Origin of the sequence: Sphingomonas sp. NPDC092440 (genome assembly GCF_044754985.1) — a bacterium.
GTDB lineage: Bacteria > Pseudomonadota > Alphaproteobacteria > Sphingomonadales > Sphingomonadaceae > Sphingomonas.
Genome location: NZ_JBIVQA010000005.1, coordinates 55116 through 166554 on the forward strand (window position 1 = coordinate 55116; position 111439 = coordinate 166554).

Here is a 111439-nt window from a genome sequence, read left to right on the forward strand (position 1 = left end):
CGGTGCCGAAGCCCAGATTGGCGCGGTCTTCCCAGGCGGCGTCGATGGTCGTCTGCAGGTCGGTCATGCGGAAGTCTCCAGGATGCTGTGGAGCCAGGCTCCGAGATCGTTGACGGTATAGTCGATGAAGCCGCGATCCATGTCGGGCGTCTGTTCGGAGCCGTTGTCGATCCACACCGTGGTCATGCCGATCGCCTTGGCGGGCTTCAGGTTGCGTGCCATGTCCTCGACGAACAGGCTGTGTGCCGGGTCCAGGCCATAGGCGTCGCACAGGCCCCGATAGGCCAGCGGGTCCGGCTTGGGGCGATATCCCGTGGCATGGACGTCATGGATCGCCTCGAAGGTGGCGCCGAGGCCGAGCCGGTCGAGCACCCGCGTCGCGTAGGGCGCGTCGCCATTGGTGAAGACGAGCTTGCGGCCGGGCAGGCGGGCGAGCGCGGCGACCAGCGTCTCGTTCACTTCGAGCACGCCCATGTCGACGTCGTGCACATTCGCCAGATAATGGTGCGGATCGGTGCCGTGCTCGGCCATCAGCCCGGCCAGCGTGGTGCCGTGCGCATGGAAATAGCCCTTCTGCACCTTGTGCGCCTCGGCCGCGTCGAGCCCGAGCAGATCCTGGACATATTGCCCGATCCGCGCGTCGATCATCGCGAACAGGTTGGCGCTCACCGGGTAGAGCGTGTTGTCCAGATCGAAGATCCAGTTGCGGATATGGGCAAGCGCTGGGGTCATGGCCCGCGCGTCTAGGCAGTGGTGCGGGGCAGGGCAACCTTCCTCGTCATCCCGGCGAGCGCCGGGATGACGGATATAGGTGGAGGTGCCGGATAATGGCTTGGGCCTGCACGACGAAAACTATCTAGCGGACGTGGAGGGGCCTCCCCATCTGGCCGTCCATGACTGCCTATTCGCTGCTCGACCTCGTGCCCATCGTCCAGGGCGGAAATGCCGCCCAGGCGCTTGCCAATGCCGCCGATCTCGCCGCCCATGTCGAGGGGCTCGGCTATACCCGCTACTGGGTGGCCGAGCATCACGGGATGGACGGGATCGCCAGCGCCGCCACCGCGGTGGTGATCGCGCATGTCGGCCAGGCGACTTCGGCGATCCGCATCGGCGCGGGTGGGATCATGCTGCCCAATCATGCGCCGCTGCAGGTGGCCGAGCAGTTCGGCACGCTGGACGCGCTCTTCCCCGGCCGTGTCGATCTCGGCCTTGGCCGCGCGCCGGGATCGGACCAGCGCGTCTCCGCCGCGATTCGCCGGGGGCTGGACAGCGACGGCAACGAATTCCCGCGCGAGGTGGCGGAGCTGCAGAGCTATTTCGCCGATGACGGCCGCACCGGCATCCGCGCCACGCCGGGGGCGGGGGCGAAGGTGGACATCTGGATCCTCGGCTCCAGCCTGTTCGGTGCGCAGCTCGCGGCGATGCTGGGGCTGCCCTATGCCTTTGCCTCGCATTTCGCGCCCGGCCTGCTCGACGAGGCGATCGACATGTATCGCCGCAACTTCCGCCCTTCGGCGGTGCTGGAGAAGCCGCATCTGATGCTGGGCTTCAACGTGTTCGCCGCCGATACCGATGCGGAGGCGGAATATCTCGCCAGCTCGCAGCAACAGGCCTTTGTCGCGATCCGCACCACCGGCAAGGGCATCCAGCTGCCGCCGCCGGTCCAGGGCTATCGCGAGAGCCTGGGCGGGCATGGCAATGCGATGCTCGATCAGGTGCTGTCGGCCAGCGCGATCGGCAGCCCGGACAAGGTGCGCGCGCAGCTCGCTGCCTTCATCGCCCGCACCGGCGCCGACGAGCTGATGCTTACCAGCGCGATGTTCGATCACCAGGCCCGCAGGAAGAGCCTGTCGCTCGCCGCCCAGGCGATGCGGGGGCTTTAGGCTGATCCAAGGGGGTGACGCGCAGACATGGGCGATTAGGCCTGCCGGTCGATCACCCGGCCGGTTGCCGGGCCGCCCTTGCCGTTCGTCCGGGCATTGCCGCCATAAGTGGAGGCGCCTGACGCGGCGGCGTCGCGCAGTTTCTGGAGAAAGGCCGTCATCGCATCGAGCTGGCGCGCGGCGGCTTCGCTGATCGGGGTGCCGGCCTCGTCGCCAGCGTGATCGCTGGCCGATGGCGGCGGGTTGCCGGAGCCGCTATCGGGGCCCTGGGCGAAAAAGCTCCTCAGCTCGGCCGCCTGGCCATCGGTGAGCGCACCGCTTTTCGCCTGCGCGTCGATCAACCCGTCGATCCGGCTCTTCATGTCGCCCGGCCCGTCGCCACCGGCACGATTCGAGGCGGGGCTGGCCGAGGCGAGGCTGGCATCGATCGTGTCGAGCGCGCCGCGCAGCGCATCGCGGTCGTCGGCGCTGATCGCGCCGGCCGAAGCCGCCGCCGCTATCCGTGCGTCCAGCCGCGCGCGCGGATCCATTCGCTGCGGCGTCGAGGAAATGGAAGTCATCTCTGGTCCTTCGCGTCTGCAATCCCCGTCCGGAGTCTAGCATACGGAAGCTAATATATTGTAAATAAAGGATTATATTGCTTCGGATCGCGATTGGGCGGCGCCGGCCCCAGAACCGGCGCCGCCACGTGACCCGACGGACAAAAGAGGGCAATCCGCGAGTTCGCGAACGCTTTGCGTCCGGTTCGTCGCAGCTGAATTTCAGTTTGTTGCAATCGCCTCAGCTGGCGGCAGGCAGGCGCAGGCGCACGAGCAGGCCGCCCAGATCCTCGCTTTCCTCGAGGCTGACGGTGCCGTCATAGATCTCGGCGACGTCGCGCACGATGGCGAGGCCCAGGCCCGTGCCGGGCTTGCCGCTGTCGAGCCGCACGCCGCGATCGAAAATGCGGATACGATCCGCCTCGGGGATGCCGCGGCCGTCGTCCTCGACGAGGATCTCGACGAACCCGGCCTGTACCCCGGCAGTGATGAACACGCTGCCGCCGCCATATTTGGCGGCATTCTCGACCAGGTTGCCGAGCAGGTCGTCCAGGTCCTGCCGCTCGATATGGGCGACCAGGTCCTTCTGCCCGTCAATGTCGATGCGGACATTGGGATAGAGCCGGGCGACGGCGCGCTCGACCGCTTCGATCGAGGGCCAGACCTGGGCGCGGCTGTGCGCCGAGCCGCGGCGGCCGACGGCGCGGGCGCGGGCGAGATGGTGGTCGATCTGCCGGCGCATGGTGCGCGCCTCGCGGATCACCGCCTGGGCGAGATCGGGCTGGCCGGCGGCCGCGGCGTTCATGATCACGCTCAGCGGCGTCTTCAGCGCATGGGCAAGGTTGCCGGCGTGGCGCCGCGCCTCCTCGGCCTGGCGGTCGTTATGCTCGACCAGCGCGTTGAGCTCCTCGACCATCGGCGCGACTTCGGCGGGCATCGCGCCTTCGACGCGAGTCGATTCGCCGGCGCGCAGCCGGGCGATCTCCTGGCGTACCCGGCGCAGCGGCAGCAGCCCGTACCAGGTCTGCAGCGCCACCATGATGATCAGGCCGAGCCCGAGCAGCACGAAGCTGCGCACCAGGGTGCGGCGCAGCTGGGCGATCTGCCCGTCCAGCGTCTCGCGGCTCTGCGCCACCTGGAAGCGCCAGCGCACGTTCGATCCCGGCAGCACCGCGTCGCGCTCGGCGACGCGCAGCAGCTGGCCGGGGAGCTGGCGGCTGTCATAGACATGGACGTTGGTGTCGCTGTGCTGCTGGTCGACCTTCAGCTTCTGGTCCCAGAGCGAGCGTGACGGGAAGGCTTCATGGCCCCTGCCGCTGATCTGCCAATAGGCGCCGGAATTATATTCGAGGAAGCGCTGGTCGGCGAGCTCGCGATTGAGCATCACGTCGCCATTCTGGTCGAGCTCGGCGGAGAAGATCATCGCCTTGAGCAGATAGTCGAGCTGGTCGTCGAAATTCTTGGTGACGGTGGTCACCAGCACCCGGTCGAGCGCGATGCCGCCGCCGACGAGCAGCAGCATGATCCAGGCGGTTGCGACCAGCAGCATGCGCCGGCTGACCGATCCGGTGGTGCGCACATAGTGGCGCGGCGACACCTCGCCGGGCGCCAGGGGCTCCGGCTCGGTGAGGGGCCGACCGAACAGGCGCCGGCGCAGCCCGCCTAGAGTCTGGGCGAGCCGTGCCATCCGCTCAGGCGTCGGCCGGCTCTTCCAGGCTGTAGCCCAGGCCACGGATGGTAGTGATCACATCGGCGCCCAGCTTCTTGCGGATGCGCGTGACGAAGACTTCGATCGTATTCGAATCGCGATCGAAATCCTGGTCGTAGATATGCTCGATCAGCTCGGTGCGGCTCACCACCTTGCCCTTGTGGTGGAGCAGGTAGCTGAGCAGCTTATATTCCTGGGCGGTGAGCTTCACCGGCTCGCCGCCGCGGGTGACCTTGCCCGAGCGGGTGTCGAGCCGGATGTCGCCGGCGGTCAGCTCGGCCGAGGCATTGCCCGAGGCGCGGCGGATCAGGGCGCGCAGCCGGGCGATCAGCTCCTCGGTCTGGAAGGGCTTGGCGACATAATCGTCGGCGCCGGCATCGAGCCCCGCCACCTTGTCCGACCAGCTGTCGCGCGCGGTGAGCACCAGCACCGGGGTGGTCTTGCCTTCCTTGCGCCAGCGGTCGAGCACCGTCAGCCCGTCGATCTCGGGCAGGCCGAGATCGAGGATGATCGCATCATATTGCTCGTTGGAGCCGAGATAGAGGCCTTCCTCGCCATCGGTGGCCAGATCCACCGCATAGCCCGCGCCTTCCAGCGCATTGCGGAGCTGCTGCCCCAGGTTCGGCTCATCCTCGACGATCAGCAGTCGCATGTCATTCCCCTCGCCGGGCCCTAATCGCCCGTTTTGCGGACGATCGCGCCGGACCGGCCATCGACGTCCACCCAGATCACCGATCCATTGCGCAGGAACTTCAGCGTGTAAACTTCCGTTGCGGGATCATAGTCGAAACCGAGATATTGGGCCCCCGGCAGCCGCGGCACCACCCGGCGCTCGATCTCGCGCACCGAGAGCGGCGGCCCGGCCTGGCGGCGGGGCGAGCGGCCGTCCGAATCCTGGTGCCCGTCCGGCTGCGCAGCCGCGGCCCCGGCGGGCGCGAACGCCGCCAGGCAGGCGCAAAGGATGGGCGTCACCAACATCTTCATGGCAGATGGCATAGGGTCCGGGCATTGAATAGCCCCTGAACGCACCCTTCAGCCGGCGGTAACTTGCCGGGCGGGCTCGCCACCCCTAGGTGGAGCCCATTGCGACGGCACCGGCCCACTCCCCCACCCGGCCACCCAACGTCAATATCCCATGGGTGGCCGGGTGGGGGAGCGGGCCGGTGCCGCAACCGATCAAAGGCATCATGGCTGCACCCGTCCTCGCTTATGAAAATCTCGGTCTCGTCCAGGGCCATGGCTGGCTGTTCCGCGGGCTGAACCTCTATGTCGGCGAGCGCGATCGGCTGGCGCTGATCGGCCGCAACGGCGCGGGCAAGACGACGCTGCTCAAGCTGATCGCCGGCAGCATCGACGGCGACGAGGGCCGCCGCACCATCGTGCCGGGCACGCGGGTCGTGCTGCTCGAGCAGGAGCCGCGGATGGAGGGCTGCGCGACCCTGCTCGACTATGTGCTCTCCGGCAGCGACGCGCCGCCCCGGCACGAGGCGGAGGCGATCGCCGACCAGCTCGGCATCGACCTGGGCCGCGAGGCGAAGACTGCCTCGGGCGGCGAGCGCCGCCGCGCCGCGATCGCGCGGGCCTTGGCGCAGAATCCCGATGTGCTGCTGCTCGACGAGCCGACCAACCATCTCGATCTCGCCGCGATCGAATGGCTGGAGGACTGGCTGGGCCGGTTCACCGGCGCGTTCATCGTGATCAGCCACGACCGCACCTTCCTCACGCGCCTCACCCGCTCGACCCTGTGGCTCGATCGCGGCACGATCCGCCGCGCCGAAGTGGGCTTTGGCGGGTTCGAGGCCTGGACCGACCAGGTCTATGCCGAGGAGGAGCGCAACGCCCAGCGGCTCGACGCCAAGCTCAAGATCGAGGAGCATTGGCTCCAGCGCGGCGTCACCGGCCGGCGCCGGCGCAACCAGGGGCGGCTGGAAAAGCTGAAGGAGATGCGCGCCACCCGCGCTGCGATGATGGGGCCGCAGGGTGCCGCCAAGCTCGTCACCGCCGCCGACGACAGCAACACCAAGGTGGTGATCGACGCCAAGCACGTCACCAAGCGCTTCGGCGCCGGGGACGATCAGCGCACGATCATCAAGGACCTGACCTTCCGCGTCACCAAGGGCGACCGGATCGGCATCGTCGGTGCCAATGGCACGGGCAAGTCGACCCTGCTCAAGCTGCTGACCGGCGAGATCCAGCCCGACGAAGGCACGGTCAAGCTCTCCAACACGCTGAACGGCGTGATCATCGACCAGCAGCGCAGCCTGATGGACCCCGCCAAGTCGGTCCGCGACGTGCTGGCGGACGGCGGCGACTGGATCGAGGTGCTGGGCGTGAAGAAGCATGTCCATGGCTATCTCAAGGAGTTCCTGTTCGATCCCTCGATCGCCGAGGCCAGGATCGCGACGCTTTCGGGCGGCGAGCGTTCGCGCCTGCTGCTGGCGCGCGAGTTTGCCCGCCATTCCAATCTGCTGGTGCTCGACGAGCCGACAAACGATCTCGACCTCGAGACGCTCGACCTGCTCCAGGAAGTGATCGCGGACTATGAAGGCACGGTGCTGATCGTCAGCCACGACCGCGACTTTCTCGATCGCACGGTGACGGTGACGCTGGGGCTCGACGGATCGGGCATGGTCGACGTCGTGGTCGGCGGCTATGCCGACTGGGAGGCCAAGCGCCGGCCCAGGCAGGAGGCGAGGAAGGCCGCGCCCAAGGCGGCGCCGGCAGCCGAAGCGCCGAGAAAGACGACCAAGCTCAGCTACAAGGACCAGCGCGACTACGACCTGTTGCCCAAGCGGATCGAGGAGATCGAGGCGCAGATCGCCCGGGACGAGACCGCGCTGGCCGATCCGGACCTCTATGCCAGGGACCCGGGCAGATTCTCGAAGCTGAGCGACGGCATCTCGAAGCTGCGCGACGAGAAGGACGCGGCGGAGATGCGCTGGCTGGAGCTGGCGGAGATGGTCGAGACGCTGGGCTGAGCCGGAAGGCCGCGCCCGCGGTCTGCCGGATCATGCGAGCGGCGGGATCATTTGAGCGGGATCACTGTGAAGCCGTTGAGCGGCACGACAAAGGCGCGGCGCGAACGCGTCTCGACCTTCACATTCGTGCGGTTGCCGGCGGGGTCATAGCTGTAGTTCGCCCTGGTATCGCCCCTGGTGCTGCTCTCGATCGTCACCTTCACCAGGCGACCGAGCGTATCATATTCATATTTGGTCTGTTCCGGCGCGGTCTGCGCCATGGCCGGCATGGCAAGTACGAACGGAATCACGGAAATAAGTTCGTGTCTCATGGCATATCCGTGATCTGTGATGGAATTTACATCTCGCGGGCGAATGCCTGACATGGCCGGCGATAATCAAGTGTGAAAAATGCATCCAGGAATACACGGGAAGTTACATCGGAAACGGTGCTTGTTTCTTGTCCGTTGCAATATTTTAAATTGCGATAGGGCGTGACGCCAAGCATTCCCCGCATGAATCCTCAAGGCGGACGGGGCCCATGAAAATCATCGCAAAGCTGCTCGCACTTTCGACAACGTTCGTCCTCGGGCTGAGCGGCGCCTCCGCCTCCGACCAGTCCGCCGGCCTCGTGACATCGGTCCAGCAGACCGGCAGCCGGTTCTTCTTCTACACCACGGGCGCGCGAACCGCGCGGCCGGGATGCGATTGCTGCGGTCGCTGGGAAATCGATCCGTCGACCAATGCGGGCCAGTCCCAGGTCGCGATCGTGCTCACGGCATATGCGACTCAGCGTCCGGTGGCCGTGGCGGGGACGGGGAGCTGTGTCGGCGGCGCGAACGATACCGAAGGCGTCAACCTGCTTATCGCCAACTGACGCGCGGGGCGCGCGGGCCGCTCGAGCCGATTCGCCGCCCCCTCAAGCCTCCAGCACCACCGTGACTACCGTGCCGTCCGGCCCGGTCTGCGTCGTCGTCGTGCCGCGGGCCTGCCGGACGAAGCCGTCGATCAGCTTCTGGCCGAGCCCGCCGTCCTTGCGCGGCCGGGTGTTGGCGGGCATGCCCACGCCATCGTCGCGCACCACCAGCTTCCAGCCGGACGGGATGGCCGCGAACCGCACTTCGATCCGCCCGCTGTCGCGCCCCGCAAAGGCGTGCTTGGCGGCATTGGTCACGAGCTCGTTGACGATCAGCCCGATCGAGACGGCCCGGTCGCGCGGCATCGCGCCATGGTCGCACACGCATTCGAGCGTGATCGCGCCGCGCAGGAACAGCGCCTCGGCCAGCGCCGCGCTCAGCTCGTCGAGATAGACCGCCATGTCGACGGCGCCCGGCGAGGATGCCGCGCCGCGATAGAGGTGCCGGTGCGCCCGCGCGATGCTCTCCACCCGGGCGAGCGCCGAGGACAGCGCCACCTGGGTCTCCGCGTCCCGCGCGCGGCGGCGCTGCATGTCGAGCAGCGCGGCGACCAGCGTGAAATTGTTCTTCACCCGGTGATCGAACTCCTCGAGGAACAGGTCGCGCTCCGATATCTCGCGATCGCGCTCGTCCGACGCGCGGCGCACGGCGCGGCGGAACAGCTCCGCGATCACGATCACCGCCAGATAATTCACCGCGGCGAGCACCAGCCGGGCGGTTTCGTCCGGCGACTTGAGCGCCATCGAGTGCCGCACCGGCAGCACGAAATACCAGCTGTAGAGCAGGGTGAGCACCCCGGTCAGCAGCCCCGCCTGCCACCGTCCGAACAGCGTCGCCATCAGGATGGCGGGAAAGCCGAGCACGAACGGGCCGGCGGCGGGGGCGACACTGTCGATCGCGGTGCGCAGCCCGATGGCCAGCGCGGTGGCGAGCAGTCCCAGGCCCAGCTGCACGATCCATGTGCCGCGCCCGTTCGGCGCCAGCCGGTCGAGAAGATCGGTTTCGCCTATCCGCCCCATGGCGCGAGGAGGGACTGGCCGCCGGTCAGAGTCAAGCGTCCTCGCCGGTCTTTTTGATCTGGATCAGTGCAATTACAGGTTGCGCCCCGATCTTCCTGCAAGATCAACAACATATTGCCACGCAACGCGCCCCGATCGGCTGCCGCGCCGCGTCGCCCAGCCGATCGCATCGACCGGATCGAAGCCAAGGCCATGCGCATCGGCATAGGCGCGGACGATGTCGACATAGGTGTCCTGATCAACAACGTGGAAGCCGAGGCTGAGTCCGAATCGGTCGGCCAGCGCCAGCCCGTCGTCCGCCGAATCGCGCGGATTGATCGCGCTCGATTGCTCGGCAATGTCGCGGACGACGAGATGGCGGCGGTTCGAGGTGACGAGCAGCCGCGCATTGTTCGGCCGCGCCTCGGCCCCGCCCTGGAGCAGCGAGCGCAGTGCCCGGGCATCGCCCACGCCATCGAAGCCGAGATCGTCGAGGAACACGGCAAAGGGACGGTCGGTCGCGCCGAGCAGCCCGAACAGCTCGGGCAGGGTGGCGAGCTCGGTGGTCACCGCCTCGACCAAAGCGAGGCGCCCGCCTTGTGCCTGCACCGCGGCGACCGCGCTCTTCACCAGCGCCGACTTGCCGGTGCCGCGCGCGCCCCAGAGCAGCACGTCCTGCGCGGCATGGCCATCGGAAAGCCGGGTGAGGTTCGCCACCAGCGCCTCGCGCTGCGAATCCACGCCGCGCAGGATATCGATCGGAAGCGGATCGAACACGCGCGCCGGGGCCAGGCCGTGCCCGCGCCACACATAGGCGGGATGCGCCTCGAGATCGGCGGGCGGCGGCGGCGGCGGGGCCAGCCGGTCGAGCGCATCGGCGATGCGGGCGAGGATCTCTTCGTTCATGGGGGGTGGCTATAGCGAGGCGCCGTCGCCGGCTCACCCCCAACTTCGCTATCAGCGCCTATGCGTGCGGCTTGTCGGGCATTGGTGGAGCCCGGCGCAATGCCGGTGTGCCGGCCTTCCCTTTCTCCCTCGACCGCACCCGCAACAGGGGCTCGTGCGCGCGGAAAGATCGATCCCCCGTAGCGTAGACTTCGTAAACTTCCGCGGCCGGGCGCCGTCGTTTCAGCCTTTGGCCATCGCCTGTGCCGCCGCCCGCTCGGTGAAGCCCGGATCGGCCAGCGCGGCCTGGGCGTGCTGCTTGGCCTCTGCCTTGCGGCCCAGCGCCGCATAGACCTGGGCCAGGTGCCAGCGCAGGCCCGGATGCCGGGGGGCGAGGATCACCGCCTTCTGGAGCAGCTCGAGCGCGCCGTCCTTGTCGCCGCCGCGGAACAGCGCCCAGCCATAGGCGTCGACCACGGCGGGATTGGCCGGGGCGAGGCCATAGGCGGCTTCGCCGAAATCGACCGCGGTTCCGGTCTCGCCCGCGCCGGCATAGGCGGCGGCCAGCTCGGCGTTGAGCACGGCGTCGCCATCGCCGATGCGGGCGCGGATGTCCTCCAGCGAATCGATTGCCGCGTCATAATCTCCCGCGGCGAGTTGCCAGTGCGCCGAGAGGCGCAGTGCCGGGACGCTCACCGGGTTCTGCGACAGGAACAGGGCGAGCGCGTTCGCCGCATCCTCGCGCCGGCCCGCGCGATCGAGCGCGTCGACCAGGCGGAGCAGGGTCGGCTCGTCGAAGCGCAGATCGGCGGCGTGGCGATAGGCGGTGGTGGCATCGGCCGGGCGGCCGAGCAGCATCAGCATGTCGCCCAGCACCACCTGCGCACCGGCGGCGCCGGGGTTCTTCGCGGCAATGTCCTGGGCGCGGGCCAGCGCGCCGGCCCGGTCGCCGCCGGCGATCAGCGCGCGGATCAGCGGCAGCGTCGCCGCCGGGTCGCTCGGCCGCCGCGCCGCATCGGCGGCAAGCGTGGCGGTGCCGTCGTCGGCGCTGAACGCCGTCGCCTCGCCCGTTGCCGGGAAGGCGGCGCGGTCGAGGAAGCGGGCGGCGCTGTCGCGGTCGCCGATCCGCTCGAAGCCGCGCGCGGCCAGGGTCAGCGCATAGCTGTCGGCATCGGTGCGGGCGACCACCGGGCTCAGCATGTCGATCGCGTTGCGGGCGCGATCGGTGCGCAGCAGGGCGACGGCGAGCAGCTTGCGCGCGGTGATGTTCATCGGCTGCAGGCCGACCAGGTCGGTCAGCTTCTCGATCGCCTGCTCGTAATCGCCCTTCTCCAGGTCGAGCGTGCCGCCGAGCAGCATCATGCCGGGAAGCGCGTCGATCGCGCCGCCGGTCTTGTCGAGGATCGAGCGGGCAAGATCGAAATTGCCGGCCCGCGCGGCGATCACCGCCTGAAGGTAGAGCGCCTGCGGGCTGCCCGGCCGGGCGGCGAGCGCGCGGCGGGTGGCGGCGAGCGCGTCGACGGCGCGGCCGGCATCGCCCAGGGTCGCGGCATATTCGATCAGCGCGGCATGGCGGGCCGGGTCGCGCTTCAGCGCCTGCTCGAACCAGGGCAGGGCGGCGACCAGCCCATATTGGCTGCGCACCACCTCGCCGCGCACGACCAGCGCGTCGACCGAGCCGGGCGCGAGCTTGACCGCGTGGTCCGAAGCCTCGGCGGCGCCGAGGAGGTCGCCGGCGGCGAAGCGGAAGCGGGCGACATCGGTCCATGTGCCGGCATCATCGGGTGCGAGATGCAGGGCCTGGTCGAGGGCGCTCTGCGCGCCGGCATAGTCGCTCGTCGCGGCCAGCGCGCGCGCGCGGATGCGCAGCCCATAGGGGCGCAGCTTTTGCGGCGCCTTGTCGGCCTCGGCGGGCGCCTTGTCGGTCTTGCCCTGGAGTATCCATGCCTCGGCGCGCCATTGCGGCACGGCAGCGGCGTCATAGCCGGCATCGACCGCGCGCTGGATCTCGCCCTCGGCGCCGACGCCGTCCTGCAGCGCGAGCAGCGCGCGCGCGAGGACGATATGGGCGTTCTCATTGTCGGGATCGCCGCGCACCGCCTCCGCCGCGAGGTCGCGCGCGGCGGTGGCGTTATCGGCCTTGAGCAGCGCCTCGGCGCGTGCGGTCGCCTCGGCGGCTTCGGCCTTGCCCATCCGGCCGGGGGCCAGCGTGAACCAGCCGATCAGCACGGCGAGCAGCACCGCCAGCGCACCGCCGATCACCAGCACGCCGCGCACGCCGAAGCCCGAGGATCTGGCGCGGGCGCGCCTATGGCTGGAGGTCATAGGCCTTCATCAGGTCATAGAGGGTGGGGCGGCTGATGCCGAGCAGCCGGGCGGTGCCGGAGATATTGCCTTCGGCGCGGGCCAGCGCGTGACGGATCGCCTTGCGATCGGCGAGCTCGCGCGCGGCCTTCAGGTTGACCGGCTCGATGCCCGCCTGGGCGTCGAGGTCGAGATCCCCGGCGGTGACGTGCTTGCCCTCGGCCATGATCGCCGCGCGCTTCACGCGGTTCTCCAGCTCGCGGACATTGCCGGGCCAGCCCCAGGCATCGATCGCGGTGAGCGCGTCGGGCGCGAAGCTGCGCGCGGCGGTGTTCATCTGTGCGGCGTACTTCCGCAGGAAGTGGCGCGCGAGCAGCCCGGCATCGCCCGGCCGCTCGGCCAGGCTGGGGATGCGCACGACGATCTCGGCGAGGCGGTAGTAAAGATCCTCGCGGAAGCGATTGTCGGCGACCATCGCGTCGATGTCCTGGTGCGTCGCGCAGACGATCCGGGTGTCCACCGCGATCGCCTGGCGCCCGCCGACACGCTCGATCACCCGCTCCTGGAGGAAGCGCAGCAGCTTGACCTGGAGCGGCAGCGGCACGTCGCCGATCTCGTCGAGGAACAGGGTGCCGCCCTGGGCCAGCTCGATCTTGCCCTCGGTCGTCTTCACCGCGCCGGTGAAGGCACCCTTCTCGTGCCCGAACAGCTCGCTCTCGAGCAGCGTGTCGGGGATCGCCGCGCAGTTGATCGCGACGAAGCGGCCCTTGCGCCCGCTCTTGTCGTGCAGCCCGCGGGCGAGCAGCTCCTTGCCGGTGCCGCTGGCGCCGAGCAGCATCACCGACACGTCGGCGCTGGCGACGCGCTCGATCGTGCGGGTAACCTTGAGCATCTCGGGCGCGCCGGTGAGCATGCCGCCCAGCACCGCGCCGGCCTCGACTCGTTCGGCCAGGCGCCGGTTCTCCGCCTCCAGCGCGTGGACGTGGAAGGCGCGGGCGACGATCAGGCCCAGCGCGTCGATGTCGATCGGCTTCTGGTAGAAGTCCCAGGCGCCGAGCGCGATCGCCCGCAGCATCGATTCGTGCGCGCCATGCCCGGAAGCGACGATCACCTTGGTATCGGGGCGGAGCGACAGGATCGTCTCCAGCGTCGCGAAGCCTTCGGTGGTGCCGTCGGGATCGGGCGGCAGGCCGAGATCGAGCGTGACCACCGGCGGCTCCTCGGCGCGCAGCACGGTGATCGCTTCCTCGCGGGTGGAGGCAGTGAAGATCTCATAGCCGTCATAGGCCCAGCGCAGCTGGCGCTGGAGCCCGGCATCGTCCTCGACGATGAGCAGCTTGGGCAGCGACCTGGACAAAGCGGGGGCGCCGCTCATGCGGCTCTCCCCATGCCCAGGTCCGCGGGATGCGCGGCCCTCAGGATCACGCGGAAGCGCGTGCCCTTGCCTTCGCGCGACGTCACTTCGATGCGGCCCTCCATGGCATGCGCGAGCTGGCGCGCCTCGAAGGCGCCGATGCCGAACCCGCCTTCCTTCGACGAGACGAAGGGCTTGAACAATTTGTCGCGGATGAAGCCGGGCGACATGCCGGTCCCGAGATCGATCACGTCGATCGCCACACGCTCGCCATCGGCCAGGACCGCGAGCGTCACCGGCTCGTTCGCCGGGCTCGCATCGATCGCGTTCTGGACGAGATGGCCGAGCAGCTGCTCGAGGCTCGCCGGATCCGCATGGGCGATGGCGCTGCGGACGCCCGAAGTGACCACCGGATGCTGGCCCCGGCGCTGGCTGGCGACTCGTTCGACCAGCGCGACGATCTCGATGGCATGCGGCGCCTCGGAGCGGCCGCGATGATGCTGGGAGAGGCGGGCGAGCAACCCGTTCATCCGCTCGGCCGAGCTCTGCAGCGTCGCCACCATGTCGGCGCGGAACTCGGGCTTGTCGGCATGGCGTTCGGCGTTGCGCGCCGTGAGGGTCAGCTGGCTCACCAGGTTCTTGATGTCGTGCAGGATGAAGGCGAAGCGGCGGTTGAACTCGTCGAAGCGTTGCGCCTCGGCGAGCGCCTCCTGCGCGCGGGCCTCGGCGAGATAGGAGGCGACCTGGCGGCCGGCCACCTTCAGCAGGTCGAAATCCTCCCAGTCGAGCGCGCGGTCGAGCGGCGGGCGCGCGAGCAGGATCGCGCCCGCGAGCTCGGCCAGATGCGGCAACGGGACGATCACCCAGGCCTCGGGCAGGTCGAGCATCCATTGCGGCACGACGGAAGCGTCGCGGTGATCCTCGCTGCGGCGGACGGCATCGAGCTCGATGATCCGCCCGGTCGCCTGGAGATGCTCGCCCAGCGCCATGTCGCTGGCGATCGGCAGCGTCGTGCGATCCCAGTTCCAGCTCGCGCCGACGCCGAGCCCGCCGGCATCGGGGACGAGCAGCACCCCCGCCGGGCTCTCGGTCAGGTCGGCGATCGCCTTGACGATGCGCTCGTCGAGCGCGGCGCCGCCCTGCGGATTGCCGAGCGTCTCGGTGAAGCGCATCCATTCGGTGCGATAATCATAACGATGGCGGAAGAGATGCTTGGCGAGCTTGACCTTGAGCCAGGCGCGCAGCCAGCTATTGGCGACGAGCGTGAGGATCGCCGCGGTCGAGCCCAGCACGAAAGCGGTCTGGAGGATGCGGGCATTGGGGCCGCCCACGGTGGCGATCGCGGAAGTGGCGAGCGCCAGCAGCGCGAAATAGACGCCGACCGCGACCAGCGAGAGCGACTGGTAGGTGACGGTGCGCGACACTTCGATCTTCCATTCGCCCTTGCGCTGGAGCGCGGTGCCGATCGCGAGCGCGATGGCAAGATAGGCGAGCCCGCGCAGCACCAGCGGCTCGATCCGCCATTCGGCGGCGAGATAGGCGATCGTGTAGAGCCCGAGCTCGGCGCACCAGATGCCGGCAAGCGCGAGCACCAGGCTGCGCAGCGGCCCGCCCGCGGCCGGGCTCAGGGCCGACCAGAGCGCCTGGACCAGCACCAGTGCCGCGACGGCGACGAGCATGCGCAGCAGCACGGCGGCATTGGCGGTCTGCGCGGCCACGATCGGCTCGGGATCGGCATAGGCGATGAGCGTGAGCCCCAGCGCGCCGATCTGCACCAGCGCGACGACGCCATAGACCGTGCCCAGCGCGATCGGCGGACGCGTCTGCGCGTCGCGGCGATGGAGCACCAGCATGAAGCCCAGCCAGGCCAGATTGCGCAGCGTCTCGGCGAACCAGCTGGCGACGTCGGTCGATCCGATGCCGGCGATGGCGAGCGCCCAGAGCGCGGTGGCGGCCAGCGCGAAGGCGAGCGGGCGGCGCGGCAGCCCGGCCAGGTCGGTGCGCCAGGCCCAGAGCGCGAGCGCGCCGAACAGCAGCGCCGCGAGCGCATGCAGCCAGAGCAGCAGCGCGCCCATCTAGCGCGCGCCTTCGGGGAACAGCACGACGCGGATGGTCTGGAGCAGGATCAGCACGTCGAGGAACGGCGAATAGTTCTTCGCGTAATAGAGGTCGTATTCCAGCTTCTGGCGCGAATCCTCGATCGAAGCGCCATAGGGATAGTTGATCTGCGCCCAGCCGGTGATGCCCGGCTTCACCATGTGGCGCTCGGCATAATAAGGCAGCTTGGTCTCGAGATCCTCGACGAACTGGGGGCGCTCGGGGCGCGGGCCGACGAAGCTCATCTCGCCCTTGAGCACGCTCCAGCATTGCGGCAGCTCGTCGATCCGCGTCTTGCGGATGATGCGGCCGACGCGCGTGATGCGCGGATCGTCCTTCTCCGCCCACACGGCCTTGCCGCCGGCCTCGGCGTCCTGGCGCATCGAGCGCAGCTTGATCACGTCGAAGCCGGTGCCGTACAGGCCGACGCGGCGCTGGCGGTAAAAGGCCGGGCCCCGGCTCTCCAGCTTCACCAGGATGGCGGTGAGCAGGATGATCGGCAGCATCAGCGTGAGCAGCACCAGGCTGGCGCCGATGTCGAACAGCCGCTTGAACATGCTCGACAGCATGCGACCCGAGGAGAAGCCGTCGGAGAAGATCAGCCAGCTGGGATTGACGCTGTCCAGGTCGACGCGGCCGGTCTCGCGCTCGAGGAAGGTCGAGATCTCGTTGACGTGCACGCCGGTGGTCTTGATCCGCAGCAGGTCCTTGAGCGGCAGCGCGTTGCGCCGCTCCTCGAGCGCGAGCACGACTTCGCTGGCGTTGAGCACCACGACATGGTCGGCGAGATTGTAGATCGCATCGCGGGCGATCGCCTCGGGGATCACCCGATTGGCCTCGCTCATCGCGACATAGCCGACCACGACGAAGCCCGCGCCGGGGGTCTTGGAGAGATCCTTGAGGCGCTGCGCCCGCGCGCCGGCGCCGAGCACGACGATGCGGCGCTTGAACGCCTGGCTGCCCAGCGCCTTGCCGAGCAGGACGCGCAAAGCGATCAGCGAGGCGATCGAGCAGCCCATCGCGTAGAGCAGGTTCGAGCGCCAGAAGCCGATCTCGGGGATCAGGAAATAGAGCACGCTCAAGCCGATCACGCCCAGCGAGATCGCCACGATCAGCCGCGCCATCGCATAGCGCAGCGACTGGAGCGAATCGGCACCATAGACGCCGACTGCGACCATCGCGATCTCGAGGAACAGCGCGTAGCTGACGAGCTGCGGCCAGCGCTCCTGCATCAGCGGCAGGCCGATGCCGAGCTGATGGGCGCGCAGCATCCAGCCGAGCTCGCCCGACATCGCCAGCAGCAGGATGTCGAGAAAGCCGAGCAGCAGCACCGCGTTGGGCACGTAATGCTTGAACAGCCGGATCATGGAGAGCCGCTGTAATGCGGAAGTGTAAACAAATCCGACATGGCGCCGCCCTGGGTTGGCGGAAAAATCTCCGCCGTTCCGGCACCAATGCCGCAGCCCATGTGTTTGACCCCGGGGGCAAATCGCAGCATTGCGAAATCTTCAGGAGGTTCGAAGCACATGCCGGATTCGAAGCCGATCGTTCCTGTCATCCTGTCGGGAGGATCGGGCACCCGACTCTGGCCGATGTCGCGGGCGGAGAAACCCAAGCAGCTCCTGTCGCTGACCGCCGAGGAGACGATGCTCCAGCTCACGGCGCGCCGCGCCGCCGGGGAGCGGTTCGGCCGGCCGATCGTCGTCGCCAACGCGCATCATGCCGACATGGTGGAGGAACAGCTCGCCGCCGCGGACAGCGCCGCGCGGGCGCTGGTGCTCGAGCCGATGGGGCGCAACACCGCGCCCGCCATCGCGCTCGCCGCGATCGCGGTGGGAGGCGGCGCCGAGCCGCTGCTGGTGATGCCCTCCGACCATGTGATCGCCGATGTCGATGCCTTCCACCTGGCGATCGAGACCGCGCTGCCGCTGGTGGAGGAGGGGTGGCTGATCACCTTCGGCATCACGCCCGACGCGGCCGAGACCGGCTATGGCTGGATCAAGGTGGGCGAAGTGCTGGCCGAGGGCGTGCACCGCGTCGAGCGTTTCGTCGAGAAGCCGGCGCGCGACCGGGCCGAGGCGATGCTCGCGGAGGGTGGCCATACCTGGAATGGCGGCATCTTCCTGTTCCGCGCCGATGCCTATCTGGGGGCGCTGGCCAGCTATGCGCCCGACATGCTGCACGCGGCGCAACAGGCGATGGCGAAGGGCCGGCGCGAGGGCGCCCGGATCTGGCCCGATGCCGACAGCTTCGCCGCCAGCCCGTCGGACTCGATCGACTATGCCGTGATGGAAAAGGCGCCGCGCGTGGCGGTAGTGCCGGTGACGATGGGCTGGAGCGACGTCGGCAGCTGGGACGCGCTCCATGCGATCAGCCATGCCGATGCCGGCGGCAATGTCGTGCGCGGCGATGCGGTGGTGATCGAATCGAGCAACTGCCTGGTCCGCGCCGAGCCGGGCAAGCGCGTGGCGCTGGTCGGCGTCGAGGACCTTATCGTGGTCGCCTCGGGCGATGACGTGCTCGTCCTGCCGCGCGGGCGCAGCCAGGAAGTGAAGAAGATCATCGAGGCGATGCAGAAGGGCGGCTAGGCCGCGGCGCGCCGGGCCTCGAGCGCGTTGAAGACCGGGGCGAGATGCTGTGCGGCGATGGCGCGCAGCTCGGCATCGGCTTCGCGCTGCTTGGCCTCGCCATCGGCCTGGAAGCGTGCCGCCGGGGCCTTGGAATGGCGACCCGCCACCGCGGCCATGGCCTCCCGCGCCGCTGCGTCGGGGGCGATGCCGAAATGGGGGAGGATCCGGTCGAAAAGCGCCTCGGGCAGCTGGGCGTAGTTGATCAGCAGCCCCTTGTCGGTGCCGTGCTCGGTCACCGCGCTGCAGGTCCGTTCGAGGATCCGGGCGATGAAGGTGCGCTCGGGAAGGTGCGCCTCCTCGGCGGCCAGGCCGAACCATTCGAGCGGCACCACGCCGGGGACGGTCTGCACGCCGCGCAGGCGCAGTTGCGAGACCAGCACCTCCACGGGATCGCGGTAGAGGAAGATCCACGGCGTCTCGGGAAAGGCGCGGCGCAGCAGCGGCAGCGCGCGGGTGTGCCAGCTGTCGAGCTTGACGAAGAGATGCTCGGCGCCGCGGCCATAGGCATGGACCAGCCCGCGCAATGCGTCGGCATGCATTTCCGGATCGGGGAAGCGATGCTGGATCATCGCGTCGAGCGGCGGCGCTTCGGAGATCGAGACATGCCCCGGGGCGGCGCCGAGCATCTGCGAGACCAGGGTGGAGCCGCAGCGGGACATGTGGAAGATGAGGCCCGAAGGCGCGCGGAGATCGGTACGGCCCAGGAAGCTGGCGAGCGGCGTGGCGGTGCGGAACAGGCGGTTGAACGGGCGGCCCGCCGCTTCGCGCACCGCATCCTCGAAAAAGGGTGTGTTCGGGGAGATGTCGGCGAAGTTGAACCATTGGACCGCTGGCTCGGGCGCGGCCGGGAAGCTTATGGGCAGCCAGTCCCGGGGCGGCCAGTCGCGCCGGGTGACCGGTGCCTGGAGAAAGCGGTGCATCCCGGCGGGATCGGGGCGGCTGCCCTCGATCAGATCGGCCGTGGCGAGCGATAGGCCGCGCGCCGCGGCCCAGGCGAGCGCGCGCGCCTCGAATATCGCGGGATCATGGGGCCCGGCGAGATGCGCCTGCGCCGGCGGATCGGCCAGCACGGCAGCGCGGAACTGGTCGAGCAGGCTCGGTGGCATTGCAATCATCGGGGACCGGGATAGGCTCGAGGCGGAGGAAAGGGCAGGCTAATATGGCGACCGTATCCGCACAATCCGCCTGGCCCGATCGGGTGCGGCTGCCCCTTGCCTTCGATCCCGGGCCGCTGGCGGCCGATCTCGCCGCGCTCGAGCGTGGCGACTGGACCGCGCATTTCGTGCAGCGGAACTATGAGGGCGACTGGAGCGTGCTGCCGCTCCGCGCGCAGGCCGGCGCCAGGCATCCGATCCAGATGATCTACTCGGCGCCGGGCGCCACTGCGTTCGTCGACACGCCGTGGCGGGCGCGGATGCCGGCGCTGTCGGCGGTGATCGACGCGTTCGCCTGCCCGGTCCTCGCGGTGCGGCTGATGCGGCTCGCGGCCGGATCGGTAATCAAGGAACATGCGGATTTCGACCTCGACGCCGCCGACGGCTTCGCCCGGATCCATGTGCCGATACAGACCAACGCGGATGTCGATTTCCGGCTGAACGGTACCCGGGTGGCAATGGCGCCGGGCGAGGCCTGGTATCTGCGGCTCGCGGATCCGCACAGCGTGGCGAACCGGGGCCGCGCCGCGCGCATCCATCTGGTGCTCGACCTGGCGGTGAACGACTGGCTGATGCGCCAGCTCGAAGGATGAGCGGGCGCGTCCGGCGCAAGCAGGTCGCGGCGGCGATGGAAGCCGTCGCGGTCGCGCCGCCGCCCGAGGCCTGCGCGCTTTGCAGCCGCCCGCTCGGCCGGCGGACCGAATGGCATCATGTGCTGCCCAGAAGCGAGGGCGGCCGGGAGACCGTGCCGCTCCACCCGATCTGCCACCGGACGATCCATGCCAGCGCGAGCAATGCCGAGCTGGCGCGGCTCTATCCCACGCTCGAAGCGCTGCTCGAGCGCGAGGACATCCGCCGCTTCGTCGCCTGGATCGCGGACAAGCCGCCCGATTTCCACGCGCCGACAAGCTAGCCGACCAGCGCCTCGGCCTGGTCGAGCACGTTCTTGAAGTCCGCGATCAGCGCCTGGTACGGGGCGGGGCTGGCCATATCGAGGCCGGCGCGCTTCAGGATCTCGGTCGGATAGTCCGACCCGCCCGCCTTCAGCACGGACAGATAATTGTCGCGCTCCTTCGGCCCGCCCTTCAGGATCGACTGGGCGAAGAAGGTCGCCGCCGAGATGCAGGTGGCATATTGGTAGACGTAGAAGCTGTTGTAGAAATGGGGGATATAGGCCCATTCGTTCGCATATTCGGGCGCCAGTATCAGGTTCGGCCCGTGATAGGTGCGCAGCAGTTCGCCATAGACCTTGGTGAACTTGCTCCCCGACAGGCCCTCGCCCGCTTCCGCCATGTCGTGCGCCTTCAGCTCGAACTCGGCGAACATGGTCTGGCGGAAGAAGGTGCCGCGATAATTCTCCATCTGCTGGCCGAGATAGAAGAGCTTCTCTTCCCTGGTCTTCGCGTTCTTCATCAGGTGCGCGAACAGCAGCTGCTCGTTCAGGGTCGAGGCGATCTCGGCGAGGAAGATCGGATAATCGGCCTTGTCATAGGGCTGGGCCGAATTGGCGAGCAGCGAATGGAGCGCATGGCCCCATTCGTGCGCATAGGTGCTCATCCCGTCATATTTGTCGCTCAGGTTGAGCAGCAGATAGGGGTGCACGTCGAACGCGCCGGGGTTCATGTATGCGCCCGGCCGCTTGCCCTCGCGGGGCCAGGGATCCATCCACTTGGCCGCGGTCGCCTTGGCGATGCGCGCCTGATAGTCGGGGCCGAGCGGCTTCATCGCCTCCAGCGTCGTCGCGCGCATCTGGTCGAGCGTGTAGCTGCGGTCCATCGACACGAGCGGCGGATAGATGTCGTAATAGCCGATGTCCGGCAGCTTGAGCATCTTGCGGCGCAGCTCGAAATAGCGGTGGAGCTGGGGCAGGCCCTTGTTCGCCTCGGCCACCAGCGTGCGGTACACTGTCTCGGGCACGTTGTTGCCGGAGAGCGCACGGGCCAGCGAGGTCGGGTATTTCCGCGCCTTGGCGTAGAAGATGTCGCCGCGAACCTTGGCGCCATAGGTCGCGCCGAACGAGTTCTGGAACTTGCCGTGCGCGGTCCAGAAGGCGTTGAACACCGCCTTGCGGTCCTCGCGGTTGGGCGCGTCGCGGTTGAGCGAATAGCCCTGCGAATCGAGGCGCACCTGCTTGCCGGTCGACAGCGTGATCGTCGGCCAGGGAATGTCCGACGAGCGCAGCTGGCCCGAGATCTCGCCCGGCGCGGCCAGCGGCGATCCGGCGCTGGCGAGGATCGCCTCGCCCTCCGGCGAGAGCGTGTGCTCGGCCTGGCGCAGCGTGTCCGCCAGCGCGAAGTCGAAGCGGGTGCGCAGCGTCGCATTGGCGGCGAGGAAGGCGTCGATCTTCGCCTTGCCCAGCGTCAGCAGCTCGGGCGAGGTCCAGGAACTGGCCTCGCCGAACGCGGTGTAGAGGTCGCGCGCCTGCGCCAGCTTCTCCTGGTTGGCCGAGATGCGGACGTCCTCGTCGCCCTTCAGGCTGGCATAGGTGTAGATGCGGCTGATCGTGCGGCCGAGATCCGACTGGAGCACCAATGCCTGGGCGAGCACGTCGGCGCTTTCGCCGAGCCGGCCCTTGAACCGGGCGACAGCCGGAATCGCGGCGAGCGCCTGCTTGCGGGCATCCTCCCAGGCGGCATCGCCGGCATAGAGCTCGCTCAGGTCCCATTGCGCCCCGGCGGCGGGCGCGGCGGCCTGGCGGGCCCATGCGGGCAGGGCGGCGACGGCGCCGGCGAACGCGGCGGCGGCCAATGCCTCGCGGCGAGAAAGTTCGGTCATGTTCCAGTTCCCCGAGAGCGCGCCTGTAGGCCGGCGCTGTGGTGAGGCGGCCAATCTGTCGCGGTTTCGAGGGGAAAGGAAGTGCTTTGTCGACCTATGACGCCAGCACGCTTCGCTTCAGCGGGCGCCCTTGGGCGTGACGATCCAGTCGCGCTTGGCGCGCCGCGTCATGTGTACGCCGCAATACCGACACTTACTGACGAACTTCTCGACCTCGCCTACGCGCTGCACATGCTTTTCGGAACGCTCGTGTCGACCCCCGACGCAACGGATGCGCCCGGCAATCCAATTATACACCTAACCACCCCCATTGGCTGACCCATTGCTACCTCTTCCATCCTCAAAATGGGGTCAAGCAGGTAACCGCGCGAATTCGCGAAAATCGGAAATGTTCCGGAAACGATACGGATATGTTTCGCGCCCGTGCCGCGGGCTCCCGACGGACGAAAGGCCGGGGATCGCTCCCCGGCCTTCCTGGTTCCGGCGGGACGGAAGGACTTAGAAGTCCATGCCGCCCATGCCGCCCATGCCGCCACCCATGGGGGGCATGGCGGGCTTGTCTTCCGGCAGCTCGCTCACCGCCGCTTCGGTGGTGATGAGCAGGCCGGCGACCGAAGCCGCGTCCTGGAGCGCGGTGCGGACGACCTTGGTCGGGTCGATCACGCCGGCGGCGACCAGGTTCTCGTACACGTCGGTCGAGGCGTTGAAGCCGAGCGTCGTGTCGTTGCCGTCGATCAGCTTGCCCGCGACGACGGCGCCGTCATGGCCGGCGTTCTGCGCGATCTGCTTGAGCGGCGCGGTGATCGCCTTGCGGATGATGTCGATGCCGCGGGTCTGGTCGTCGTTGATGCCCTTCAGGCCATCGAGCGCCTTGGTGGCATAGAGCAGCGCGGTGCCGCCGCCCGGAACGATGCCTTCCTCGACCGCGGCGCGGGTCGCGTGGAGCGCGTCGTCGACGCGGTCCTTGCGCTCCTTCACCTCGACTTCGGTCGCGCCGCCGACCTTGATCACGGCCACGCCGCCGGCGAGCTTGGCGAGGCGCTCCTGGAGCTTCTCGCGGTCGTAATCGCTGGTGGTGACTTCGATCTGCTGGCGGATCGCGTCGGTGCGGCCCTTGATCGCATCGGCATCACCGGCGCCATCGACGATGGTGGTGTTGTCCTTGTCGATCGTGACGCGCTTGGCGGTGCCGAGCATGCCCAGGGTAACCGACTCGAGCTTGATGCCCAGGTCTTCCGAGATGACTTCGCCCTTGGTGAGGATCGCGATGTCCTCGAGCATCGCCTTGCGGCGGTCGCCGAAGCCCGGCGCCTTGACGGCCGCGACCTTCAGGCCGCCGCGCAGCTTGTTGACCACCAGGGTGGCCAGCGCCTCGCCCTCGATGTCCTCGGCGATGATCAGCAGCGGGCGGCCCGACTGCACGACCGCCTCGAGGATCGGCAGCATCGACTGCAGGTTCGACAGCTTCTTCTCGTGGATCAGGATGTACGGATCGGCGAGCTCGACCGACATCTTCTCCGGATTGGTGATGAAGTACGGGCTCAGATAGCCGCGGTCGAACTGCATGCCCTCGACGACGTCGAGCTCGAACTCGAGACCCTTCGCCTCTTCGACGGTGATCACGCCTTCCTTGCCGACCTTCTCCATCGCCTCGGCGATCTTCTGGCCGACTTCGACGTCGCCATTGGCCGAGATGATGCCGACCTGGGCGACTTCATTGGTGCCGGCGACCGGCTTCGAGCGCGACTTCACGTCCTCGACCACCTTGGTCACGGCGAGATCGATGCCGCGCTTCAGGTCCATCGGGTTCATGCCGGCCGCGACCGACTTCATGCCCTCTCGCACGATCGCCTGGGCGAGCACGGTGGCGGTGGTGGTGCCGTCGCCCGCGGTGTCGTTCGCCTTCGAGGCGACTTCGCGGATCATCTGGGCGCCCATGTTCTCGAACTTGTCCTTGAGTTCGATTTCCTTGGCGACGGTGACGCCGTCCTTGGTGATGCGCGGCGCGCCGAAGCTCTTCTCGATCACCACGTTGCGGCCCTTCGGGCCCAGCGTGACCTTCACTGCGTCGGCGAGGATGTCGACGCCGCGCAGGATGCGCTCGCGGGCGTCACGGCCGAATTTTACGTCCTTGGCTGCCATGTTGGCTGACCTTTCAGAAAATGTTGATTCTGTTGACTCGGTAGAAGGGGACGGAAGCTCAGCCGATGATGCCGAGGATGTCCGATTCCTTCATGATCAGCAGGTCTTCGCCATTGACCTTGACCTCGGTGCCCGACCACTTGCCGAACAGGATGCGGTCGCCGGCCTTGACGTCGAGCGGAGTGATCTCGCCCTTCTCGTTCTTCGCGCCCGAACCGGCGGCGACGACTTCGCCTTCCTGCGGCTTTTCCTGGGCGGTGTCGGGGATGATGATGCCGCCGGCGGTCTTGGCTTCGGCCTCGACGCGGCGGACGAGCACGCGGTCGTGCAACGGACGGAAGTTCATTGCCTGATCCTTACTTCAGGGTTGATCTCGGATTTGGCACTCGCTCAGGTCGAGTGCCAGCGGCCGCGATATGCGAAGCCGATCCGCCCGCGTCAACCGGCGCGCGCCATGCCGTTGCAAATTTAGGCGGTCCGGACGCCGGCGCGGGCCCGGCGGCGCGGCCCAAAGGCTCTCGCTGCGAGACATTTGGCGGTTCCTCCGGGATGGCACGGGCATTTACGCGTCCCCCGCGATCCTCTAGCACCACGGGCATATTCCTTCGCATGGGAGCGGCACGTGAAGCTTGTTCGGGGCGCCTGGAAGATCCTGGTGGGGATCAAGGACTTTCTGGTCCTGGTCTTCATGCTGCTGTTCTTCACGATGCTGTTCGCCGCATTGTCCGCCAAGCCCAATCCCGGATCGGTCCGCGACGGCGCGCTGCTGGTGGCGCTTGACGGCGCGCTGGTGGAACAGCCCGAGGAAGTCGATCCCTTTTCCCGGCTCGGCGGCGGCGGCGCGGTGAAGCAGCAGCGGCTGCGCGACGTGGTGCGCGCGCTCGACGCCGCGAAGACCGACAGCCATGTGAAGGCCGTGGTGCTCGATCTCGATCGCTTCACCGGCGGCTATCCGGCCGCGATCAGCGAAGTCGCCGCGGCCATCGGCAAGGTGCGCGCCGCCGGCAAGCCGGTGCTCGCCTATGCCACTGCCTATGCCGATGACAGCTACGCGCTCGCCGCCAATGCGAGCGAGATCTGGGTGAACCCGCTGGGCGGCGCGATGTTCGCGGGCCCGGGCGGCACCCGGCTCTACTACAAGGGGCTGATCGACAAGCTCGGCGTCAATGCGCACATCTACCGCGTCGGCAAGTTCAAGTCGGCGGTCGAGCCCTATATGCGCAGCGACATGTCGCCCGAGGCCAAGGAAGCCGATCTGGCGATGTACCAGCAGATCCTCGACCAGTGGCGGCAGGAGATCGCCAAGGCGCGGCCCAAGGCGCGCGTCGCCGACTATCTGGCGAAGCCCGCGGAGATCGTGACGGCGGCCAAGGGCGATATCGCCAAGGCGAACCTGGCGATGGGCATCGTCGACAAGCTGGGCGACCGGCTGGCCTTCGGCAAGCGCGTCGCCGAGATCGCCGGCGCCCCCAGCGGCAAGCCGGCGGGCAATTTCAACCGGATCAAGCTGGCCGACTTCGTCGCCGCGCACCCGCTGCCCACCGGCGGCGACGCGATCGGCGTGATCACCGTCGCCGGCGAGATCGTCGACGGCAAGGCCGGCCCCGGCAAGGCGGCGGGCGACACGGTGAGCGCGGCGCTGCTCAAGGGCCTGGCGGGCAAGAACCTGAAGGCGCTGGTGGTCCGCGTCGATTCGCCGGGCGGCTCGGCGCTCGCCTCGGAGCAGATCCGCCAGGCGATCCTCCAGGCCAAGGCCCAGGGGCTGCCGGTGGTGGTCTCGATGGGCAGCCTTGCGGCGAGCGGCGGCTATTGGGTGTCGACCGCGGGCGACACGATCTTCGCCGAGCCCAACACGATCACCGGCTCGATCGGCATCTTCGGCGTGATCCCCACCTTCGAGAAGACGCTCGCCAAGATCGGCGTAGGCACGGACGGCGTGAAGACGACGCCGCTCAGCGGCCAGCCCGACATCTATGGCGGCACCAATGCCGAGACCGATGCGCTGCTCCAGTCGGCGATCGAGGCGGGCTATGCGCGCTTCATCGGGCTGGTCGCCAGCGCCCGCAAGCTGACGCCGGAGCGCGTCAACGAGATCGCCCAGGGCCGGGTCTGGATCGGCGGCACCGCCCATCAGATCGGGCTGGTCGACCGGTTCGGCGGGATCGACGACGCGATCGCCGAGGCGGCGCGGCGTGCCAAGCTCGACCCGGCCAAGGTCCATGCCGTCTATCTCGAAAAGGCGCCTTCGGGCTGGGCCCAGCTGATCGCCAGCTTCGCGGACGACAAGGACGAGGATGGCGACTGGGCCGACCAGCCGGCGGGCGCGGACCTGTTCGCCCGGGCCGCGATCGCCCAGCGCGCGCTGCTCGCCCAGGCGCTGGGCGATGCCAGGCGGCTGGCCACCGGCGGCTCGGTCCAGGCGCGCTGCCTGGAATGCGGGGGCTTCGGCCCGGCGACCGGCAGCCTCGACGACGGCCGCCTGTTCGACGCGATCGCGGCGCGGCTCGGCCTGTGATCGGCATCCGCGCAGCCATGCCGGAGGATGCCGGCGCGATCGCGGCGATCTATGCGCCGCACGTGCTCACCGGCACCGCTTCGTTCGAGATCGAGCCGCCGGAAAAGGCGGAGATGCGCAAGCGCATGCACGCAAGCGAGGGCCTCTATCCCTGGATCGTCGCGACGACGGGCGGTTCCAGCGCCAATGATCCGGACGCGGGCGTGATCGGCTATGCCTATGCGGGCAAGTTCCGCGATCGCCCGGCCTATCGCTATGTCTGCGAGACGTCGATCTACCTGACCGACGCGTCGAGCGGATCGGGCGTCGGCCGGCTGCTCTACGAGGCGCTGGTCGGCACGCTCCGGGCCCAGGGCTTCATCCATGCGATCGGCACGATCACCCTGCCCAACGACCGCTCGATCCGCCTGCACGAGGCGGTCGGCTTTCGCCGCCAGGGCGTCTATCGCGAAGTGGGCTTCAAGCACGGCCAGTGGATCGATGTCGGCTTCTGGCAGTGCGAGCTGAACGAACCGCGCGTACCCCCGGTCGAGCCACGGAGATTCGCCGATATGGGGATCGTGCGGGATTGAGGGAATCGGAGGCCGGCGGGTGTCGGCGCGGCCTCCCAGTGAACGAGTGCCCGGTCGCCTATGCCTCACTCCGTCTCCCACAGCATCACGTTCGATGCTGCACGCAAGCTCCTCGATCTGCGGATCGGCGGGCTGGTCTCGCCCGAGGATGCCGTCTGGATCGGCGAGGAGCTGCGCGCCGCGATCCGCGCGCTGGGCCCCGATGTCGGCAAGCATGTGACGCTCTACGACGCCAGCGGGGTGCATGTGGTGCCGCAGGAGACCGTCGAGCTGATCAAGAGCACGCTCGACAATCCCGCGGTCCGCGCGCTGTGGGCGCGCAAGGTCGCCTTTGTGGTGACCACCGCGCTGGCCCGGCTGCAGGCGCAGCGCCTGCGCGAGGTGCGGGCGGACATCGGCATCTTCGACGACCGCGCGGAAGCGATCGCCTGGCTGATGGAGCCCTGATTTCCATTCCGCCACCGGGCCGGGCCGGCAATGAAGCCTCCTATCGCCGGCCCCGATAGGCGGGCAGGCCGAGCTTCCACACGATCGCCGCGGCGCGCAGGCCGAAGCCGGCACCGGCGGCGAGCAGCCCGGCGGCGAAGACCGGCAGTCCGGCCTGCGCCAGCACCACCTGCAGCGTCGCGGTGAGCGCGGCGGCGGTGACATAGAGCTCGGGCCGCATCAGGATCGAGGGTTCGCCCGCCAGCACGTCGCGGATGATGCCGCCCGCGCAGGCGGTGACCACGCCCATCACCGCGGCCGGCACCGGCGGAATGCCATAGCCCAGCGCCTTGGCGGCGCCGAACGCGGCATAGGCGGCCAGGCCCAGCGCATCGAGCCAGGCGAAGGTCGCGTCGTTCCACCAGCGCTGGGGCGTGCTCCATACCAGCACCGCGACGGCGAGGATCAGCGCCGCGACGGTCGCGTCGTGCACCCAGAAGACCGGCGCGCCGATCAGCAGGTCGCGGATCGTGCCGCCGCCCACGCCGGTGACCAGCGCGAAGAAGGCGGCGGTGACGAAGGTCTGGGCCCGGTGCGCGGCGGCGAGCGCGCCGGTCGCGGCGAACAGCGCGATGCCGAACATGTCGAGCCAGGGCAGGATCGGCCCGATGCGGGCGGCGGCGAGAGCGGCGTCCATCCGTCTTGTTTCTCTCCGGCAACGGCTTGCTGTCAAACGCGCATCCGGGGCATGAGTGCGGCCATGCAGCGTACCGAGTCTCCGCTTGTCGTCATCGCCATCTGCCTTGCCGCGCTGGCCGGCTTCGTCGATGCCCTGGCCTTTACCAGCCTGGGCGGCTTCTTCGCCTCGTTCATGAGCGGCAACAGCACGCGGCTGGGCGTGGGGCTGGGGGCCGGCCTGCCCGGCGATGCGGCAGTGGCCGGCGGCCTGGTGATGAGCTTCGTCAGCGGGGTGATCATCGCCAGCGTGGTGACGCGCTGGCGCCAGGCGCGGTTCCGCGAGAGCCTGATGCTGGTGGTGACGGCGCTGCTCGCCGCCGCCGCCACGCTCGCCAGCCTGTCGCCCGGGCCGCTCGTGCTGATCTTCCTCGCCATGGCGATGGGCTGCGAGAACGGCATCCTCCACCGCGAGGGCGAAGTGACGGTGGGCGTCACCTACATGACCGGATCGCTGGTCAAGCTGGGGCAGAAGCTGGCGGATGCGCTGATGGGCGAGCCCGATCGCTGGGCCTGGACGCGCTATCTGTTCCTCTGGCTCGGCTTCATCGCCGGCGCGGTGATGGGGGCGGCGAGCCATGTCCGCTGGGGCTGGACCGCCTTGTGGCTGGCGCCGATCGCCAGCGCGGCGCTCACCTTCGCACTGGTGCGGATCCGGCCGAAGCTGAGCGGGCCCTGGGCGGTGCGGTGATGGAGGGGCACTGCGGGCGGCGATGATGGCGGCCCGAGGCCCTATTTCCGCACTGCCTTCTGGTCGCGCCCGTTCTGGTGCAGCACCGCGCCGGTGACCTTGCCCGATGCGTCGCGCGTGAAGTCGATCTGCGCATCGACCGCGCGGTAGAAGAAGCGGTCCTGCGCTTCCGGGAACAGATCCAGCGGTCCCTGGCCCGTCGCCTGGGCGATCAACCGGTCGCCCTCGGCGCGGATGGTGATGCCGAAGCTCGGGTTTATTTCGTAGGTGCCTTCATAGGATTTGAGGATCGCGGGCGCGAGCTTCACCGCCTGGCGTTCGCTGGGCAACGTGACCGTGCCGCCGCGTGCCAGCGTCATCATCGCGCGGCCCAGCGTGCTTGCGCCATTGCCGTTGATATTGGCGAGCGCCACCACGGTGATCTTGCGATCCGGATCATAGCCGAGCCAGGTGTTGAAACCGTCGATCCCGCCGCTGTGCGAGATCGTGGTCGCGCCATCCCTGGTCACCGCGCCGATGCCGAATGCGTAATTGTTCTTGTACGGCGTGCGCATGGCCGCGAGCGATTCGGGCTTGAGCAGCTTGCCGCCGAACAGCCCGGTCTCCCATTTCAGCAGGTCGTGGGTAGTCGAATAGAGCGCTCCCGCGCCTTGGGGGATCGACATGTCGATATAGTCGGCATTGACCACCACGCCCTGGCGCGGGCTGTAGCCCGAGGCGCGATGCGGAATCACCCGCGCATGATCGTCATAGCCGCTGTCCGCCATGCCGAGCGGCTTGAAGAGGTTCTCCGCGACGAAGCTCGCATAGGACTGGCCGCCTGCCTTCTCGACGATCGCGGTGAGCAGGACATAGCCCGAATTCGAATATTTGAACTGCGTGCCCGGCTCGAAATCGAGCGGCTTGTCGCTGAACCGCGCGATCAGTTCGGGCAGCGTCACCGGCAGCGGCTTGGTCTTCTCGTAGTTCTCGAACCCGGTGAAGTTGGGCACGCCCGCGCTGTGGGTGAGCAGGTGGAACACGGTCACCTTGTCCCAGGCCGCCGGCGCATCGGGCAGATAGGTCTTTATCGGGGTATCGAGGCGCAGCTTGCCGCGTTCCTGAAGCAGCAGGATCGAAGCGGCGGTGAATTGCTTGGTCAGGGAACCGAGCCGAAACCGGGTTTCGCCGTCGTTCGGGATCTTCCATTCGAGATTGGCCGAGCCATAGCCCTTGTCGAACAGGATCTTTCCGTCCTGGGCGACGAGGATAGCCCCCATGAAGCCGCTCCTGTCGGCTTCGGCGCTGGCGGCCTTGTCCATGCGCGCCGCATCCTGGGAGAAGGCGGGCGCGGCGAGGGCGGTCGCCGCCAGCAGGCCGAACAGGATGTGATGCATGCAGCTCCCCTCTATGTGTGTTGTTTGAATAACACACATAGAGGGGAGCTGCAAGGGGTCGGATACCGGATAGTTGGCCGCAGCCTGCGCCGCTGCCGTCTCGGCTCAGATGTGGATCGGCTTGCCCTGCACCGCCATCGCGGCTTCCTTGAACGCTTCCGAGTGGGTCGGGTGGGCGTGGCAGGTATAGGCGATGTCCTCGCTGGTCGCGCCGAACTCCATCGCCTGGGCGGCCTGGGCGATCATCGTGCCGGCGACCGAGGCGATCATCCACACGCCGAGCACGCGGTCCGACTTGGCGTCGGCGATCACCTTCACCCAGCCGTCCGGCTCGTGGTTGGTCTTGGCGCGGCTGTTGGCGATCATCGGGAACTTGCCGACCTTCACCTCGGTGCGCTCCTTGGCCTGTTCCTCGGTCAGGCCGACGCCGGCGATCTCGGGCCAGGTGTAGACGACCGAGGGGATCACGTCGTGGTTCACGATGCCGGTGAGGCCGGCGATGTTCTCCGCCACCGCAATGCCTTCGTCCTCGGCCTTGTGCGCGAGCATCGGGCCGGGCACGACGTCGCCGATCGCCCAGATGCCGGGCACCGAAGTGCGGAAGTCGTGGTCGATCTCGATCTGGCCGCGCTGGTTGGTCGAGAGGCCGGCTGCCTCCAGGCCCAGGCCCGACGTGTTCGGACGGCGGCCGATCGACACCAGCACCGCATCGGCTTCCAGCGTCTCGGCGGCGCCGCCGGCCGAGGGCTCGAGGGTAAGCGTGGCCTTGCCGCCATTGACGGTGACGCCGGTGACCTTGGTGGAGAGCTTCAGCTCCATGCCCTGCTTCTTGAACAGCTTGCCCGCTTCCTTGCGGACCTCGCCGTCCATGCCCGGCAGCAGCTGGTCGAGGAACTCGACCACGGTGACCCTGGCGCCGACGCGGCGCCACACCGAGCCGAGCTCCAGGCCGATCACGCCGCCGCCGATGACGACGAGATGCTCGGGGACCTTGGGCAGCTCGAGCGCGCCGGTGCTGTCGACCACGACCTTCTGGTCGATCTCGACGCCCGGCAGCGGGGTGACCGAGGAGCCGGTGGCGATGACGATGTTCTTCGCCCGCACCTCGCGGTCGCCGACCTTGACGCTGTCCTTGCCGGTGAAGGTGGCATGGCCCTTCAGCCACTCGACCTTGTTCTTCTTGAACAGGAACTCGATGCCGCCGGTCAGGCCCTTCACTGCGTCGATGCGCTGGGCGTGCATCGCGTCGAGGTCCAGCTCGACCGTCGGGGTCTTGATGCCGAGCTTGGCGAGCTTGCCGCTGGCGGCTTCCTCATAGAGCTCGGAGGCGTGGAGCAGCGCCTTGGAGGGGATGCAGCCGACATTGAGGCAGGTGCCGCCCAGCGTCGCGCGGCTCTCGGCGCACGCGGTCTTGAGGCCCAGCTGCGCCGCGCGGATCGCCGCGACATAGCCGCCCGGGCCCGAACCGATCACCAGCACGTCGAAATCATAGTCGGCCATTTGCTTCTCTTTCGTCTCTGCGACGGGAACTGGCGGCGGCGCGGGCGGAAGGGTCTCCGCGGGCACCGGGGCCGGCTCGATCATCGGGGAGGCTGCTTCTTCCCGCCTCCGCTTGCGCTTCCACAACCACATAGGATGACCCGCCCCGCCTGCAACCCATGAGGGTTAGTGGCGGAGCAAGTCAGTTTTACGACCGCCTTACAGGTCGATCAGCAGCCGGGTCGGATCCTCGATCGCGTTCTTGAGCGCGACGAGGAAGGTCACTGCCTCGCGGCCGTCGACCAGGCGGTGGTCGTAGCTGAGCGCGAGGTACATCATCGGGCGGATCACGATCTGGCCGTCGCGGACCACCGGGCGGTCCTCGATGCGGTGCAGGCCGAGCACGGCGCTCTGCGGCGGGTTGATGATCGGCGTCGACATCAGCGAGCCGAACACGCCGCCGTTCGAGATGGTGAAGGTGCCGCCCTTCATCTCTTCCATCTTCAGCGTGCCGTCCTTGGCGCGCTTGCCGAAGTCGCCGATCGTGCGCTCGATGCCGGCGACCGACAGCGTCTCGGCGTCGCGGATCACCGGGACGACCAGGCCCTGCGGGGCCGAGACGGCGACCGAGATGTCGCAATAATCGTGATAGACGATCTCGTCGCCCTCGATCGAGCCGTTGACGCCCGGAATGTCCTTGAGCGCCATGCAGGCGGCCTTCACGAAGAAGCCCATGAAGCCCAGGCGGACGCCGTGCTTCTTCTCGAACAGATCCTTGTACTTGGCGCGCGCCTCGATCACCGCGGTCATGTCCACGTCGTTGAACGTGGTGAGCATCGCGGCGGTGTTCTGCGCTTCCTTCAGGCGCTTGGCGACGGTCTGGCGCAGGCGCGTCATCTTGACGCGCTCTTCCTTGCGGCCATTGGCCGGGGAAGCGGCCGGAGCGGCGGCGGGCGCCGGAGTCGCGGCCGGAGCCGGCTTGGCGCTGGCGGCGGCGATCACGTCGTCCTTGGTCAGGCGGCCGTCCTTGCCGGTGCCCTGCACGGTGGAGGGGTCGACGCCGGTCTCGAGCACCGCGCGGCGCACCGAGGGCGAGAGCGCGGCGGCTTCGGTCGCGGGCGCGGCGGCCGGAGCGGGCGTCGGGGCCGGTGCGGCGGCGGGAGCCGGGCTCGGCGCGGCGGCGGCGCCGCCTTCGCTCACCACGGCGATCACCGCGCCGACCTCCACCGTGTCGCCCACCTTGACGAGCTGCTCGCCCATCACGCCGGCGACCGGGCTGCCCACTTCCACGGAGACCTTGTCGGTCTCCAGGCTCGCGATCGGCTCGTCGAGCTGCACGGGATCACCCGGGTTCTTCAGCCATTCGCCGAGCGTGGCTTCGGTGATCGATTCACCCAGTGTCGGGACTTTAACGTCTGCCATTGTCTTTCCTCGTTCCCTGGGGACGGTCTCAGTTGTTGCGGGTGCGACGGATCTCGTCGCGGACATTGTGGCCAAGGGCATCGGCGATCAGCGCGCCCTGCTCGGCCTGGTGGCGCTTCATCAAGCCGGTGGCGACCGCCGCGGCCGGCGCGCGGCCGGCATAGCGCGGACGCCGCACCTTGCATTTCGCCTCGGCCAGGCTGGCCTCGATGAAGGGCTCGACAAAGGTCCAATAGCCGTTGTTCTTCGGCTCTTCCTGCGCCCAGATCACTTCCTCGACATTGGCCATGCGCGCGATGCGCTTGGCCAGCGCCTCGCCCGGGAAGGGATAGAGCTGCTCGATGCGGACGATCGCGGTGTTCTGGTCGCCGGCCGCGTCGCGCGCCTCGATCAGGTCATAGGCGACCTTGCCGGTGCACAGCACCAGCCGCTTCACATCGGCGTCGGCCGGCGCGCGCGGATCCGACAGGATGCGCATGAAGTGGCTGTCGCCCAGGAAATCCTCGGCTCTGGACACCGCCATCTTGTGGCGGAGCAGCGACTTCGGCGTCATCTGCACCAGCGGCTTGCGGAAGTTGCGGTGCATCTGGCGGCGCAGCAGGTGGAAATAGTTTGCCGGCGTCGTGATGTTGACGACCTGCATATTGTCTTCCGCGCAGAGCTGGAGATAGCGCTCCGGGCGCGCCGAGCTGTGCTCGGGGCCCTGGCCCTCATAGCCGTGCGGCAGCAGCATCACCAGGCCGTTGGCGCGCAGCCACTTGGCCTCGCCCGCGGCGATGAACTGGTCGATCATGATCTGCGCGCCATTGGCGAAGTCGCCGAACTGCGCTTCCCACAGCACCAGCGTCTTCGGATCCGCCAGCGCATAGCCATATTCGAAGCCGAGCACGCCATATTCCGAGAGCGGGCTGTCGAGCACTTCGAACGTGCCGTGCGGGATGGTGCTGAGCGGGATGTAGCGATGCTCGTCCCGCTGGTCGACCCAGACGGCATGGCGCTGCGAGAAGGTGCCGCGGCCCGAATCCTGGCCGGACAGGCGCACGCCATAGCCTTCCGACAGCAGCGCACCGAAGGCCAGCGCCTCGCCGGTCGCCCAGTCGAAATTCTCGCCGGAGGTGAACATCGCGCGCTTGGCATCGAGGACGCGGCCCAGCGTCTTGTGGATCTCGAGATCGGCGGGAACCTCGGTCAGCGTGCGGCCCAGGCTGTCGAACAGCTTCTTCTCGATGCCGGTGTCGACCGAGCGCCGCGCATTCTCGGTATCGGCGGGCGCCGACAGGCCCGACCAGCGGCCGCCGAACCAGTCCGCCTTGTTGGGGAGGTACGACTTGCCGGCCTCGAACTCGCCTTCGAGCAGCAGGTTGAACTGCCTGGTGCGCTCGTCGACAAAGCCCTGGTCGATCACGCCTTCGCCGATGAGCTTGCGCGCATAGACCACGCTCACCGACGGATGCTGGCGGATCGCCTTGTACATCAGCGGCTGGGTGAACGAGGGCTCGTCGCCTTCATTGTGGCCGAAGCGGCGATAGCACCACATGTCGATCACGACGTCGCGCTTGAAGGTCTGGCGGAACTCGATCGCCATCTTGCAGGCGAAGGTGACCGCTTCGGGATCGTCGCCATTGACGTGGAAGATCGGCGCCTGGACGCCCTTGGCGACGTCCGACGGATAGGGCGAGGAGCGCGCGAATTGCGGGCTCGTCGTGAAGCCGATCTGGTTGTTGATCACGAAGTGCAGGCAGCCGCCGGTATTGTAGCCGCGAATGCCCGAGAAGCCGAGGCACTCCCACACGATGCCCTGGCCGGCAAAGGCCGCGTCGCCGTGCAGCAGCACGGGCAGCGAGCCGGTGTGCTGCTCCAGGTCGTTGGCGATGGTCTGGATCGCGCGGGTCTTGCCGAGCACCACCGGATCGGCGGCCTCGAGGTGCGAGGGATTGGCGACCAGCGACATATGCACGCTGATCCCGTCGAACTCGCGATCGGTGCTGGTGCCGAGGTGATATTTCACGTCGCCCGAGCCGCCGACGTCATCCGGGTTGGACGAGCCGCCCGAGAATTCGTGAAAGATCGCGCGGTACGGCTTCGACATCACATTGGCGAGCATGTTGAGCCGGCCGCGATGGGCCATGCCGTAGACGATCTCGCGCACGCCGAGCTGGCCGCCATATTTGATGATGGCTTCCATCGCCGGGATCATCGCTTCGCCGCCGTCGAGGCCGAAGCGCTTGGTGCCGACATATTTCTTGCCGCAGAACTTCTCCCACTCCTCGGCCTCGATGACCTTGGAGAGGATCGCCTTCTTGCCGTCCGGCGTGAACTGGATGGCCTTGTCCTTGCCTTCCATCCGGTCCTGGAGGAAGCGGCGCTCCTCCACATCGGCGATGTGCATGTATTCCAGGCCGACATTGCCGCAATAGTTCGCGCGCAGGATATCGACGATCTCGCGGATGGTGGCCTTTTCCAGGCCGAGCGCGCCGCCGAGATAGATCGGGCGATCGAGATCGGCGCCAGTGAAGCCGTGATATTCGGGCGTCAGGTCGGCCGGCACGTCCTGGCGGGCGAGGCCGAGCGGATCGAGCGTGGCGGCGAGGTGGCCGCGCACCCGATAGGTGCGGATCAGCAGCATCGCGCGGATCGAATCGCCGGCGGCGCGGGCGATGTCGGCTTCCGACGCGGCCGGGCCGGCGGGCTTGGCGGCAGGCGCGGCGCCGCCCTTGGCGGGCTTGGGCGCCGGCTCCATCTGGGTCGGGTCGAGCCCGGCGGTGAGGGCATCCGTATCGGCGAGCGGCCAGCGCGGGTTCGCCCAGCTGGGGCCCGAGGCAGTGTTCTCGAGCCCGTCGAAAAACTGCTGCCACCTGGGCTCGATGCCCGTCGGATCCGCCTTGTAGCGGCGGTACAAAGTCTCGACGAAGGCGGGGCTCACGCCGCCGGCGATGTCGTCGAAGTCCAGGCCCTCATAGCCCATGGTCACCAATCCAGTCTCTGTTAGCGCTCCCATTCCGTGCAGGAGATAGGAGCGCTCCCGTTACAATTCAGCCCTTGAGCACTTCGACCAGCGTCGAGCCCAGCTCGGACGGGCTGGCGGCGACGCGGATGCCCGCTTCTTCCATCTTGGCGATCTTCTCCTCGGCGCCGCCCTGGCCGCCCGAGACGATCGCGCCGGCATGGCCCATGCGGCGGCCCGGAGGCGCCGTGCGACCGGCGATGAAGCCGGCCATCGGCTTCTTGCGGCCACGCTTGGCCTCGTCGATCAGGAACTGCGCGGCTTCCTCTTCGGCCGAGCCGCCGATCTCGCCGATCATGATCATCGACTGGGTGGCGTCGTCGGCGAGGAACAGCTCGAGCACGTCGATGAAGTTGGTGCCGTTGACGGGGTCGCCGCCGATGCCCACCGCGGTAGTCTGGCCCAGGCCGGCATTGGTGGTCTGGAACACCGCCTCATAGGTGAGGGTGCCCGAGCGCGAGACGACGCCCACCGAGCCCTTCGAGAAGATCGAGCCCGGCATGATGCCGATCTTGCACTCGCCCGGGGTCAGCAGGCCGGGGCAGTTCGGGCCGATCAGGCGCGACTTCGAGCCCGACAGGGCGCGCTTCACCTTGACCATGTCGAGCACCGGAATGCCCTCGGTGATGCAGACGATCAGCGGCACTTCGGCGTCGATCGCCTCGAGGATCGAGTCGGCGGCGAAGGGCGGCGGGACGTAGATGACCGAGGCGTCGGCACCGGTCTTGGTCACGGCCTCGGCAACGGTGTCGAACACGGGCAGGCCGATATGCTCGGTGCCGCCCTTGCCGGGGGTAACGCCGCCGACCATCTGCGTCCCATAGGCAAGCGCCTGCTGGGTGTGGAAGGTGCCGGTCTCACCGGTCATCCCCTGGGTGATGACCTTGGTGTTCTTGTTGATCAGGATGCTCATGCGTTCACTGGGCTCCAGGCGCTTTGGATTCGGTTGGGGAGGAGGAGCGCAGCACGACCCAGCCGCCATAGGCGGCGGCGGTCAGGCGAACGCTGTCTCGTGCGGAAGTGGCGACCGACGCGCCGACCGCGCTGGCGGTCGGCCGGGCGGTGAGGGGCACGCTATCCTCCTCGGGGAGGACGACCTTGCGGGCGGCGAAATAATCGTCGTCGGACAGCGCGTGCCACAGCACGATGCAGCTGTCGCCGATCGGCGTGCCGCTGGGCGCGGCGGTGGGTGGCATCAGATAGAGCTGGCCGCCGGCGATCCGGTAGATGGCGTTGGGCACCTGCGCGGCGGCGGGCGCGGGCAGCTTCTCCGCCTCGCCGCGCGTGGCGACCGTGCTGGCGCCGAGCGCGCGCCGCGCGGCGGCGGGGAGCGCGGCGAAGCCGATCGACTCCGCGACGCTCTTGCTCAGCCGTACCGCGCCGCTGACGCAGGCGGCCTGGAACAGCGGCACCGGCTCGGCGGGGGCCGTGGGCGTCGCTTCCTGCGCGGCGGCGGGCAGGGCGACGCCAAGGCCAAGAACGAACAGCGCGATCCGCTTCATCTCATTCCCCCAGCCATTGTCGTTCGAACGCGCTTCGCGATGCGGTCTCGGCCGCGATCCTCTTGCGGATCACGGCCGAGACCGGCAGCGCGAGAGGGCGCTTCGGCATATCAGGCGAGCGAGCCGTCGATCGCCTTGCAGGCCACCAGCAGTTCCTTGACCGCATCGACCGAGACCGTGAGGTTGGCCTTGGCTTCGTCGGTCAGGTTGATCTCGATGATCTTCTCCACGCCGTCCTTGCCGATGATGATCGGCACGCCGACGTACAGATCGTCGACGCCGTACTGGCCGGTCAGGTGCGCGGCGGCCGGCAGGACGCGCTTCTTGTCGTAGAGATAGCTCTCGGCCATCGCGATCGCCGAGGTGGCGGGCGCGTAGAAGGCGGAGCCGGTCTTGAGCAGGCCGACGATCTCGCCGCCGCCCGAGCGGGTGCGCTGCACGATCGCGTCGATGCGCTCCTTGGTCGAGAAGCCCATCGCGATCAGGTCGCTGACCGGGATGCCCGACACGGTCGAATATTCGAGGACCGGGACCATGGTGTCGCCGTGGCCGCCGAGCACGAAGCTGTTCACGTCCTTCACCGAGACCTGGAATTCCTCGGCGAGGAAGTGGCTGAAGCGCGCCGAGTCGAGCACGCCGGCCATGCCGACCACCTTGGTGTGCGGAAGCCCAGAGAATTCGCGCAGCGCCCAGACCATGGCGTCCAGGGGATTGGTGATGCAGATCACGAACGCATCCGGCGCATTGGCGGCGATGCCCTCGCCCACGGCCTTCATGACCTTGAGGTTGATGCCGAGCAGGTCGTCGCGGCTCATGCCCGGCTTGCGGGCGACGCCGGCGGTCACGATGATCACATCGGCGCCCGCAATGTCCGCATAGTCGTTCGAGCCGGTGATCCTGGCGTCGAAGCCTTCGACCGGACCGCACTGGCTCAGGTCGAGCGCCTTGCCCTGGGGCACGCCCTCGACCACGTCGAACAGGACGATGTCGCCCAGGCCCTTGAGTGCGGCGAGGTGGGCGAGCGTACCGCCGATGTTGCCGGCGCCGATCAGCGCGATCTTCTTGCGGGCCATGGAAACTCCCTATGGGTCTGGTTCAACCGGACACAGACGCGCGTACCGGCGCGCCGGTGAAAGCGGTGGCGGCTTAGGCCCATAATAGGAGAGTCGCAACCCATGAAAGCGGAGAGCCGCGGAATATCTTTGCAACTAATTCGCAAGTGCAATAAGCGACTTACGCCTCTTCGCAGGCATCGACATAGCGCCGTTCGCCCGTGGCGGGATTGAACCATACGACCACGAGCCGTCCGCTCTCCTCGTCGAGGAAGCGTTCCGTGGTGGGCTGCCAGCCGGCCGCGTCGAGCGGAGTGCCGGCGCCGCGATAATGGAAGCGTTCGAACAGCGTGCCGAGCAGCAGCGCCCCGGCCGCGACCAGCATCGGCCAGGCAGTGGCGTCCCACAGCGTCATCGCGACGGCGGCGGCGAGCCAGAGCGCTGCCGCGACCGTCACGATCAGGCGGAGCATCGCGATCAGTCCAGCGGGGCCGGGTCGAGCACCACCGCCGTGCCATAGGCGACGACTTCGTTCATCGCCTGGGCGATCTCGCCCGAGTCGAAGCGCATCATCACGATCGCATTGGCGCCCATGGCATGGGCGTTGGCGACCATCCGGTCGATCGCATGACGACGGGCATCCTCGACCAGCCGCGTATATTCGGGGATCTCGCCGCCGACGATCGAGCGCAGCGACGCGCTGATGTTGCCGCCGATGCCGCGGCTGCGGACGACGACGCCGAATACTTGTCCCAGAGTACGAACGACGCTGTGGCCCGGAATATTCTCGGTAGTGGTGACGATCATGGTTCTACCCCGTGAGTCGGTGGCGCCATCCTGCCGGTGCGCGGATGGATTGCCAAGCGCCGCGCCATGCTGATAGCTCTCCGCCCCGAGCAAGGGGGTGGGATGCACGGGAAGATCGATTTTTCGGTGCTCAAGGTGACGGCGGCGACCTCGGCGGCGCTGCTGGCGAGCGGCTGCGGGGGCGGCCAGCTGGTCGCGAACCAGCCGACCCAGCTGTGCGTCGACGCCGGCGGCCGGCGCATCGCCGATGCGAGCTGCGGCGCGCGCGGCGGTGGCGGCGGCGTGGGGCATGCCTATTATGTCGGCCGCGGCCAGCGCGTGCCCGAGATGGGAGAAGTCGCCCGGGGCGGCTCGATCCGGCCGAGCGCCGGCGTCTCCTATTCGAGCGCGAGCAGGGGCTCGGTGTCGCGCGGCGGCTTCGGGCGCTCGGCCGGCTTCCATGGCGGCTTCGGAGGCGGGTGATGCGGCGCACCCCGGTCGCCCCGCGGCCGGACTGGCAGGCTCGGGTCGAGGCGCTGGGCCTTGTCTGGCACAGCATGGACGGTCGCCCCTATTGGGACGAAAGCGCCTGCTATCGCTTCAGCCTGAGGGAAATCGAGGAGATCGAGGCGGCGACCGCCGAGCTCTATCGGCTGTTCCTGGCGGCGGGCGAGCATGTCCTCGCCAACGACCTGCTCGGCAGCTTCGGCATCCCCGAGCCGGCCTGGGCCGCGATCCGGCGGGCCTGGGACGAAGAGCCGCCCGCGCTCAATTTCGGCCGCTTCGATCTCGGCTATGCCGGCGACGGCCCGCCCCGGCTGTTCGAGTTCAACTGCGACACGCCGACCAGCCTGATCGAGGCCGCGGTGATCCAGTGGGACTGGAAGGAAGCCGTCTTTCCGGCACTGGACCAGTATAACGGCCTGCACGAGAAGCTGGTCGAGCGATGGCGTGACATCGCGCCGCTGCTCCCGGGCGGCCATGTTCATTTCGCCCATGTCGCGGACGATGCCGGCGAGGACACGGTCACCATCGCCTATCTGCGCGACACGGCGCAGGCGGCCGGGCTCGCCACCGCCGCGATCCGCATGGAGGATATCGGCTGGAGCCACGATGCGCGGCGCTTCGTCGACCTGCGGGACCAGGTGATCGAGAACTGTTTCCACCTCTATCCCTGGGAATGGCTCCTCGCCGAGGATTTTGCGCCCGCATTGCTGGAGAGCCTGGGCAGCACGCGCTGGATCGAGCCGATCTGGAAGATGATCTGGAGCAACAAGGCGATCCTGCCGGTGCTCTGGGAGCTGTTCCCCGGCCATCCGAACCTGCTCCCCGCCAGCCGGCGCCGGCTGCCCGGCGGCGACCAGGTCGCCAAGCCGCCGCTTGGGCGCGAGGGGGCGAACGTCTCGATCCTGCGTGGCGGCGAAGTCGTCGCCGAGACCGGCGGGCGCTATGACGAGAGCGGCTGGATCTACCAGGCGCTCTATCCCCTGCGCGACTTTGGCGGCGGCTATCCGGTGATCGGCGCGTGGATCGTCGATGGCGAGCCCGCCGGCATGGGCATCCGCGAGGACGGCCTCATCACCGGCAATACCGCGCGCTTCGTGCCGCACGTGATCGAGGGCTGAGCCCTCAGCCCTGGCCCGAAAGATCCTGGTAGAGCATCAGGGCGTTGCCGTCGGGATCGTAGAAGGTGAGCAGCCGGACCATGCCGGGGATCTCCTGCGCCGGCCCGTCCTGGCGCACGCCGGCCGCATCGAGCGCCGCCTTGGCCGCGTCGAGATCGACCACGCCGAAAGTGAGCGTCGCGCCGCCGCCCTGGATCACCTTCTCGACCTGGGCGAGGCCGATGGTGACGCGCGCGACCGGACTCTCGAACTCGCACCAGGCGATCTCGTCCATCCGGTAGAGGAGGTGCATGCCCAGCACGTCGCGATACCAGGCGATGCCGGCATCGAGATCGCGGACGTTGAGCGCGCAGGTGAGGCCGCCGTCAAAGCCGATGGCGGCGCGGGCAGGGGCTTCGAGCGTGGTTGCCATATCGATTCTCCGACTCTTGAGTTCCATTTGTATAGTCGATATGAATTTGGCGATGGAGTCAATGCCCCCCGAACCCGTGCCGCTGCTGCGCATGCTCGAGGCCAATCGCTGGGCGATCCCGGTGCTGGCGCTGCTGCATCGGGAGCAGGGCTCGCGCTTCGCGGTGATCGCGCGGGCATTCGACCTGCCGCACAACAGCCTGGCGCGCTGCCTCGTCCATCTGAAGGCGTGCGGCTGGGTGATTCCCAATCCCGGCCATGGCCACCCGCTGCGCCCCGAATATGTGCTGACCGAAGCCGGGCTGGCGGTGGGCGCGCTGTGCGCGCGGATCGCGGCGGCACGGGCCCGGCTGAAGCTGGGGACGGGCGACCTGCCGCGCTGGTCGCTGCCGCTGGTCGCCGGGCTGGGGCCCGACTGGACCCGCTTCGGCGAGATCCAGGCGCGTCTCGCTCCGGTGACGCCACGGGCGCTGTCGACCACGCTCAAGGCCGTGATCGACGAGGCCCTGGTGCGGCGGAAGCTGGAGGATCGCTACCCGCCGCTGCCGCTCTACGCGCTCACGGGCAAGGGCGCGGATTTCGCGGCGGCAATGGCCGGCTAGTGTTGCTCCCCTCCGTGACAGGGAGGGGGATCAGCGCTCCGCCTTTTCCCGCTTCGCATAGTCCTCGGCCAACACGCCGAACGCCAGCTTGCGCTGGCCGGTCTCGGAGATCAGACCCTTGCGGTTCCAGCCCTGCTGATAGACCGGGTGCTGTCGGCGCGGCGAACGAAAGTCCTTGAGGATCCAGGGGCTCAGCCCCTGCAGGAACGGCACCCTGGCCGCCATCTCGAGCGTGCGGCGATAATATTCGGCCTGATATTCCTCGCTGAACTTGTGCGGGGCGGCGGCGATGTCGTGATAGCCATAGAGCGCATCGGCGCCGAATTCGGAGAAGATCAGCGGCTTGGTGACCGGGCTTTGCCATTCGAAGCTCGGGAGCGCGGCGAGCGGATCGTCCGAATACCAGCCATTATAGGTGTTGATCGCCATCACATCGAGATCGCCGACCAGCGGATCGTCGATCCGCATCACCTTGCCCTGGCGCGCGCTGAGCAGGGCGGCGGTGACCAGCCGGCTGTCGTCCAGCGCACGGACGTCGCCGATCAGCGTGCGCAGAAAGGCGTTGCGGGCGTCGCTCACCGGCGTTTCGTTGGCGACGCTCCACAGCACGATCGCCGCGCGGTTGCGGTCGCGGCGGATATTCTCGGCGATCATCCGGCGCGCGGTCGCCAGCGTATCGGCATCGCCCCAGGCGACCCGCCAGTAGACGGGCACCTCGCTCCACACCAGCAGCCCCATCTCGTCGGCCAGGCGTGTCGTGCCCTCGTCGTGCGGATAATGCGCCAGGCGTACGAAATTGCCGTGGAGCCCCTGCTTGATCTCGGCGAACAGGGCGCGGGCGGCGGCGGGGCTCATGGCGCGCACCGGATCCTTGCCCAGCTCCTCCTCGTGCATCGAGATGCCGCGCAGGAAGATCGACTTGCCGTTGAGCAGGATCCTGTCGCCCAGCACTTCGATCGTGCGGAAACCGATCCGGTCGGTGAAGCGGTCCGCGCCGCTGGTGATCTCGACGTCGTAGAGCTTCGGACTGTCGGGCGACCAGCGCTGCAGGGTGCGCGGGGCGGCGAGGCTGGCGGTCCAATTGCCGTCGGCGTCGGTGCGGCCGGCGAGCGTGGCGCCGAGCGCGGGGATGGCCAGGCGGATCGGCGTGCCCGCGGCCTGTGGGCCGAGCAGATGTGCGGAAACCGCGATGCGGCCGTCCTTGCCCAGCCGCACGAACGCGTCGTCGACGAACGTCTCGGGCACGGTGACCAGGCGGATCGAGCGCGTGATGCCGCCATAGGTCTCCCAGTCGGTGACCGGCGGGGGCACGTCCTTGTCGGTCCGCGCGGAATCGACGCCCAGCGTGATCTGGTTGCTGCCGGGCCGCAGCAGTTCCGTCACGTCGAAGGCGAACGGCGTGAAGGCGCCGACATGCCTGCCCACCGGCTTGCCGTTCAGGAACACGCTGGCGGCATAATCGGCGCTGCCGAAGCGGAGATATACCCGCTTGCCCGCGCCCGCCGGCTGCCAGGCGAAGGTCCGCTGATACCAGACCAGCCCCTGATAATAGCGCATCTCGGGCGCATGGCCGATCCAGCTGCCGGGCAGGTGCGTGACCGGGGAGCGCTGCATGTCGAACTCGAACAGCGCGGTCGGGCGCCTTTCGGCCTCGTCGGCCTGGATCCTGTCCTGGAAGCGGGCGGTGCTCTCCCCCGGCGGGCCGCCATGGAAGCCGGCGACGCCGTCGCGATAGGGATCGACCGACCAGTGCCAGGCGCCGTCGAGGCTCAGGCCGGGGCGCATGTCGGCGGCGGCCAGGGTCTGGGCTGTTGCGGTAAACGGTGTCCACGCCAGCGCGAGCGCGCACCATGATGCAGGGATCGGCTTCAACTCACTCTCCCTGGGATGCGCTGCCCGGATGCGTGCCCGGGCGCTGCGGAATGACGAGGATCAGCACGAGGATCGCCGCGGCGAGCACTGCCGATGCGAGCGGACGGCTGAAGTCGAGCCCGCCCTTGGCAAGCGGCTTGTCGAGGAAATCGCCCACCGTCGCGCCGAGCGGCCGGGTGAGGATGAAGGCGGCCCAGAACAGCGCGACGCGGCTCGTCCCGGTCCGGTAATAGAGCAATGCCAGCCCCGCGAGCGCGCCGCCGAACAGCATCGCGCCGCCGGCATAGCCGAGCCCGCCATCATCCGCCGCCCAGTCGCCGAGCGCGGTGCCGAGCGTCTGCGAGAAGGTGATGGTCAGCCAGTAGAAGCCCTCGGCCCGGGGCGAGCGCACCGTGTCGACCGAGACCGATCCCAGCACCGCGTGCCACAGGCCCAGCGCGCCGAGCACGCAGGCGAGCAGCAGGGCCGAGCCGCCGGTATAGCCGATGCCCAGCGAGCGCGTGGCGAAATCGGCCATGGTGGTGCCGGCCGTCGTCGAGGCGATGATCGTCGCCCAATAGAGAAAGGGGTGGAAGCGCCGGGCCGCGATCTGCCAGGCGACGAGCAGGATCAGCGGGACGATGAAGATGGCGGTGCTGGCGAGATAGCCCATCTCCCAGGTCATCGAGACGGTGTCGCCGCCCGTCTCGCCGAGCGTGGTGGCGAGGATCTTGATGATCCAGAAGCCCAGGGTGACCGCGGGCACCTTGGTCACGAAGTCGCGCTGATCCCGAGTCATGTGCCGTCTCCGCTGGCCGGAGTCGGCAGCCTATCGTTCGCCGTGGCCCTCCGCCAGATAGGCATCCGAACGCATTTCCATGAGGCGGGAGACGGTGCGGTCGAACTCGAAGCGGCCGTCGCCGGCTTCGTAGAGATGCTGCGGCTCGGCATCGGCGGCGGCGAGCAGCTTGACCTTGTGCTCGTAGAGCGCGTCGATCAGCGTCACGAAGCGCGCCGCCTCGTTGCGGTTCTCGGGCCCCAGCCTTGGGATGCCGACCAGGATCACGGTGTGGAAGCGCCGGGCGATGGCGAGATAGTCGGCCGCGCCGCGCGCCTCGCCGCACAGCCGCTTGAACGAGAAGACCGCGACGCCCTTCAGGCATTTCGGCACGTGCAGCTCGCGCCCGCCCTGCACCGCGATGTCGCAGGCCGGCACGTGCGCGGCGTCCTCGACCGGATAGTCGGTCAGGCGGAAGAAGGCGGCGGAGAGCTGCCTGGTCGCCTCCGGGCCGTTGGGCACAAGCCAGGTATCCATGCGCCCGAGCCGGTCGAGCCGATAGTCCGTCGGCCCGTTGAGCGCGAGCACGTCCATCCGCGCCTCGATCAGCGCGATGAAGGGAAGGAACAGCTCGCGGTTCAACCCGTCCTTGTAGAGGTCGCGCGGCGGGCGGTTCGACGTGGCGACCATGGTGAGGCCATGGCCCATCATCTCGGTGAAGAGCCGCGAGAGGATCATCGCGTCGGCCGGATTGTTCACCACCATCTCGTCAAAGGCGAGCAGGCGCACATCCTCGGCCATCGCATCGGCGACCTTCACCACGGGGTCGCGCGTGTCCTTCTTGCGCTCCTCGTTCAGCCGCTCGTGCACTTCGAGCATGAACTCGTGGAAATGGACGCGGCGCTTCCGGCGGATGTTCACGCTCTCGTAGAACAGGTCCATCAGCATCGACTTGCCGCGGCCGACACTGCCCCAGACATAGAGCCCGCGCGGCGGCTCGGGCAGGCGGCCGAGCGCGCGCCACAGGATGCTGCCCTTTTTCGGCACCGCCTCCAGCTCGCCGGCGAGCTTGTGCAGCCGCTCGGCGGCGATCGCCTGTTCGGGATCGGGGCGGAGCTCGCCGGCGGCGACAAGGGCGCGGTAGCGTTCGATGACGCTGGTCATTGGGGCGGAGAACTCTTGCGGATGGTGCCGAGGAAGCTGGCGACGGTGATATCGCCCTGGCGGACGACGCCGCGCAGGAAGAGCATGCGGCCGGTCTCGCGCAGCAGCTCGACCTCGGCCTGGGTATCGGTGCCGATCGCGCCGCCGGCGATGAACTGGATCGACATGTCGACAGTGGAGGCCGGGCCGGCGAGGATGCCGAGGCCGCGCGCCGCGGCGAACAGCGCCATGTCGATGAAACCGGCCAGCGCGCCGCCATGAACATGGTCGCGCAGGTTCGAGTGCTGGCGCGCGAAGCGGTGGCGGACCAGCGCGGTCCGCTCGCCCGTCGCCTTCACCGAAAGCGCGCCGATGAAGCTGTTGAACCGCCCCTGATCCAGAATCTGCCAGCGCTTCCAGCCCGGCAGGTCCGGATCGTCCTCGTAGAAGAAATGCTCGGGCGCAGGCTGGCTCACGGGATCAGAGCGTGCGCTCGGCTTCCATCTTCTTGATCTCGGCGATCGCCTTGGCCGGGCTCAGGCCCTTGGGACAGACGTTCGCGCAGTTCATGATCGTGTGGCAGCGATAGAGGCGGAAGGGATCCTCGAGCTCGTCGAGGCGCTCGCCGGTCATCTCGTCGCGCGAATCGGCCAGCCAGCGATAGGCCTGGAGCAGGATCGCCGGGCCCAGGAACTTGTCGCTGTTCCACCAATAGCTCGGGCACGAGGTCGAGCAGCAGGCGCACAGGATGCACTCATACAGGCCGTCAAGCTTCTCGCGATCGGCCGGCGACTGGAGGCGCTCCTTGCCCGAGGGCGTGGTCGACACGGTCTGCAGCCACGGCTTGATCGAGGCGTATTGGGCATAGAAATGCGTGAAGTCGGGCACCAGGTCCTTGATCACGTCCATGTTCGGCAGCGGCGTGATGCGGATGTCGCCCTTGATGTCCTCGATCGCGGTGGTGCAGGCGAGGCCGTTGCGCCCGTCCATGTTCATCGCGCACGAGCCGCAAATGCCCTCGCGGCACGAGCGGCGGAAGGTGAGCGTCGAGTCCTGCTCCGACTTGATCTTGATCAGCGCGTCGAGGACCATCGGGCCGCATTCGTCCAGGTCGATCTCGAACGTGTCGTAGCGCGGATTCTCGCCCGCATCGGGATCGTAGCGGTAGATCTTGAACTTCTTGACGTTCTTCGCGCCCGGATCCGCCTTGTGCTCCCGGCCCTTGGTGGAGATGCGGCTGTTCTTGGGAAGGCGGAATTCGGCCATCGAGGGGTTCCTTATGCTTGGGCGCGCGATAGCCAATCGCGCCGCGCCGCTCAACCTCTCAGATGATGTCGAGCACCAGGCCCAGCGAACGCGCCTCCTCGGCCTCGATGTACCAGCCATCGGATGCCCGGGCGCGGAGGTCCTCGAAGGGCAGGCGCGTGCCCGCCACGAGCGCGCGGAAGCCCGCCTCCTCGATCCGTGCGGCTTCCTCGATCTCGTGCAGCGCGGCCTTCAGGCTGGCGGCGCAGCGATCGAGCGGGCCGGTCAGCGCCACGTTGCGAGCGAGGATGCTCTCCTGGATCATCAGCCGCGTGCCGCGGGTGAGGAAGCGCTTGTCGGCGGGGAAGGCGGCCATGAACAGCGTGCCCGCCGACTGGACCGCGACCTTGCCGAGAAAGAGCGTCTCGCGTCCCGAATATTCGCGCAGCAGCCGGATCTCGTCGCCCATCAGCCGCGCGACCTCGGGATCGCCGCCCGGCGTGGAGAGCGAGACGACGAGCGTGCCCTGTTCCGGCGCGGCGGCGAGCTGTTCGCGGAAGCTGGCGTACATCGTCCGGTCGAACGGACCGGTCAGCGCCACGTGCGGCTGGGCGAGCAGCGGGTAGCGGGTCGCCTGGGCGCCGTCGTCGGGCAGGGGGGCGGGTTCGTGCATGCCGGCAATCGCTGCGAGCACTTCGGGTTCGGGTTCGGGTACGGGCGGAAGCGCGGGCGCGGCCGGCCGCGGCGCCAGCGCCCGGCGCCGCGCCTCGCGTCGTTCGACCCAGCGGCGGACCATGAACGCGAAGCCGAAGGTGATGAGCAGGCCGAGGCCGATCTGCAGCAGCCGGTTGCGGAATCCGCCCGGAAGCGCCTTCTGGATCGCCGCGGGAATCTGATGCTCCAGATCGCCCGGGATCAATCGCTCCAGGAGAGTCTCCTGCTCGGCCATTTCATTCGCCGGTCTTGAACGCGTCGGTCGCCGGGCGGCCGACGGGCGGGGTGTCGGTCTGGGGCATGCGTGCCTCGAGCGGGGCCAGCCAGGCCGCGACATGGTCGCCGATGCTGACCTGCGGGTTGGAGGGAGGCACCTGCGCGGCGCCCTCCCAGTCGCCGATCATCATCCGCGCCTCGTCCGAGGCCCTTTCGAGCGGCTGGTTCTTGCGCAGCGCATGGTTGATCATCGCGTCGCCGAAGAAGGTCCAGTCATTATGGGCCTCGCAGCCGAAGCTCGGCCGATCCGAGGAGGCGGCGGTGAACAATGCGGTGTCGGGGCTGGAGAGCGGCCCGACGAAGATGCCCGAATAGCAGGCCGACAGGATCAGCACGCGATTGCGGATGCCGAGTTCGTCGAGCAGCGCCTGGAGCCGCCTGGGGCTCAGGATGCCATAACCCTGGTCGCCGTCATGATAGGCGATGCCCACCTGGGCGCCGTGGCTGGTGGTGTAGAGGACGAGGACGTCCTGCTCCTTGTCCATCACCTCGGCGATTCGGGCGAGCGCCAGGGTGAGGCTGGTCAGCGAGCCGTTCGGCAATTCGCTCGGCATGGTGCCGGTGCTGCCGGCGAGGACGATGGTGCGCCCGGCGGCATCGAAGCGGCGCGAGAGCACCTTGCCCGCCTCGCGCGCCTCACGCGCGAACACCGGATCGCTGTCGAGCGCGACCGAGACGACATAGGCGTCGACCAGTGCCTTGCGCTGCGGCTGGAGCGCGTTGAGCGCGGCGTTCAGCTTGCGGGCATCGGCGAGCATCGCTTTGGCGGATCGCCCGCGCTGCAGCTCGGGGCCGGGATCGAGCCCCTCGATGCCGTCGCTGCCCGAGACCATTCCCGGCCATTCCGCCTTGTGCTCCGGCGCGCGAAACTGGGCGGCGGCGGGGGTGGCGGCGAGCGCGGCAGCCGCGGCAAGGATGGCGAACGCGATACGCATGGCAGGCGCGAAACCCCCGGAGATCGTTAACGACCCACTCTCGCGGGTGCGGGAGCGGTGTCAAGCGGGGCGATTGCAAAGGCGTCCGAATTGGGGATTGCTGCCGTAAAGTGTAGCTTGACGCTTTACGGCAGGTCGATTATATGGACGCGGTGCAGATCGAGTCCATTCGGCACACAGCGCTCCGCAGCTTTGCCGAGACCGGCAAGCCGAAGGGGCTGAACGCGAAGGTCGCGGAACGGCTCTTGCGGATGATCGCCTATCTGGTCGCGATCGAGAGTGTTGAGGAACTCTGCACCCCGCCGAACTGGGGTGCGCATCTGCTGACGGGCGAGCGGGCGGGCACCTGGTGGCTGACGGTGACGAAGAACTGGCGGATGACCTTCAGGATCACCGAGGAAGGCATGATCGCCGACATGGATTTGGAGGACTATCACTGATGGCCATCACCGTCGCGCCTGTCTTCGCGGTCCATCCGGGTATGTGGCTGCGCCATGAGATCGTCGAGCCGCACGGGCTGGGCGTGACCGAAGTTGCGACGCATCTCGGCGTCACGCGTCAGGCGATGAGTGCGCTGCTCAATGGCCGCGCGGGCCTGTCTGCCGAAATGGCGATCCGTTTCGAAAAGGCGTTCGGGGTGAAGGCTGACACGCTGCTGCGGACGCAGGGTGCGTATGAGCTGGCGAATGCGCGGGCGCAGGCGGACGCGATCAAGGTCGAGCGGTTCGGGAAGGCGGCCTGACGAGCCTTACTCGCTAGGGGAGTTGCGGGCCGCCGCTTTGGACCTTACGAAATCGGCCTCTCCGGCAGCGCCGGGATCGTCGCGCAGGTGCGCGTTAAAATAGACAGGCACTTTGAACGCTATACGACTCGTGGTTCCCGAGACATCCTTGATGTCTTTCTTCGTCTCCAATGAGCCGTCTGCGCCAACTTTAGCGCTTAGAACCGCAATGCCGGCTCCAGCCTTCCCGCTCTTCTTATTGGACTCGGTTTTTTCTGAAGTCGCTGTAACGGCAATGTCGAACTCAATGTACGACTTCTCCGTCACCTGCTCACCATTCATCGAGCCAGGAACAACCGCCACGATTTCATAGGTGTCGGCCTTCGCGAGATGAATACCATAAGCGATTTCGGATATCGCTTCGGCGACAAACTCGGAAAGCCGTACACTCATCAATACACCCGCTTCTTCGGCTTGATATATTCGATCTCGTCGGTGAGCGTATAGTCGTGGACCGGGCGGTAATCGATGCTGGTGGCGCCGCCCTTGCCGCCCCAGCCTTCGAAGGTGGCGACGGTGTGCTTCATCCAGTTCTTGTCGTCGCGCTCCGGGAAGTCCTCGTGCATGTGTGCGCCGCGGCTTTCCTTGCGGTTGGCGGCGCACTCGATGGTGACGACAGCCTGGCCGATCAGATTGTCGAGCTCCAGCGTCTCCACCAGGTCGGTGTTCCAGATCAGCGAGCGGTCCTGGATGCCGACGTCCTGGAAGCCCTTATAGACATCCTGCATGTGCTGCACGCCCTCGGCGAGCAGCGCGCTGTCGCGGAACACCGCGCAGTGGCGCTGCATCGTCTTCTGCATGTCGGCGCGGACTTCGGCGGTCGGGCGCGCGCCCTTGGCGTTGCGGAAGTGATCGAGGCGGCCGAGCGCGAATTCCTCCGAGCCCTTGGGCAGCTCGTTATGCTTCATGCCGGGCTTGAGCAGCTCCTTCAGGCGCAGACCGGTCGCGCGGCCGAACACGACCAGGTCGATCAGCGAATTGGAGCCCAGGCGGTTGGCGCCGTGCACCGACACGCAGGCCGCCTCGCCCACTGCGAACAGGCCGGGGATCACCGCGTCCGGATCGCCATCCTTATTGTGGACGACTTCGCCGTGATAGTTCGTGGGGATGCCGCCCATGTTGTAGTGGACGGTCGGCACCACCGGCAGCGGCTGGCGGGTCAGGTCGACGCCGGCAAAGATCTTGCCGGTCTCGGTGATGCCCGGCAGGCGCTCGTGCAGGATCTTCGGGTCGATATGGTTGAGGTGAAGGAAGATGTGGTCCTTCTCCTTGCCCACGCCGCGGCCCTCGCGGATCTCCATCGCCATCGAGCGCGCGACGACGTCGCGGCTGGCAAGGTCCTTGGCCGAGGGGGCATAGCGCTCCATGAAGCGCTCGCCCTCGGAGTTGGTCAGATAGCCGCCCTCGCCGCGCGCGCCCTCGGTGATGAGGACGCCGGCGCCGTAGATGCCGGTCGGGTGGAACTGGACGAACTCCATGTCCTGCAGCGCGATGCCCGCGCGCAGCGCCATGCCGTTGCCGTCGCCGGTGCAGGTGTGCGCCGACGTCGCCGACTGATAGACCCGGCCGCCGCCGCCGGTGGCGAGCACGACGGCGTGCGAACGGAAGCGGTGGATCGAGCCGTCTTCCATGCACAAGGCGATCACGCCGCGGCAGGCGCCGTTCTCCATGATCAGGTCGAGCGCGAAATATTCGACGTAGAAGTCCGCGTCATACTTCAGGCTCTGCTGGTAGAGCGCGTGGAGCATGGCATGGCCGGTGCGGTCGGCCGCGGCGCAGGTGCGCTGCACGGGCGGGCCTTCGCCCATGTTCTGCATATGGCCGCCGAACGGGCGCTGGTAGATCGTGCCATTGTCGTTGCGGCTGAACGGCACGCCGGCATGTTCGAGCTCATAGACCGCGGCCGGAGCTTCGCGGACCATATATTCGATCGCGTCCTGGTCGCCGAGCCAGTCGGAACCCTTGACGGTGTCGAACATGTGCCACGACCAGTGATCGGGCGTGTTGTTGCCCAGGCTGGCGGCGATGCCGCCCTGCGCCGCGACGGTGTGCGAGCGGGTGGGGAACACCTTGGTGATGCACGCGGTCTTCAGGCCGGCCTCGGCGCAGCCCATGGTGGCACGCAGGCCCGAGCCGCCGGCGCCGACCACCACAGCGTCATAGCTGTGGTCGATGATCTTGTAGGCGCCAGAAGAATTGTTTGGCATCAGAGCGCTGCTCCCGCCGTGAAGGCGATCTTGAGGATCGAGAAGACGGCAGTGGTGCCCGCCGCCAGCGTGAAGAAGTTGAGCAGCACCATCAGCACGATGTGCGTCTCGTCGTGCTGATAGTCCTCGATCACCACCTGCAGGCCGAGGCGGAAGTGATAGAAAGTGGCGAGGACCAGGAGGATCAGGGGCACGGCGACCTGGGTCTGGGCGATCCAGTGGCGCACGGTCTCGAAATCATAGGCCGGCAGCAGCGCGATGCTGAGCACGAACCACAGCATCAGGATCAGGTTGGCGCCGGCGGTCAGCCGCTGGTGCCACCAGTGATGCGCGCCTTCGTGCGCCGAGCCGAGGCCGCGGACCTTGCCGATGCTGGTGCCGTTACCCATTGGTCTTACCCCAGATGATGAAGCCCCAGAAGGCGATGGTGAGGAGGATCGCGGCGACATAGGTCAGCAGCGCGGTGGTCTTGTTGGCCTTGAGCTCGAAATTGGCGCCCTGGTCGAGGAACAGGTGGCGGATGCCCGAGCTCATGTGCTGGAAGAAGGACAGGGTGAGCCCGATGCCGAAGACATAGCCGGCGATGTTGAGCGCGCCGGACTTGACCGTGAACAGGTCGAGGAACGCCGCATAGGCCGCCGGGCCCGAGGCGAGGGCGACCAGCCACCAGACGAACAGGATCGTCCCGACGGTCGCCATGCCGCTGCCGGTGACGCGGTGGGTGATGGAGACCGCCATCGCGGGCCCCCACTTCCAGATCGACAGATGCGGCGACGTGGGTCGCGCTTCGTTGCGCACATTGGCCAAGATTATGTCCTTCCTCGGTCGGTGCCGTCTCCTTAATCCCGATGCCGCCGGATGCAAGCTGGCATGCGCAACTGCCGGCTTGGCTAACCCGGCCTTAACCACTTCGCCCGCATATCCCCGGGCAAGTGGCCGATCGTCCCGCGGCCGCAAAGGGGACAAGTTTCGTGACCAACGCCGTATCGCTAGAGGATCTGCCGGCACCGGGCTCCACGGCCGCCCGCATCGACGTGCGCGCCCGTCTTCGCATCTTCGATTTCGAAGGGTCGCTGGCCGCCTCGGGCCGTGCCGCCTGGGAGGCGCTGGAGCCGGAGATTCGCGCGGTCTCGGAAGCCTATTGGCAGCAATGGCTGCGCTGCTTCGCCGACGAGCGCAGCTGGGCGCCCGACGATACGCAGAAGATGATCGATCTCGGCGTCGTCTTCCTGAGGAACCGCTTTCTCGACGCCGAGGGCCGGCCCTGGATCGAGTCGATCGAGCGTTCGGTCGCGGCCGCCTATGCCGCGAACGTGCCGCCGATGGCGCTGCTCTCGATGATCAGCGCGAGCGACCGGGTGGCGCTCGAGATCCTGATCCGCCGGGTCGGCACCGAGGACCAGCGACTCGCCGGGCTGATCGACACGCTGATGCGCCTCTCCGCGCTGGAAGGCGACATCACCGTCGAGATCTACAACATGTATCGCGAGCACAGCGCCCAGGCGGCGCGCGACCGGCTCGCCGAGGATTTCCGCGATTCGATCGGCGGCACCGTCCAGCGCGCCTCGCGCGAGGGCGAGCAGCTCCGCGTCCAGGCCAGCCACACCTCCGCTTCGGCGCGCGGGATGCTGGGCAAGGCGTCGGAGGTTGCGGCGGCGGCGGAACAGTCGGCGGTGGCGATGCGCGAGGCGGCGCAGACGGCGGCGGGCCTGATCCGGGCGATCGAGGATGCGCGGATGGAAGTGGAAGCGGCGGCGGGGATCGCGACGCGTGCTTCGTCGCAGGCGACCGACGCGGTGGGGATGAGCGAGGCGCTGAGCGACCATGCCAAGTCGATCGAATCGATCCTGGGGCTGATCCGTGACATTGCCGGGCAGACGAACCTGCTGGCGCTGAACGCGACGATCGAGGCGGCGCGGGCGGGCGACGCCGGTCGGGGCTTCGCAGTGGTGGCGCAGGAAGTGAAGAGCCTGGCGAACCAGACGGCGCGGGCGACGGACGATATCGCGGCGAAGATCGCGGCGATCCAGTCGGCGACGAAGAGCACGGTGGAGACCAACGCCTCGATCCGCTCGACAGTGAGCGAGGTGCAGGAAAGCGCCAACCGCATCCGCAGCGCGATGGAGGTCCAGGCGCAGACCGTGACCGCGATCACCGCGGCGGTCGACGAGACGGCGCTCGCCGCCGATTCCATGTCCGCTACCATCGGCGCCATCCGCGAGGATACCGAGGCGGTGGCGAGCGAGATCGACCGGGTCGGCCAGGGCTTTGCCGCTCTCGAAGGGCAGCTCGGCAGTCTGAAGGGCAGCGCCAGCGATTTCATCGCCAAGGTCGCGGCCTGAGGAGGAGAGGCAGGATGGTAGGGACGCGCAAGCCCGGCCGCTGGAGCGGCGGCACCCGGACGGTGGAGGATCACCGCCGCGAATATGATTGGGACGGCCTGATCGAATCGGGCTGCCGCGAGATCGTCGCGCTGATCGGCCATCGCCAGCGCGAGATCGCGGAAGCGTTCTGGCACCACTTCAAGGCAATGCCGGCCAGCCAGCCGATGCGCAGGATCCTCGACGACTCCGGGGGCTATGAGGAACAGGTCGCGCACGGCGCGCGCTATGGCACGATCAAGTTCGAGAAGCCGTTCAGCGAGGAATGGGTCGAGATGGTGTGCGGCTATGCCGCGCAGACCTATACGGTGGGCATCCCGCTGCCGGCCGTGATCGCCGCCTTTTCCTTCGCGCACAGCGAGACGATGCGGGCATTGCGCGAGGCGCTGCCGGACGATGCCGAGAAGCTGGGCCGGCTGTGCGACGTGGTCCAGCGCATGGCGATGGCCGAGGCCGATCTGATGGCCGGCCATCTCGGCGCGCGCGACGCGGCCCATGCCGATCAGGCGCGCCGCGACCGTTCGCTGCAGTTCAAGGCGAGCATCGCCGAATCGATCGAAGGGGCCACCGGCCTCGCCAACCGCATCCGGGTGCAGGCGCAGGGCGCCTCGGGCTCGGCGCGTGGGATGCTGGGCAAGGCGTCGGAGGTTGCGGCGGCGGCGGAACAGTCGGCGGTGGCGATGCGCGAGGCGGCGCAGACGGCGGCGGGCCTGATCCGGGCGATCGAGGATGCGCGGATGGAAGTGGAAGCGGCGGCGGGGATCGCGACGCGTGCTTCGTCGCAGGCGACCGACGCGGTGGGGATGAGCGAGGCGCTGAGCGACCATGCCAAGTCGATCGAATCGATCCTGGGCCTGATCCGCGACATTGCCGGGCAGACGAACCTGCTGGCGCTGAACGCGACGATCGAGGCGGCGCGGGCGGGCGACGCCGGTCGGGGCTTCGCAGTGGTGGCGCAGGAAGTGAAAAGCCTGGCGAACCAGACGGCGCGGGCGACGGACGATATCGCGGCGAAGATCGCGGCGATCCAGTCGGCGACGAAGAGCACGGTGGAGACCAACGCCTCGATCCGCTCGACAGTGAGCGAGGTGCAGGAAAGCGCCAACCGCATCCGCAGCGCGATGGAGGTCCAGGCGCAGACCGTGACCGCGATCACCGCGGCGGTCGACGAGACGGCGCTCGCCGCCGATTCCATGTCCGCCACCATCGGCGCCATCCGCGAGGATACCAAGTCGGTGACGCACGAGATCGACACGCTCCAGAAGGACGTGGCCGAAGTCGACGATCGTCTCCACAAGCTGCGCGTCGCCGCGGACAGTTTCTCCAGCAGCGTCGCTGCCTGAAGCGCTTCGTCATTCCCGCGAAGGCAGGGCTCCAGAGGCAAGCAGGACAGCACTTGCTACTCTGGTCCTCCGCCTTCGCGGGGATGACGGGGACAGGGCGACGCGCTAGGCAGGCGCATGGCCACCCATATTCTCCTCACCGGCGCGAGCCGCGGCATCGGCGCCGCGATCGCCGAGAGCTTCAAGAACGACGCGGTGCGCCTGATCGGACAGGGCACCAGGAGCGGCATCCGCGCCGACTTCGCCGATCCCGCGGCGCCCCGGGCCCTGTGGAACCAGGCGCTCGATGCGCTGGACGGCCGGATCGACGTGCTCATCAACAATGCCGGCGTGTTCGAGAGCAATCCGCTCGACATCGAGCATGACGACTGGGTGGCAAGCTGGGAGCGGACGATGCGCGTGAACCTCACCGCTTCGGCCGAGCTCTGCCGGCTCGCCATCTGCCATTGGCAGGCCGGGGGGCGCCCGGGCCGCATCGTCAACATGGCGAGCCGCGCCGCCTATCGCGGCGACAGCCCGGCGCACTGGCATTATGCCGCGTCCAAGGCGGGCATGGTCGGCATGACCAAGAGCATTGCCCGGGGCTATGCGCGCAGCGGCATCCTCGCCTTCGCGATCTGCCCGGGCTTCACCATGACCGGCATGGCCGACGACTATCTCGCCAGCCGCGGCGGCGAGAAGCTGCTCGCCGACATCCCGCTCGGCCGGGTGGCCGATGCCGACGAAGTGGCCGTGCTCGCCCGTTTCTGCGCGCTGGCCGCGCCGCCCTCGATGACCGGCGCGGTGCTCGACATCAACGGAGCGAGCTATGTCCGATAGCCCCAGTCCCCGGCTCCGCCTGGCGGCGCGCCTGCCTTTCGTCGGCGGCCTCCTTGTCGGCGCGCTGGCCGTGGTCGGGGCGGGCATCGTGATCCTGGCGGTGGTCCTGGTCGGCGGCGTGATGCTCACGCGCGGGCATGGCAATGCCGATGCCCCGGCGCAGGTCGAGGCCAAGGCCGCCAAGGAAGTGTTCGCCGTCGCCGCGGTCAATCCGCTGCACGGCACCAACGCGCAGGAGATCGTGATCGCCACCGATTCCTCGATCCGGCGCGGCGATGCCGGCTCCTATTCGGGCGGGGGCGCACCGGACGAGCGCAACGTGATCCTGCTCGACAAGACGAGCGGTGTTAGCCGCAAGCTGCTGCCGGACAATGGCCGCCGGATCGTCTCCCGCGACTATCTGCCGGCGATGGCGGGTGCGGGGGAGGAAGGCGTGGACACGCAGAAGGCGCCGCTCGCTTATTATGTGTTCCGCGTCCGCGCTGCCGACGGCGCGCGCCAGGATGTGCTGGTCGGCGATCTCGCCACCGGGCGGCAGGCCTATCTGCTCGCCGGGATAGACGGGATCGACAAGGCCTGGATGCAGAGCCCGACCCGCCTCGCGCTGCTGATGCGCCAGGGCCGCAAGCTGCAATATCGCGCGATCGAGATTCCCGATCTCAAGGTGGTCGTCGCGCGTCCCGTGGAGATCGATTGATGTCGAGCTGGAAGCTCATCCTGCCCTGCACCCGCGCCGAAGCGGAGGCCATCGACGCCGATGACGAGGCACTGTTCGGCATCGAGCCGATGCCCGTGCTGCTGACCAGCGAGCGGATCGAGGACGATCCCGACCATTGGCAGCTCGAGGCCTTTTTCGAATCGAAGCCCAACAGTGCCGCGCTCGACGCGGTGCGGGCGCTGGCGCCGAGCGCGAAGGGCGTGAAGGCAGTGGCCGAAAAGGTGCGCGATGCCGATTGGGTGACGCTCAGCCAGGCCGGGATCGAGCCGGTCCATGCCGGCCGCTTCTATGTCCATACCGCCACCAACAAGGGCAGGGTGCCTGCGGGTGCCACGGCCTTCCGCATCGATGCCGGCCTCGCCTTCGGCACCGGCACGCACGAAACCACTTCGGGCTGCCTGCGCGCGCTCGACCGGCTGAAGCGCGAGGGCAAGCGCTTCGAGAACGTGCTCGATCTCGGCACCGGCACCGGGCTGCTCGCCTTCGCCGCGCTCCACCTCTGGCCGCGCGCCTATGCCACCGCGTCGGACATCGATGCGCGCGCGGTGGCGGTTACCGCCGAGAATGCCGAGCTGAACGGCGTGCGGCTCGGTGGCGGGCAGGGCGCGCTGGCGCTCGCCGCCGCGGCGGGGGTCGAGCATCCGCTGCTCATCGGCCGCGCGCCCTATGACCTCGTCATCGCCAACATCCTCGCCGGTCCGCTGGTCGAGCTGGCGCCGAGCGTGGGCGCGGTGCTGGCCGAGGGGGGCACGCTGATTCTCGCCGGGCTGCTGGCGGGGCAGGCCGAGACGGTGGCGCAGGCCTATCGCCGGCAGGGCCTGCGCCTCGTCCACCGCGCCGATCGCGGCGACTGGCCGACGCTGACCCTGGCGAAGCGCGTGCGCTACGGGACGGAGCGGGTGACCCGGCTGAGTCGCGGCAAGGGCGAGGCGCCGGGATTCGGGAGCTGGTAGGGCCGGGAGGCGCCACACCCCACCGTCATCCCCGCGAAAGCGGGGATGAGGAGGCTAGCGTTTCGAGTTGGCATATTCCTGGGTGCCGCGGGTGATCACGTCGTCGCCCGGCAGGATCTCGGCGATCGGGATGTCGGGCTGGCCGAGGATCTCGTCGTAGAGCGGGGCGAAATCGGTCTCCACCGTGGCGCGCAGCAGCTCGGCATAGCTCGGGATGACGAAATAATTCTGCTGGAAATCGTCGATCCGATAATCGGTGCGCATCACGCGCTTCAGGTCGAAGCCGATGCGGTTGGGGCTGTCGCTCTCCAGCGCGAACACGCTCTCGGCAAAGGAAGAGACGATCCCCGCGCCATAGATGCGCAGGTCGCCTTCCTCGCGGACCAGCCCGAACTCCACCGTGTACCAGTAGAGCCGGCCGAGCTGCTTCAGCGCGCCCAGCTCGAGCGCCCGGTTGCCGCCGCGGCCATAGGCCTCGAGATAGTCGGCGAACACCGGGTCGGCGAGCATCGGCACATGGCCGAACACGTCGTGGAAGACGTCCGGCTCCTGGATATAGTCCAGCTGGTCGGGCCGGCGGATGAAGTTGCCGGCGACGAAGCGGCGATTGGCCATGTGATCGAAGAACACATTGTCGGGCACCAGCCCGGGCACCGCCACCACTTGCCAGCCGGTGAGCTTCATCAGCCGCTCGCTCAGTTCCTCGAAATTGGGAATGCCCGATTCGGAAAGCCGCAGCGCGTCGAGGCCCTTGAGATAGGCCTTGCTCGCCCGGCCTGGCAGCAGCTTCGCCTGGCGCGCATAGAGCCTGTCCCAGGTTGTGTGTTCTTCGGCAGTATAGGCCTGCCAGTTCTGCGGGATCGTCCAATCGGCCGATGCACCCTCGGGCGGGTGATCGAGCACATGCGTGTCTTGAGCCATGAAAATAGCATAGCATGCGATGGTGCAGGTGCGAAATGGGGGATGGCCGGTTGCGGACATGGATGCGGATATCGATACGGCTGATCGGGGTGTTGGTGCTGCCGGTGGCGCTCTATCTCGTCGCCGCGGCGCTGGGTGCGGGGTTCGCCGTCAATGGCGGGCGGGCACCGCCGGCCACGGGCGTGCGCATCTATGTCGCCGACAATGGTGCGCATACCGACCTGATCCTGCCCGCCGCCGCGTTCCGCGACATTGCCCGGCCCGAGCATCTGGGCGATCCCCGCTACGGCGCCGAGCCTTATCTCGCCATCGGCTGGGGCAATCGGGACTTCTACCTCCACACCGCCCGCTGGCGCGACATCGATCCCTGGCGCACCGCCAAGGCGCTGGCCGGCATGGGATCGACCGTGGTCCATGTCGCCCATGTGCCCGCACCGCGCGTGGACGGATCGGTGCGCGCGGTGCTGCTGCGGCCCGAGGAATATCGCCGGCTGGTCGCCTATGTCCGGGGCAGCTTCGCCGCGGGGCCGGTGGTGCGCGGCTATGGCGCGCGCGACGCCTTCTATTCGGCCAAGGGCGGCTATAGCGCGCTTCGCACCTGCAACGAATGGACCGGCCGGGGCCTGCGCGCGGCGGGCGTGCGGATGGGCATATGGACGCCGCTGCCCTGGGGGGTAATGCTGTGGCTATGATCCCGCAAACCGCCACCGAGCCGCCGCCCCGCCTTGCCTTCGCGCTCGAGCCGCCCCGCGCCGCGCTCACCCTGGCCGAGCTCGCCCGGTTCCGCATCGCCGGGCTGCCGCGGGGAGACGGCCGGCCGGTGCTGGTCTCGCCCGGCCTGGGCAACACCGATCGCTCCAACTTCGTGCTGCGCGGCATGCTGCGCCGGCTCGGCTATCGCCCCTATCCCTGGCGGCTCGGCCGCAATTTCGGCGTGCGCACCGTGGGCCCCGATTGCGAGAAGCTGATCGCCCGCGTGGAGGAGATCGAGCGCGAGACCGGCGGGAAGGTTACGCTGATCGGCGTTTCGCTCGGCGGGGTGATGAGCCGCATCGTCGCGCATCGCCGTCCCGATCTGGTCCGCGCCGTCCTCACCGTCAGCGCGCCTTTCGCCGGCCCGCCCGGCGCCACCAACGTATGGCGCGCCTTCCAGGCGCTTACCGGCGAGAGGATCGCCGATCCCGCCGTGATCCGCCGGCTGGAGGAAGCGGCGCGGCCGCTCCCCATGCCATCGGCCGCGATCTGGAGCCGCAGCGACGGGTTCGTGAACGGGCTGATCTGCCAGGAGGGCGAGGGCGCCGAATGCCGGGCGGTCGAGGTGCGCAGCGGCCATCTGTTCGTCCAGATGAAGCCACAGGTGCTCCGCGCCGTGGCGGAGATATTGGGAAGCTGGGACTAGGCCGGCCGGCCGCCATCCGCCTCGAACAGGGTCAGATCGCGATCGCCGATGCCGAACCCGGGCCAGGCGGCCCGCCATGCCCGGATGTGCGGGCTGGTCCCGTGCGCCGCCAGCGTCGCATGGTCCGCCCAATGCTCGGTCACATGGATCAGCCCGGGATCGAGCACGTCCTCGCCATAGCTGTAGTGGAGGCAGCCTCCCTCGGCGCGGCTGGCCGTGACCATCGCCGCCATCGCCTGCCGCGCGGCAGGCAGGTTGGCGGGGGGCAGCCGGAAGGTGCCGGTGATGATCAGCATGGGCCGCCTATGCCGCCCGGCCGCGCGGCCAGCAGAGGAGAAGGAGCAGCGCCGCGGCCGCATGGCTGGCGAGGATCGCGGCGGGCACGCCGTTCCACATCGGCTCGGCGGGCAGCAGCGCACCCATCAGCATGCGCTTGAAGAACAGGTCCCACAGCATCGGCAGCACGAGCAGGGCCGCGAAGCCCGCCATCCGGTGCCGGCGGGGCAGCCGGCGCCAGGCGAGGACGAGCGGCGGCAGCGCGAGCGCCACGGTGAGCGCCAGCATCGCGGGAAAGCCGAGGGCATCGCCGAACAGCGCCCTGCCGATGATCCGCTCGTCGCCGCCGCCCGTCGCCGCGGTGACGATCCGCGCGAACGGCAGGTTGGCGAAGATCAGGAACAGGCCCAGCGGACCGCGCAGCGCGGCGCCCGCATAGATCAGCAGCCAGCTGAGCGCCGGCCCGGCCAGCGCCGCGATCCAGGCGGCCGAAGCCGGGCAGGCATCGGGCAGGGTGAAGCTGGCTAGCGTCATGCCGCCCCAGGCGCCGCAGACGATGCGGCCGGCGAAATGATGGGCCAGTTCGTGCGCGCCGAGGCAGAGCCACGAAAGCGCGGCGAGGAACGGCAGCGCGCGGGCGCCGGGCCAGCGGGACATGGTCCGGCTCAGGCGGTTTCGCGGTCGAACAATTCCCGGGCGTCGAGGCCGAGCAGCGCGATATGCTCCTTCACGCGCGGCCAATAGCCGGTGAGGAAGCGCTCGCGCTCGGCGATCCGCAGCTTCTCCACCGCGCCCGGCAGCACGAACATGCCGACGCCGCGACGCACCTCGACATAGCCATCGTCCTGGAAGCTCTGATAGGCCTTGGCCACCGTGAGCGGATTGGCGCCATGCTCGGCCGCCAGCGCGCGCACCGACGGAAGCTGATCCCCTGCCCGGTATTGCCCGCGCAGGATCGCCGCGGCGATGCTGGCGCGCAGCTTGAGGTAGACCGGGCTGTCCTCATGCTCTAGCGCTGTCATGCTGCGATAATACACCAATCAGGCGTCGGGTCCATACCCCGGATTCCACGTATGTACGATTTCGGACAGTATGGGCCGCGGGCGCTCCTCCAGCGGCAGGGCGGGGGTGCCGATGAAGACGAATCCGGCGATCTTCTGTGGCGCTGTCCCGAACAGGTCGCGCACCGCGTCCGAATAGGCGGCCCAGCCGGTGATCCAGGCGCCGGCGAAGCCCATGGCATGCGCGGCGTGGAGCAGGTTCATGCAGGCGGCGCCGGCGGAGAGCTCCTGCTCCCAGGCCGGGATCTTGTGCGGCACCACGGGCGCGGAGAGCACCACCACCAGCGCCGGTGCCTGGCTGGCGAACTGGAGCGCCGCTTCCTCGTCGCGCGCCGTGCAGTCGGCCTTCTCGCTGCGCAATATCGCGACGAGCCGCTCGCCCAGCGCGGCCCGCGCCGCCGGGGGCACGATCACGAAGCGCCAGGGGAAGAGCTTGCCATGATCGGGCGTGCGCGCGGCGATCCCGATCATCGCGTCGAGCTGCTCGGGCCCGGGCCCGGGCCCGGCCATGTCGCGCGGCTTGCCCGAGCGGCGGGTGCGGAGGAGCGAGAGCGGGGTGGAGGTGTCGTTGAAGGCCATGGGGCGCATCTAGGGTCGGCATGCGGGCGCGCCAAGCCGTGGAGTGCGATCGAAACGGTGGTAAAACGATTCGACTGCCCAACGGTTCGGCGGGAAGCTCGCCGCCGGAAGCCGGTATCGAGGAGGAAGGGCATGACCGAGGGCGAGGCGCTGGTTGCGGATCCGCGTTATCCGCAGGCCGGCAGGATCAAGGCCGTCACCTGGCTGGACGCAACCTCGGGCGTGATCACTCTCAATGGACCGCTCAGGACGCCATATCGGCAATTCGCGATAGCGGCCACCGTCTTTGCCGTCAGCAGGGCCAGCAGCGGTGCCAGACGGTTCGAATTCTCCTATAGCGGCGGGCGATCGCCGGATCACATTCGCGGCCTGCTGAAGGTGGGCGCCACCATCGTGCTCCAATAGAGCGGGCTCGCATGTCAGCGCGTTGCTCCGATGCGCGCCGTCCGGGATGCTGCGCACAACGGCCCATGCTTTACAGCCGCTTCATTCCGTCTAGTTTGGCCGCCCATGCGCCGGGCCTATGGCCCGGAACCGAATATCTAAAGGGCAATAAACCGCATGGTCGAAACTCCAACCGCCGACAGTCCGGCAGAGCCGGACATCACCCACGTCAATCCCGCCGCGGAGAAGACGTGGTTCGGGCATCCCCGCCAGCTGGCGCGCATGTTCACCACCGAGATGTGGGAGCGCTTCGGCTATTACGGCATGCGCGCGCTGCTGACGCTCTACCTCACGCAGCATTTCATGTTCGGCGACCGCGAGGCGACCGGCCTTTATGGTGGCTACACCGCCCTCGTCTATCTCACCCCGCTGATCGGCGGCTATCTGGCCGACCAGTATCTGGGCTCCAAGCGCGCGGTGAAGTTCGGCGCGATCATCATGTCGCTCGGCTATCTGATCCTCTGCTTCGGCGGCCCCACCGCCAAGCCGCATGCGACGATCGACGGCCAGCGCTACGAAGTCTCGATCGGCAAGTCGGCGGAGGGCAAGGAAGTCCGCTACGTCGTCGACGGCGCGAAGCAGCTCGAGATCAAGGGCAATGACGACGGCACCGTCGACCTGCTCGATGCCGGTGCCGTCGCGCGCAAGGTCGCCAAGGGCAGCTTCGAATCCGGCGCGGACCGCAGCGCCTTCTACGTGATGGTGATGCTGATCGCGCTGTCGATGGTCTCGGTGGGCAACGGCTTCTTCAAGCCGAACATCTCCACCATGGTCGGCGAGCTCTACGAGCAGGGCGACCGACGACGCGACAGCGGCTTCACCATCTTCTACATGGGCATCAACACCGGCTCGCTCTTCTCGCAGATCCTCTGCCCCTGGCTCGCCGTGGCCTATGGCTGGAGCTGGGGCTTCGGCCTTGCCGCGATCGGCATGATGATCTCCTGGGCGCTGATCCAGTTCAACGGCGGCAAGCTCGACGGCTATGGCGAGCCCCCGGCCAAGCCGGGCGTGAACGCGCAGCAATGGATCATCTATGCGGTGGCGCTCTGCGTCGTGCCGCTCTTCTACCTGCTCTACGTCAACCTGATGCACTCGGCCGCGCCTGCCGCGGGTTCCGGCTTCCTCGGCTATGTCGCGTCGCTGCCGCTGATGGGCAAGCTGCTGTTCGGCTCGTTCCTGCTCGGCGTGCCGGCGATCCTGGTCTGGTCGTTCGTCGCGGGCAGCAGGACCGAGTTCCAGATGATGCTGGCGGCGATGGTGCTGATCGTCTTCAACGTGGTGTTCTGGACGCTGTTCGAGCAGGCGGGCTCGTCGCTCACTCTGTTCGCGGACCGCAACACCGATCTCTCCGTGTTCGGGCTGTTCACCATCACCGCGGGCCAGACCCAGTTCTTCAACGCGGCCTTCATCGTGCTGCTCGCGCCCTTCATGTCGATGCTGTGGACCGCGCTGGCAAAGCGTGGGCTGGAGCCGTCGATCCCGGTCAAGTTCGGCATCGCGCTGATCGGCGTGGCGGCGGGCTTCCTGCTGCTCGTCTGGGGCTCCCGCTATGCCGATGCCAATTTCCAGGTGGGCATCTGGTGGCTGGCCGGCCTTTATTTCATCCATTCCTTCGCCGAGCTGTGCATCTCGCCGGTCGGCCTGTCGATGATCACCAAGCTGTCGATCGCGCGCGTGGTCGGGCTGATGATGGGCGTGTGGTTCCTGTCGATCTCGGTGGCGCAATATTTCGCCGGCGTGATCGCGCAGTTCGCCAGCGTCGACACGGTGGGTGGCCAGGTGACCAACCTCAAGACCAGCCTCACCGTCTATGTCGACGTGTTCACCACCATCTCGATCGCGGCGATCCTCCTCGGCGTGCTGCTCCTGCTGCTGAGCTGGCCGCTGAAATATTGGATGCACGGCGTGAAATAAGCGCCGCGCATTCCGCGCAAACGAAAGGGGTCCGCGCGCAAGCGCAAACGAAAAGGGCCCGTGCGCAAGCGCAAACGAAAAGGGGGAGCGTCGCCGCTCCCCCTTTTTGCGTGTGCCGGCGGCGCCCGGTCAGGCGGCGAGGCGCAACTCGACCTGCTCGTCGGCGACGGGGCGGGGCGCCTGAGCGGCGACCGGCAGCGTGACCTCGCGGCGAGCGGCGAGGAAGAGCGAGATAAGCGAGAACATCGTGAAACCCTCATGCGTGCATGCTTTGCTGCGATGCAGCAACGGGGCAAATGGGTCAGGGTTGCGCTTTCCGCAACTGCAATGGGTTGGGGAGTGAGTTGCAGGAAGTGCAACCATCTCTCCTTCGGCATGCTGAACTCGCTTCAGCATCCAACGCGCGATGGGCGGAGCGCTTGCGCTTCGTGCCTGTCGCTTGCCGATAGCTGGACCCCGAAACAAGTTGGCGTTTATCCCCTTGGGCTAAGGACACCCCATTCCGTCATCCCCGCGCAGGCGGGGATCCAGGGTCAGGCGCGGCACGGGTGCAAGGCATTCCCGGCACTTCCGGAGAGCGTTCGCGCGGTGGCGCCGATATCCCGCAACTACCCTGGATCCCCGCCTGCGCGGGGATGACGGCGATCGGGCACTCCTTGTCTTTACGGGACAAGCGCCAACTTGTTTCAGGGCGACGGGGCGCAGAGGCCCGTCCGGATCGTTACCGCTTCCGCCCGAACCAGATCACGTGCCGCGGGCCCTTGCCGTTGCTGCGCGCGCGGACCGCGACTTCCTCCACCTGGAAACCGATATCCTTCATGCGCCGGGCAAAGGCGTTGTCGGGCGCGGCGGACCAGACCGCCAGCACGCCGCCCGGCTTGAGCGCCTCCCATTGCTTCTGCAGCCCGCGCGGCGAATAGAGCCGGTCGTTGGCGTCGCGGGTCAGCCCGTCCGGGCCGTTGTCGACGTCGAGCAGGATCGCGTCATAGGTCGCGCGCGCGCGGCCGATCACCGCGGCGACGTCGTCGAGGATCACGTCGACGCGCGGATCGTCGAGGCAGCCGGCGGCCAGCTCGGCCATCGGCCCCTTCGCCCATGCGATGATCTCCGGCACCAGCTCGGCGACGGTCAGCCTGGCCTCCGGGCCCAGCACCGCCTGTGCCGCGCGCAGGGTGAAGCCCATCCCATAGCCGCCGATCAGCAGATGCGGCGCCGCGCCGTCGAGCCGTTCGCAGCTCATCACTGCCAGCGCTTCCTCCGAGCCGCTCATCCGGCTCGACATCAGTTCGTTGCGATCGAGCACGATCATGAAGTCGCGCCCGCGGCGGAACAGGCGCAGCGCCTCGCCCCCGCCGGGGACGATCGCGGTATCGATGAGTTCGCGTGGAGTCATGCGCCCCTTTGCCGCGCCCGGCCATGCGGTTGCAATGTAGGATTTCGTCTGATCGGCTGTCGGCAGCCGGCGCGCTGCCCGGCCGCTCTTTGAAGCCGTTGGAAAGATAGGATCAGCCGCGCGTAACGATATTGCGCCGGCACCCGGGCCGCCGCGCTCGCCATATGTCGGGACCTTTCGTGACTTTCCGCCGCCCGGGGCGGGCCGTTGCCCGAGTCGCGGGAACGCGCATGTAGGAAAACGAAAACGGCCCGGCATCGCTGCCGGGCCGCTTCCTTCGGTGAAGCCCGAGGGCTTACCAGATGTGCACGCGCTGCGCGGGCGCGAGGTACAGCTTGTCGCCCGGCTGGATGTTGAACGCCTTGTACCAGGCGTCGACGTTGCGGACGATGCCGTTGACGCGGAACATCGCCGGCGAGTGCGGGTCGGTCAGCGCCAGCTGGCGGGCGGTGCCCTCGCGCAGCTTGGTCTGCCAGGCCTGGGCATAGGCCAGGAAGAAGCGCTGGTCGCCGGTCAGCCCGCCGATCACCGGCGCCTTGCCATGCTCGGCCTGATAGCGCTGATAAGCGCCGTACGCCGCCTCGACGCCGCCCAGGTCGCCGATATTCTCGCCCAGCGTCAGCGCGCCCTGCACATGGGTGCCCGGCACGGCCTCATAGGCGTCATATTGAGTCGAGAGCGCCTTGGTCCGGTCGCCGAACGCCTTCTTGGCGCCGTCGGTCCACCAGTTCTCGAACTTGCCGGTCGGGCCGAACTGGCTGCCCTGGTCGTCGAAGCCATGGCCCATCTCATGGCCGATGATCGCGCCGATCGCGCCATAGTTCACGGCCGCATCGGCATTGGGATCGAAGAAGGGCGGCTGCAGGATCGCGGCCGGGAAGGTGATCTGGTTGGAGAGCGGATTGTAATAGGCGTTCACCGTCTGCGGGGTCATGTCCCACAGGGTGCGGTCGACCGGTTTGGGGAAGCGCGACAGCTCGAGTTCGTGCTGGAACTCGCCCGAACGCATCGCATTGCCGAGCAGGTCGCCGCGGACGACCTTGAACGACGAATAGTCGATATATTTGTCCGGATGGCCGATGCGCGGCTCGAAGGCGGCAAGCTTGGCGAGTGCCTTCTGCTTGGTCCCTTCGTCCATCCAGGTCGAGGCGGCGATGCGCTCCTTGTAGGAGGCGCGCAGATTCTCGATCAGCTCGGCCATCTGCTTCTCGGCCGCGGGCGGATAATATTTCGAGACGTAGATCGCGCCGACCGCCTCGCCGAGCGCGCCGTTGACCAGCTGCACGCCGCGCTTCCAGCGCTCGCGCTGCACCTTCACGCCGGACAGCGTCTGCGAATAGAAGGCGAAGCGGGTGTCGTCCAAGGCCTTGGGCAGGAACTGCGCATGATCGCTGACGAAACGATAGGCGAGATAGTCCTTCCAGGCCTGGAGCGGGGTGGCGGTCATCAGCTTGCCGAGCGCGGTGACGGCGGTGTTCTGCGTCATCAGCACCTTGGGCGAGCTCTCGAGACCGGCGGTCTTGAGCATCAGCGCCCAGTTGAAGTCGGGCGCCTTGGCCTTGAGGCCGGCCAGCGTCTGCGGGTCGTTGAGCTTGGCGATGTCGCGGCTCTCGGCCGGCGACCACTGGACCTTGGCCATCGCGGTCTCGAGCGCGACGATCGCATCGGCCTTGGCGGCGGCATCGGGGATGCCCGCCAGCTCCTGGATCTTCTGGACATAGGCGCGATAGGCCTTGCGGAAGGCATCGTACTTCTCGCCCTCGAGCAGGTAATAGTCGCGGGGCATGCCCAGGCCGCCCTGGCCGGTGACCGCGGTGTAATGCGTCGGATCGGCGAGGTCGGGGATGATCCCCAGCTCGACCGGCGAGGCATAGCCGACGGTGGCGAACAGCACCTGCAGCGCGTCGAGGTCCTTCACGCCGTTGATCCTGGCGAGATAGGGCTTGAGCGGGGCGGTGCCGAGCTTCTCGATGCCGGCCTCGTCCATCCAGCTGGCGTAGAAATCGCCGACCTGCCTGCCCGAGGCGCCATAGGCCGAGGGGTTCTTCGCCATGTCGTCGAGGATCGCGCGGACATTCGCCTCGGCCTCGATCGAGAGCAGCGTGCCGAAGCCGGCCGAGGCGCGGTCCGCGGCGATCTCGACGCGGTCGTTCCAGCCGCCGTTCGCGAAGGTCCAGAAATCGTCGCCCGGCTTCACGCTCGGCTTCTGCGCGGTGAGGTCGACGCCGAAGCTGCCATATTTCGGCTTGGCGGTCTGCGCCATCGCCGGCGAGACGGCGAGCAGTGCCACGCCGGCGGCCAGACGCACCATGTTGCTGATCTTCATGTTGAGGATTCCCCCGAAAGACTGTGTTAGCCGGATGTAACGCCGGGTAGTTACACTCGCAACGGGTTTCAGCTTCGCAATTCCTGTTCGTAGGCGGCGGTGACCTCGGTGCCGAAAGTGGCGAAGATCAGCTGGAGCTCGGGGTCCTCGTCCAGCGCCCGGCGCGCCTCGGCTACGGCGATCCTTGTCGCCGCCGCGACCGGATAGCCATGGACGCCGCAGCTGATCGCCGGGAAGGCGAGCGTGCGGAAGCCATGGGCGCGGGCGATCGCGAAGCAGCGGCGATAGCAGCTGGCGAGCAGTGCGGGCTCGTCATGCCCGCCGCCGTGCCAGACCGGGCCGACGGTGTGGATCACATGGCCGGCGGGCAGGCGATAGCCGCGCGTGAGCTTGGCATCACCGGTCGCGCAGCCGCCCAGCGCGCGGCACTCGGCGAGCAGCTCGGGGCCGGCGGCACGGTGGATCGCCCCGTCCACGCCCCCGCCGCCGAGCAGCGAATTCTTCGCCGCGTTGACGATCGCATCCACGTCGAGGCGCGTGATGTCCCCCTCGACGATCCGGATGCGATCCCCGCTCATCCCACGCGGTTCTTCACCAGGTCGTCGACCACCGAGGGATCGGCGAGCGTCGAGGTGTCGCCCAGCGACGAGACGTCGCCCTCGGCGATCTTGCGCAGGATGCGGCGCATGATCTTGCCCGAGCGGGTCTTGGGCAGGCCCGGCGCGAACTGGAGCGCGTCGGGCGTCGCGATCGGGCCGATCTCGGTGCGGACCCATTTGATCAGCTCGGCGCGCAGGGCCTCGTCGGCGGTGCAGTTCGCGTTGAGGGTGACATAGGCATAGATGCCCTGGCCCTTGATGTCGTGCGGCATGCCGACCACTGCGGCCTCGGCGACCTTGGGGTGGAGCACCAGTGCGCTCTCCACCTCGGCGGTGCCCATGCGGTGGCCCGAGACATTGATCACGTCGTCGACCCGGCCGGTGATCCAGTAATAGCCGTCCTCGTCGCGGCGGCAGCCGTCGCCGGTGAAATATTTGCCGCGATAGGTGGTGAAATAGGTCTGGAAGAAGCGTGCATGATCGCCCCAGACGGTGCGCATCTGCCCCGGCCAGCTGCGCGCGATGACGAGGTTCCCCTCGGTCGCGCCGTGCAGGACATTGCCTTCGCCATCGACGATCTGGGGGTCGACGCCGGGGAAGGGGCGGGTGGCCGAGCCGGGCTTGAGCGGCGTCGCGCCGGGCAGCGGGGTGATCATGTGGCCGCCGGTCTCGGTCTGCCACCAGGTGTCGACGATCGGGCAGCGGCCCTCGCCGACCACGTCGTAATACCAGCGCCACGCCTCGGGATTGATCGGCTCGCCGACCGTGCCGAGCAGCTTGAGCGACTTGCGCGACGTGGCGGTGACATATTGGTCGCCCTCGCGCATCAGCGCGCGCAGCGCGGTGGGGGCGGTGTAGAGGATCTCGACCTTGTGGCGGTCGACCACTTGCCAGATGCGGCTGGCATCGGGCCAGTTGGGCACGCCTTCGAACATCAGCGTGGTGCCGCCGTTCGCGAGCGGACCATAGACGATATAGCTGTGCCCGGTGACCCAGCCGATATCGGCCGCGCACCAATAGACCTGGCCGGGGCGATAGTCGAAGACCAGCTCGTGGGTCAGGCTCGCCCAGAGCAGATAGCCGCCCGAGGAATGGAGCACGCCCTTGGGCTTGCCGGTCGAGCCCGAGGTGTAGAGGATGAACAGCGGGTCCTCGGCGCCCATCGGCTCGGCCGGGCAGTCGGCCGGAACCTCCGCGGCGGCGGCGTGATACCAGACGTCGCGGCCTTCCTGCATCGGCACGTCGCCGCCGGTGGCCTGCACCACGATCACCTTCTCGAGGCAGCGGACATGCTCGGCGGCCGCATCGACATTGGTCTTGAGCGGCACCTTCTTGCCGCCGCGCCGGCCCTCGTCGGCGGTGATCACCACGGCGGAATCGCAGTCGGTGATGCGGCCCGCCAGGGCTTCCGGGGAAAAGCCGCCGAACACGACCGAATGGATCGCGCCGATCCGCGCGCAGGCCAGCAGCGCGAACGCCGCCTCGGGAATCATCGGCATGTAGATGGTGACGCGGTCGCCCTTGCGGACGCCCTGCGCCTTCAGCACATTGGCGAAACGGCTGACCTCGGCATGGAGCTGGCGATAGGTGTAACGCCGCGGCGCCTCCTCCGGCGCGTCCGGCTCCCAGATGATCGCGACCGCGTCGCCGCGCTTCGCCAGATGCCGGTCGATGCAGTTCGCCGCGACGTTCAGCTTGCCGTCCGCGAACCAGTTGATCCGGAAATCGCTTTCGTCGAACGACCAGTCGCCGGCGATCTCCGGGCGCTTCACCCAGTCCAGCCGGCGCGACTGCTCGAGCCAGAAGCTGCCCGGATCGGCGAGGCTCATGCCGTAGAGCTTCTCATAGCCTTCAGCATCCACCCGGGCGCCGTGCGCCCAGCTTTCCGGTACGGGGTGGACGCTGACGGTATCGCTCATCGCTACGGGCTCCTCATTTTATTGGCGTCTCTCTGCCCAAGCGCGGGCGCCGCGCCAAGCGCAGAATATGTTTCCGCGCATGATCCGGCATGAACCACGACAGACTGCGACAATATTCTTCTGGAACCGAAACGGCTTTGGAAACATCTAGAGTGCCATGGCCAATCGTCCGCTGACCCCGAGCATCGCGCTTGCCCTGTCGCTGTCCGCCTGCGCGGCGGGCCCGGACTATCATCCGCGCGCCGCGAGCGAGCTGGGCGTGCCGGACGGCTGGTCCGTCTCCGCCGAGCAGAAGGCGCGGGAAGACCTGAGCCAGTGGTGGACCCGGTTCGACGATCCGATGCTGACCGGCCTGGTGCAGCGCGCCCAGGCGGCGAATCTCGACGTGGCTCAGGCGGTCGTGCGGCTCCGCCAGGCGCGCGAGTCGCTGGTCCAGCAGCGCGCGAATCTGCTCCCGAGCCTCAGCGTCTCCGGCGGCGTGTCGCGCAGCGAGCCGCTGCGCGGCGGCTCCAGCACCACGACATTGCCCGACGGCACGGTGACGAGCTTCTCGCAGGGCGGCGCGACCAGCTTCTCGCTCGGCGCCGATGCGAATTATCAGGTCGACCTGTTCGGCGGGGTGCGCCGCGGGGTGGAAGGCGCGCGGGCGTCCTATGCGGCGAGCGGCTATGATCTTGCGACGGTGCTGATCTCCGCGGAGGCCGAGACGGCGCGCAACTATGTGCTTGCGCGCGTAGCCCAGGCGCAGATCGCCAATGCGCGCGACAGCCTGGGCATCGCGGACGACAATCTCCAGATCGCCGGATGGCGCCTGCAGGCCGGCCTGGTCTCGTCGCTCGACCAGGAGCAGGCGCGGGCGAGCCGGGCGCAGCTTGCCGCGTCGATCCCGACGCTCGAGGCGAGCTACAACAGCTATGTCTCACGCCTGGGCGTGCTGACCGGGCAGGCGCCGAGCGCGCTCAAGGCCGAGATGGAGGCGGTGAAGCCGATCCCTACCGGTCCCGCCAGCGTTGCCGCCGGCATTCCCGCCGACACGCTGCGCCAGCGGCCGGACGTGCGGGCCGCCGAGCGCAACCTCGCCGCCGCCACCGCGAACATCGGCGTCGCCGCCGCGCAGCTCTATCCCCAGCTCTCGATCGGCGGCAGCATCGATGCGGGCAGCACCGCGCTCTCGTCGATCTTCGACGTGATCACCGGCCGGCTCTTCGCCAACATCGCCCAGACGCTCTTCGACGGCGGCCGCCGCGCCAGCCAGGTCCGCGCGTCCGAAGCCGCCGCGGACGGCGCGTTCCTCACCTACAAGTCGACCGTGCTGACCAGCCTCGAGGATATCGAGAATGCGATCGTCGCGCTGCAGACGGCGCAGCGCCGCCAGCAGGAATTCGCGGTCGCGCTGGAAGCGTCGAGCAATCAGGCGCTGCTCGCCCGCATGCAATATCGCTCGGGCCTCACCGATTTCACCACGCTCAACCAGGCCGAATCCGCGCTGATCTCCGCGCGCAACGGCGTCGTGTCGGCGCGGTCGGATGCGGCGACGGCGCTGATCCAGCTCTACCAGGCGCTGGGCGGCGGCTGGGACCCGAGCACCACTCCCACCGTTCCCACGACAGGCGGCACCGCGAATGGCAACTGATCCCAACCAGAATCTCGACGCCTTTCTGGGCACGCCCCCGCGCCCCTGGTGGCGGCGCTGGCTCAAATGGGGCCTGGTCGGCATCGTCGTGCTGCTGGCGCTGCTGCTCCTGTGGCACTTCTTCGGCAGCAGCAGCGAAGTCAAATATGCGACGGACGATGTCGCGCGCGGCAACCTGACCGTCACCGTCTCCGCCACCGGCAAGCTGGCGCCGACCAACCAGGTGACCGTGGGCTCGCAGCTGTCGGGCCAGGTCATCAAGGTGCTGGCCGACGTCAACGACCGGGTCACCGCCGGCCAGCCGCTGGCGCTGATCGATCCGTCGCAGATCGACGATCAGGTGAAGCAGGCCGAGGCGACGCTCGCGGCGAACATCGCCGCGGTGGGCCAGGCGCGGGCGACGCTGGAGCAGAGCAACGCCACGCTGGCGCGCTTCCAGGAAGTCAGCCGGCTCTCGGGCGGCAAGGTGCCCGCCAAGACCGAGATGGACGGCGCGATCGGCGACCGCAATCGCGCGCTGGCCAATCTGAACGCGGCCAATGCCAATGTGACCTCGGCCCGCGCCCAGCTGTCCTCGGCCCGGATCCAGCGCACGCGGGCGATCATCCGCTCGCCCGTGACCGGCGTGATCCTGGCGCGCCAGATCGATCCCGGCCAGACGGTCGCCGCCTCGTTCAACACGCCGACGCTGTTCGTGATCGCGCAGGACCTGTCGCGGATGAAGCTGGAGGTGGCGATCGACGAGGCCGATGTGGGCCAGGTGCGCGAGGGGCAGGACGCGACCTTCACCGTCGACGCCTTTCCGGGCAAGACCTTCCCGGCGAAGATCACGCGGGTCGAGGTGGGCTCCAACCTGTCGGTGCAGGACGCAAGTTCCTCGTCCTCGTCCTCGACTTCGAGCACCACCGCGAACCAGGTGGTTTCCTATGCCGCCGATCTGTCGGTCGCCAATGCGGACGAGCAGCTGCGCCCCGGCATGACCGCGACGGCGGACATCGTGACGATGTCGCGCCAGAACGTGCTGCTCGTGCCCAATGCGGCATTGCGCTTCACGCCGGCCGCGGCCGCCCAGGGCGCGGCCGGCAGCAGCGCGAAGGGCGGCATCGCCGGGGCGCTGGTCCCCAGCCGCCCGCGGCGCGGCGGTGGCGGCAGCGGGCAGCAGCAGAAGACGGCGACCGGCGATCGCGCCGGCGAGCGGAGCGTCTACATCCTGGGTGCCGACGGCAAGCCGCAGGAAGTGCCGGTCACGACCGGCAGCACCGACGGCACCGTGACCGAGGTCACCGGGGGCAATCTGAAGCCCGGCGACAAGGTGATCACCGGCCAGCTCGCCGATGGCAGCTCGGGCCAGCGCCGCTCCGGCGGGCAGCGGCGGCAGGGCGGCGGCCAGGGCGGCGGCGGTGGCGGAGGCCAGCGTGGCGGACAGTGACGCGCCGCTGATCCGCTTGCGCGGCGTCACCAAGAGCTATGGCGAGGGGGCGACGCAGTTCCAGGCGCTGAAGGGTATCGACCTCGACATCCAGGCCGGCGATTTCGTCGCGGTGATGGGCCCGTCGGGCTCGGGCAAGTCGACGACGATGAACATCCTGGGCTGCCTCGATATGCCTTCCAGCGGCACGTTCCTGTTCAAGGGCGTGCATGTCGAGAAGCTCGAGCGCGACCAGCGCGCGCTGCTGCGGCGCAAATATCTCGGCTTCGTCTTCCAGGGCTTCAACCTGCTCGCCCGCACCAGCGCGCTCGAGAATGTCGAGCTGCCGCTGCTCTATCGCGGCGACGCCAAGCGGCAGCGCCGCGAGACGGCGATGGCGGCTCTCGACAAGGTCGGGCTCAAGGAGTGGTGGGACCATACCCCCGCCGAGCTCTCCGGCGGCCAGCAGCAGCGCGTCGCCATCGCGCGGGCGATCGTCACCAGCCCCGACGTGCTGCTTGCCGACGAGCCCACCGGCAATCTCGATTCGGAGCGCTCGGTGGAGATCATGGAGCTGCTCACCGATCTCAACAGGACGAGCGGCATCACCGTGCTGATGGTCACGCACGAGCCGGACATGGCGGCATTCGCGCACACCATCGTCCATTTCAAGGACGGGCTGGTCGAGCGGGTCGAGGACCAGCATCGCCAGGGCGAGGCGGTGGGGCACTGATGTTCGGCACCACCTTCATCCTCGCGATCCGATCGATCCTGCGCCACAAGCTGCGCTCGTTCCTGACGACGCTCGGCATCATCATCGGCGTCGCCGCGGTCGTCACCATGGTGACGCTGGGCAAGGCGACCACGGCGGCGGTGCAGCAGCAGATCTCGGCGCTCGGCACCAACATCCTCCAGATCCGTCCGGGCCAGGGCTTCGGCCGCGGCGGCGGCGGCCCGCGCCCGCCCGACTTCAAGGCGGACGACGTCACCGCGATCCGCGACCAGGTCGCCGGCGTCACCGCGGTCGCTCCCCAGGCGCAGACCACCGCGACCGTGATCTACAACGGCGCCAACTGGTCGACGACGGTCAACGGCACCACCAGCGCCTATTTCCAGGTCCAGCCCTGGCCGCTGGTCGAGGGCCGCTACTGGACCCGGCCCGAGGAGCAGGCCGGCAAGGCAGTGTGCATCATCGGCACCACGATCCGGACCAACCTGTTCCGCGGCGGCAGCGCCGTGGGCGATCGAATCCGGGTCAACGGCATCTCGTGCGACGTGATCGGCGTGCTCCAGACGCGTGGGCAGGCCGGGTTCGGCGGCGACCAGGACGATGTGATCATCATGCCGATCAAGCAGGTGCAGCGCCGCTTCACCGGCAATCCCGACGTGCGCCTGATGCTGGTCGGCACCGATCCCGATTACGACAGCGCCCAGGTCCAGTCCTCGATCACCGACCTGCTGCGCGAGCGCCGCAACATCACCGGCGGCAAGGACGTCGACTTCAACATCTTCGACACCGCCCAGATCAGCCAGGCATTGACCAGCACCACCACGCTGCTCACCCAGATCGTCGCGGCGGTGGCGATGATCAGCCTTATCGTGGGCGGGATCGGCATCATGAACATCATGCTGGTCTCCGTGACCGAGCGGACGCGCGAGATCGGCATCCGCCTGGCCATCGGCGCGGTGGCGAGCGAGGTGCTGATGCAGTTCCTGGTCGAGGCGGTGGTGCTGTCGATGCTGGGCGGCGTCATCGGCCTGCTGATCGCCCAGCTCGCGGTCGCGCTGATGGCGTGGCTGGGCTCGCTGCCCTTCCTGTTCGACGTGCAGATCAATGTGATCGCGTTTGCGATCTCGGCGATCATCGGCGTGGTGTTCGGCTATTTCCCGGCGCGCCGCGCGGCCAGCCTCAATCCGATCGACGCGCTTCGTCACGAGTGACGCGCGCGGGCGGCTGCTCGGGCAGGCCGTCGGTACGCAGGCCGTAGCGCTCGCGCAGGGCGCGCAGGTCTTCCTGCGTGTCGATATCGACCAGCTCGGCGGGCGGGGCGATGACGTGGTGGCCGCGCCGGATCAGGTCGCGCGCGCCGTGATCGCCCTCCAGCTGCATCAGCATGGGGAACATGTCCCTGCCGAACAGGGCGGGCGGCATGGGCTGCACGCCGTCCGAGGAGGCGACGATCGTCGCCGGGCCGTCGGCAGCGTCCATCAGCCGGTGGACATGGGCGGCGGTGACGCGCGGCATGTCGGCAAGCGCGACGAGCACCGCCTCGCAGCCCAGCTCCTGCGCGCGCGCCACCCCGAAGCCGAGCGAGCGTGCCTGGCCAAGCGCGGGATCGGGGTTCTCGACCACGTCATAGCCCAGGGCGGCGAAGTCGAGCGTGGTGGCGGACACCACGGCGATCCGCGCCTGGAAGGGCACGCGCTCCAACGCCGTCACCACATGATAGGCGAGCGGCTTGTCCAGAAATGTCTCGGCGAGCTTGTCGCCGTCGTTGAAGCGGCGGGAGCGGCCGGCGGCGAGCAGGATAAGCGCGGTCTGTTCAGGTGTGAGCATGGAAGGTCTTCACCATGGCTGCGGCGATGGAAAGGGCGATCTCGGCGGGGCCGATCGCCCCGATGGCCAGGCCGGCCGGCCCCTGGATCCGGTCGAGATCGGCGGTCCCGACCCCGGCGGCGGCGAGCCGTTCGAGGCGCGCGGCGTGGCTCCTGCGCGAGCCCAGCGCGGCGACATAGCCGGTCGGGAAACCGAGCGCCGCGACCAGCGCCGCGTCGTCGATCTTCGGATCGTGGCTCAGCGTCACCACCGCCGTCGCCGGATCGGGGCGGAGAGCTGTCACGGCTTCGTCTGGCCAGCGGTCGTCGAGCATCACGCCGGGAAAACGCTCGGGCGTCAGAAATCTCCCGCGCGGATCGATGACATGGGTGCGGATGCCGATCTCGCGGGCAAGGCCGGCCAGCGACTGGGCGATCTGCACGGCTCCGACGATCAGTAGCCGGCGCGGCGGATCGTAGCGGTTGCGGAAGCCGCCGGCGCCCTTCATCGACCGGCCGGTGGCAAGGTCGGTGCCGACATCGAACGGCACGCCGTCCGCCCGCGCCGCGTCGATCGCATCGAAGAGCGCGGGCGGGAAACCCTCCGCCGAAACCGGCTGGACCAGCACCGCGATCTCGCCGCCACAGGGCAGGCCCACTTCCCAGGCGGCCGGATCGGCGACGCCATATTGCTTCACCACCGCGGGCGCGCCGGCGATCACCTCGGCGGCGGTCTGGAGGATGTCGGCCTCCACGCAGCCGCCCGAGACCGAGCCTTCGAACCGCCCGTCGCGGTGGACGAGCATATGGCTTCCGGGCGGCCGGGGCGCCGATCCCCAGGTCGAGACGACGGTGGCCAGCGCCAGCCGTTCGCCTTTCCAGGCGCGCGCCGCCGCGAGCACGCTGTCGTTATCCGCCATATCGCCTCGCAACCGTCACATCCCGAGCCTAGGCCAATTTCGTAGCGAAGGGAGAGTTTCGTGACGAGATCGTTGATTGCGGCGCTGATGCTGATGGTGCCGGGCGCCGCCTTGGGGCAGGATCACGCGATGCATGGGAAAGCGGACAAGGTCATCGTCATCGCGCATCGCGGCGCTTCGGGCGAGCGCCCCGAGCACACGTTGCTCTCCTATCAGCGCGCGATCGAGCAGGGCGCCGATTTCATCGAGCCCGATCTGGTGCCGACCAAGGACGGCGTGCTCGTCGCCCGGCACGAGAACAACATCGCCGATACGACCGACGTGGCGGACCATCCCGAGTTCGCCGCGCGCAGGACGACCAAGACGATCGACGGCGAGAAGCTCACCGGCTGGTTCACCGAGGATTTCACGCTCGCCGAACTGAAGACGCTGCGTGCCAAGGAGCGGCTGCCCAAGCTCCGCCCGGGCAACACGAAATATGACGGCCAGGCCGCGATCCCGACGCTCGACGACGTGATCGCCCTTGCCAAGCGGGCTTCGAAGGAGACGGGGCGGACGATCGGCATCTATCCCGAGACGAAGCATCCGACCTATTTCGCCTCGATCGGCCTGCCGCTGGAGCAGCGGCTGGTCGACAAGCTCAAGGCGGCGGGCTGGGACCGGGCCGACGCGCCGGTCTTCATCCAGTCGTTCGAGGTGGATAATCTCAAGAAGCTGAAGACGATGACGCAGGTGCGGCTGATCCAGCTGATGGCGGGAAGCGGCGGCCCGGCGGACGGCGCGCAGCCCAGCTACAAGGCGATGGCCACGCCGGCGGGGCTGAAGGCAGTGGCCGCCTATGCCTATGGCATCGGCCCGGAGCGGACGATGATCCAGCCGGCATCCGGCCCGGCCACCACTTTGGTCGCCGATGCGCATGCCGCGGGGCTCAGGCTCCATCCGTGGACGTTTCGGGCGGAGAACTTCTTCCTCCTGCCGGACTACCGCTCCGGCGCAAATCCGATGGACCATGGTCGACTGAAGGACGAGATCCTGTACTTCATCGGGCTGGGCGTGGACGGTTTCTTCACCGATTTCCCGCATGTCGGTGTCGAGGCGCGGGATGCGGCGGCCGGGTCGCACGCGCGGACGGGGGGATAGAGGATTTACATGCGCAAGCTTCTGGTTCCGATCTGCGCGATGCTGCCGCTGCTTGGTGGCGGCTGCATCGCCAAGACCGTGGTCGATGTCGCCACCCTGCCGGTGAAGGCGGGTGCCAAGGCCGCCGACTGGGCGACGACCAGCCAGGACGAGGCCGATCGCAACTATGGCCGCAAGATGCGCGAGCAGGAAGCGCGCGAGGGCAAGGAACTGCGCAAGCTCTGCAAGAAGCATCCCGACGATGCGCGTTGCGCGCGCGGCGACAATGGCTTCCGTGCCGATCCGGGCGGCAATCGCTATCACTGACCGGCATGGTCGTGCATGCCATGGCCGCGCACGACCGTCGCGATGCTGATCCGATAGTCGCGGAAGATTCCCGCACGACCTTCGGCCTGTGCCGCGCGGTGCGGGCCGAAGTCGCGCCAGGCCGCGATCGCGGCTTCGTCGCGCCACCAGGAAAGCGACAGCAGCTTGCCCGGCTCGGCCAGGCTCGCGAACCGCTCGATCCCGAGGAAGCCGTCGACCGCCGCCAGCTCCGGGCCGAGCGAGGCGGCGAGATCGAGATAGCGATCGCCCCGGCCCTCTGCCGGCCAGGCTTCGAACAGCACCGCGATCATGGCCGCACCGGCGCCGGGGAAAGGCGGCGAAGGAAGATCCTGTCCTCGCGCCGGATGAACCGCTCGCGCGCGGCGAAATCATAGTTGGCGCGGCCGGCGGGATCGTCGCGGAGGCGGGCGCGATAGGCTTCATAGGCGGCGAGCGAATCGATATCGTAGACGCCGTAGGCAGTCGTCGCCGAGCCCTCGGCGGGCCCGAAATAGCCGATCAGGCCGGCGCCGCAGCGCGGGATCGCCTCGCCCCAGGCACGGGCATATTCGGCAAAGGCCTCTGCCCCGAAGGGCTCGATCTCGTAGCGGATGAAGCAGGTCAGCATCGGATTTCTCCTCCGCCGCCTTTCTGCCGCCCGGCCGCAGGCGATGCTTCGGCCGGCGCCGTAGCATTGCCCGCCCCGCACGGGCATGATGCGTGGATGCAGCGCATTTCCGCCTTTGCCGAGACCGCCGCGCTGATGGGCGATCCCGCGCGCGCCAACATGCTGTTCGCGCTGATGGACGGCCGCGCGCTCACCGCGGGCGAGCTGGCGCGCTTCGCCGGCGTGACGCCGCAGACTGCGAGCGGTCATCTCGCCCGGCTCGCCGAAGCGGGAATGGTCGCGCCCGCCGCGCAGGGGCGCCACCGCTATTTCCGCCTCGCTTCGCCCGGGGTGGCGCAGATGGTCGAAAGCGTGATGAGCGTCGCCGAGGAACTGTCGCGCCGCCCGCTTCCGGTCACCGGACCCCGCGACGCCGGGCTTCGGCGCGCGCGGACCTGCTATGATCACCTCGCGGGCGAACTCGCCGTCGCGATCGCCGGGCGTATGGCCGAGCGCGGCCAGCTGGTGCTCGGCCATGACGGCGCGGCACTCACCGAAGCCGGCGTGGCGTTGCTCGGCGAGCTTGGCGTGGCGGAGGCGGCGCTCGACGCCCCGTGCCGCGCCTGCCTCGACTGGAGCGAGCGCCGCCCGCATCTCGCCGGCGCGCCCGCCACGGCGCTCTACCGCCATTTCGTCGCGCGCAGCTGGGTGCGGCCCCGCCAGGGTACCCGCGCGCTCGAAGTCACGCGGGCGGGGGAGGCGGCATTGGCGCGCTGGTTCGGCATTGCATTGTAAATCCAGCCAATTCGGCGCCAATAGCCGGCGAGTTGTCCGCGCGCTTCCGCTATGATCCCGCACTCTAAAGGGGGAAGCTCTACGCGGCGAAGCCCTCGGCATCGACCGCGTAGAGCATTTCCGCCCTGGCCATGGCCGCGGGCTTGAGCCCCATCGCCTCGGGCACGATCTGGGAGACATAGAAGCGCGCCGCGGCCTGCTTCATCTTCAGGAACGCCGGATCGCCCTCGCTACGGGCGGCGGCGCGGCCGCTCGCTTCCATCAGCCAGCCGCACACCGCGGTGGAGAGCATCGTGAGGAACGGATAGCTGGCTGCCAGCCGGTCATCCATCTCGCTTCCCAGCAGGTTGCGGGCGACTTCCTCGCACGCGTCGATCAGGTTGAGCAGCCCGGTATCCTCGGCATCCTCGCGCATCTGCCCGATCAGGCCGAGCAGCGTGCCGCCATTGTCCATGGCGAGCTTGCGTCCCACCAGGTCGGCGGCCTGGATGCCGTTGGTGCCTTCGTAGATGGGCGTGATGCGGGCGTCGCGGAAATGCTGGGCGGCGCCAGTCTCCTCGATATAGCCCATGCCGCCATGGACCTGGACGCCGAGGCTGGCGACTTCGTTGCCGAGATCGGTGCCATGCGCCTTGGCGAGCGGGGTGAGCAGCTCGACGCGCTTCTCCGCCGCCGCATCGCCGGCCCGGGCCCGATCGAGCTGGCCGAAGGCGTAATAGACCAGGGCCCGCGCCGCCTGGGTCTGCGCCTTCATGCGCAGCAGCATGCGGCGGACATCGGGATGCTCGACGATCGCGACCTGTTCGCCGCCACGATAGCCCTGCACCCGCTCGCGGGCATAGGCGACGGCGCGCTGGGTGGCGCGCTCGGCCACCTGCACGCCCTGCAGGCCGACGTTCAGCCGGGCATTGTTCATCATCGTGAACATCGCCCGGATGCCGCCCAGCTCGGGGCCGACCAGCTCCCCGATGCAATCGTCATGATCGCCGAAGCTCAGCACGCAGGTGGGCGAGGCGTGGAGGCCCATCTTGTGCTCGATCGAGACGGTGCGCACATCGTTGAATTCGCCCGGCGTGCCGTCTTCGTTCAGCCGGTATTTCGGCACCAGGAACAGCGAGATGCCCCGGGTTCCCGCCGGCGCCCCCGGCGTGCGGGCCAGCACGAGGTGGGCGATGTTGTCGGCCATGTCGTGGTCGCCGAACGAGATGAAGATCTTGGTACCCTTGATCCGCCACTTGCCGTCCCCGGCAGGTTCCGCCCGGGTCTTGAGCGCGCCGACGTCCGAGCCCGCCTGCGGCTCGGTCAGGTTCATCGTGCCGGTCCAGGCGCCGGTGGAGAGATGCGGGAGATAGGCCGCCTGCTGCGCGGGCGTGCCGTGATGCATCAGCGCCTCCACCGCGCCCACGGTGAGGATCGGCGCCAGCGCGAAGCCCATGTTCGCCGTGCCGAGCGTCTCCAGCACCGCGATCGACAGGCTCACCGGCAGCCCCTGGCCGCCATGCTCCACCGGCGAGCCGATCGTGCCCCAGCCGCCCTCCACATAAGCCCGGTACGCATCCGCGAACCCGGCCGGCATCTTCACGCCATCCGGCGTCCATCGCGGTCCGTCGGTATCGCCCAGCCGCTCCAGCGGCGCCCACTCGCCCGCCGCGAACGCGCCGGCGCCCTCCAGCACCGCATCGGTCATTTCGGCCGCTTCCTCGCTGATCTCGGCCAGGCGGACGATGGTCTCGAGCACGAAGCGCTGATCGGCGGTGGCGGGGATGAACATAGAGCCTCTCTTGTGGTCTGGTTTCGCGCCGTATAGCTCGCCCGAAGTGAGCCCGACAAATCCGCGCATCTTACCCTACGGCACGGCCGCCATCGCCGAGGCTGCCGCGCTGATTCGCGCCGGTGCATGCGTCGCGGTGCCGACCGAGACGGTCTATGGCCTCGCCGCCGACGCCACCGATTCGCGCGCGGTCGCGGGGATCTACGCGGCCAAGGGGCGGCCGAGCTTCAATCCGCTGATCGTCCATGTGCCGGATCTCGCCACTGCCGAGCGGATCGCGGTTTTCGACGCCCGGGCGCGCGACCTCGCCATGCGCTTCTGGCCGGGGCCGCTGACCCTGGTGTTGCCCGTGCGCCCGGATGCGGGCATCGCGTCGCTGGTCACGGCCGGGCTCGACACGATCGCGATCCGGGTGCCACGCCACCGGGCGATGCAGGCCTTGCTGGCGGCGAGCGGCAAGCCGCTGGCGGCGCCTTCGGCCAATGCCAGCGGCACGATCAGCCCGACTCGCGCAGCGCATGTCGCCAGGAGCCTCGCGGGCCGGATCCCGCTGGTGATCGACGACGGCGCGACCCCGGCGGGCGTGGAATCGACCATCGTGATGGGCGAACGGATATTGCGCCCCGGCCCGCTCGGTGCCGAGGAGCTCGGGCTCGCGATCGCTGCGCCGGATGGCAAGATCACGGCGCCCGGCCAGCTCGACAGCCATTATGCCCCCTCCAAGCCGGTGCGGCTGAACGCCACCGATGCGAAGGACGGCGAGTATCTCATCGGCTTCGGCACGGTTGCCGGGGCCGAGACCTTGTCCGCCGCCGGCGATCTTGCCGAAGCCGCGGCGAACCTGTTCGACGCGCTGCATCGTGCCGATGCGAGCGCCGCGCCCGCCATCGCGGTGGCGCCGATCCCCGCATCCGGGATCGGCGTGGCGATCAATGACCGGCTGCGCCGCGCCGCGCACTAGCTCCGGCATCCGGCCGATTCGGGGCCGGCGCGCCGCGCGGAAGTTTACGAAACATACGCTACGGGGGGCCTGTTTTCTCCACCCGCACCTTGGACGGCGACGGGTCCGACAGGAGTGGGAGAGGAAGCCGGTACGCATCCGCCAGCATCGAGCAGGCGAAGCCCTACATTGCAAGGATTGCGCGAAGCGCCGGGTTGGGGATCCAGACGAGCTTTCGAAACCATGCCGTCATCCCCGCGAAGGCGGGGATGACGATGGAGGATATGCGGCCCGGCTAGCCGGCGACCAGCCTCAGCCAGCCCCGCGCGTCGGTCTCGATGTCGAGGCCCCGATAGTCGACCCGCATCGGATGCGGGGTGTCGAGCGGGCCGTGATGCGTCTCGGTGATCACGATCGCGGCGGCACCGGCCGCGTCGGCGGCGGCGAGGCCGGCCGGGCTGTCCTCCCACACCAGGCAGTCGCCGATGGCAACGCCGAGCCGATCGGCCGCCGCAAGGAAGCAATCGGGCGCCGGCTTGCCGTGCGCCACGTCCTCGGCGGCGATCACCACTTCGGGCAGGGCCACCCCCGCCGCCGCCAGCCGGCGCAGCGCCAGCGCGCGCGGCGCGGAAGTGACCAGCGCCCAGCGATCAGCGGGCAGGCGGGAGAGGAACGCCGCCGCGCCACCGATCTCGACCAGGCCATCGATATCGTCGATCTCGGCCTGGGTAAGCGCTTCCGTCTCCGCCTCGGCATCCACGCCGGCGGGCGCGAAACGGCGGATCGTCTCGATCGCGCGGACGCCGTGCAGGGCGGCCATCAGCGGATCGGCCGCGATGCCGTGCCGCGCCGCCCAGGCGCGCCACACCCGGTCGACCACGGCCATGCTGTTCACGAGCGTGCCGTCCATGTCGAACAGGAAGGCGGCGAAGCTGCGATCGGGAAGCGTCATCGCCCTTCCCTCACCACAGCCGCCGCCGCGTCGCAACCGCGATCCGCCGCGCTTTGCATTCCCGCCGCCGAAGACCTACAAATCTGCGCAGGTCTGGGGGTTTGGGAGAGAGACCGGACACAGCAGGAGGGCAATATCATGAGCAATGTGCAACGCGGGCTCGCCGAACTGATCGGCACGTTCTGGCTCGTTTTCGGCGGATGCGGCAGCGCCGTGCTCGCCGCTGCGTTCCCCGATGTCGGCATCGGGCTGGCGGGCGTCAGCCTCGCCTTCGGCCTCACGGTGCTCACCATGGCCTATTCGATCGGCCATATCTCGGGCTGCCACCTCAATCCGGCGGTCACCTTCGGCCTGTGGGCCGGCGGCCGCTTTCCGGCGAAGGACATTCCGCTCTACGTGATCGCGCAGGTGATCGGCGCGGTGATCGGCGCGGGGCTGCTCTGGTACATCGCCAGCGGCGGGCCGGGCTTTGCCGGCGGCCTAGCCTCAAACGGCTTCGGCGCGCATTCGCCGGGCCATTTCTCCTTCGAATCGGGCATGGCGATCGAAGTCGTGCTGACCTTCATGTTCCTGATGGTGATCATGGGATCGACCGACAGCCGCGCCCCCGCCGGCTTCGCGCCGATCGCGATCGGGCTGGCGCTGACGCTGATCCACCTGATCTCGATCCCCGTCACCAACACCTCGGTCAATCCGGCGCGTTCGACCGGCCCCGCGCTGCTCGAAGGCGGCATCGCGCTCCAGCAGCTGGTCTGGTTCTGGATCGCTCCGATCGTCGGCGGGCTGCTCGGCGGCTTCGTCTACAAGGCGCTCGGCGCCGAAGCGGGCAAGCGCCCGCCGATCGAAGGCGAGGCGCTGCCGGCGGAGTGAACTGAAAATCCTCCCCCGGTGAAGCCGGGGGAGGATCCTTCGGGTCAGGCCGGCGTGCCTTCCTTGCTCCGGGCGGCGAAGCTCTTGCGGAGCTTGCGCAGCTTGGGCGGGATCACGGCCAGGCAATAGGGATTGCGCTGGCCGTCGCCCTGCCAATATTCCTGGTGATAGTCCTCGGCCGGCCACCATTGGCCGAGCGGCTCGATCGCAGTGACGATCGGCTCGGGCCAGTCCGGGCGGGCCCGGTCGATCGCGTCCAGCGCCTCGCGTTCCTGCTCGGCCGAATGCGGGAAGATCGCCGAGCGATACTGGGTGCCGATATCATTGCCCTGGCGGTTCAGCTGGGTCGGGTCGTGCGTCGCCAGGAAGATGTCGAGGATCTCGCCATAGCTGATCTGGTCGGTGTCGAAGCCCACCCGGATCGCTTCCGCGTGCCCGGTCTCGCCCGAGCAGACTTGCTTGTAGGTCGGGTTCTCCCGGGTCCCCCCGATATAGCCGCTTTCGACCGACTGGACGCCGATCACGTCGTTGAACACGGCCTCGGTGCACCAGAAACAGCCTCCGGCCAATGTTGCGGTCTCGATGGTCATCGCGAACTCCTTGCTATCGGCGCAAAGATAGGATTGAGCGCGCCAAGAGCAATGCGGAGTTGGACATGCGCGAAGGCACGGTGCTGGTCACGGGCGGGGCAGGCTATATCGGCAGCCATGCCGTGCTGGCGCTGCTCGATGCGGGCTGGAAGGTCGTGGTGGTCGACAATCTCGTCACCGGCTTCGACTGGGCGGTCGATCCGCGCGCGGCGCTGGTGGTGGCGGGCATCGAGGACGACGCGGCGGTCCGCGCCGCGATCCGCGCGCACGGCGTGACCGCGATCATGCACTTCGCCGGATCGGTGGTGGTGCCCGAGAGCGTGACCGACCCGCTCAAATATTATCGCAACAACACCGCGGCCAGCCGCGCGCTGATCGAAAGCGCGGTGGCCGAAGGAGTGAGGCACTTCATCTTCTCCTCCACCGCCGCGACCTATGGCATCCCCGAAGTGGTGCCGGTGCGCGAGGACAGCCCGAAGCAGCCGATCAACCCGTACGGCATGTCCAAGCTGATGACCGAGATCATGCTGAAGGACGTCGCCGCCGCGCATCCGATCAACTATGCGGCGCTGCGCTATTTCAACGTCGCGGGGGCCGATCCGCGGGGCCGCTCCGGCCAGTCGACCGCGGGGGCGACGCACCTGATCAAGGTCGCGGTCGAGGCGGCGACGGGCAAGCGCGGCCATGTCTCGGTCTTCGGCACCGATTTCGACACGCCCGACGGCACCGGCGTGCGCGACTATATCCATGTCAGCGACCTGGCCGCCGCGCATGTCGACGCGCTCGACCTGCTGATCGCGCGGCCGGGCGAGAGCCATATCCTGAACGCCGGCTATGGCCGCGGCTTCTCGGTGCTGCAGGTCCTCGACGCGGTCGACCGAGTGACGAACCTGACGATCGAGCGCCGGCTGGAGGGGCGTCGCGCGGGCGATCCCGATGCGCTGGTCGCGGACAATGGCGCGATCCTGGCGGCGCTGCCGTGGCGGCCGCGGCACGACGATCTCGAAGGCATCGTCAAGGATGCGCTCGCCTGGGAGCGCAAGCTGGCCGAGCGCGGGGCCTAGGCGCCGCCGGGCCCGGCGCGGGCGAGCAGCGCCAGCTCGATCCGCCACCACAGCATCGCCCAGACGCCGCCGAACGCCCAGCCGGCGGCGACGTCGCTTGGCCAGTGCACGCCCAGATAGACGCGGCTGACGCCCACCGAGAAAGTGAGCACCAGCGCGACGACGAGCACGAAGGCGCGGATGCGGCGATCGGGCAATACCGGGAAGAGCAGGGTGGCGAGCGTGAGATAGACGATCGCGCTCAGCGCGGCATGGCCGCTGGGGAAGCTCTTGGAGGTTTCCTCCATCAGCCGGCCGACCAGGTCGGGCCGCGAGCGGCTGACCAGCGCCTTGATCATCTCCACGGCGAGCGAGCCGAGCGTCGTCGCGCCGATGAGGAGCAGCGCGGTGCGCAGCCGGCCGGCGAGCCACAGGAAGATCGTGGCGACCAGCACGAGGAAGCTCAGCACCGTGGTGCTGCCCAGCGCGGTGACGTCGCGCACCGCCGAGGGAAGCCAGGCCGGACCGATCGGATGCGCGCCGTCGCGCATCGCCAGCATGATCGCGCGGTCCATCGCCGCGCCGTCGCCCTCGACCAGCTCGTGCCCGAACCAGATCAGCGCGAGCAGGAACAGCGCGAAACCCGCCACGGCGAGGATCGGCCAGGGCAGGCGGCGGGAGGCGGGCGGGGCTTCGGGGGCGGGGTGCATCGGCATTGGATCGCGTAACGAGAGGCGCGATGCAATGCTCCGGCCCAACCTCAATTCCGTCATCCCCGCGCAGGCGGGGATCCAGGGTAACAGAGCAATGCCCTTCGCGACTCTGGCTCCCCGCCTGCGCGGGGATGACGATTATGAGTAGATGGGCGCCGGACTAGATCTGGATGCGCGCGGTCACGCGGATGTCGCGGCCGGGCAGCGGCGCATAGTCCTTCAGCACGCTCGCGGCCCGCCGGGCCTCGACGTTGAAGATGTTGTTCGCCGATAGCTGCAGGCTGGTGTTCGAGCCGGCGCCCCAGGGCTTCCAAGAAATCGAGGCGTTGACGAAGGTGAAGCCGTCGGTCGGCGTCTCGAAGGCCGAGATGCGCGTCTGGTCGAACACATGCTCGACTTCGCCGCGAAGCGTGAAGCGGTCCGAAGTCGCCTCGAGCCCGCCATTGACGCGAAGCGGCGGGATGCGCGGCGCCGGGCCGGTGCCGACGATCTCGGCATGGACATAATCGGCCAGCGCGGTGGCGTTGATCGTGAAGGCCTTCACCGTCGCGATGCGGAACGAGCCCTCGGCCTCGAACCCGTAATAGCGGGCATTCGCCTGATTGTACTGGAACACCGGCAGGTCGTCCCGCGTCGCGCCGGTCGGCGTGTCGTAGATATAGCCGGTGAACCAGTTGTAATAGGCCGCGGTCGAGAAGGCGAAGCCGTCGCCCGAGCCCTTGAAGGTCGCCTCGACGCCCCAGCTCTTCTCGCTGCCGAAGTTCGGGTTGCCGATCTCGAACGCCTGGGTGCCGGCATGCGGGCCGTTGGCGAACAGCTCTTCCGGCGTCGGCGCCCGCTCGGCGCGCGAGACGTTGATGCCGAAGCGCATGCCCTTGGCCACCGCATAGCTGGCGCCGAGCGACGCGGAGAAGCTGTCGAAGCTGCGATTATAGGCCGGGTTGCCGAGATCGGCATCGGCCTGGGCATCGACGATATTATGCTCGAAGCGCGCCGCGGCCTCGGCCTTGAACGCGCCCATGTCGAGCGACTGGAGCGTGAACAGGCCGAATTGCTGCGCCGAATTCTTGGGCAGGAACTTCTCGTCGCCCACCACATGCATGTCGCGCAGCGAGAACTGGCCGCCGACCATGCCTTCCCAGCCGCCGCGCGCGGCCTGGACCAGCTCGAGCCGGCCCTCATAGCCCTGATTGTAGAAGGTGGTGCCGACGGCGCCGTCTTCCGCGATCTCCGAATGCTTGTAGTCGGCCGCGGCCAGGCGGGTGCGGATCTGCTTGAAGATGCCGCCGCCGGTATCGACTTCGCCGCGGATGTCGACGCGGGTCTGCTGCGCATGGAGACGCACCTGCTCGGCCTCGATCGACGGATCCAGCGAATAGCGGACGGGCACGCCGTAGAAGGTGTCGAAATGGCTTACCGAGAAGCCGAGATTGTTGTTGCCGTCGATGATCGCGGCGCCGCCGGCGACGTCCCAGGTCTTGGCGGCGGTGTTGGGCACTCTGCCCTTGAGGTCGGCCAGGTCCTGGATCGCGGGATCGGCGCTCGCCGCCGCCTGGGCCCGGAGCGCGGGCGACAGGACATAGCCGCCGGTGCGCTGGTCGCCGGTCTGGGTGAAGCTGCCATCGGCGTGGAGGACGATCTTGCTCGTCACCGGCACGTCCGCCGCGCCCGAGGCCGAGCGCTCGTCGGCGGCGCTGCCATAGCTGGCGATGCCGTCGAAATGGATGGCCTCCTGGGGCATGTGGCGCGGGATGCGGCTGTCGATGACGTTGACCACGCCGCCGATCGCCGAGGGGCCGAAGATCAGCGCGGTCGGCCCGCGCAGCACTTCGATGCGATCGGCGGTGAGCGGGTTGATGATCGGCGCGTGATCGGCCGAGGTGTTCGACACATCGATGCTGCCGATGCCGTCGGTGAGCAGCGGCGCGCGGGCGCCGATGAAGCCGCGCAGCACCGGGCGCGAGGCATTGGGGCCGAAGGACGAGGCCGAGACGCCCGGCTGCTGGGCCAGGGTCTCGCCGATCGTCGGGCGCAGGTCGCGCGTGAGCTCTTCCTTGGCGAGGACGGTGGTGCCGCCCAGCACATCGGCGGTGTTGCGGGCGCGCGTGCCGGTGACGACGATCTGGGCGCCCGGCTGGTCATGGTCCTGCGGGGCCGCCGCCGGGCTGCCGCCGTCGTTCGCCGGCGCGGCGGCGACCATGCCGTCCGCAGCCGTCTGGGCATAAGCGGGCAGGGCGAGCAGGGCAGCGGAACCAAGCAGCAGCGGACGCAACATCGACGAATCTTCCCCGAACCATGAAACTTGCTGCATCGCGGTAATCGCGATGATATAAGGTATCAAGTTCTTTTGTCCCGCTTCCGGACCGACTGGGCGTCACCGGGGCCTGCGGGCCGTGCGCTTCCGCTCCGTCCCGGAATCGTCGCATTTGCGGAAACCTTGCGATGCCGCGCGCGTGGCTAATCCCGGGCGGGGGCCGCACCTAGATAGCGTTCCGTCGAACAGGAGGATTGCAATGGCATATCTCGAGAGCCGGATCGCGATGCTGGAGGGCATGGCCGGCGCCGTGCCGACCGAGGTCGTGCTGAGCCCGCTCGAGCTGCGCACGCTCCAGCTTTCCCAGGCGGATGGCCGTGCCTCGCTGCGCGCGCCGCGCCGGATCGAACGGCTGGGAGCGATGCTGTTCGGCTCGCGCCGGGTATCCGGCCTCGCCAACCCACGGCTCGAGGCGCTTCGCCGCTTCGCCATCCTGTACCGGCTCGAAGGCGCGGCGATCGATGCCGGCGAGGCCATGCGTGCCGAGGCCGCGGGCTTCTCCGCCGCGGCGCTGGACCGGGTTCGCCGGATCGTCGACGGCTGGCCGCGCCGTGCCGGCCCGCTGCTGCGCGCGGCATCGTTGCTGGCGGGGTTGGTCCTTGCCATGGCGGCGAGCGCGGCGGCCTATTTCTGGCTCGCGGACGAGCTGGAGCCGGCGGTCGCCGCGATCCTGATCGGCGCCGGTGCGGTGACGCTCGCGCCGCTCTTCGCCGGCCGCCCTCGGGGCTGACTGCCATGGTATAGAACCACTATGCCAATTCTGGTCCAGTAAATTGGTATTCAAATTGGCTTGCGCATAGCGATCTCGACTGATAGTCCACTCATATCGGCCATCAGAGCCGGTTGGGAGGATCCGTTGCGACCTTTGGCGCTGTCGATGGTGATGGTTGCGATATCTGCCAGTCCGGCAGCCGCGCGCGACACCCTCGTCCACAATCAACAGGAATATGCCGCCGCCGCGAAGGCGCTGGCGCCGGGCGACCGCATCGTGCTCGCCAATGGCGAGTGGCGCGATTTCGCGGTGCGCTTCTCGGGCCAGGGCCAGGCGGACAAGCCGATCACGCTGACCGCGGAGACGCCGGGCAGGGTGATCCTTGCCGGCCGATCGAGCCTGCGCATGGCGGGGCGCTGGCTCATCGTGTCGAACCTCGTCTTCAAGGATGGGCATGGCGGCGACGAGGAGCTGATCGCCTTTCGCGACGGGACGAAGCGCTGGGCGGAGAATTCCCGGCTCACCGGCGTGGTGGTGGACGGCTATGGTCCGCCCGATGCGGCCAGGACCGATCACTGGGTGTCGCTCTATGGCCGCAACAACCGCGTCGATCACTCGCACTTCGTCGGCAAGGCGCATGGCGGGGCGATGCTGGTCGTGGTCCGCGCCGCGAGCCTGCCGCTCGATAACCATCATCGCATCGACCATAATTATTTCGGCCCGCGGCCTCCGCTGGGGGAGAATGGCGGCGAGACGATCCGCATCGGCACCAGCCAGGAATCGCAGAGCGACTCGTTCACGATCGTCGAGGACAATTATTTCGAGCGCTGCGACGGCGAGGTCGAGATCGTCTCGATCAAGTCCGGCGCGAACATCCTGCGCCGCAACATGGTGGTCGAGAGCCAGGGCGCGTTCGTGATGCGCCACGGGCACGGCAATGTGATCGAGGACAATATGTTCTTCGGCAATGGCGTGAAGCGCACCGGCGGCGTCCGCGTGATCAATCGTCGCCAGGTCGTGCGGAACAACTATCTCGAGGGGCTGGCGGGCGAGGGGCCGTACAGCGCGATCTCGCTGATGAACGGCGTGCCCAATTCGCCGCTCAACCGCTATGTCCAGGTCGCGGACGCGCTGATCGCGCGCAACAGCGTGATCGACGCCGCGACGGTAACGCTGGGCAATGGCGCGAGCGCGGAACTGTCGCTGCCGCCGGTCTCGACCCGGTTCGAGGGCAACCTGTTCGTCAACGCGAAGCGCGGCGATCCCTTCGTCGCCAGGGCGGACATCGCCGGGATCGGCTTTGCCGGCAACGTCCTGTCCGCGCCCGGCCCCGCCGCCCTGCCCATCGCGATGGACCGCCGGCAGGTGACGCTCGCGCGCGCCGCCAACGGCCTGCTCTATCCGACCGATCCGGCACTGGCGAAGACGGGTGCCGATCCTTCGCTCAAGCCCTTCACGCGCGAGGAGACGGGTGTCTCCTGGTACGCCAAGCCCGCGGCCTCGCCGCTTCCGGGAAGCCATTGATGACTCGTTTCGCGTTCCTCCTCGCCGGTGCCGCCCTGCTCGCCGCGCCTGCCCTGGCGCAGACCGCGCCGGGCGATCAGCCGACTCTTTTCCGCGCGCCCGAAATGGCGGCGACGGCGAAGGAGGCCACGGCCTATCCGCTGTTCGCCGCCGAGCTGAAGCGGGTCCGCCGCGAAGTCGACAAGGCGATCAAGGCGGGGGTGGTGGTGCCCCAGCCCAAGGATCCGGGCGGCGGCTATACGCACGAGCAGCACAAGAGGAACTACACCGCCATCTATGGCGCCGGGCTCTTGTTCCGCATCACCGGCGAGCAGCGTTATGCCGATTTCGCCAGGGCGGAGCTGCTCGAATATGCCAGGCTCTACCCGACGCTCGGCAATCATCCGGCGGCGAGCGACCAGCGGCCGGGGCGTCTGTTCTGGCAGAGCCTCAACGACGCGGTGTGGGCGGTCTATGCCGTGCAGGGCTATGACGCGATCCGGGACTCGCTGAGCCCCGCCGACCGCGCGACGATCGACGACAAGCTGTTCCGCCCGATGGCGCGCTTCCTGTCGGCCGGCCAGGCCGAGGAGTTCGACCAGATCCACAACCATGCCACCTGGGCCTGCGCCGCGGTGGGCATGATCGGCTACACGCTGCGCGACAAGGATTTCGTCGAGGTCGCGCTGAAGGGCCTGAAGCGCGACGGCAAGTTCGGCTTCCTGGCGCAGATCGACCAGCTCTTCTCGCCCGACGGCTATTATGTCGAAGGACCCTATTACCAGCGCTACGCGATGCTGCCCTTCGTGCTGTTCGCCCGCTTCATCGCGGCGAACCAGCCCGAGCAGAAGATCTTCCAGCACCGGGACGGCGTGCTGCTGAAGGCGATCCGCACCTCGATCCAGACGACCTATGACGGCTATTTCTTCCCGTTCAACGACGCGATGCCGGACAAGAGCCTGAAGACCGACGAGCTCTATCAGTCGGTGGCGATCGGCTATGAAGCGACCAGGGACCCGGCGCTGCTCTCGATCGCCAAATGGCAGGGCCGCACCGTGCTGACGCCGGATGGGCTGATGGTGGCGCGCGACCTGGCGGCGGGCAAGGCCCAGCCCTTCCCCTTCGTCTCGCAATTCCTGAGCGACGGGCCCAGGGGCGAGATGGGCGGCCTGGCGATCATGCGCTCGGGCCCGGGCGACAGCGACCAGGTGCTCGTCGCCAAGAATGCCGCGATGGGCATGGGGCACGGTCATTTCGACAAGCTGTCATACATTCTCTACGACAATGGCCATGCCATCGTGACCGATTACGGCGCGGCCCGCTTCCTCAATGTCGAGAGCAAGGATGGCGGGCGCTACCTCAAGGAAAATGAGAGCTGGGCGAAGCAGACCGTCGCCCACAACACGCTGGTGGTGAACGAGACCAGCAATTTCGGCGGCAAGTGGAAGGTCGGCGACAAGCTCGCGCCCGGGCAGCTCTTCTGGGCAAGCACTCCGCAGGCGACGATCAGCACCGCCGAGATGGCCGGTGCCTATCCGGGGGTGCGCTATCGCCGCACGCTGGTGCAGCTGCCGGTCGCCGGCATCGAGAGCCCGATGATCGTCGACCTGCTCGACGTGACCGGCGACAAGCCCGCCACCTATGACCTGCCGCTCCATTATGCCGGGCAGATCACCGCGATCGGCTTCCCGCTCCAGTCGAACACCGCCGAGCGGCCGGTGCTGGGCAAGGCGAACGGCTATCAGCACATCTGGGTCGACGCGACCGGCACGCCGGGCGCGGAGAATGGCGCGGTCACCTGGATCAACGACAATCGCTTCTACACCTACCGCATGCTCGCCCCGGCCGGTGCCAGCGTGATCCTGGGCGAGAGCGGCGCCAACGATCCCCGCTTCAACCTGCGCCGGGAGCCGCTGCTGATCGAGCGCGTGGCGGGGGTGGCCAATGCCCAGTTCGTCAACCTGCTCGAGCCGCACGGCAATTACGATGCGGGCGAGGAAAGGACGACGGCGAGCAACAGCCGGGTGAAGGGCTTTACCCATGTCCGCACGAACGACGCGGATCTGGTGACGATCAGGCTCGCCGATGGCCGCGCGATCACGCTGGCAATCGCCTTCTCGGCCGATGCCAATGCTGCACATTCGGCGGCGGTGGATGGTCGCAAGCTCGACTGGAGGGGCCATTTCGCGCGCTTCGATGCGGGCAAGGGGAACTGAGCCGATGGCCAGGGTCAAAGGCCTGCGCTGGCTCGTCATCGGCCTGATCGGGCTGGTGACGGTGATCAACTATATCGACCGCAACGCGCTTGCGGTGATGTGGCCGGCCGTCTCCAGGGACATCGGGGCGGACAAGGCGGACTATGCCCTGCTGGTGACCATGTTCATGATCGCCTATGCGTTTGGCCAGTCGCTGTTCGGCAAGCTGCTCGACCGGATCGGCACGCGGATCGGCTTCGTCATCGCCATTGCGGTCTGGTCGGTCTCGATCGGCGCGCATGCGCTGGTCCGCTCGCTGGGGGCGCTGCTCTGCCTGCGCGTCACCCTGGGCGTGTCGGAGGCGGGCAACTGGCCGGGTGCGGTCAAGGCCAATGCGCTGTGGTTCCCGCCGCAGGAGCGCGCCTTCGCCCAGGGCATCTTCAATGCCGGCGCCGCGATCGGCGCGATCATCGCGGCGCCCGCCGTCGCGGCGCTCTATGCCGGGTTCGGCTGGCGGATGACCTTCGTGCTGGTCGGCGTGCTCGGCCTTGTCTGGCTGATCCCCTGGCTGTTCGTCTATCGCGCCGATCCCGATCGCCATCCCTGGCTGAGCGACGAGGAGCGCGCGCATATCGCCGCGCGCCCAGCGGCCGGCGATGCGCCCGAGAGCGTAGCGCCCGCGCCGGGCATGCTCGCGCTGCTGCGCTATCGCCAGAGCTGGGCGATCCTGCTCGGCCGCTTCTTCCTCGATCCGGTGTGGTGGCTGTTCGTCTCCTGGCTGCCGATCTACCTGGCCGAGACCTTCGGCTTCGACGTCAAGCAGATTGGCATGTTCGGCTGGGTGCCGTTCGTCGGCGCGATGCTGGGCAGCCTGCTTGGCGGCTGGTTCTCCGGCGTGCTGATCGCCCGGGGCTGGAGTGCGCTGGCGGCGCGCAAGCTTGCCATCGCCATCGGCTGCGGGATCATGCTGCCGGCGCTGCTGCTCACCGCGAGCGCATCGACTCCGCTGGCGGCCGTGCTGCTGATCGCGGTGATCCTGTTCGGCTTCCAGGTGGCGATCAACAATATCCAGACCATGCCGGGCGACTATTTCGCCGGCGGCGCGGTGGGCAGCCTCGCCGGCATCAGCGGCACCGCCGCGGTGGCCGGCACCCTCATCACCACCTGGCTCGTGCCGGTGATGACCAGCAAGGGCTACGCTCCGATCTTCGCGCTGGCCGCCGCGATCGTGCCGCTCGCGCTTCTCGCCATCCTCATTCTCGGCCGCGGAGTCCCGCGCGTCGAAACTCCTCCCCAGACCAAGCAGGACCCAGCATGAAATTGAAGGACAAGGTCGCCATCGTAACCGGCGGCGGGCGTGACATCGGCAAGTCGGTTTCGCTGCAGCTGGCGGCGGAAGGCGCCAGGGTCGCGGTGAATTATCGCAGCGACGCGGGCGCGGCGCGGGCGACCGTGGCCGAGATCGAGGCCGCGGGCGGCACCGCGATCCTGGTCCAGGCCGATGTGACCAGGCCCGAGCAGGTGTCGAGGCTGGTCGACGAGACGACCGCCGCATTCGGCCAGCGCGTCGACGTGCTGGTCAACGTCGCCGGCGGCATGGTCGCCCGCAAGACCCTGGCCGAAATGGACGAGGCGTTCTTCGACCAGGTGATGGAACTCAACCTGAAATCGGCCTTCCTCGTCACCAAGGCGGTGCTGCCGCATCTGGGCGAGGGCAGCGCGATCGTGAACCTCTCGTCGCTCGCCGGCCGCGACGGCGGCGGGCCGGGTGCCTCGATCTACGCCACTGCCAAGGGCGCGCTGATGACCTTTACCCGCAGCCTGGCCAAGGAGCTGGGGCCCAGGGGCATCCGCGTCAACGCGCTGTGCCCGGGGCTGATCGGCACCAGCTTCCACGACATTTTCTCCAAGCCGGAGGGGCGCAAGGCCGTAGCCGGCAACACGCCGCTGCGGCGCGAGGGGCATGCGGACGAAGTGGCGTCGGCGGTGGTCTTCCTCGCCTCGGGCGACTCGTCGTTCCTGACGGGCGTCAACATGGACATCAATGGCGGCCTGGCCTTCTCGTGATCGAGGGGGCGGCCGCGACGGGGAGGGCATGACATGTTGAGGACGATGATCACGCTGGCCGCGCTGGCGGCACTGCCGGGGGCGGCCTTCGCCCAGGCCCTGGAGGCCCAGCCTTCGCTCGAGAAGCGGGAGAAGCGCGTCGATGCGCCGCCGATCACCGCCTACAAGATCATCCTGGTCGGCGATTCCACCATGGCGCCCGGCAGCGGCTGGGCGTCCGTGTTCTGCGCCTATCACGTCAAGTCGAACGTCGCCTGCCTCAACCTGGGCCGCGGCGGCCGTTCGACCCGCAGCTACCGGGCCGAGGGCTCATGGGACATCGCGATGGGTGAGGCCCGGGCGGCGGGCTATGCGCGGAAATATGTCCTCATCCAGTTCGCGCATAACGACCAGTCGACCAAGGCCGAGCGCTGGACCGACCTGAACACCGACTTCCCGGCGAACCTCAGGCAGATGGTGCTCGACGTGCGTGCCGCGGGGGCGGTGCCGGTGCTGGTTACCCCGCTTTCGCGTCGCGAGTTCCGGAACGGCCGGCTCGACAACACGCTGGCCGCCTGGGCCGATGCGATCCGGAAGGTCGCGCTCGAGAACAAGGTGCCGGTGGTCGAGCTCAACCGCGACAGCGCCAGGGCGGTCGAGCAGCTCGGCGCGGTCGAATCGATGAAGCTGGCGATGGCCGATCCGCTTGCCGAGGAAGTGGCGGCCGCGCGGGCCGGCACCACGCTGCGCCCGCGCCCCGCGCCCGAGGCGCCGCCGGCATCGACCTTGCCCAGGACTGGCCCGCGCGGCCGGATCGTCGAGAAGTTCGACTACACCCATCTCGGCGAGGTCGGTGCCAAGGCGATGGCCAAGATCGTCGCCTATGACCTGGCCGTCGCGGTTCCCGAATTGAGCAGCCAGCTGCTGCCCTGACCGGCTCCGTCCCTGGGGCGCGGTCCGACTCCCTCGGCCGCGCCCCTCTTTTTCGCCGGACGAGCCTGTCCTATCGGGCTGGCCATGCACCTCACGCCCGACATCCTCGCCTTCCTCGTCACCATGGCGCTGCTCGCCGGCACGATCGACGCGATGGCGGGCGGCGGCGGGCTGATCTCGCTGCCCGCGCTGATGGCGGCGGGCATCCCGCCCGTCTCGGCGATCGCCACCAACAAGCTCGCCAGCGCCTGCGGCACCGGATCGGCGCTGCTCACCTATGCCCGGGCCGGCCATGTCGACTTCCGCCGCTTCGCCTTGCCCGCCTGCGGCGCCTTTGCCGGCGCGGCGGCGGGGGCGACGACGCTGCAGTTCATGAACCCCTCGTTCCTCACGGCCTTCGTGCCCGTGCTGCTGATCCTGATGGGGCTTTATTTCCTGCTGGCGCCGCGGATGAGCGAGGCCGATCGCCACGCCCGGATCGGGCCGGTGGGGCTCACGCTGATCGTCACCGGCATCGGCTTCTATGACGGGTTCTTCGGGCCGGGCACGGGCTCGTTCTTCACCACCGTGCTGGTTGCGCTGGCGGGGCTGGGGCTGGTCCGCGCGATCGGCAACACCAAGTTCCTCAACCTCTCGACCAATCTCGCCGGGCTGCTCGCGATGATCGCGGGCGGCAAGCTGCTCTGGGGGCTCGGCATCGCGATGGCGCTGGCGAACATGGCCGGCAACCAGATCGGCGCGCGGCTGGCGATCCGCTATGGCGGGCGCGGTGTGCGGCCGCTGCTCGTGCTGCTCTCGGCGGCGCTGACCGTGAAGCTGCTGGCCGATCCGGCGAACCCGATCTGGCGGTGGTTCTAGCCTCCGAAGCGAAGTCAGCGCCGCACGTCCGCGCCCTCGCCCGAAAAGCCTTCCACCTGGGCGCGGGAGAACAGCGCCATGTCGCCGGGGACGCTGTGCTTGAGGCAGGCCAGCGCCAGGCCCAGCTCGGCGGCGCGGGACGCAGAAACGCCCTCGATCAGCCCGTGCAGCACGCCCGCCGCGAAAGCGTCGCCGCCGCCGATCCGGTCGACGATGCCGGGCATCGCAACTTCTTCTGTCTGGAAGCCGGCATCGGGCGTGTCGATACGCGCGGCGAGGCCGTGGCAGTCGCTGGTCTCGACCCGGCGGGCAGTGGACGCGATCCATCGCAGGTTCGGAAAGGCGGCGAACCCGGCCAGCGCGGCTTCGCGCCGGCGCGGCGCGCCATCGCCCGAAAAGGGATGGTCGAGCAGCAGCGCCATGTCGCGGTGATTGGCGAAGAACAGATCGGCCCGGCGGACCAGGCCGGTCAGGATGGCGCGCGGATCGCCGTCCCAGCGCTCCCACAGGCTGGCGCGGTAGTTGCCGTCGAACGACACGCGCATGCCGGCGGCCCGCGCGGCGGCCATCGCCGCGCCGGTGGCGGTGGCGAGATCGGAGCCGAGCGCCGGAGTGATGCCCGAGACGTGGAGCCATTCGGCGCCCGCGAAGGCCGCGGACCAGTCGAACGCAGGCCAGTCATGCATCGCGAAGGCGCTGCCGGCGCGGTCGTAGAGGATCTCGGAAGGGCGCAGCGATCCGCCGGGGCTGAGAAAGTACAGCCCCTGGCGGCCGGGCGCGCGGAAGCTGGGAGCCAGGTCCACGCCCGCGGCCGCGAGCGCGCGCCAGGCGCCGTCGCCCAGGCCGCCGGGCGGGATCGCCGAGACCAGCGCCGCGCGGTGCCCGAGCGCAGCCAGCGCGGCGACGACATTGGCTTCCGCCCCGCCGATATGGAGGTCGAGCGCGTGCGCCTGGGGCAGCTGGACCCGCCCCCGCGTCGCGAGCCGGGTGAGCACTTCCCCGAAGCCGATAACCCGCGCTGGTCCATTCCTGGCCGATCCGGTTGCCATCCAATCCTCCTGTCCCGTTTCGCGATGCCGCACTAAGCGGATTGGATAATTGGTATCAAGATAACATTGACATCATTTGAACCACTGGTTCATAGAAGTGGTATAAGAATACAATCGGGGAGGATTCGAATGGCTATGGTCTCCATCCGTGCGCGCGCGCGCGTCCGCTCGGTATTGCTGGCGGGCGCCTCGATCGCCGCGGCGCTGGTGGCGGTGCCGGCCCGGGCCCAGGATGGCGCGCCCGCGCCAGCGGCGGAGCAGAGCCGGGAAGACCAGATCGTCGTTACCGGCATCCGCGAGACGATCCAGACCTCGATCCAGTCGAAGCGCGATGCGGACGCGATCGTCGATGCAGTCTCTTCCAAGGAGATCGGCGAGTTGCCCGGCCAGTCGGTCGGCGAAGTGATTGCGACGATCACCGGCGCCTCGATCGACCGCGCCAATTACGGCCCCACCGAAGTCTCGATCCGCGGCCTCGGCTCGGGCCTGAGCATGACGACGCTGAACCGGCGCGAGGCGACCAACGGCTCGGGCGACCGGGCAGTGAATTTCGGCCAGTTCCCCTCCGAGCTGTTCAACGCGATCAAGATCTACAAGACGCAGCAGGCGGATCTGATCGAGGGCGGCGTGGCCGGCCTGATCGAGCTGGAGACGCGCAAGCCGCTCGACCATAAGCGGCGCCAGATCCAGGCCGAGATCAAGGGCAACCTCAATCCCTATCAGGACCGGATCGCCGGCCGGAGCCCCTATGGCTACCGGGCGACGGCCAGCTATATCGACCAGTTCGATATCGGCGCGCTGGGCAGGCTGGGCATCTCGATCGGCTATCAGCGCAACGACGTGAACGATCCGGTCGAGCGCTTCTACACCAGCACGACCTGGTTCACTTGCAACGCCGCGGTGATCTCCACCGCCAACTGCACCGAAGTGACGCGCCAGCAGGGCAATGCGGGCACGCCTTATTATCATGCGTCCAACTCGTATCTCTATCGCCAGATGATCACGTCGGACCTGCGCAATGCGGTGTTCGGCGCGGTGCAGTGGCAGCCGAGCCCGACGATCGACGTCAATCTCGACCTGCAATATTCACGGCGCCAATATAGCGAGCAGCGCAACGATTTCGGCACCGCCGAGGGGCGCTACAACCTTCACAATGTGGTGATCGGCGACAACCACCAGCTGCTCTCGGCCGACGGCTCGGCGACGATGCAGACCGTGTCGGGCCTGTTCCTGCGCGACGAGAAATATCTGGGCTTTGGCGGCAATGTCGAATGGAAGCCGGCGGATCGGCTCACCGTGACGGCCGATTTCGGCTATTCGCACACCTCCCGGCTCGACATCACTCGCCAGGTCCGCCTGCGCACCGATCCGTTCGACATCTATGGCGTGCGCACGCCGATCAACAATCAGCGCATCCCCTATCATGTCGACTTCACGCAGAGCTTCCTGCCGGCCTTCGCCTATGATCCGCGCTTCGACCCCACCGACCATGACGCGTTCAGCGACGATGCGCGCCTGACCCGGTCGCAGGACGGCCGCGACGACGAGATCCATTCGGCCCGGCTCGACGCGAGCTACAAGCTGGACGGCTTCCTCGAGCGGATCGATATCGGCGGGCGCTGGGCCAAGCGGAAATTCTTCGGCTACAGCAACGACGTGAACATCGACCAGAACGACCTGGCGGTGGACCGCAGGGTGAACCTGGCCTGCCGCACGCCCTTTCCCGAGCGCAATTTCTTCGCCGACGCGCCGAGCCGCGGGATCGCCGGTTACGCCACTTTCGACGTGCTCTGCCAGTTCCGCAACTATCTGGGCACCGAGGATCCGGGCAATAGCGGCGACCTGCGCGCCGTGGAGAATTCGGACGTCACCGAGGAGACCTGGGCCGGCTATGCGATGGCCACCTATTCGGGGCGGTTCGCCGGCATCCCGGTGCGCGGCAATTTCGGCGTGCGCGGCGTGCACACGCAAGTGACCGCCCGGGGGCTGCGCTCGGGCCTCGACGTGATCAACAACAGCGACGGCACGATCTCGCTGCGCGCCAATGGCAGCTTTACCGATACCAGGATCACGGCGGGCACGATGCGCTGGCTGCCCAGCGCCAACGCGATCTTCGACGTCGCGCCGAGGATACGCGTGCGCGCGGGCGTCTATCGCGCCATGTCGCGCCCGGCGCCGAGCGCGCTGGGGGCCGGGCGGAACATCACGCTGGAAGTAGGGAACGGCTTCACTTCGGTGACCGACGCGATCAACTCGATCATCGCCACCGGCAGCCCGCGGTTGAAGCCGACCATGTCGTGGAACGGCGACCTGGCGTTCGAATATTATGCCAACAAGGACACGCTGTTCGCCGCGACCGCCTATTACAAGCGCTTCAGCGGCGGGAAGATCCCGATCATCACCGACGAGGATTTCACCATCGGCGGCCAGGATTATGCGGTGCCCGTCACCCAGACGGCGAACAGCAACGCCAAGGCCGATCTCTACGGCCTGGAGGTCACTGCCTCGAACCGGTTCAGCTGGCTGCCGCATCCGCTCGACGGGCTGGGCGTGAAGCTGAGCTACAATTATGCCTGGTCGAACTACAAGACCCAGGACATCCGGTACGGCGATGTGGTGGACGGCGTGACGGGCGCGCTGATCCCGGGGCTGATCCCGGCGGCGGGCCTGAGCGGCTATTCGAAGCACGTCTTCTCGGCCCAGGCCTTTTACGAGATCGGGCCGATCTCGCTCCAGGGCATCTATCGCTATCGCTCGCGCTATTATCAGGCGTTCACCAGCGACAATACCCAGCTGCGCTATGTCGAGGGCAACAACACGTTCGACGCGAACCTGAGCTATCGGATCAACAAGGTCGCCGATATCCGCTTCCAGGCGCTCAACCTCTTCAACGCGCCGCGCGTCGAGTATATGCCGGTCGTCGGCAGCACCCGGAACGTCGAATATTACGGGCCGCAATATTTCCTGAGCTTCCGCATTCGCCTGCGCTGACCCGGGCCGAGTGTAGCGGTGCGGACCAATTGCCTATTCCAAATGCCGCCGGTCTGGGGCATTGCTGAGGGGTAGACCAAGCTGACCGAGGATCCACATGGCCGAACGCCGTCTCTTCCAGGATATCGCCGAGCGTATCGCGGCGATGATCGCGGAGGGCACTTTCCCTCCCGGCTCGCGCCTGCCCGGGGAACGGGAGATGGCGGAGCGGCTGGGCGTGAGCCGCGTGACGATCCGCGAGGCGGAGATCGCGCTCCAGGCCCAGGGGCTGGTGCGGATCAAGACCGGATCGGGCGTCTATGTCTGCGATCGCGGCGAGCAGAATGCGGGCGCGCTGCCGATGGTGAGCGCGTTCGAGCTGACCGAGGCGCGCTCGCTGTTCGAATCGGAAGCGGCGGCGCTGGCGGCGCCGACGATCAGCGACGAGCAGATCCAGGTGCTGGAATCGCTGGTGGCCGCGATGGATGAGGCGGAGGAGGGCAGCGCCGCCGCCACCGAGGCGGATCGCGCCTTTCACCTCACCATCGCCAGTGCCTCGGGCAACCAGGCGATCATGTTCGTGATCAACAGCCTGTGGCGGATGCGCACCGAGATACCGGAGATCTGCGCGCTCCATGCCTCGGTCTGCGGCAAGGACGAGGACAGCCGCCATGACGAGCACGCCGCCGTGCTCGAGGCGCTGAAGAAGCGCGATTCGGCGGCGGCGCGCACGGCGATGCGCAAGCATTTCAGCCGCCTGCTCGAGGCGATGCTGAAGGCTTCGGAAGAGCGCGAAATCCTGGAACTCCGCCGCAAGGCCGAGGCCAGCCGCAACCGTTTCCTGATCAGCGCCCAGCTGAGCTGATCCGCGCGCCGCGGCGCCGGTTTTCCCAGCCTCTCGATCGCGCCGCGCAAGCCGCGGCGCGATGCCGTGCGCGCCTGTCCCGAAGTTGGCCTGACCAGTCTCTTGACTCCTGCGCAAAACTACGCCCTATTGGTATGACACCGGTAACCAAAGCCATCTGACAGATAAAGGCCGGTACAGGGAGAGGTTGGGATGTTGAAACGCGCAATGGATATTCATTCGGAACCCTAGCGGGTGCCCGTCGCCTCGGGCGGCTTTGAAAAAATGCTCCGGACAATCGGAATCGGTTGGCGATGACTGGCCTGACCGCGCGCGGCCGTGCGCCGGACGGGTTGGCGCATATGGCTGCCGGGTGCCGTTGCGCGTCGCTTGCGCATGACACCGCCCGGTCGCCGCTATGGATGTGAGCTGCGTGCCTGCCGATTTGCCTGTAGATCGACTATACCTGTTTGTATTTCTGGACTGGCAATTATATTGACTCCGGACTGTAGATCAGGCCTTATCCTTCATAATTCCGCAACCGGACCGTCCAGGCCGGGAAAAGCCGGAAACGAGCAGAGAGGTGCGTGATGGGAGTGCAAGCGACGATGCGGACGCCGGCCTAGCCGACACGCCGCCGCCGGGGGGCGGCGGGGGCTGGCGCCTGTGGCGCGGGGCCCGACGAAATCACCAGCAGCCAGGCGACTGGCGACGACCGATGCGGCCGAAGAGCCGCGATGGGGAGGAAGACTCATGACCTTTTCGATCCGCGCCCGCAGCATGCGCACGCGCCTGCTCCTTTCGGCCTGCTTCGTGGCGCTGCCCGGCACGGCCTTCGCGCAAACCACGGTGTCGAACACGCGCACGACCAGCGTGAGCGTCAGCGGCGCCGGCACGGTGACGGTGACGTCGACAGGCACCATCACGACGCCCGCCGGCACCAGCCAGGCAGTCAACATCAACGGCGCAAGCACGGGCACCGGCGTCGTCGTCACCAACAACGGCACGATCGAATCGACCGATGCCACCGGTGCCGGCCGCGCGATCAACAGCGCGCCCGCCGGAACCCTCGATCGCACGGCGACGATCGTGAACACCGGAATCATCCGCGCCAACAACGATGCGATCCGCTTCGCCGAAGGCTCGACCGGCGACACGGGGCCCGACACCGGCGTGGTCACCATCACCAATTCCGGCACGATCATCAGCCTGTCCCAGGGCACTGCCTTCAGCGGCGCGGCGCCGCAGGGCATCGAGTTCAGCCTGGCGTCGGCCAGCCTGGTGCTGAACAACCAGGCGGGCGGCGCGATCACCGGCGCGCAGGGCATCCAGAGCAGCGGCACGACCACGATCACCAATGCCGGCACGATCACCGGCACCGGCCTGCTCAACGGCGCGGCCTCCAGCCAGGGCGAGGGCGTGCGCGGCCATAATGGCGGCACCCTGATGCTGACCAACGAGGCGACGGGCGTGATCACCGGCGCGTTCGGCGTGTTCGGCACGGGCAACACCACGATCATCAACCGCGGCACGATCAGCGGCAGCGCCAATGGCGGCGTCAGCAGCGGCTCCAGCCCCCTGGGGCGTGAGGCGATCCGCATCAACCTTGGCCTGAACACGGTCAACAGCGTGACGCTGGCGGCGGGCAGCACCACCACCGGCGCCTCCACCAACGCCGTGACCTTTGGCGGCGCCCCGGCCACCAACACCAATGTCACCAACACGCTGACAGTGGAGACCGGCGCGACGATCAACGGCAACCTCATGGGCTGGAACGGCGATCCGGTCCCCGGCGCCACCGTCACCGACATCCTCAACCTCACCGGCACCGGCTCGCAGGTGCTGGTGAACGCCAGCTACTTCGAGACGCTGAACGTGCAGGGCGGCACCTGGGGCATCATCAACAGCCAGACGCTGGCGAACGGCGCCACCATCGCCGCCGGCGCGACGCTGCGCTTCGACGATTACGACACCACCAGCGGCGGCTCGGTGAGCGGCACCATCCTCAACAACGGCACGCTGATCTACAACCGCACGCGCAACCTGCAGACCGCCGGCGCGATCAGCGGCTCCGGCGGGCTCCAGCTGGTCAACAGCGGCAACCTGACGTTGACCACCGCCAACAGCTATGCCGGCGACACAGTCATCAGCGGCACCGGCATGCTGCGCACCGGCCTGCTCACCAACAGCTTCTCGGCCAATTCGGCGGTGATTCTGGGCAGCGGCGGCACGCTCGACCTGAACGGCGTTGACGGTTCCGGCAGCAGCACCCTGATCGGCTACAACCAGACGATCGGCAATCTTTCGGGTAGCGGCACGGTGGATACCGGCCGCAACGTCGGCGCGACGCTCACCACCGGCGGGCTCGGCGGCGACACGATCTTCTCGGGCGTCGTCCGCGGGCTGAACAGCGGTGTCGCCGGCATCGGCGGCGGGCTGACCAAGGTGGGCAGCGGCACGCTGACCCTGTCGGGCCAGAACACCACCAACGGCGTGCTCGCCATCACCGGCGGCGGCGTGGCGCTTTCCGGCCTCTGGTCGGGCGCGGTGACCATGGCGGCCGGCACCACCCTATCCGGCGCGGGCCAGGTGAGCGGCGTGCTCGATGCCTCGGGTGCGACGATCGCCCCGGGCAATGGCGGGGTCGGCACGCTCACCACCGGCGGCCTGACCCTCTCCGCCGGCTCGGTGCTCAACTATGACCTCGCCGCCCCCGGCATGGGCGACCGCATCCAGGTGAACGGCGACCTCGTCCTCGACGGCACGCTCAATGTGCACGACGTCGGCGGCTTCGGCGAGGGCGTCTACCGGCTGATCAACTATACCGGCGCGCTAACCGACAACGGCCTGGCGATCGGCGGCGTGCCCGCCGGCGCCAATGGCGGCCTGATGACCATCCAGACCTCGGTCGCGACTCAAGTGAACCTGGTCTACGGCACGCCGACGGCGGCCACGATCCAGTTCTGGGACGGCACCGACAATTCGGGTGACGGCGTGGCCCAGGGCGGCAGCGGCAGCTGGACCAACAGCTTCCCCAACTGGACCGACGCGACCGGCATCAACAACACCGGCTGGGCGAGCGCGTTCGGCGTGTTCGGCGGCGCGGCGGGCACGGTGACGGTGGACGACGCGATCCTGCTCACCGGCGCGCAGTTCATGACCGACGGCTATGTGATCGCCGCCGGCACCGGCACGCTGACCACCAACACCGCGCTCACCAACATCCGTGTCGACCCCGGCCTGACCGCCACGATCGGCGCGGCGATCGGCGGTACCGGCGGCCTGATCAAGAACGACGCCGGCACGCTGATCCTTGCCGGCGCGAACGGCTATGCCGGGGCAACCAATGTGCAGGGCGGCACGCTGGTGGCGCTGAACGGCGGCGCGCTGCCGGCGACGAGCAACGTTTCGGTCGCCACCGGCGCGACGCTCGACATCCGCGCGAACCAGATGGTGGGCGGCCTGAACGGCGCGGGCAGCGTGCTGCTCGGCGCGAACCTGACCATCGGCGGGCTGGGCGCGAATGACAGCTTCATCGGCGTCGCCAGCGGCAATGGCAGCCTGATCAAGACCGGCAGCGGCACGCTGACGCTCGGCGGCGCCAATGCCTATCTCGGCGCGACCCAGGTGAACGCCGGCACGCTCCAGCTCGACGGCAGCGTTGCCGGCGCGGTCAATGTCGCCAGCGGCGCGACGCTTTCCGGCTCGGGCAGCGCGGCGGGCGTGGTGACGATCGCCGACGGCGCGCATCTCGCCGCCGGTGGCGCGGGCGCGGGAACGCTCACCATGGGCGGGCTGGCCCTGTCCGCGGGCTCGGTGCTCGACATGGGGCTCGGCGCGCCGAACGTGGCGGGCGCGAGCGACCGCATCCAGGTCAATGGCAACCTCACGCTCGCCGGCACGCTGAACGTCACCGATCTCGGCGGCTTCGGCATCGGCGTCTATCGCCTGATCGACTATAGCGGCACGCTTACCGACAATGGCCTGACGATCGGCACGCTGCCGGCGGGCGCGAACGCGCCGCACATCAACCTGCAGACCTCGGTCGGGCACCAGGTCAACCTGGTCTATGACAATATCGTACCCGAGATTCAGTTCTGGGACGGCGCCGGCACCACCGCGAACGGCGCGGTCGGCGGCGGTTCGGGCAGCTGGACCAGCACGCGCACCAACTGGACCAATGCGAACGGCACGGTGAACGACAGCTGGGGCGGCCGCTTCGCCGTGTTCCAGGGCGCGGCGGGCACCGTCACCGTCGACGGCGCGATCAGCGTGACCGGCATGCAGTTCATGACCGACGGCTATGGGATCGCCGCGGGCACGGGCAGCCTGAGCCTGGCCGATGCGCAGACCAATATCCGCGTCGATCCGGGCGTGAGCGCGACCATCGGCGCGGGGATCGGCGGCACCGGCGGGATCAGCAAGCTGGACGGCGGCACGCTGATCCTGGGCGGTGCCAACAGCTATGCCGGCGCCACCAGCATCGCCGGCGGCACGCTGCGCGCGGGCGTGGGCGGTGCGCTGCCCGCCGGCACCAACGTGACCATCGCGGCGGGCGCGACGCTCGATCTCGCCGCCGCGCAGACCGTCGCCAGCCTGGCGGGCGATGGCCGCGTGACGCTTTCGGGCGGCAGCCTCACCACCGGCGGCGGCAATGCCGACACGCGCTATGCCGGCGTGATCAGCGGGAGCGGCGGGCTCACCAAGGCGGGCAGCGGCATCTTCACCCTGGCCGGGGCGAACAGCTATGCCGGGGCGACGACGGTTTCGGCCGGCACGCTGCGGCTGGACGGCGGCACGATCGGTAGCGGCGCGCTCAGCGTCGCGAGCGGGGCGACGCTGGATGTCAACGGCGGCGCCGCGTCGGTCTCGGGCCTGAGCGGCGCGGGCCGCATCCTGCTCGGCAATGGTTCGCTCGCCGCGAACATCGGCGCCACCAGCAGCTTCACCGGCGTGATCAGCGGCACGGGCAGCTTCGCGAAGTCGGGCAGCGGCGCGCTCACGCTCGGCGGTGCCAACAGCTATTCCGGCGGTACCACGGTGACCGGCGGCACGCTGACGGCGGGCGTCGCCAATGCCTTTGGCACCGGCACGCTCACCGTGACGGCGCCGGGCGCAGTCAACCTGGCGAATTTCGCGACCACGGTGGGCGGCCTGGCCGGCGACGGCGGCATCGCGCTCGGTAGCGCGGTGCTGACCGTGAACAGCACCGGGGCCTCCGCCTATTCGGGCGTGCTCTCGGGCACCGGCCGCCTGGTCAAGTCGGGCGCCGGCACGCTGACGCTGAACGGCGCCAACACCTATACCGGCTCGACGACGATCAATGACGGCCTGCTGGTGGTGAACGGCTCGCTCGCCGGATCGGTGACGATCGGCGCGACCGGCCGCATCGGCGGCTCGGGCCGGGTCGGGGCGCTCACCGTTTCCGGCATCGTCGCGCCGGGCAACTCGATCGGCACGCTCAACGTGAACGGCAGCCTGACCTTCGCGGCGGGCTCGACCTATCAGGTCGAAGTGTCGCCAACCGGGATATCGGACCAGATCGTCGCCACCGGGGCAGTGACGATCAACGGCGGCGCCGTCTCGGTGCTGACCGGGGGGCAGACCAACTTCCTGCCGCTCACCACCTATACCATCCTCTCCGGGTCGAGCGTGACGGGAACGTTCGGCAGCGTCGTCACCGACCTTGCCTTCCTCACGCCCTCGCTGGTCTATAACGCGGCCAGCGTGCAGCTGCGCCTGCTGCGCAACGACGTCAGCCTGGGCGCGGTCGCGCAGACGCCGAACCAGGTGGCGGTTGCCGCGGCGGTCGGCGCGCAGAGCTCGGGCGGCGTGTTCGACGCAGTGATCGGCCTCAACGCCGCCGATGCGCGCGGCGCCTTCGACCAGCTTTCGGGCGAAGTGTTCGCGGCGGGCATGACGGTGGCGGCACGCGACGGGCATGACGCGGCACGCGAGCTGATCGGCCGGATCGACGGGCCGCGCGAGCAGAAGCGGACGCTGTGGATGGCGGGCGATGTCGGCCAGCTCAAGGCCGGCGCGCGCGGGGGCCTGGCCGGGATCGCGTCGAACCGCCGAGTGCTCTCGGGCGGCATCGAGGTGACCGGCGACAATCTGCGCTATGGCTTCTCCTATCGCTATGCCAGCAACGACATCAGCCTGGATGCGCGCGCCAGCGACGGCAAGCTGGTGAGCAACTCGGCCTTTGCCTATTTCGGCTATACGCTGCGCGGCCTGCGCATCGCCGGCGGCCTGGGCTATTCGGCGAACACCTTCTCGACCGGTCGCCGGGTGGCCTTTGGCGGCCTGGCCAACCAGCTGAGCGGGGCCGATGACGGTCATGGCTATACCGCGTTCGGCGAGCTGGCCTATCTCGCGCCGCTGGGGAAGGACGCGCGCGTCGGCCCCTATCTGGGGGCGAGCGTGAACGCGACGACGTTCGACCGGGCGCAGGAATGGGGCGGCGCGGCGGCGCTGCTCGCCGGCAGGGCGCGGACGACCACCAGCCTGGCCAGCTACGGCCTGCGCGGCACGGCGAAGATCAACGGCGTGACGCTGACCGGCGATGTCGGCGGCCGTTCGTATATCGACGATCCGGAGACCCGGCGGATGTTCCGGTTCATCGACACCGGCAACGGCTTCACGGCGAGCGGCGGGCAGTTCGGCAGGACCATGCTGACCGGCCGGCTGGACGCCTCGACCGATGTCGGGCGCTTCGTGCTCGGCCTGGGGGTGCGCGGCGAGACGGGCGGCGGCGGCTCGAGCGTCGGCGCCCGGGCCAGCGCCGGCTTCCGGTTCTGATCACGACAGGAGCATCAAGGAGGATGGACGTCATGAAGAATGTGAAGATCGCCGTGACCGTGGCGGCGCTGCTGGTCTCCGGCCAGGCGCTTGCCCAGAAGGCCGGCCAGACCCGGGCGGAGGCCCAGGCGGCCTCGGCGAAGAAGTTCAAGAGCCTCGACACCAATGGTGACGGCAAGGGCAGCCCGGCCGAGCTGCTCGCCTTCATGACCAAGTCGGCGGAGAAGCGCGGCGAGACGATGGACCAGGCCAAGGTCGATCGCCGCCTGAAGCGGCTCGATACCGATGGCGACGGCTATGTCAGCCCGGCGGAGCTGGCTGCGGAGGACCTTGCCAAGTTCGACAAGGCCGATGCCAATCACAATGGCGTGATCGACGCCGACGAGGCGCCGTGACCCTGCGCCTTCCCCCGGGCGCCGTGCGCGCTCCGGGGGAAGGCGCGGACCCTAGCCGGCGTGGAGGCGGAGCGCCGCTTCGGCGATTTCGTCCATCGTCTTCTGCGAATAGCCGGTGTTGTTGAGCACCACGACCGTGCCGCCGCCGTCGAGCCGGTGGCCGAGCACCGAGCGATAGCCTGCGCGATTGCCGGTATCCCAGGCGCAGCGCACGTTCTTCCCCGCGATCGCCACCTCACGGACCCGGCCGCCGAGCGCATAGTGATCGGACGCCACTTCGATCGTGGTGAGCGCGCGGCGCGAGCCCGGCGTGAGGAAGGAAGTGCCATAGACCTGGTGGCCGAACCGCATCAGGTCGCGCCCCGTGCTCCAGAAGCCGGCGCTGGCCGCGAGATAGTCGGGTGTGGGGGAGGCCCAGACGGTGGGCGGATCGAGCGTGCGGTAGGAAATCGAATCGCCGAGCTGCTCCAGGCGGGTGGCGCCCAGGCGCAGCGGCGCGGTGACCAGCTTGCGGACGAGATCCGGGAACCGCGTGCCGGACACCGTCTCGAGGATCGCCAGCACGAGGATCCAGTTGGTCAGCACATAGTCGAAGCGCGTGCCGGGCGCGAACACGAGATCGCCCGAGGCGAAGAGGGAAACCGCCTCGCTGGTGGGCATGTCCTTGCCGAAGAGCTCGGGCCGGGCGCGAACCACGGCGCCGAACTGGTTGGGGATGCCGCTGCTGTTCGAGAGCAGGTGGCGCAGCGTCACCTGCGCGCCGCTGTCCTTGCGATAGGCGGGAAGATAGCGGGCGATCGGAGTGTCGAGCGCCAGTTGGCCGCGCTCGACGAGCCGCATCACCGCCACCGCCGTGATCCGCTTGGAGATCGAGGCAATGGCCATCGGCACGTCGAGATCGAACGGCAGCCGCGTCTCGACATTGGCGAACCCCTGGGCGCTGCTCGCGGTAGCAAGCCCTTTGCGGCCGAGCGCGACCAGGCCCCGGAAGCCTCGCGCGTCCGCCCAGTCGCGCACCAGCGCATCGAGCCCGGCCTGCGCACTGCCGTTCCCGAACGGCGCGGCGCGGGCGGCGACGGG

At 68.4% G+C, this 111439-nt stretch carries 104 protein-coding genes (2 of these 104 only partly in view); 45 read left to right on the forward strand and 59 right to left on the reverse strand.

Annotated features, from left to right (window positions below; all coding sequences use genetic code 11):
- Together dapD and ACIQCS_RS09905 are read right to left on the reverse strand one after the other, a co-directional pair.
- A protein-coding gene (gene dapD / locus ACIQCS_RS09900; RefSeq protein WP_345849859.1) for a 2,3,4,5-tetrahydropyridine-2,6-dicarboxylate N-succinyltransferase crosses the window boundary here: on the reverse strand, positions 1 to 67 show its start. Its footprint begins 752 nt before the window's first position; only the first 67 of its 819 coding nucleotides appear in the window; its start codon is at positions 65 to 67; its stop codon lies off the left edge, out of view.
- Positions 64 to 732, reverse strand: coding sequence for a pyrimidine 5'-nucleotidase (locus ACIQCS_RS09905; protein ID WP_345849860.1), 669 nt, complete (start codon positions 730 to 732; stop codon positions 64 to 66). The genes dapD and ACIQCS_RS09905 overlap by 4 nt, the downstream gene beginning before the upstream one ends.
- A gap of 161 nt (positions 733 to 893) precedes the next feature.
- Here ACIQCS_RS09905 and ACIQCS_RS09910 point away from each other — a divergent pair, with 161 nt between their 5' ends.
- Positions 894 to 1883, forward strand: coding sequence for an LLM class flavin-dependent oxidoreductase (locus tag ACIQCS_RS09910; RefSeq protein ID WP_345849861.1), 990 nt, complete (start codon positions 894 to 896; stop codon positions 1881 to 1883).
- A 35-nt stretch (positions 1884 to 1918) separates the two neighbouring features.
- Here the strand turns inward: ACIQCS_RS09910 and ACIQCS_RS09915 are convergent, their stop codons facing one another.
- The 4 genes from ACIQCS_RS09915 to ACIQCS_RS09930 all read right to left on the reverse strand — a co-directional run bounded on the left by ACIQCS_RS09915 (position 1919) and on the right by ACIQCS_RS09930 (position 5108).
- Complete coding sequence (locus ACIQCS_RS09915; protein ID WP_345849862.1) at positions 1919 to 2443, reverse strand: hypothetical protein; 525 nt, start codon at positions 2441 to 2443, stop codon at positions 1919 to 1921.
- 220 nt (positions 2444 to 2663) lie between these two features.
- A complete protein-coding gene (locus ACIQCS_RS09920; protein ID WP_401530722.1) occupies positions 2664 to 4109 on the reverse strand; it encodes a sensor histidine kinase in 1446 nt (481 codons plus the stop codon).
- Between the two features lie 4 nt (positions 4110 to 4113).
- Positions 4114 to 4782 carry a response regulator transcription factor gene (locus tag ACIQCS_RS09925; RefSeq protein ID WP_086128141.1) on the reverse strand — a complete coding sequence of 223 codons (669 nt, stop codon included), beginning with the start codon at positions 4780 to 4782 and terminating at the stop codon, positions 4114 to 4116.
- A 20-nt stretch (positions 4783 to 4802) separates the two neighbouring features.
- Positions 4803 to 5108, reverse strand: a complete 306-nt coding sequence (locus tag ACIQCS_RS09930) for a hypothetical protein (RefSeq protein WP_401530866.1) — start codon at positions 5106 to 5108, stop codon at positions 4803 to 4805.
- Positions 5109 to 5317: 209 nt separating this feature from the next.
- Here ACIQCS_RS09930 and ACIQCS_RS09935 point away from each other — a divergent pair, with 209 nt between their 5' ends.
- Positions 5318 to 7108: an ABC-F family ATP-binding cassette domain-containing protein gene (locus ACIQCS_RS09935; protein WP_345849864.1), complete on the forward strand. Its 1791-nt coding sequence runs from the start codon at positions 5318 to 5320 to the stop codon at positions 7106 to 7108.
- Positions 7109 to 7155: 47 nt separating this feature from the next.
- Here ACIQCS_RS09935 and ACIQCS_RS09940 read toward each other — a convergent pair whose 3' ends face one another.
- A complete protein-coding gene (locus ACIQCS_RS09940; RefSeq protein WP_401530726.1) occupies positions 7156 to 7419 on the reverse strand; it encodes a hypothetical protein in 264 nt (87 codons plus the stop codon).
- A 209-nt stretch (positions 7420 to 7628) separates the two neighbouring features.
- Between ACIQCS_RS09940 and ACIQCS_RS09945 the strand changes: the two genes are divergently transcribed.
- Positions 7629 to 7964, forward strand: coding sequence for a hypothetical protein (locus ACIQCS_RS09945; RefSeq protein WP_345849866.1), 336 nt, complete (start codon positions 7629 to 7631; stop codon positions 7962 to 7964).
- Between the two features lie 42 nt (positions 7965 to 8006).
- Here ACIQCS_RS09945 and ACIQCS_RS09950 read toward each other — a convergent pair whose 3' ends face one another.
- From ACIQCS_RS09950 to ACIQCS_RS09975, 6 genes are all read right to left on the reverse strand, one after another.
- Positions 8007 to 9023 (reverse strand): sensor histidine kinase, encoded by a 1017-nt coding sequence (locus ACIQCS_RS09950; RefSeq protein WP_345849867.1) that lies wholly within the window; start codon positions 9021 to 9023, stop codon positions 8007 to 8009.
- Between the two features lie 72 nt (positions 9024 to 9095).
- Positions 9096 to 9908 carry a DUF815 domain-containing protein gene (locus ACIQCS_RS09955; RefSeq protein ID WP_280277978.1) on the reverse strand — a complete coding sequence of 271 codons (813 nt, stop codon included), beginning with the start codon at positions 9906 to 9908 and terminating at the stop codon, positions 9096 to 9098.
- Positions 9909 to 10130: 222 nt separating this feature from the next.
- Entirely contained in the window at positions 10131 to 12212 is a 2082-nt protein-coding gene (locus ACIQCS_RS09960; protein ID WP_345849868.1) for a tetratricopeptide repeat protein, read from the reverse strand.
- Positions 12196 to 13548: a PEP-CTERM-box response regulator transcription factor gene (prsR, locus tag ACIQCS_RS09965; protein ID WP_345852045.1), complete on the reverse strand. Its 1353-nt coding sequence runs from the start codon at positions 13546 to 13548 to the stop codon at positions 12196 to 12198. The genes ACIQCS_RS09960 and prsR overlap by 17 nt, the downstream gene beginning before the upstream one ends.
- 14 nt (positions 13549 to 13562) lie before the next feature.
- Positions 13563 to 15620: an XrtA/PEP-CTERM system histidine kinase PrsK gene (gene prsK, locus ACIQCS_RS09970; protein WP_345849869.1), complete on the reverse strand. Its 2058-nt coding sequence runs from the start codon at positions 15618 to 15620 to the stop codon at positions 13563 to 13565.
- A complete protein-coding gene (locus ACIQCS_RS09975; protein ID WP_345849870.1) occupies positions 15621 to 17009 on the reverse strand; it encodes a TIGR03013 family XrtA/PEP-CTERM system glycosyltransferase in 1389 nt (462 codons plus the stop codon). It abuts the gene before it with no gap.
- A 159-nt stretch (positions 17010 to 17168) separates the two neighbouring features.
- Here ACIQCS_RS09975 and ACIQCS_RS09980 point away from each other — a divergent pair, with 159 nt between their 5' ends.
- Complete coding sequence (locus tag ACIQCS_RS09980; RefSeq protein ID WP_345849871.1) at positions 17169 to 18230, forward strand: mannose-1-phosphate guanylyltransferase/mannose-6-phosphate isomerase; 1062 nt, start codon at positions 17169 to 17171, stop codon at positions 18228 to 18230.
- On the opposite strand, the gene ACIQCS_RS09985 is transcribed toward ACIQCS_RS09980, so the two are convergent.
- Positions 18227 to 19378, reverse strand: coding sequence for a sulfotransferase (locus ACIQCS_RS09985; protein WP_401530730.1), 1152 nt, complete (start codon positions 19376 to 19378; stop codon positions 18227 to 18229). The genes ACIQCS_RS09980 and ACIQCS_RS09985 overlap by 4 nt on opposite strands.
- A 53-nt stretch (positions 19379 to 19431) precedes the next feature.
- Between ACIQCS_RS09985 and ACIQCS_RS09990 the strand changes: the two genes are divergently transcribed.
- Together ACIQCS_RS09990 and ACIQCS_RS09995 are read left to right on the forward strand one after the other, a co-directional pair.
- Complete coding sequence (locus ACIQCS_RS09990; protein WP_345849873.1) at positions 19432 to 20019, forward strand: aspartyl/asparaginyl beta-hydroxylase domain-containing protein; 588 nt, start codon at positions 19432 to 19434, stop codon at positions 20017 to 20019.
- Between the two features lie 35 nt (positions 20020 to 20054).
- Entirely contained in the window at positions 20055 to 20339 is a 285-nt protein-coding gene (locus ACIQCS_RS09995; RefSeq protein ID WP_345852047.1) for an HNH endonuclease, read from the forward strand.
- On the opposite strand, the gene pepF is transcribed toward ACIQCS_RS09995, so the two are convergent.
- From pepF to groES, 3 genes are all read right to left on the reverse strand, one after another.
- Positions 20336 to 22201 (reverse strand): oligoendopeptidase F, encoded by a 1866-nt coding sequence (gene pepF / locus ACIQCS_RS10000; protein WP_345849874.1) that lies wholly within the window; start codon positions 22199 to 22201, stop codon positions 20336 to 20338. The two genes, ACIQCS_RS09995 and pepF, sit on opposite strands and share 4 nt — an antisense overlap.
- Before the next feature lie 498 nt (positions 22202 to 22699).
- Positions 22700 to 24343, reverse strand: a complete 1644-nt coding sequence (groL, locus tag ACIQCS_RS10005; RefSeq protein WP_345849875.1) for a chaperonin GroEL — start codon at positions 24341 to 24343, stop codon at positions 22700 to 22702.
- 58 nt (positions 24344 to 24401) lie between these two features.
- The gene (gene groES / locus ACIQCS_RS10010; RefSeq protein WP_086128153.1) at positions 24402 to 24689 is read right to left on the reverse strand and encodes a co-chaperone GroES; all 288 of its coding nucleotides are present in this window, start codon (positions 24687 to 24689) and stop codon (positions 24402 to 24404) included.
- 276 nt (positions 24690 to 24965) lie between these two features.
- Here groES and sppA point away from each other — a divergent pair, with 276 nt between their 5' ends.
- The 3 genes from sppA to ACIQCS_RS10025 are packed head-to-tail and all read left to right on the forward strand — an operon-like array spanning position 24966 to position 27877.
- Positions 24966 to 26858 (forward strand): signal peptide peptidase SppA, encoded by a 1893-nt coding sequence (sppA, locus tag ACIQCS_RS10015; protein ID WP_345849876.1) that lies wholly within the window; start codon positions 24966 to 24968, stop codon positions 26856 to 26858.
- Complete coding sequence (locus ACIQCS_RS10020) at positions 26855 to 27430, forward strand: N-acetyltransferase family protein (protein WP_345849877.1); 576 nt, start codon at positions 26855 to 26857, stop codon at positions 27428 to 27430. Before sppA ends, ACIQCS_RS10020 begins: the two co-directional genes overlap by 4 nt.
- A 60-nt stretch (positions 27431 to 27490) precedes the next feature.
- On the forward strand, positions 27491 to 27877 hold the full coding sequence (locus tag ACIQCS_RS10025) for a hypothetical protein (RefSeq protein ID WP_345849878.1): 387 nt from the start codon (positions 27491 to 27493) through the stop codon (positions 27875 to 27877).
- A 40-nt stretch (positions 27878 to 27917) separates the two neighbouring features.
- Here the strand turns inward: ACIQCS_RS10025 and ACIQCS_RS10030 are convergent, their stop codons facing one another.
- Positions 27918 to 28553: a TRIC cation channel family protein gene (locus ACIQCS_RS10030; protein WP_345849879.1), complete on the reverse strand. Its 636-nt coding sequence runs from the start codon at positions 28551 to 28553 to the stop codon at positions 27918 to 27920.
- Between the two features lie 63 nt (positions 28554 to 28616).
- Here ACIQCS_RS10030 and ACIQCS_RS10035 point away from each other — a divergent pair, with 63 nt between their 5' ends.
- Entirely contained in the window at positions 28617 to 29282 is a 666-nt protein-coding gene (locus ACIQCS_RS10035) for a YoaK family protein (protein WP_280277999.1), read from the forward strand.
- Between the two features lie 41 nt (positions 29283 to 29323).
- Here the strand turns inward: ACIQCS_RS10035 and ACIQCS_RS10040 are convergent, their stop codons facing one another.
- The 9 genes from ACIQCS_RS10040 to ACIQCS_RS10080 all read right to left on the reverse strand — a co-directional run bounded on the left by ACIQCS_RS10040 (position 29324) and on the right by ACIQCS_RS10080 (position 39924).
- Positions 29324 to 30658: a serine hydrolase gene (locus ACIQCS_RS10040; RefSeq protein ID WP_345849880.1), complete on the reverse strand. Its 1335-nt coding sequence runs from the start codon at positions 30656 to 30658 to the stop codon at positions 29324 to 29326.
- A gap of 105 nt (positions 30659 to 30763) precedes the next feature.
- Complete coding sequence (gene lpdA, locus ACIQCS_RS10045) at positions 30764 to 32158, reverse strand: dihydrolipoyl dehydrogenase (RefSeq protein ID WP_345849881.1); 1395 nt, start codon at positions 32156 to 32158, stop codon at positions 30764 to 30766.
- A 198-nt stretch (positions 32159 to 32356) separates the two neighbouring features.
- Positions 32357 to 33559: a 2-oxoglutarate dehydrogenase complex dihydrolipoyllysine-residue succinyltransferase gene (odhB, locus tag ACIQCS_RS10050; RefSeq protein ID WP_345849882.1), complete on the reverse strand. Its 1203-nt coding sequence runs from the start codon at positions 33557 to 33559 to the stop codon at positions 32357 to 32359.
- Between the two features lie 28 nt (positions 33560 to 33587).
- Positions 33588 to 36524, reverse strand: coding sequence for a 2-oxoglutarate dehydrogenase E1 component (locus ACIQCS_RS10055; protein ID WP_345852049.1), 2937 nt, complete (start codon positions 36522 to 36524; stop codon positions 33588 to 33590).
- 67 nt (positions 36525 to 36591) lie between these two features.
- Positions 36592 to 37476, reverse strand: coding sequence for a succinate--CoA ligase subunit alpha (gene sucD / locus ACIQCS_RS10060; RefSeq protein ID WP_183999614.1), 885 nt, complete (start codon positions 37474 to 37476; stop codon positions 36592 to 36594).
- A 4-nt stretch (positions 37477 to 37480) separates the two neighbouring features.
- A complete protein-coding gene (locus tag ACIQCS_RS10065) occupies positions 37481 to 38065 on the reverse strand; it encodes a hypothetical protein (protein WP_345849883.1) in 585 nt (194 codons plus the stop codon).
- Between the two features lie 110 nt (positions 38066 to 38175).
- Positions 38176 to 39138, reverse strand: a complete 963-nt coding sequence (gene mdh / locus ACIQCS_RS10070; protein WP_345849884.1) for a malate dehydrogenase — start codon at positions 39136 to 39138, stop codon at positions 38176 to 38178.
- 160 nt (positions 39139 to 39298) lie between these two features.
- A complete protein-coding gene (locus ACIQCS_RS10075; RefSeq protein ID WP_345849885.1) occupies positions 39299 to 39589 on the reverse strand; it encodes a hypothetical protein in 291 nt (96 codons plus the stop codon).
- A 5-nt stretch (positions 39590 to 39594) separates the two neighbouring features.
- The gene (locus ACIQCS_RS10080) at positions 39595 to 39924 is read right to left on the reverse strand and encodes a YbjQ family protein (RefSeq protein ID WP_086128170.1); all 330 of its coding nucleotides are present in this window, start codon (positions 39922 to 39924) and stop codon (positions 39595 to 39597) included.
- Between the two features lie 102 nt (positions 39925 to 40026).
- Here ACIQCS_RS10080 and ACIQCS_RS10085 point away from each other — a divergent pair, with 102 nt between their 5' ends.
- Both ACIQCS_RS10085 and ACIQCS_RS10090 read left to right on the forward strand, forming a co-directional pair.
- Positions 40027 to 40386: a hypothetical protein gene (locus ACIQCS_RS10085; protein ID WP_345849886.1), complete on the forward strand. Its 360-nt coding sequence runs from the start codon at positions 40027 to 40029 to the stop codon at positions 40384 to 40386.
- A complete protein-coding gene (locus tag ACIQCS_RS10090) occupies positions 40386 to 41528 on the forward strand; it encodes a glutathionylspermidine synthase family protein (RefSeq protein WP_345849887.1) in 1143 nt (380 codons plus the stop codon). Before ACIQCS_RS10085 ends, ACIQCS_RS10090 begins: the two co-directional genes overlap by 1 nt.
- 4 nt (positions 41529 to 41532) lie before the next feature.
- Here ACIQCS_RS10090 and ACIQCS_RS10095 read toward each other — a convergent pair whose 3' ends face one another.
- Positions 41533 to 41940, reverse strand: a complete 408-nt coding sequence (locus tag ACIQCS_RS10095; protein ID WP_345849888.1) for a VOC family protein — start codon at positions 41938 to 41940, stop codon at positions 41533 to 41535.
- A 61-nt stretch (positions 41941 to 42001) separates the two neighbouring features.
- Here ACIQCS_RS10095 and ACIQCS_RS10100 point away from each other — a divergent pair, with 61 nt between their 5' ends.
- Positions 42002 to 42541 (forward strand): winged helix-turn-helix transcriptional regulator, encoded by a 540-nt coding sequence (locus tag ACIQCS_RS10100; RefSeq protein WP_345849889.1) that lies wholly within the window; start codon positions 42002 to 42004, stop codon positions 42539 to 42541.
- 30 nt (positions 42542 to 42571) lie between these two features.
- Here ACIQCS_RS10100 and ACIQCS_RS10105 read toward each other — a convergent pair whose 3' ends face one another.
- The 7 genes from ACIQCS_RS10105 to ACIQCS_RS10135 are packed head-to-tail and all read right to left on the reverse strand — an operon-like array spanning position 42572 to position 49483.
- Positions 42572 to 44413 (reverse strand): glycoside hydrolase family 2 TIM barrel-domain containing protein, encoded by a 1842-nt coding sequence (locus tag ACIQCS_RS10105; RefSeq protein ID WP_345849890.1) that lies wholly within the window; start codon positions 44411 to 44413, stop codon positions 42572 to 42574.
- Between the two features lies 1 nt (position 44414).
- Complete coding sequence (locus ACIQCS_RS10110; protein WP_345849891.1) at positions 44415 to 45191, reverse strand: hypothetical protein; 777 nt, start codon at positions 45189 to 45191, stop codon at positions 44415 to 44417.
- Between the two features lie 30 nt (positions 45192 to 45221).
- Positions 45222 to 46334: a cell division protein ZapE gene (gene zapE, locus ACIQCS_RS10115; protein ID WP_345849892.1), complete on the reverse strand. Its 1113-nt coding sequence runs from the start codon at positions 46332 to 46334 to the stop codon at positions 45222 to 45224.
- Positions 46331 to 46789, reverse strand: a complete 459-nt coding sequence (locus tag ACIQCS_RS10120; protein ID WP_345849893.1) for a PaaI family thioesterase — start codon at positions 46787 to 46789, stop codon at positions 46331 to 46333. The genes zapE and ACIQCS_RS10120 overlap by 4 nt, the downstream gene beginning before the upstream one ends.
- A 4-nt stretch (positions 46790 to 46793) precedes the next feature.
- Positions 46794 to 47579: a succinate dehydrogenase iron-sulfur subunit gene (locus ACIQCS_RS10125; protein ID WP_345849894.1), complete on the reverse strand. Its 786-nt coding sequence runs from the start codon at positions 47577 to 47579 to the stop codon at positions 46794 to 46796.
- A 58-nt stretch (positions 47580 to 47637) separates the two neighbouring features.
- Positions 47638 to 48507 carry an ATP-dependent Clp protease proteolytic subunit gene (locus ACIQCS_RS10130; protein ID WP_345849895.1) on the reverse strand — a complete coding sequence of 290 codons (870 nt, stop codon included), beginning with the start codon at positions 48505 to 48507 and terminating at the stop codon, positions 47638 to 47640.
- A 1-nt stretch (position 48508) separates the two neighbouring features.
- Positions 48509 to 49483 (reverse strand): C13 family peptidase, encoded by a 975-nt coding sequence (locus ACIQCS_RS10135; RefSeq protein ID WP_345849896.1) that lies wholly within the window; start codon positions 49481 to 49483, stop codon positions 48509 to 48511.
- 143 nt (positions 49484 to 49626) lie between these two features.
- On the opposite strand from ACIQCS_RS10135, the gene ACIQCS_RS10140 reads away from it, so the two are divergent.
- Positions 49627 to 49923, forward strand: coding sequence for a type II toxin-antitoxin system RelE/ParE family toxin (locus ACIQCS_RS10140; protein ID WP_345849897.1), 297 nt, complete (start codon positions 49627 to 49629; stop codon positions 49921 to 49923).
- Positions 49833 to 50225, forward strand: coding sequence for a HigA family addiction module antitoxin (locus tag ACIQCS_RS10145; protein ID WP_345849898.1), 393 nt, complete (start codon positions 49833 to 49835; stop codon positions 50223 to 50225). The genes ACIQCS_RS10140 and ACIQCS_RS10145 overlap by 91 nt, the downstream gene beginning before the upstream one ends.
- A gap of 6 nt (positions 50226 to 50231) precedes the next feature.
- Here ACIQCS_RS10145 and ACIQCS_RS10150 read toward each other — a convergent pair whose 3' ends face one another.
- Genes ACIQCS_RS10150 through sdhC form a run of 4 tightly spaced genes read right to left on the reverse strand, consistent with a single transcriptional unit; the run spans position 50232 to position 53278 of the window.
- A complete protein-coding gene (locus ACIQCS_RS10150; RefSeq protein ID WP_345849899.1) occupies positions 50232 to 50657 on the reverse strand; it encodes a hypothetical protein in 426 nt (141 codons plus the stop codon).
- A complete protein-coding gene (gene sdhA, locus ACIQCS_RS10155) occupies positions 50657 to 52471 on the reverse strand; it encodes a succinate dehydrogenase flavoprotein subunit (RefSeq protein ID WP_345849900.1) in 1815 nt (604 codons plus the stop codon). The genes ACIQCS_RS10150 and sdhA overlap by 1 nt, the downstream gene beginning before the upstream one ends.
- A complete protein-coding gene (sdhD, locus tag ACIQCS_RS10160) occupies positions 52471 to 52860 on the reverse strand; it encodes a succinate dehydrogenase, hydrophobic membrane anchor protein (protein WP_345849901.1) in 390 nt (129 codons plus the stop codon). The genes sdhA and sdhD overlap by 1 nt, the downstream gene beginning before the upstream one ends.
- Positions 52853 to 53278: a succinate dehydrogenase, cytochrome b556 subunit gene (gene sdhC, locus ACIQCS_RS10165; RefSeq protein ID WP_280278028.1), complete on the reverse strand. Its 426-nt coding sequence runs from the start codon at positions 53276 to 53278 to the stop codon at positions 52853 to 52855. Before sdhC ends, sdhD begins: the two co-directional genes overlap by 8 nt.
- A gap of 191 nt (positions 53279 to 53469) precedes the next feature.
- Between sdhC and ACIQCS_RS10170 the strand changes: the two genes are divergently transcribed.
- The 5 genes from ACIQCS_RS10170 (at position 53470) to ACIQCS_RS10190 (ending at position 58685) form a co-directional block, all read left to right on the forward strand.
- A complete protein-coding gene (locus tag ACIQCS_RS10170) occupies positions 53470 to 54813 on the forward strand; it encodes a methyl-accepting chemotaxis protein (protein ID WP_345852050.1) in 1344 nt (447 codons plus the stop codon).
- 14 nt (positions 54814 to 54827) lie between these two features.
- Complete coding sequence (locus ACIQCS_RS10175; RefSeq protein WP_345849902.1) at positions 54828 to 56195, forward strand: methyl-accepting chemotaxis protein; 1368 nt, start codon at positions 54828 to 54830, stop codon at positions 56193 to 56195.
- Between the two features lie 117 nt (positions 56196 to 56312).
- On the forward strand, positions 56313 to 57014 hold the full coding sequence (locus ACIQCS_RS10180; RefSeq protein WP_345849903.1) for an SDR family oxidoreductase: 702 nt from the start codon (positions 56313 to 56315) through the stop codon (positions 57012 to 57014).
- Positions 57004 to 57711, forward strand: coding sequence for a hypothetical protein (locus ACIQCS_RS10185; protein WP_345849904.1), 708 nt, complete (start codon positions 57004 to 57006; stop codon positions 57709 to 57711). The genes ACIQCS_RS10180 and ACIQCS_RS10185 overlap by 11 nt, the downstream gene beginning before the upstream one ends.
- Complete coding sequence (locus ACIQCS_RS10190) at positions 57711 to 58685, forward strand: 50S ribosomal protein L11 methyltransferase (RefSeq protein WP_345849905.1); 975 nt, start codon at positions 57711 to 57713, stop codon at positions 58683 to 58685. The genes ACIQCS_RS10185 and ACIQCS_RS10190 overlap by 1 nt, the downstream gene beginning before the upstream one ends.
- Before the next feature lie 54 nt (positions 58686 to 58739).
- Here the strand turns inward: ACIQCS_RS10190 and phhA are convergent, their stop codons facing one another.
- The gene (gene phhA / locus ACIQCS_RS10195; RefSeq protein WP_345849906.1) at positions 58740 to 59606 is read right to left on the reverse strand and encodes a phenylalanine 4-monooxygenase; all 867 of its coding nucleotides are present in this window, start codon (positions 59604 to 59606) and stop codon (positions 58740 to 58742) included.
- Between the two features lie 62 nt (positions 59607 to 59668).
- Between phhA and ACIQCS_RS10200 the strand changes: the two genes are divergently transcribed.
- Positions 59669 to 60298: a TIGR02117 family protein gene (locus ACIQCS_RS10200; protein WP_345849907.1), complete on the forward strand. Its 630-nt coding sequence runs from the start codon at positions 59669 to 59671 to the stop codon at positions 60296 to 60298.
- On the forward strand, positions 60295 to 61005 hold the full coding sequence (locus ACIQCS_RS10205; RefSeq protein ID WP_345849908.1) for an alpha/beta hydrolase: 711 nt from the start codon (positions 60295 to 60297) through the stop codon (positions 61003 to 61005). Before ACIQCS_RS10200 ends, ACIQCS_RS10205 begins: the two co-directional genes overlap by 4 nt.
- Here the strand turns inward: ACIQCS_RS10205 and ACIQCS_RS10210 are convergent.
- The 4 genes from ACIQCS_RS10210 to ACIQCS_RS10225 are packed head-to-tail and all read right to left on the reverse strand — an operon-like array spanning position 61002 to position 62921.
- Positions 61002 to 61301, reverse strand: a complete 300-nt coding sequence (locus ACIQCS_RS10210) for a putative quinol monooxygenase (protein ID WP_345849909.1) — start codon at positions 61299 to 61301, stop codon at positions 61002 to 61004. The two genes, ACIQCS_RS10205 and ACIQCS_RS10210, sit on opposite strands and share 4 nt — an antisense overlap.
- Positions 61302 to 61308: 7 nt before the next feature.
- A complete protein-coding gene (locus ACIQCS_RS10215; RefSeq protein ID WP_345849910.1) occupies positions 61309 to 61938 on the reverse strand; it encodes a hypothetical protein in 630 nt (209 codons plus the stop codon).
- A gap of 8 nt (positions 61939 to 61946) precedes the next feature.
- The gene (locus ACIQCS_RS10220; protein ID WP_280278040.1) at positions 61947 to 62303 is read right to left on the reverse strand and encodes a GntR family transcriptional regulator; all 357 of its coding nucleotides are present in this window, start codon (positions 62301 to 62303) and stop codon (positions 61947 to 61949) included.
- Between the two features lie 18 nt (positions 62304 to 62321).
- Complete coding sequence (locus ACIQCS_RS10225; RefSeq protein ID WP_345849911.1) at positions 62322 to 62921, reverse strand: nitroreductase; 600 nt, start codon at positions 62919 to 62921, stop codon at positions 62322 to 62324.
- A gap of 132 nt (positions 62922 to 63053) precedes the next feature.
- On the opposite strand from ACIQCS_RS10225, the gene ACIQCS_RS10230 reads away from it, so the two are divergent.
- The gene (locus tag ACIQCS_RS10230; RefSeq protein ID WP_280278044.1) at positions 63054 to 63326 is read left to right on the forward strand and encodes a hypothetical protein; all 273 of its coding nucleotides are present in this window, start codon (positions 63054 to 63056) and stop codon (positions 63324 to 63326) included.
- 156 nt (positions 63327 to 63482) lie between these two features.
- The gene (locus ACIQCS_RS10235) at positions 63483 to 65279 is read left to right on the forward strand and encodes a peptide MFS transporter (RefSeq protein WP_345849912.1); all 1797 of its coding nucleotides are present in this window, start codon (positions 63483 to 63485) and stop codon (positions 65277 to 65279) included.
- 721 nt (positions 65280 to 66000) lie between these two features.
- On the opposite strand, the gene ACIQCS_RS10240 is transcribed toward ACIQCS_RS10235, so the two are convergent.
- The 4 genes from ACIQCS_RS10240 to acs all read right to left on the reverse strand — a co-directional run bounded on the left by ACIQCS_RS10240 (position 66001) and on the right by acs (position 71516).
- Positions 66001 to 66672, reverse strand: a complete 672-nt coding sequence (locus ACIQCS_RS10240) for a spermidine synthase (RefSeq protein ID WP_345849913.1) — start codon at positions 66670 to 66672, stop codon at positions 66001 to 66003.
- 295 nt (positions 66673 to 66967) lie between these two features.
- Positions 66968 to 68998 (reverse strand): M13 family metallopeptidase, encoded by a 2031-nt coding sequence (locus ACIQCS_RS10245; RefSeq protein WP_345849914.1) that lies wholly within the window; start codon positions 68996 to 68998, stop codon positions 66968 to 66970.
- Between the two features lie 68 nt (positions 68999 to 69066).
- Positions 69067 to 69576 carry an O-acetyl-ADP-ribose deacetylase gene (locus ACIQCS_RS10250; RefSeq protein ID WP_345849915.1) on the reverse strand — a complete coding sequence of 170 codons (510 nt, stop codon included), beginning with the start codon at positions 69574 to 69576 and terminating at the stop codon, positions 69067 to 69069.
- Positions 69573 to 71516: an acetate--CoA ligase gene (gene acs, locus ACIQCS_RS10255; RefSeq protein ID WP_345849916.1), complete on the reverse strand. Its 1944-nt coding sequence runs from the start codon at positions 71514 to 71516 to the stop codon at positions 69573 to 69575. Before acs ends, ACIQCS_RS10250 begins: the two co-directional genes overlap by 4 nt.
- A 157-nt stretch (positions 71517 to 71673) precedes the next feature.
- Here acs and ACIQCS_RS10260 point away from each other — a divergent pair, with 157 nt between their 5' ends.
- From ACIQCS_RS10260 to ACIQCS_RS10275, 4 genes are read left to right on the forward strand one after another with little or no spacing between them, the layout of a single operon-like run.
- Positions 71674 to 73149 (forward strand): efflux transporter outer membrane subunit, encoded by a 1476-nt coding sequence (locus ACIQCS_RS10260; RefSeq protein ID WP_345849917.1) that lies wholly within the window; start codon positions 71674 to 71676, stop codon positions 73147 to 73149.
- On the forward strand, positions 73139 to 74578 hold the full coding sequence (locus ACIQCS_RS10265; RefSeq protein WP_345849918.1) for an efflux RND transporter periplasmic adaptor subunit: 1440 nt from the start codon (positions 73139 to 73141) through the stop codon (positions 74576 to 74578). The genes ACIQCS_RS10260 and ACIQCS_RS10265 overlap by 11 nt, the downstream gene beginning before the upstream one ends.
- Positions 74484 to 75290, forward strand: coding sequence for an ABC transporter ATP-binding protein (locus tag ACIQCS_RS10270; RefSeq protein WP_345849919.1), 807 nt, complete (start codon positions 74484 to 74486; stop codon positions 75288 to 75290). Before ACIQCS_RS10265 ends, ACIQCS_RS10270 begins: the two co-directional genes overlap by 95 nt.
- Complete coding sequence (locus ACIQCS_RS10275) at positions 75290 to 76498, forward strand: ABC transporter permease (protein WP_345849920.1); 1209 nt, start codon at positions 75290 to 75292, stop codon at positions 76496 to 76498. Before ACIQCS_RS10270 ends, ACIQCS_RS10275 begins: the two co-directional genes overlap by 1 nt.
- Here the strand turns inward: ACIQCS_RS10275 and ACIQCS_RS10280 are convergent.
- Positions 76467 to 77114, reverse strand: coding sequence for a nucleotidyltransferase family protein (locus tag ACIQCS_RS10280; RefSeq protein WP_345849921.1), 648 nt, complete (start codon positions 77112 to 77114; stop codon positions 76467 to 76469). The two genes, ACIQCS_RS10275 and ACIQCS_RS10280, sit on opposite strands and share 32 nt — an antisense overlap.
- Complete coding sequence (locus ACIQCS_RS10285; protein WP_345849922.1) at positions 77101 to 78012, reverse strand: XdhC family protein; 912 nt, start codon at positions 78010 to 78012, stop codon at positions 77101 to 77103. The genes ACIQCS_RS10280 and ACIQCS_RS10285 overlap by 14 nt, the downstream gene beginning before the upstream one ends.
- 93 nt (positions 78013 to 78105) lie before the next feature.
- Between ACIQCS_RS10285 and ACIQCS_RS10290 the strand changes: the two genes are divergently transcribed.
- The gene (locus ACIQCS_RS10290; RefSeq protein WP_345852051.1) at positions 78106 to 79152 is read left to right on the forward strand and encodes a glycerophosphodiester phosphodiesterase; all 1047 of its coding nucleotides are present in this window, start codon (positions 78106 to 78108) and stop codon (positions 79150 to 79152) included.
- 9 nt (positions 79153 to 79161) lie between these two features.
- Positions 79162 to 79458, forward strand: a complete 297-nt coding sequence (locus ACIQCS_RS10295; RefSeq protein ID WP_345849923.1) for a hypothetical protein — start codon at positions 79162 to 79164, stop codon at positions 79456 to 79458.
- Here ACIQCS_RS10295 and ACIQCS_RS10300 read toward each other — a convergent pair.
- Both ACIQCS_RS10300 and ACIQCS_RS10305 read right to left on the reverse strand, forming a co-directional pair.
- Positions 79452 to 79769: an antibiotic biosynthesis monooxygenase gene (locus ACIQCS_RS10300; protein WP_345849924.1), complete on the reverse strand. Its 318-nt coding sequence runs from the start codon at positions 79767 to 79769 to the stop codon at positions 79452 to 79454. The two genes, ACIQCS_RS10295 and ACIQCS_RS10300, sit on opposite strands and share 7 nt — an antisense overlap.
- Positions 79766 to 80086, reverse strand: a complete 321-nt coding sequence (locus ACIQCS_RS10305) for an NIPSNAP family protein (protein WP_345849925.1) — start codon at positions 80084 to 80086, stop codon at positions 79766 to 79768. The genes ACIQCS_RS10300 and ACIQCS_RS10305 overlap by 4 nt, the downstream gene beginning before the upstream one ends.
- 96 nt (positions 80087 to 80182) lie before the next feature.
- Here ACIQCS_RS10305 and ACIQCS_RS10310 point away from each other — a divergent pair, with 96 nt between their 5' ends.
- Positions 80183 to 80860: a winged helix-turn-helix domain-containing protein gene (locus tag ACIQCS_RS10310; RefSeq protein ID WP_345849926.1), complete on the forward strand. Its 678-nt coding sequence runs from the start codon at positions 80183 to 80185 to the stop codon at positions 80858 to 80860.
- A 79-nt stretch (positions 80861 to 80939) separates the two neighbouring features.
- Here the strand turns inward: ACIQCS_RS10310 and ACIQCS_RS10315 are convergent, their stop codons facing one another.
- A complete protein-coding gene (locus tag ACIQCS_RS10315; protein ID WP_345849927.1) occupies positions 80940 to 82631 on the reverse strand; it encodes an acyl-CoA dehydrogenase in 1692 nt (563 codons plus the stop codon).
- On the opposite strand from ACIQCS_RS10315, the gene ACIQCS_RS10320 reads away from it, so the two are divergent.
- Positions 82624 to 83592: an L-threonylcarbamoyladenylate synthase gene (locus ACIQCS_RS10320; RefSeq protein ID WP_401530756.1), complete on the forward strand. Its 969-nt coding sequence runs from the start codon at positions 82624 to 82626 to the stop codon at positions 83590 to 83592. The two genes, ACIQCS_RS10315 and ACIQCS_RS10320, sit on opposite strands and share 8 nt — an antisense overlap.
- A 274-nt stretch (positions 83593 to 83866) precedes the next feature.
- On the opposite strand, the gene ACIQCS_RS10325 is transcribed toward ACIQCS_RS10320, so the two are convergent.
- Positions 83867 to 84523 carry an HAD-IA family hydrolase gene (locus ACIQCS_RS10325; protein WP_345849929.1) on the reverse strand — a complete coding sequence of 219 codons (657 nt, stop codon included), beginning with the start codon at positions 84521 to 84523 and terminating at the stop codon, positions 83867 to 83869.
- Positions 84524 to 84661: 138 nt separating this feature from the next.
- Between ACIQCS_RS10325 and aqpZ the strand changes: the two genes are divergently transcribed.
- A complete protein-coding gene (gene aqpZ, locus ACIQCS_RS10330; protein ID WP_280278070.1) occupies positions 84662 to 85393 on the forward strand; it encodes an aquaporin Z in 732 nt (243 codons plus the stop codon).
- Between the two features lie 44 nt (positions 85394 to 85437).
- Here the strand turns inward: aqpZ and msrA are convergent, their stop codons facing one another.
- The gene (msrA, locus tag ACIQCS_RS10335) at positions 85438 to 85983 is read right to left on the reverse strand and encodes a peptide-methionine (S)-S-oxide reductase MsrA (protein ID WP_345849930.1); all 546 of its coding nucleotides are present in this window, start codon (positions 85981 to 85983) and stop codon (positions 85438 to 85440) included.
- Between the two features lie 65 nt (positions 85984 to 86048).
- Here msrA and galE point away from each other — a divergent pair, with 65 nt between their 5' ends.
- Positions 86049 to 87047: a UDP-glucose 4-epimerase GalE gene (gene galE / locus ACIQCS_RS10340; RefSeq protein WP_345849931.1), complete on the forward strand. Its 999-nt coding sequence runs from the start codon at positions 86049 to 86051 to the stop codon at positions 87045 to 87047.
- Here the strand turns inward: galE and ACIQCS_RS10345 are convergent.
- Together ACIQCS_RS10345 and ACIQCS_RS10350 are read right to left on the reverse strand one after the other, a co-directional pair.
- Positions 87044 to 87742, reverse strand: coding sequence for a phosphatase PAP2 family protein (locus tag ACIQCS_RS10345; protein ID WP_401530761.1), 699 nt, complete (start codon positions 87740 to 87742; stop codon positions 87044 to 87046). The genes galE and ACIQCS_RS10345 overlap by 4 nt on opposite strands.
- 157 nt (positions 87743 to 87899) lie before the next feature.
- Positions 87900 to 90014, reverse strand: a complete 2115-nt coding sequence (locus ACIQCS_RS10350) for a TonB-dependent receptor domain-containing protein (protein ID WP_345849933.1) — start codon at positions 90012 to 90014, stop codon at positions 87900 to 87902.
- 238 nt (positions 90015 to 90252) lie between these two features.
- Here ACIQCS_RS10350 and ACIQCS_RS10355 point away from each other — a divergent pair, with 238 nt between their 5' ends.
- The 7 genes from ACIQCS_RS10355 to ACIQCS_RS10385 all read left to right on the forward strand — a co-directional run bounded on the left by ACIQCS_RS10355 (position 90253) and on the right by ACIQCS_RS10385 (position 98300).
- A complete protein-coding gene (locus ACIQCS_RS10355) occupies positions 90253 to 90783 on the forward strand; it encodes a hypothetical protein (RefSeq protein WP_345849934.1) in 531 nt (176 codons plus the stop codon).
- A gap of 153 nt (positions 90784 to 90936) precedes the next feature.
- A complete protein-coding gene (locus tag ACIQCS_RS10360) occupies positions 90937 to 92289 on the forward strand; it encodes a polysaccharide lyase 6 family protein (protein WP_401530765.1) in 1353 nt (450 codons plus the stop codon).
- Positions 92289 to 94484, forward strand: coding sequence for an alginate lyase family protein (locus tag ACIQCS_RS10365; RefSeq protein ID WP_345849936.1), 2196 nt, complete (start codon positions 92289 to 92291; stop codon positions 94482 to 94484). The genes ACIQCS_RS10360 and ACIQCS_RS10365 overlap by 1 nt, the downstream gene beginning before the upstream one ends.
- Positions 94485 to 94488: 4 nt before the next feature.
- Entirely contained in the window at positions 94489 to 95781 is a 1293-nt protein-coding gene (locus ACIQCS_RS10370) for an MFS transporter (RefSeq protein WP_345849937.1), read from the forward strand.
- Positions 95778 to 96530, forward strand: coding sequence for a 3-oxoacyl-ACP reductase family protein (locus ACIQCS_RS10375; RefSeq protein ID WP_345849938.1), 753 nt, complete (start codon positions 95778 to 95780; stop codon positions 96528 to 96530). The genes ACIQCS_RS10370 and ACIQCS_RS10375 overlap by 4 nt, the downstream gene beginning before the upstream one ends.
- Before the next feature lie 33 nt (positions 96531 to 96563).
- Complete coding sequence (locus ACIQCS_RS10380; RefSeq protein ID WP_345849939.1) at positions 96564 to 97442, forward strand: rhamnogalacturonan acetylesterase; 879 nt, start codon at positions 96564 to 96566, stop codon at positions 97440 to 97442.
- An 84-nt stretch (positions 97443 to 97526) separates the two neighbouring features.
- Positions 97527 to 98300, forward strand: coding sequence for a TSUP family transporter (locus tag ACIQCS_RS10385; protein WP_345849940.1), 774 nt, complete (start codon positions 97527 to 97529; stop codon positions 98298 to 98300).
- Between the two features lie 14 nt (positions 98301 to 98314).
- Here the strand turns inward: ACIQCS_RS10385 and ACIQCS_RS10390 are convergent, their stop codons facing one another.
- Positions 98315 to 99349: a sugar kinase gene (locus ACIQCS_RS10390; RefSeq protein ID WP_345849941.1), complete on the reverse strand. Its 1035-nt coding sequence runs from the start codon at positions 99347 to 99349 to the stop codon at positions 98315 to 98317.
- A 129-nt stretch (positions 99350 to 99478) separates the two neighbouring features.
- Between ACIQCS_RS10390 and ACIQCS_RS10395 the strand changes: the two genes are divergently transcribed.
- The 4 genes from ACIQCS_RS10395 to ACIQCS_RS10410 all read left to right on the forward strand — a co-directional run bounded on the left by ACIQCS_RS10395 (position 99479) and on the right by ACIQCS_RS10410 (position 110359).
- Positions 99479 to 102340, forward strand: a complete 2862-nt coding sequence (locus ACIQCS_RS10395; protein WP_345849942.1) for a TonB-dependent receptor — start codon at positions 99479 to 99481, stop codon at positions 102338 to 102340.
- Positions 102341 to 102437: 97 nt separating this feature from the next.
- Positions 102438 to 103184 (forward strand): FadR/GntR family transcriptional regulator, encoded by a 747-nt coding sequence (locus tag ACIQCS_RS10400; protein ID WP_345849943.1) that lies wholly within the window; start codon positions 102438 to 102440, stop codon positions 103182 to 103184.
- 732 nt (positions 103185 to 103916) lie between these two features.
- Positions 103917 to 109964 (forward strand): autotransporter-associated beta strand repeat-containing protein, encoded by a 6048-nt coding sequence (locus ACIQCS_RS10405; protein ID WP_345849944.1) that lies wholly within the window; start codon positions 103917 to 103919, stop codon positions 109962 to 109964.
- Between the two features lie 32 nt (positions 109965 to 109996).
- The gene (locus ACIQCS_RS10410) at positions 109997 to 110359 is read left to right on the forward strand and encodes an EF-hand domain-containing protein (protein WP_345849945.1); all 363 of its coding nucleotides are present in this window, start codon (positions 109997 to 109999) and stop codon (positions 110357 to 110359) included.
- A gap of 51 nt (positions 110360 to 110410) precedes the next feature.
- On the opposite strand, the gene ACIQCS_RS10415 is transcribed toward ACIQCS_RS10410, so the two are convergent.
- Positions 110411 to 111439, reverse strand: the 3' portion of a protein-coding gene (locus ACIQCS_RS10415) for a serine hydrolase domain-containing protein (protein WP_345849946.1). The gene runs 123 nt beyond the window's last position; only the last 1029 of its 1152 coding nucleotides appear in the window; the start codon falls outside the window, past its right edge — the gene reads right to left on this strand; the stop codon is at positions 110411 to 110413.

Coding starts and splice junctions, on each gene's coding strand:
- ACIQCS_RS09905 (WP_345849860.1), bottom strand. CDS start 732: ATGACCCCAGCGCTTGCCCATATCCGCAACTGGATCTTCGATCTGGAC.
- ACIQCS_RS09910 (WP_345849861.1), top strand. CDS start 894: ATGACTGCCTATTCGCTGCTCGACCTCGTGCCCATCGTCCAGGGCGGA.
- ACIQCS_RS09915 (WP_345849862.1), bottom strand. CDS start 2,443: ATGACTTCCATTTCCTCGACGCCGCAGCGAATGGATCCGCGCGCGCGG.
- ACIQCS_RS09920 (WP_401530722.1), bottom strand. CDS start 4,109: ATGGCACGGCTCGCCCAGACTCTAGGCGGGCTGCGCCGGCGCCTGTTC.
- ACIQCS_RS09925 (WP_086128141.1), bottom strand. CDS start 4,782: ATGCGACTGCTGATCGTCGAGGATGAGCCGAACCTGGGGCAGCAGCTC.
- ACIQCS_RS09930 (WP_401530866.1), bottom strand. CDS start 5,108: ATGTTGGTGACGCCCATCCTTTGCGCCTGCCTGGCGGCGTTCGCGCCC.
- ACIQCS_RS09935 (WP_345849864.1), top strand. CDS start 5,318: ATGGCTGCACCCGTCCTCGCTTATGAAAATCTCGGTCTCGTCCAGGGC.
- ACIQCS_RS09940 (WP_401530726.1), bottom strand. CDS start 7,419: ATGAGACACGAACTTATTTCCGTGATTCCGTTCGTACTTGCCATGCCG.
- ACIQCS_RS09945 (WP_345849866.1), top strand. CDS start 7,629: ATGAAAATCATCGCAAAGCTGCTCGCACTTTCGACAACGTTCGTCCTC.
- ACIQCS_RS09950 (WP_345849867.1), bottom strand. CDS start 9,023: ATGGGGCGGATAGGCGAAACCGATCTTCTCGACCGGCTGGCGCCGAAC.
- ACIQCS_RS09955 (WP_280277978.1), bottom strand. CDS start 9,908: ATGAACGAAGAGATCCTCGCCCGCATCGCCGATGCGCTCGACCGGCTG.
- ACIQCS_RS09960 (WP_345849868.1), bottom strand. CDS start 12,212: ATGACCTCCAGCCATAGGCGCGCCCGCGCCAGATCCTCGGGCTTCGGC.
- prsK (WP_345849869.1), bottom strand. CDS start 15,620: ATGGGCGCGCTGCTGCTCTGGCTGCATGCGCTCGCGGCGCTGCTGTTC.
- ACIQCS_RS09975 (WP_345849870.1), bottom strand. CDS start 17,009: ATGATCCGGCTGTTCAAGCATTACGTGCCCAACGCGGTGCTGCTGCTC.
- ACIQCS_RS09980 (WP_345849871.1), top strand. CDS start 17,169: ATGCCGGATTCGAAGCCGATCGTTCCTGTCATCCTGTCGGGAGGATCG.
- ACIQCS_RS09985 (WP_401530730.1), bottom strand. CDS start 19,378: ATGCCACCGAGCCTGCTCGACCAGTTCCGCGCTGCCGTGCTGGCCGAT.
- ACIQCS_RS09990 (WP_345849873.1), top strand. CDS start 19,432: ATGGCGACCGTATCCGCACAATCCGCCTGGCCCGATCGGGTGCGGCTG.
- ACIQCS_RS09995 (WP_345852047.1), top strand. CDS start 20,055: ATGGAAGCCGTCGCGGTCGCGCCGCCGCCCGAGGCCTGCGCGCTTTGC.
- pepF (WP_345849874.1), bottom strand. CDS start 22,201: ATGACCGAACTTTCTCGCCGCGAGGCATTGGCCGCCGCCGCGTTCGCC.
- groL (WP_345849875.1), bottom strand. CDS start 24,343: ATGGCAGCCAAGGACGTAAAATTCGGCCGTGACGCCCGCGAGCGCATC.
- groES (WP_086128153.1), bottom strand. CDS start 24,689: ATGAACTTCCGTCCGTTGCACGACCGCGTGCTCGTCCGCCGCGTCGAG.
- ACIQCS_RS10025 (WP_345849878.1), top strand. CDS start 27,491: ATGCCTCACTCCGTCTCCCACAGCATCACGTTCGATGCTGCACGCAAG.
- ACIQCS_RS10030 (WP_345849879.1), bottom strand. CDS start 28,553: ATGGACGCCGCTCTCGCCGCCGCCCGCATCGGGCCGATCCTGCCCTGG.
- ACIQCS_RS10035 (WP_280277999.1), top strand. CDS start 28,617: ATGCAGCGTACCGAGTCTCCGCTTGTCGTCATCGCCATCTGCCTTGCC.
- ACIQCS_RS10040 (WP_345849880.1), bottom strand. CDS start 30,658: ATGCATCACATCCTGTTCGGCCTGCTGGCGGCGACCGCCCTCGCCGCG.
- lpdA (WP_345849881.1), bottom strand. CDS start 32,158: ATGGCCGACTATGATTTCGACGTGCTGGTGATCGGTTCGGGCCCGGGC.
- odhB (WP_345849882.1), bottom strand. CDS start 33,559: ATGGCAGACGTTAAAGTCCCGACACTGGGTGAATCGATCACCGAAGCC.
- ACIQCS_RS10055 (WP_345852049.1), bottom strand. CDS start 36,524: ATGGGCTATGAGGGCCTGGACTTCGACGACATCGCCGGCGGCGTGAGC.
- sucD (WP_183999614.1), bottom strand. CDS start 37,476: ATGAGCATCCTGATCAACAAGAACACCAAGGTCATCACCCAGGGGATG.
- ACIQCS_RS10065 (WP_345849883.1), bottom strand. CDS start 38,065: ATGAAGCGGATCGCGCTGTTCGTTCTTGGCCTTGGCGTCGCCCTGCCC.
- mdh (WP_345849884.1), bottom strand. CDS start 39,138: ATGGCCCGCAAGAAGATCGCGCTGATCGGCGCCGGCAACATCGGCGGT.
- ACIQCS_RS10075 (WP_345849885.1), bottom strand. CDS start 39,589: ATGCTCCGCCTGATCGTGACGGTCGCGGCAGCGCTCTGGCTCGCCGCC.
- ACIQCS_RS10080 (WP_086128170.1), bottom strand. CDS start 39,924: ATGATCGTCACCACTACCGAGAATATTCCGGGCCACAGCGTCGTTCGT.
- ACIQCS_RS10085 (WP_345849886.1), top strand. CDS start 40,027: ATGCACGGGAAGATCGATTTTTCGGTGCTCAAGGTGACGGCGGCGACC.
- ACIQCS_RS10090 (WP_345849887.1), top strand. CDS start 40,386: ATGCGGCGCACCCCGGTCGCCCCGCGGCCGGACTGGCAGGCTCGGGTC.
- ACIQCS_RS10095 (WP_345849888.1), bottom strand. CDS start 41,940: ATGGCAACCACGCTCGAAGCCCCTGCCCGCGCCGCCATCGGCTTTGAC.
- ACIQCS_RS10100 (WP_345849889.1), top strand. CDS start 42,002: ATGCCCCCCGAACCCGTGCCGCTGCTGCGCATGCTCGAGGCCAATCGC.
- ACIQCS_RS10110 (WP_345849891.1), bottom strand. CDS start 45,191: ATGACTCGGGATCAGCGCGACTTCGTGACCAAGGTGCCCGCGGTCACC.
- zapE (WP_345849892.1), bottom strand. CDS start 46,334: ATGACCAGCGTCATCGAACGCTACCGCGCCCTTGTCGCCGCCGGCGAG.
- ACIQCS_RS10125 (WP_345849894.1), bottom strand. CDS start 47,579: ATGGCCGAATTCCGCCTTCCCAAGAACAGCCGCATCTCCACCAAGGGC.
- ACIQCS_RS10130 (WP_345849895.1), bottom strand. CDS start 48,507: ATGGCCGAGCAGGAGACTCTCCTGGAGCGATTGATCCCGGGCGATCTG.
- ACIQCS_RS10135 (WP_345849896.1), bottom strand. CDS start 49,483: ATGCGTATCGCGTTCGCCATCCTTGCCGCGGCTGCCGCGCTCGCCGCC.
- ACIQCS_RS10140 (WP_345849897.1), top strand. CDS start 49,627: ATGGACGCGGTGCAGATCGAGTCCATTCGGCACACAGCGCTCCGCAGC.
- ACIQCS_RS10150 (WP_345849899.1), bottom strand. CDS start 50,657: ATGAGTGTACGGCTTTCCGAGTTTGTCGCCGAAGCGATATCCGAAATC.
- sdhA (WP_345849900.1), bottom strand. CDS start 52,471: ATGCCAAACAATTCTTCTGGCGCCTACAAGATCATCGACCACAGCTAT.
- sdhD (WP_345849901.1), bottom strand. CDS start 52,860: ATGGGTAACGGCACCAGCATCGGCAAGGTCCGCGGCCTCGGCTCGGCG.
- ACIQCS_RS10175 (WP_345849902.1), top strand. CDS start 54,828: ATGGTAGGGACGCGCAAGCCCGGCCGCTGGAGCGGCGGCACCCGGACG.
- ACIQCS_RS10180 (WP_345849903.1), top strand. CDS start 56,313: ATGGCCACCCATATTCTCCTCACCGGCGCGAGCCGCGGCATCGGCGCC.
- ACIQCS_RS10185 (WP_345849904.1), top strand. CDS start 57,004: ATGTCCGATAGCCCCAGTCCCCGGCTCCGCCTGGCGGCGCGCCTGCCT.
- ACIQCS_RS10190 (WP_345849905.1), top strand. CDS start 57,711: ATGTCGAGCTGGAAGCTCATCCTGCCCTGCACCCGCGCCGAAGCGGAG.
- phhA (WP_345849906.1), bottom strand. CDS start 59,606: ATGGCTCAAGACACGCATGTGCTCGATCACCCGCCCGAGGGTGCATCG.
- ACIQCS_RS10200 (WP_345849907.1), top strand. CDS start 59,669: ATGCGGATATCGATACGGCTGATCGGGGTGTTGGTGCTGCCGGTGGCG.
- ACIQCS_RS10205 (WP_345849908.1), top strand. CDS start 60,295: ATGATCCCGCAAACCGCCACCGAGCCGCCGCCCCGCCTTGCCTTCGCG.
- ACIQCS_RS10210 (WP_345849909.1), bottom strand. CDS start 61,301: ATGCTGATCATCACCGGCACCTTCCGGCTGCCCCCCGCCAACCTGCCT.
- ACIQCS_RS10215 (WP_345849910.1), bottom strand. CDS start 61,938: ATGTCCCGCTGGCCCGGCGCCCGCGCGCTGCCGTTCCTCGCCGCGCTT.
- ACIQCS_RS10220 (WP_280278040.1), bottom strand. CDS start 62,303: ATGACAGCGCTAGAGCATGAGGACAGCCCGGTCTACCTCAAGCTGCGC.
- ACIQCS_RS10225 (WP_345849911.1), bottom strand. CDS start 62,921: ATGGCCTTCAACGACACCTCCACCCCGCTCTCGCTCCTCCGCACCCGC.
- ACIQCS_RS10230 (WP_280278044.1), top strand. CDS start 63,054: ATGACCGAGGGCGAGGCGCTGGTTGCGGATCCGCGTTATCCGCAGGCC.
- ACIQCS_RS10235 (WP_345849912.1), top strand. CDS start 63,483: ATGGTCGAAACTCCAACCGCCGACAGTCCGGCAGAGCCGGACATCACC.
- ACIQCS_RS10240 (WP_345849913.1), bottom strand. CDS start 66,672: ATGACTCCACGCGAACTCATCGATACCGCGATCGTCCCCGGCGGGGGC.
- ACIQCS_RS10245 (WP_345849914.1), bottom strand. CDS start 68,998: ATGAAGATCAGCAACATGGTGCGTCTGGCCGCCGGCGTGGCACTGCTC.
- ACIQCS_RS10250 (WP_345849915.1), bottom strand. CDS start 69,576: ATGAGCGGGGATCGCATCCGGATCGTCGAGGGGGACATCACGCGCCTC.
- acs (WP_345849916.1), bottom strand. CDS start 71,516: ATGAGCGATACCGTCAGCGTCCACCCCGTACCGGAAAGCTGGGCGCAC.
- ACIQCS_RS10260 (WP_345849917.1), top strand. CDS start 71,674: ATGGCCAATCGTCCGCTGACCCCGAGCATCGCGCTTGCCCTGTCGCTG.
- ACIQCS_RS10265 (WP_345849918.1), top strand. CDS start 73,139: ATGGCAACTGATCCCAACCAGAATCTCGACGCCTTTCTGGGCACGCCC.
- ACIQCS_RS10270 (WP_345849919.1), top strand. CDS start 74,484: ATGGCAGCTCGGGCCAGCGCCGCTCCGGCGGGCAGCGGCGGCAGGGCG.
- ACIQCS_RS10275 (WP_345849920.1), top strand. CDS start 75,290: ATGTTCGGCACCACCTTCATCCTCGCGATCCGATCGATCCTGCGCCAC.
- ACIQCS_RS10280 (WP_345849921.1), bottom strand. CDS start 77,114: ATGCTCACACCTGAACAGACCGCGCTTATCCTGCTCGCCGCCGGCCGC.
- ACIQCS_RS10285 (WP_345849922.1), bottom strand. CDS start 78,012: ATGGCGGATAACGACAGCGTGCTCGCGGCGGCGCGCGCCTGGAAAGGC.
- ACIQCS_RS10290 (WP_345852051.1), top strand. CDS start 78,106: ATGGTGCCGGGCGCCGCCTTGGGGCAGGATCACGCGATGCATGGGAAA.
- ACIQCS_RS10295 (WP_345849923.1), top strand. CDS start 79,162: ATGCGCAAGCTTCTGGTTCCGATCTGCGCGATGCTGCCGCTGCTTGGT.
- ACIQCS_RS10300 (WP_345849924.1), bottom strand. CDS start 79,769: ATGATCGCGGTGCTGTTCGAAGCCTGGCCGGCAGAGGGCCGGGGCGAT.
- ACIQCS_RS10305 (WP_345849925.1), bottom strand. CDS start 80,086: ATGCTGACCTGCTTCATCCGCTACGAGATCGAGCCCTTCGGGGCAGAG.
- ACIQCS_RS10310 (WP_345849926.1), top strand. CDS start 80,183: ATGCAGCGCATTTCCGCCTTTGCCGAGACCGCCGCGCTGATGGGCGAT.
- ACIQCS_RS10320 (WP_401530756.1), top strand. CDS start 82,624: ATGAACATAGAGCCTCTCTTGTGGTCTGGTTTCGCGCCGTATAGCTCG.
- ACIQCS_RS10315 (WP_345849927.1), bottom strand. CDS start 82,631: ATGTTCATCCCCGCCACCGCCGATCAGCGCTTCGTGCTCGAGACCATC.
- ACIQCS_RS10325 (WP_345849929.1), bottom strand. CDS start 84,523: ATGACGCTTCCCGATCGCAGCTTCGCCGCCTTCCTGTTCGACATGGAC.
- aqpZ (WP_280278070.1), top strand. CDS start 84,662: ATGAGCAATGTGCAACGCGGGCTCGCCGAACTGATCGGCACGTTCTGG.
- msrA (WP_345849930.1), bottom strand. CDS start 85,983: ATGACCATCGAGACCGCAACATTGGCCGGAGGCTGTTTCTGGTGCACC.
- galE (WP_345849931.1), top strand. CDS start 86,049: ATGCGCGAAGGCACGGTGCTGGTCACGGGCGGGGCAGGCTATATCGGC.
- ACIQCS_RS10345 (WP_401530761.1), bottom strand. CDS start 87,742: ATGCCGATGCACCCCGCCCCCGAAGCCCCGCCCGCCTCCCGCCGCCTG.
- ACIQCS_RS10350 (WP_345849933.1), bottom strand. CDS start 90,014: ATGTTGCGTCCGCTGCTGCTTGGTTCCGCTGCCCTGCTCGCCCTGCCC.
- ACIQCS_RS10355 (WP_345849934.1), top strand. CDS start 90,253: ATGGCATATCTCGAGAGCCGGATCGCGATGCTGGAGGGCATGGCCGGC.
- ACIQCS_RS10360 (WP_401530765.1), top strand. CDS start 90,937: ATGGTTGCGATATCTGCCAGTCCGGCAGCCGCGCGCGACACCCTCGTC.
- ACIQCS_RS10365 (WP_345849936.1), top strand. CDS start 92,289: ATGACTCGTTTCGCGTTCCTCCTCGCCGGTGCCGCCCTGCTCGCCGCG.
- ACIQCS_RS10370 (WP_345849937.1), top strand. CDS start 94,489: ATGGCCAGGGTCAAAGGCCTGCGCTGGCTCGTCATCGGCCTGATCGGG.
- ACIQCS_RS10375 (WP_345849938.1), top strand. CDS start 95,778: ATGAAATTGAAGGACAAGGTCGCCATCGTAACCGGCGGCGGGCGTGAC.
- ACIQCS_RS10380 (WP_345849939.1), top strand. CDS start 96,564: ATGTTGAGGACGATGATCACGCTGGCCGCGCTGGCGGCACTGCCGGGG.
- ACIQCS_RS10385 (WP_345849940.1), top strand. CDS start 97,527: ATGCACCTCACGCCCGACATCCTCGCCTTCCTCGTCACCATGGCGCTG.
- ACIQCS_RS10390 (WP_345849941.1), bottom strand. CDS start 99,349: ATGGCAACCGGATCGGCCAGGAATGGACCAGCGCGGGTTATCGGCTTC.
- ACIQCS_RS10395 (WP_345849942.1), top strand. CDS start 99,479: ATGGCTATGGTCTCCATCCGTGCGCGCGCGCGCGTCCGCTCGGTATTG.
- ACIQCS_RS10400 (WP_345849943.1), top strand. CDS start 102,438: ATGGCCGAACGCCGTCTCTTCCAGGATATCGCCGAGCGTATCGCGGCG.
- ACIQCS_RS10405 (WP_345849944.1), top strand. CDS start 103,917: ATGACCTTTTCGATCCGCGCCCGCAGCATGCGCACGCGCCTGCTCCTT.
- ACIQCS_RS10410 (WP_345849945.1), top strand. CDS start 109,997: ATGAAGAATGTGAAGATCGCCGTGACCGTGGCGGCGCTGCTGGTCTCC.